General features: G+C 62.3%; 111 protein-coding genes, 1 tRNA gene and 1 pseudogene (2 of these 113 running past the window's edge). 53 read left to right on the top strand and 60 right to left on the bottom strand.

Annotated features, from left to right (window positions below; translation table 11 throughout):
- The 5 genes from tusB to HU737_RS11925 form a co-directional block, all read right to left on the bottom strand.
- Window positions 1–235 carry the 5' portion of a sulfurtransferase complex subunit TusB gene (tusB, locus tag HU737_RS11945; RefSeq protein ID WP_186555084.1) on the bottom strand. It extends 71 nt beyond the left edge of the window, so only the first 235 of its 306 coding nucleotides appear in the window; its start codon is at window positions 233–235; its stop codon lies beyond the left edge, outside the window.
- The gene (tusC, locus tag HU737_RS11940; protein ID WP_186555085.1) at window positions 235–594 is read right to left on the bottom strand and encodes a sulfurtransferase complex subunit TusC; all 360 of its coding nucleotides are present in this window, start codon (window positions 592–594) and stop codon (window positions 235–237) included. Before tusC ends, tusB begins: the two co-directional genes overlap by 1 nt.
- Window position 595: 1 nt before the next feature.
- Complete coding sequence (gene tusD / locus HU737_RS11935; protein WP_186555086.1) at window positions 596–988, bottom strand: sulfurtransferase complex subunit TusD; 393 nt, start codon at window positions 986–988, stop codon at window positions 596–598.
- A gap of 148 nt (window positions 989–1,136) precedes the next feature.
- Window positions 1,137–2,516, bottom strand: a complete 1,380-nt coding sequence (locus HU737_RS11930; protein ID WP_186555087.1) for a nucleobase:cation symporter-2 family protein — start codon at window positions 2,514–2,516, stop codon at window positions 1,137–1,139.
- Window positions 2,517–2,748: 232 nt separating this feature from the next.
- Window positions 2,749–3,420 carry a Bax inhibitor-1/YccA family protein gene (locus HU737_RS11925; protein WP_186555088.1) on the bottom strand — a complete coding sequence of 224 codons (672 nt, stop codon included), beginning with the start codon at window positions 3,418–3,420 and terminating at the stop codon, window positions 2,749–2,751.
- A 124-nt stretch (window positions 3,421–3,544) separates the two neighbouring features.
- On the opposite strand from HU737_RS11925, the gene HU737_RS11920 reads away from it, so the two are divergent.
- The 5 genes from HU737_RS11920 to HU737_RS11900 all read left to right on the top strand — a co-directional run bounded on the left by HU737_RS11920 (window position 3,545) and on the right by HU737_RS11900 (window position 8,223).
- Window positions 3,545–3,632: transfer RNA gene (locus tag HU737_RS11920), tRNA-Ser, on the top strand.
- 161 nt (window positions 3,633–3,793) lie between these two features.
- Complete coding sequence (gene arfB / locus HU737_RS11915) at window positions 3,794–4,207, top strand: alternative ribosome rescue aminoacyl-tRNA hydrolase ArfB (protein ID WP_186555089.1); 414 nt, start codon at window positions 3,794–3,796, stop codon at window positions 4,205–4,207.
- A gap of 262 nt (window positions 4,208–4,469) precedes the next feature.
- A complete protein-coding gene (locus HU737_RS11910; protein ID WP_186555090.1) occupies window positions 4,470–4,811 on the top strand; it encodes a hypothetical protein in 342 nt (113 codons plus the stop codon).
- An 89-nt stretch (window positions 4,812–4,900) separates the two neighbouring features.
- The gene (locus HU737_RS11905) at window positions 4,901–5,188 is read left to right on the top strand and encodes a hypothetical protein (RefSeq protein ID WP_186555091.1); all 288 of its coding nucleotides are present in this window, start codon (window positions 4,901–4,903) and stop codon (window positions 5,186–5,188) included.
- 596 nt (window positions 5,189–5,784) lie between these two features.
- Window positions 5,785–8,223 carry a membrane-bound PQQ-dependent dehydrogenase, glucose/quinate/shikimate family gene (locus tag HU737_RS11900; protein WP_186555092.1) on the top strand — a complete coding sequence of 813 codons (2,439 nt, stop codon included), beginning with the start codon at window positions 5,785–5,787 and terminating at the stop codon, window positions 8,221–8,223.
- Window positions 8,224–8,280: 57 nt separating this feature from the next.
- Here the strand turns inward: HU737_RS11900 and HU737_RS11895 are convergent, their stop codons facing one another.
- Window positions 8,281–8,553, bottom strand: coding sequence for a hypothetical protein (locus tag HU737_RS11895; protein ID WP_437182220.1), 273 nt, complete (start codon window positions 8,551–8,553; stop codon window positions 8,281–8,283).
- Window positions 8,554–8,803: 250 nt separating this feature from the next.
- Window positions 8,804–9,721, bottom strand: a complete 918-nt coding sequence (locus HU737_RS11890; protein ID WP_186555093.1) for a LysR substrate-binding domain-containing protein — start codon at window positions 9,719–9,721, stop codon at window positions 8,804–8,806.
- Between the two features lie 143 nt (window positions 9,722–9,864).
- Here HU737_RS11890 and HU737_RS11885 point away from each other — a divergent pair, with 143 nt between their 5' ends.
- The 3 genes from HU737_RS11885 to HU737_RS11875 all read left to right on the top strand — a co-directional run bounded on the left by HU737_RS11885 (window position 9,865) and on the right by HU737_RS11875 (window position 11,436).
- Window positions 9,865–10,356, top strand: a complete 492-nt coding sequence (locus tag HU737_RS11885) for a GNAT family N-acetyltransferase (protein WP_186555094.1) — start codon at window positions 9,865–9,867, stop codon at window positions 10,354–10,356.
- A gap of 68 nt (window positions 10,357–10,424) precedes the next feature.
- Window positions 10,425–10,778 (top strand): SH3 domain-containing protein, encoded by a 354-nt coding sequence (locus HU737_RS11880; protein WP_186555095.1) that lies wholly within the window; start codon window positions 10,425–10,427, stop codon window positions 10,776–10,778.
- Window positions 10,779–11,241: 463 nt separating this feature from the next.
- Window positions 11,242–11,436, top strand: coding sequence for a hypothetical protein (locus HU737_RS11875; protein ID WP_186555096.1), 195 nt, complete (start codon window positions 11,242–11,244; stop codon window positions 11,434–11,436).
- A 129-nt stretch (window positions 11,437–11,565) separates the two neighbouring features.
- Here the strand turns inward: HU737_RS11875 and HU737_RS11870 are convergent, their stop codons facing one another.
- A complete protein-coding gene (locus HU737_RS11870; protein ID WP_186555097.1) occupies window positions 11,566–12,465 on the bottom strand; it encodes a LysR family transcriptional regulator in 900 nt (299 codons plus the stop codon).
- Between the two features lie 100 nt (window positions 12,466–12,565).
- Here HU737_RS11870 and HU737_RS11865 point away from each other — a divergent pair, with 100 nt between their 5' ends.
- The gene (locus HU737_RS11865) at window positions 12,566–13,327 is read left to right on the top strand and encodes a sulfite exporter TauE/SafE family protein (protein WP_186555098.1); all 762 of its coding nucleotides are present in this window, start codon (window positions 12,566–12,568) and stop codon (window positions 13,325–13,327) included.
- Between the two features lies 1 nt (window position 13,328).
- On the opposite strand, the gene HU737_RS11860 is transcribed toward HU737_RS11865, so the two are convergent.
- From HU737_RS11860 to HU737_RS11845, 4 genes are all read right to left on the bottom strand, one after another.
- Entirely contained in the window at window positions 13,329–14,753 is a 1,425-nt protein-coding gene (locus HU737_RS11860) for a GGDEF domain-containing protein (protein ID WP_186555099.1), read from the bottom strand.
- A 150-nt stretch (window positions 14,754–14,903) separates the two neighbouring features.
- Entirely contained in the window at window positions 14,904–16,733 is a 1,830-nt protein-coding gene (locus HU737_RS11855) for an SLC13 family permease (RefSeq protein ID WP_186555100.1), read from the bottom strand.
- Window positions 16,734–16,882: 149 nt separating this feature from the next.
- Window positions 16,883–17,281: a glycine zipper domain-containing protein gene (locus tag HU737_RS11850; protein WP_186555101.1), complete on the bottom strand. Its 399-nt coding sequence runs from the start codon at window positions 17,279–17,281 to the stop codon at window positions 16,883–16,885.
- 74 nt (window positions 17,282–17,355) lie between these two features.
- Window positions 17,356–17,535 (bottom strand): hypothetical protein, encoded by a 180-nt coding sequence (locus HU737_RS11845; protein WP_186555277.1) that lies wholly within the window; start codon window positions 17,533–17,535, stop codon window positions 17,356–17,358.
- A gap of 222 nt (window positions 17,536–17,757) precedes the next feature.
- On the opposite strand from HU737_RS11845, the gene HU737_RS11840 reads away from it, so the two are divergent.
- Window positions 17,758–18,918 carry a GGDEF domain-containing protein gene (locus HU737_RS11840; protein WP_186555102.1) on the top strand — a complete coding sequence of 387 codons (1,161 nt, stop codon included), beginning with the start codon at window positions 17,758–17,760 and terminating at the stop codon, window positions 18,916–18,918.
- 1 nt (window position 18,919) lies between these two features.
- Here HU737_RS11840 and HU737_RS11835 read toward each other — a convergent pair whose 3' ends face one another.
- Entirely contained in the window at window positions 18,920–19,225 is a 306-nt protein-coding gene (locus HU737_RS11835; RefSeq protein ID WP_186555103.1) for an RcnB family protein, read from the bottom strand.
- A gap of 115 nt (window positions 19,226–19,340) precedes the next feature.
- On the opposite strand from HU737_RS11835, the gene HU737_RS11830 reads away from it, so the two are divergent.
- Window positions 19,341–19,691 (top strand): hypothetical protein, encoded by a 351-nt coding sequence (locus HU737_RS11830; protein ID WP_186555104.1) that lies wholly within the window; start codon window positions 19,341–19,343, stop codon window positions 19,689–19,691.
- On the opposite strand, the gene HU737_RS11825 is transcribed toward HU737_RS11830, so the two are convergent.
- The 5 genes from HU737_RS11825 to HU737_RS11805 all read right to left on the bottom strand — a co-directional run bounded on the left by HU737_RS11825 (window position 19,678) and on the right by HU737_RS11805 (window position 23,475).
- Entirely contained in the window at window positions 19,678–20,067 is a 390-nt protein-coding gene (locus HU737_RS11825; RefSeq protein WP_186555105.1) for a GFA family protein, read from the bottom strand. The genes HU737_RS11830 and HU737_RS11825 overlap by 14 nt on opposite strands.
- Window positions 20,068–20,230: 163 nt before the next feature.
- A complete protein-coding gene (locus HU737_RS11820; protein WP_186555106.1) occupies window positions 20,231–20,998 on the bottom strand; it encodes an SDR family oxidoreductase in 768 nt (255 codons plus the stop codon).
- Window positions 20,999–21,021: 23 nt separating this feature from the next.
- Window positions 21,022–22,089: a phosphotransferase family protein gene (locus tag HU737_RS11815; RefSeq protein ID WP_186555107.1), complete on the bottom strand. Its 1,068-nt coding sequence runs from the start codon at window positions 22,087–22,089 to the stop codon at window positions 21,022–21,024.
- Between the two features lie 303 nt (window positions 22,090–22,392).
- Window positions 22,393–22,710 carry an SCP2 sterol-binding domain-containing protein gene (locus tag HU737_RS11810; protein ID WP_186555108.1) on the bottom strand — a complete coding sequence of 106 codons (318 nt, stop codon included), beginning with the start codon at window positions 22,708–22,710 and terminating at the stop codon, window positions 22,393–22,395.
- A gap of 54 nt (window positions 22,711–22,764) precedes the next feature.
- Complete coding sequence (locus HU737_RS11805) at window positions 22,765–23,475, bottom strand: histidine phosphatase family protein (protein WP_186555109.1); 711 nt, start codon at window positions 23,473–23,475, stop codon at window positions 22,765–22,767.
- A 250-nt stretch (window positions 23,476–23,725) separates the two neighbouring features.
- On the opposite strand from HU737_RS11805, the pseudogene HU737_RS11800 reads away from it, so the two are divergent.
- The 3 genes and pseudogenes from HU737_RS11800 to HU737_RS11790 form a co-directional block, all read left to right on the top strand.
- Window positions 23,726–24,043 (top strand): annotated as a pseudogene (locus HU737_RS11800) (HvfA family oxazolone/thioamide-modified RiPP metallophore); the annotation flags it as partial.
- Between the two features lie 139 nt (window positions 24,044–24,182).
- Entirely contained in the window at window positions 24,183–25,028 is an 846-nt protein-coding gene (locus HU737_RS11795; protein ID WP_186555110.1) for an HvfB family MNIO-type RiPP peptide maturase, read from the top strand.
- On the top strand, window positions 25,009–25,713 hold the full coding sequence (locus tag HU737_RS11790; RefSeq protein ID WP_186555278.1) for an HvfC family RiPP maturation protein: 705 nt from the start codon (window positions 25,009–25,011) through the stop codon (window positions 25,711–25,713). The genes HU737_RS11795 and HU737_RS11790 overlap by 20 nt, the downstream gene beginning before the upstream one ends.
- Window positions 25,714–25,727: 14 nt before the next feature.
- Here HU737_RS11790 and HU737_RS11785 read toward each other — a convergent pair whose 3' ends face one another.
- Window positions 25,728–26,684 (bottom strand): DMT family transporter, encoded by a 957-nt coding sequence (locus HU737_RS11785; protein WP_186555111.1) that lies wholly within the window; start codon window positions 26,682–26,684, stop codon window positions 25,728–25,730.
- 102 nt (window positions 26,685–26,786) lie between these two features.
- On the opposite strand from HU737_RS11785, the gene HU737_RS11780 reads away from it, so the two are divergent.
- Together HU737_RS11780 and HU737_RS11775 are read left to right on the top strand one after the other, a co-directional pair.
- Window positions 26,787–27,671 (top strand): LysR substrate-binding domain-containing protein, encoded by an 885-nt coding sequence (locus HU737_RS11780; RefSeq protein WP_186555112.1) that lies wholly within the window; start codon window positions 26,787–26,789, stop codon window positions 27,669–27,671.
- A gap of 172 nt (window positions 27,672–27,843) precedes the next feature.
- Window positions 27,844–29,019, top strand: coding sequence for a GGDEF domain-containing protein (locus tag HU737_RS11775; protein ID WP_186555113.1), 1,176 nt, complete (start codon window positions 27,844–27,846; stop codon window positions 29,017–29,019).
- A 56-nt stretch (window positions 29,020–29,075) separates the two neighbouring features.
- Here the strand turns inward: HU737_RS11775 and HU737_RS11770 are convergent, their stop codons facing one another.
- Window positions 29,076–29,852, bottom strand: a complete 777-nt coding sequence (locus HU737_RS11770; RefSeq protein WP_186555114.1) for an IclR family transcriptional regulator — start codon at window positions 29,850–29,852, stop codon at window positions 29,076–29,078.
- 167 nt (window positions 29,853–30,019) lie between these two features.
- On the opposite strand from HU737_RS11770, the gene HU737_RS11765 reads away from it, so the two are divergent.
- From HU737_RS11765 to HU737_RS11745, 5 genes are all read left to right on the top strand, one after another.
- The gene (locus tag HU737_RS11765; RefSeq protein WP_186555115.1) at window positions 30,020–30,778 is read left to right on the top strand and encodes an ABC transporter substrate-binding protein; all 759 of its coding nucleotides are present in this window, start codon (window positions 30,020–30,022) and stop codon (window positions 30,776–30,778) included.
- A gap of 63 nt (window positions 30,779–30,841) precedes the next feature.
- Window positions 30,842–31,498 carry an amino acid ABC transporter permease gene (locus HU737_RS11760; protein WP_186555116.1) on the top strand — a complete coding sequence of 219 codons (657 nt, stop codon included), beginning with the start codon at window positions 30,842–30,844 and terminating at the stop codon, window positions 31,496–31,498.
- Window positions 31,495–32,238: an amino acid ABC transporter ATP-binding protein gene (locus tag HU737_RS11755; protein WP_186555117.1), complete on the top strand. Its 744-nt coding sequence runs from the start codon at window positions 31,495–31,497 to the stop codon at window positions 32,236–32,238. The genes HU737_RS11760 and HU737_RS11755 overlap by 4 nt, the downstream gene beginning before the upstream one ends.
- Entirely contained in the window at window positions 32,235–33,521 is a 1,287-nt protein-coding gene (locus tag HU737_RS11750; protein WP_186555118.1) for an NAD(P)/FAD-dependent oxidoreductase, read from the top strand. The genes HU737_RS11755 and HU737_RS11750 overlap by 4 nt, the downstream gene beginning before the upstream one ends.
- Window positions 33,522–33,539: 18 nt before the next feature.
- Window positions 33,540–33,887: a cupin domain-containing protein gene (locus HU737_RS11745; protein WP_186555119.1), complete on the top strand. Its 348-nt coding sequence runs from the start codon at window positions 33,540–33,542 to the stop codon at window positions 33,885–33,887.
- An 86-nt stretch (window positions 33,888–33,973) separates the two neighbouring features.
- Here the strand turns inward: HU737_RS11745 and HU737_RS11740 are convergent, their stop codons facing one another.
- Entirely contained in the window at window positions 33,974–34,789 is an 816-nt protein-coding gene (locus tag HU737_RS11740; protein WP_186555120.1) for a protein phosphatase 2C domain-containing protein, read from the bottom strand.
- A gap of 184 nt (window positions 34,790–34,973) precedes the next feature.
- Between HU737_RS11740 and HU737_RS11735 the strand changes: the two genes are divergently transcribed.
- On the top strand, window positions 34,974–35,471 hold the full coding sequence (locus HU737_RS11735) for a VOC family protein (protein ID WP_186555121.1): 498 nt from the start codon (window positions 34,974–34,976) through the stop codon (window positions 35,469–35,471).
- Here the strand turns inward: HU737_RS11735 and HU737_RS11730 are convergent.
- The 3 genes from HU737_RS11730 to HU737_RS26190 all read right to left on the bottom strand — a co-directional run bounded on the left by HU737_RS11730 (window position 35,449) and on the right by HU737_RS26190 (window position 40,387).
- A complete protein-coding gene (locus HU737_RS11730) occupies window positions 35,449–35,922 on the bottom strand; it encodes a sn-glycerol-3-phosphate transporter (RefSeq protein WP_186555122.1) in 474 nt (157 codons plus the stop codon). The two genes, HU737_RS11735 and HU737_RS11730, sit on opposite strands and share 23 nt — an antisense overlap.
- 223 nt (window positions 35,923–36,145) lie before the next feature.
- Entirely contained in the window at window positions 36,146–37,834 is a 1,689-nt protein-coding gene (locus HU737_RS26195; protein WP_367616028.1) for an autotransporter family protein, read from the bottom strand.
- A gap of 60 nt (window positions 37,835–37,894) precedes the next feature.
- On the bottom strand, window positions 37,895–40,387 hold the full coding sequence (locus tag HU737_RS26190; RefSeq protein ID WP_225915607.1) for a beta strand repeat-containing protein: 2,493 nt from the start codon (window positions 40,385–40,387) through the stop codon (window positions 37,895–37,897).
- A gap of 156 nt (window positions 40,388–40,543) precedes the next feature.
- Here HU737_RS26190 and HU737_RS11720 point away from each other — a divergent pair, with 156 nt between their 5' ends.
- Window positions 40,544–42,274 carry a LuxR C-terminal-related transcriptional regulator gene (locus tag HU737_RS11720; RefSeq protein ID WP_186555123.1) on the top strand — a complete coding sequence of 577 codons (1,731 nt, stop codon included), beginning with the start codon at window positions 40,544–40,546 and terminating at the stop codon, window positions 42,272–42,274.
- A 139-nt stretch (window positions 42,275–42,413) separates the two neighbouring features.
- On the opposite strand, the gene HU737_RS11715 is transcribed toward HU737_RS11720, so the two are convergent.
- Together HU737_RS11715 and HU737_RS11710 are read right to left on the bottom strand one after the other, a co-directional pair.
- Complete coding sequence (locus HU737_RS11715) at window positions 42,414–42,575, bottom strand: DUF2986 domain-containing protein (RefSeq protein WP_186555124.1); 162 nt, start codon at window positions 42,573–42,575, stop codon at window positions 42,414–42,416.
- Window positions 42,576–42,758: 183 nt separating this feature from the next.
- Window positions 42,759–43,676 (bottom strand): LysR family transcriptional regulator, encoded by a 918-nt coding sequence (locus HU737_RS11710; protein ID WP_186555125.1) that lies wholly within the window; start codon window positions 43,674–43,676, stop codon window positions 42,759–42,761.
- Window positions 43,677–43,805: 129 nt separating this feature from the next.
- Between HU737_RS11710 and HU737_RS11705 the strand changes: the two genes are divergently transcribed.
- The 4 genes from HU737_RS11705 to HU737_RS11690 all read left to right on the top strand — a co-directional run bounded on the left by HU737_RS11705 (window position 43,806) and on the right by HU737_RS11690 (window position 47,575).
- Window positions 43,806–44,564, top strand: a complete 759-nt coding sequence (locus tag HU737_RS11705; RefSeq protein ID WP_186555126.1) for a 5-oxoprolinase subunit PxpA — start codon at window positions 43,806–43,808, stop codon at window positions 44,562–44,564.
- A 136-nt stretch (window positions 44,565–44,700) separates the two neighbouring features.
- Entirely contained in the window at window positions 44,701–45,573 is an 873-nt protein-coding gene (locus tag HU737_RS11700) for a 5-oxoprolinase subunit B family protein (protein ID WP_186555127.1), read from the top strand.
- Window positions 45,570–46,541, top strand: a complete 972-nt coding sequence (locus tag HU737_RS11695; RefSeq protein ID WP_186555128.1) for a 5-oxoprolinase subunit C family protein — start codon at window positions 45,570–45,572, stop codon at window positions 46,539–46,541. The genes HU737_RS11700 and HU737_RS11695 overlap by 4 nt, the downstream gene beginning before the upstream one ends.
- Before the next feature lie 200 nt (window positions 46,542–46,741).
- Window positions 46,742–47,575: an AraC family transcriptional regulator gene (locus tag HU737_RS11690; protein ID WP_186555129.1), complete on the top strand. Its 834-nt coding sequence runs from the start codon at window positions 46,742–46,744 to the stop codon at window positions 47,573–47,575.
- Window positions 47,576–47,716: 141 nt separating this feature from the next.
- Here HU737_RS11690 and HU737_RS11685 read toward each other — a convergent pair whose 3' ends face one another.
- The 3 genes from HU737_RS11685 to HU737_RS11675 form a co-directional block, all read right to left on the bottom strand.
- Window positions 47,717–49,900, bottom strand: coding sequence for a TonB-dependent siderophore receptor (locus tag HU737_RS11685; protein ID WP_186555130.1), 2,184 nt, complete (start codon window positions 49,898–49,900; stop codon window positions 47,717–47,719).
- Between the two features lie 175 nt (window positions 49,901–50,075).
- Window positions 50,076–50,918 carry a TIGR03915 family putative DNA repair protein gene (locus HU737_RS11680; protein ID WP_186555131.1) on the bottom strand — a complete coding sequence of 281 codons (843 nt, stop codon included), beginning with the start codon at window positions 50,916–50,918 and terminating at the stop codon, window positions 50,076–50,078.
- Window positions 50,909–52,129: a putative DNA modification/repair radical SAM protein gene (locus HU737_RS11675; RefSeq protein WP_186555132.1), complete on the bottom strand. Its 1,221-nt coding sequence runs from the start codon at window positions 52,127–52,129 to the stop codon at window positions 50,909–50,911. The genes HU737_RS11680 and HU737_RS11675 overlap by 10 nt, the downstream gene beginning before the upstream one ends.
- A gap of 303 nt (window positions 52,130–52,432) precedes the next feature.
- Here HU737_RS11675 and mqo point away from each other — a divergent pair, with 303 nt between their 5' ends.
- Window positions 52,433–54,022, top strand: coding sequence for a malate dehydrogenase (quinone) (gene mqo / locus HU737_RS11670; protein WP_186555133.1), 1,590 nt, complete (start codon window positions 52,433–52,435; stop codon window positions 54,020–54,022).
- A 52-nt stretch (window positions 54,023–54,074) separates the two neighbouring features.
- On the opposite strand, the gene HU737_RS11665 is transcribed toward mqo, so the two are convergent.
- Window positions 54,075–54,986 (bottom strand): LysR family transcriptional regulator, encoded by a 912-nt coding sequence (locus HU737_RS11665; RefSeq protein ID WP_186555134.1) that lies wholly within the window; start codon window positions 54,984–54,986, stop codon window positions 54,075–54,077.
- Window positions 54,987–55,082: 96 nt separating this feature from the next.
- Between HU737_RS11665 and HU737_RS11660 the strand changes: the two genes are divergently transcribed.
- Together HU737_RS11660 and HU737_RS11655 are read left to right on the top strand one after the other, a co-directional pair.
- The gene (locus HU737_RS11660; protein WP_186555135.1) at window positions 55,083–55,388 is read left to right on the top strand and encodes a putative quinol monooxygenase; all 306 of its coding nucleotides are present in this window, start codon (window positions 55,083–55,085) and stop codon (window positions 55,386–55,388) included.
- A 14-nt stretch (window positions 55,389–55,402) separates the two neighbouring features.
- Window positions 55,403–56,254 (top strand): type 1 glutamine amidotransferase domain-containing protein, encoded by an 852-nt coding sequence (locus tag HU737_RS11655; protein ID WP_186555136.1) that lies wholly within the window; start codon window positions 55,403–55,405, stop codon window positions 56,252–56,254.
- Window positions 56,255–56,335: 81 nt separating this feature from the next.
- Here HU737_RS11655 and HU737_RS11650 read toward each other — a convergent pair whose 3' ends face one another.
- Entirely contained in the window at window positions 56,336–56,839 is a 504-nt protein-coding gene (locus HU737_RS11650) for a signal peptidase II (protein WP_186555137.1), read from the bottom strand.
- Between the two features lie 255 nt (window positions 56,840–57,094).
- Here HU737_RS11650 and HU737_RS11645 point away from each other — a divergent pair, with 255 nt between their 5' ends.
- Entirely contained in the window at window positions 57,095–58,141 is a 1,047-nt protein-coding gene (locus tag HU737_RS11645) for a class I SAM-dependent methyltransferase (RefSeq protein WP_186555138.1), read from the top strand.
- A 53-nt stretch (window positions 58,142–58,194) separates the two neighbouring features.
- On the opposite strand, the gene HU737_RS11640 is transcribed toward HU737_RS11645, so the two are convergent.
- Window positions 58,195–59,439 carry a saccharopine dehydrogenase family protein gene (locus HU737_RS11640; protein WP_186555139.1) on the bottom strand — a complete coding sequence of 415 codons (1,245 nt, stop codon included), beginning with the start codon at window positions 59,437–59,439 and terminating at the stop codon, window positions 58,195–58,197.
- 32 nt (window positions 59,440–59,471) lie between these two features.
- Window positions 59,472–60,569: a carboxynorspermidine decarboxylase gene (locus tag HU737_RS11635; RefSeq protein WP_186555140.1), complete on the bottom strand. Its 1,098-nt coding sequence runs from the start codon at window positions 60,567–60,569 to the stop codon at window positions 59,472–59,474.
- Between the two features lie 260 nt (window positions 60,570–60,829).
- Between HU737_RS11635 and HU737_RS11630 the strand changes: the two genes are divergently transcribed.
- Window positions 60,830–61,102 (top strand): PepSY domain-containing protein, encoded by a 273-nt coding sequence (locus tag HU737_RS11630; protein ID WP_186555141.1) that lies wholly within the window; start codon window positions 60,830–60,832, stop codon window positions 61,100–61,102.
- Window positions 61,103–61,306: 204 nt separating this feature from the next.
- Here the strand turns inward: HU737_RS11630 and HU737_RS11625 are convergent, their stop codons facing one another.
- From HU737_RS11625 to HU737_RS11615, 3 genes are all read right to left on the bottom strand, one after another.
- Entirely contained in the window at window positions 61,307–62,227 is a 921-nt protein-coding gene (locus HU737_RS11625) for a pyridoxal-phosphate dependent enzyme (RefSeq protein WP_186555142.1), read from the bottom strand.
- A 16-nt stretch (window positions 62,228–62,243) separates the two neighbouring features.
- Window positions 62,244–62,954, bottom strand: coding sequence for a helix-turn-helix transcriptional regulator (locus HU737_RS11620; RefSeq protein WP_186555143.1), 711 nt, complete (start codon window positions 62,952–62,954; stop codon window positions 62,244–62,246).
- Between the two features lie 178 nt (window positions 62,955–63,132).
- The gene (locus HU737_RS11615; protein ID WP_186555144.1) at window positions 63,133–64,836 is read right to left on the bottom strand and encodes an amidase; all 1,704 of its coding nucleotides are present in this window, start codon (window positions 64,834–64,836) and stop codon (window positions 63,133–63,135) included.
- Between the two features lie 263 nt (window positions 64,837–65,099).
- On the opposite strand from HU737_RS11615, the gene HU737_RS11610 reads away from it, so the two are divergent.
- Window positions 65,100–67,070 (top strand): BCCT family transporter, encoded by a 1,971-nt coding sequence (locus HU737_RS11610; protein WP_186555145.1) that lies wholly within the window; start codon window positions 65,100–65,102, stop codon window positions 67,068–67,070.
- 39 nt (window positions 67,071–67,109) lie between these two features.
- Here HU737_RS11610 and yghU read toward each other — a convergent pair whose 3' ends face one another.
- Both yghU and HU737_RS11600 read right to left on the bottom strand, forming a co-directional pair.
- Complete coding sequence (gene yghU / locus HU737_RS11605; protein WP_186555146.1) at window positions 67,110–67,949, bottom strand: glutathione-dependent disulfide-bond oxidoreductase; 840 nt, start codon at window positions 67,947–67,949, stop codon at window positions 67,110–67,112.
- A 256-nt stretch (window positions 67,950–68,205) separates the two neighbouring features.
- Complete coding sequence (locus HU737_RS11600) at window positions 68,206–69,111, bottom strand: AraC family transcriptional regulator (protein ID WP_186555279.1); 906 nt, start codon at window positions 69,109–69,111, stop codon at window positions 68,206–68,208.
- Between the two features lie 179 nt (window positions 69,112–69,290).
- Here HU737_RS11600 and HU737_RS11595 point away from each other — a divergent pair, with 179 nt between their 5' ends.
- Complete coding sequence (locus HU737_RS11595; RefSeq protein ID WP_186555147.1) at window positions 69,291–70,343, top strand: NAD(P)-dependent alcohol dehydrogenase; 1,053 nt, start codon at window positions 69,291–69,293, stop codon at window positions 70,341–70,343.
- Between the two features lie 62 nt (window positions 70,344–70,405).
- Here HU737_RS11595 and HU737_RS11590 read toward each other — a convergent pair whose 3' ends face one another.
- Window positions 70,406–71,722 (bottom strand): hypothetical protein, encoded by a 1,317-nt coding sequence (locus HU737_RS11590; protein ID WP_186555148.1) that lies wholly within the window; start codon window positions 71,720–71,722, stop codon window positions 70,406–70,408.
- Between the two features lie 200 nt (window positions 71,723–71,922).
- On the opposite strand from HU737_RS11590, the gene HU737_RS11585 reads away from it, so the two are divergent.
- Window positions 71,923–73,128: a sugar transporter gene (locus tag HU737_RS11585; protein WP_186555149.1), complete on the top strand. Its 1,206-nt coding sequence runs from the start codon at window positions 71,923–71,925 to the stop codon at window positions 73,126–73,128.
- An 18-nt stretch (window positions 73,129–73,146) separates the two neighbouring features.
- Here the strand turns inward: HU737_RS11585 and HU737_RS11580 are convergent, their stop codons facing one another.
- Both HU737_RS11580 and HU737_RS11575 read right to left on the bottom strand, forming a co-directional pair.
- Window positions 73,147–73,731, bottom strand: coding sequence for a LysE family translocator (locus HU737_RS11580; RefSeq protein WP_186555150.1), 585 nt, complete (start codon window positions 73,729–73,731; stop codon window positions 73,147–73,149).
- Between the two features lie 50 nt (window positions 73,732–73,781).
- Window positions 73,782–74,612 carry an AraC family transcriptional regulator gene (locus HU737_RS11575; RefSeq protein ID WP_186555151.1) on the bottom strand — a complete coding sequence of 277 codons (831 nt, stop codon included), beginning with the start codon at window positions 74,610–74,612 and terminating at the stop codon, window positions 73,782–73,784.
- 185 nt (window positions 74,613–74,797) lie between these two features.
- On the opposite strand from HU737_RS11575, the gene nfsB reads away from it, so the two are divergent.
- The 3 genes from nfsB (at window position 74,798) to HU737_RS11560 (ending at window position 75,987) form a co-directional block, all read left to right on the top strand.
- Complete coding sequence (gene nfsB, locus HU737_RS11570) at window positions 74,798–75,448, top strand: oxygen-insensitive NAD(P)H nitroreductase (protein ID WP_186555152.1); 651 nt, start codon at window positions 74,798–74,800, stop codon at window positions 75,446–75,448.
- A 105-nt stretch (window positions 75,449–75,553) separates the two neighbouring features.
- Window positions 75,554–75,709 (top strand): hypothetical protein, encoded by a 156-nt coding sequence (locus HU737_RS11565; RefSeq protein WP_186555153.1) that lies wholly within the window; start codon window positions 75,554–75,556, stop codon window positions 75,707–75,709.
- 68 nt (window positions 75,710–75,777) lie between these two features.
- On the top strand, window positions 75,778–75,987 hold the full coding sequence (locus HU737_RS11560; protein WP_186555154.1) for a hypothetical protein: 210 nt from the start codon (window positions 75,778–75,780) through the stop codon (window positions 75,985–75,987).
- 67 nt (window positions 75,988–76,054) lie between these two features.
- Here HU737_RS11560 and HU737_RS11555 read toward each other — a convergent pair whose 3' ends face one another.
- Both HU737_RS11555 and HU737_RS11550 read right to left on the bottom strand, forming a co-directional pair.
- On the bottom strand, window positions 76,055–77,209 hold the full coding sequence (locus HU737_RS11555; protein WP_186555155.1) for a cysteine desulfurase family protein: 1,155 nt from the start codon (window positions 77,207–77,209) through the stop codon (window positions 76,055–76,057).
- Between the two features lie 164 nt (window positions 77,210–77,373).
- Window positions 77,374–78,300, bottom strand: coding sequence for a LysR family transcriptional regulator (locus HU737_RS11550; RefSeq protein ID WP_186555156.1), 927 nt, complete (start codon window positions 78,298–78,300; stop codon window positions 77,374–77,376).
- Window positions 78,301–78,440: 140 nt separating this feature from the next.
- On the opposite strand from HU737_RS11550, the gene HU737_RS11545 reads away from it, so the two are divergent.
- Complete coding sequence (locus HU737_RS11545; protein WP_186555157.1) at window positions 78,441–79,667, top strand: acyl-CoA dehydrogenase; 1,227 nt, start codon at window positions 78,441–78,443, stop codon at window positions 79,665–79,667.
- A gap of 77 nt (window positions 79,668–79,744) precedes the next feature.
- On the opposite strand, the gene HU737_RS11540 is transcribed toward HU737_RS11545, so the two are convergent.
- On the bottom strand, window positions 79,745–81,097 hold the full coding sequence (locus HU737_RS11540; RefSeq protein ID WP_186555158.1) for an SPFH domain-containing protein: 1,353 nt from the start codon (window positions 81,095–81,097) through the stop codon (window positions 79,745–79,747).
- A 320-nt stretch (window positions 81,098–81,417) separates the two neighbouring features.
- On the opposite strand from HU737_RS11540, the gene HU737_RS11535 reads away from it, so the two are divergent.
- From HU737_RS11535 to HU737_RS11525, 3 genes are all read left to right on the top strand, one after another.
- Window positions 81,418–81,900: a GNAT family N-acetyltransferase gene (locus HU737_RS11535; RefSeq protein WP_186555159.1), complete on the top strand. Its 483-nt coding sequence runs from the start codon at window positions 81,418–81,420 to the stop codon at window positions 81,898–81,900.
- A gap of 140 nt (window positions 81,901–82,040) precedes the next feature.
- Window positions 82,041–83,447, top strand: a complete 1,407-nt coding sequence (locus HU737_RS11530) for a PAAR domain-containing protein (RefSeq protein ID WP_186555160.1) — start codon at window positions 82,041–82,043, stop codon at window positions 83,445–83,447.
- Window positions 83,440–83,838, top strand: a complete 399-nt coding sequence (locus tag HU737_RS11525) for a hypothetical protein (RefSeq protein ID WP_186555161.1) — start codon at window positions 83,440–83,442, stop codon at window positions 83,836–83,838. The genes HU737_RS11530 and HU737_RS11525 overlap by 8 nt, the downstream gene beginning before the upstream one ends.
- Window positions 83,839–83,955: 117 nt before the next feature.
- On the opposite strand, the gene HU737_RS11520 is transcribed toward HU737_RS11525, so the two are convergent.
- Window positions 83,956–85,047 carry a TerC family protein gene (locus HU737_RS11520; protein ID WP_186555162.1) on the bottom strand — a complete coding sequence of 364 codons (1,092 nt, stop codon included), beginning with the start codon at window positions 85,045–85,047 and terminating at the stop codon, window positions 83,956–83,958.
- Between the two features lie 333 nt (window positions 85,048–85,380).
- Between HU737_RS11520 and HU737_RS11515 the strand changes: the two genes are divergently transcribed.
- On the top strand, window positions 85,381–87,603 hold the full coding sequence (locus HU737_RS11515; RefSeq protein ID WP_367616027.1) for a TonB-dependent siderophore receptor: 2,223 nt from the start codon (window positions 85,381–85,383) through the stop codon (window positions 87,601–87,603).
- 110 nt (window positions 87,604–87,713) lie between these two features.
- Here the strand turns inward: HU737_RS11515 and HU737_RS11510 are convergent, their stop codons facing one another.
- Entirely contained in the window at window positions 87,714–89,021 is a 1,308-nt protein-coding gene (locus tag HU737_RS11510) for a substrate-binding domain-containing protein (RefSeq protein WP_186555163.1), read from the bottom strand.
- Between the two features lie 303 nt (window positions 89,022–89,324).
- On the opposite strand from HU737_RS11510, the gene HU737_RS11505 reads away from it, so the two are divergent.
- The 4 genes from HU737_RS11505 to HU737_RS11490 all read left to right on the top strand — a co-directional run bounded on the left by HU737_RS11505 (window position 89,325) and on the right by HU737_RS11490 (window position 91,402).
- Window positions 89,325–90,212, top strand: coding sequence for an EamA family transporter (locus HU737_RS11505; protein ID WP_186555164.1), 888 nt, complete (start codon window positions 89,325–89,327; stop codon window positions 90,210–90,212).
- A 92-nt stretch (window positions 90,213–90,304) separates the two neighbouring features.
- Window positions 90,305–90,625 carry a YbjQ family protein gene (locus HU737_RS11500; protein WP_186555165.1) on the top strand — a complete coding sequence of 107 codons (321 nt, stop codon included), beginning with the start codon at window positions 90,305–90,307 and terminating at the stop codon, window positions 90,623–90,625.
- Between the two features lie 140 nt (window positions 90,626–90,765).
- Window positions 90,766–90,954: a hypothetical protein gene (locus tag HU737_RS11495; RefSeq protein WP_186555166.1), complete on the top strand. Its 189-nt coding sequence runs from the start codon at window positions 90,766–90,768 to the stop codon at window positions 90,952–90,954.
- Between the two features lie 142 nt (window positions 90,955–91,096).
- Window positions 91,097–91,402 carry a hypothetical protein gene (locus HU737_RS11490; RefSeq protein ID WP_186555167.1) on the top strand — a complete coding sequence of 102 codons (306 nt, stop codon included), beginning with the start codon at window positions 91,097–91,099 and terminating at the stop codon, window positions 91,400–91,402.
- Between the two features lie 82 nt (window positions 91,403–91,484).
- Here the strand turns inward: HU737_RS11490 and HU737_RS11485 are convergent, their stop codons facing one another.
- Window positions 91,485–91,817: a hypothetical protein gene (locus HU737_RS11485; protein WP_186555168.1), complete on the bottom strand. Its 333-nt coding sequence runs from the start codon at window positions 91,815–91,817 to the stop codon at window positions 91,485–91,487.
- A 327-nt stretch (window positions 91,818–92,144) separates the two neighbouring features.
- A complete protein-coding gene (gene ampC, locus HU737_RS11480) occupies window positions 92,145–93,296 on the bottom strand; it encodes a class C beta-lactamase (RefSeq protein WP_186555169.1) in 1,152 nt (383 codons plus the stop codon).
- Between the two features lie 123 nt (window positions 93,297–93,419).
- Between ampC and HU737_RS11475 the strand changes: the two genes are divergently transcribed.
- A complete protein-coding gene (locus tag HU737_RS11475; protein ID WP_186555170.1) occupies window positions 93,420–94,412 on the top strand; it encodes a bile acid:sodium symporter family protein in 993 nt (330 codons plus the stop codon).
- Between the two features lie 99 nt (window positions 94,413–94,511).
- Here HU737_RS11475 and HU737_RS11470 read toward each other — a convergent pair whose 3' ends face one another.
- The 3 genes from HU737_RS11470 to HU737_RS11460 are packed head-to-tail and all read right to left on the bottom strand — an operon-like array spanning window position 94,512 to window position 97,155.
- A complete protein-coding gene (locus tag HU737_RS11470; RefSeq protein WP_186555171.1) occupies window positions 94,512–95,096 on the bottom strand; it encodes a TetR/AcrR family transcriptional regulator in 585 nt (194 codons plus the stop codon).
- Between the two features lie 13 nt (window positions 95,097–95,109).
- Window positions 95,110–95,958, bottom strand: coding sequence for a 3-hydroxybutyryl-CoA dehydrogenase (locus HU737_RS11465; RefSeq protein WP_186555172.1), 849 nt, complete (start codon window positions 95,956–95,958; stop codon window positions 95,110–95,112).
- A gap of 12 nt (window positions 95,959–95,970) precedes the next feature.
- The gene (locus HU737_RS11460; RefSeq protein WP_186555173.1) at window positions 95,971–97,155 is read right to left on the bottom strand and encodes an acetyl-CoA C-acyltransferase family protein; all 1,185 of its coding nucleotides are present in this window, start codon (window positions 97,153–97,155) and stop codon (window positions 95,971–95,973) included.
- Window positions 97,156–97,324: 169 nt separating this feature from the next.
- Here HU737_RS11460 and HU737_RS11455 point away from each other — a divergent pair, with 169 nt between their 5' ends.
- The gene (locus tag HU737_RS11455) at window positions 97,325–98,341 is read left to right on the top strand and encodes an AraC family transcriptional regulator (RefSeq protein WP_186555174.1); all 1,017 of its coding nucleotides are present in this window, start codon (window positions 97,325–97,327) and stop codon (window positions 98,339–98,341) included.
- Window positions 98,342–98,347: 6 nt separating this feature from the next.
- Here the strand turns inward: HU737_RS11455 and HU737_RS11450 are convergent, their stop codons facing one another.
- Window positions 98,348–99,877 (bottom strand): catalase, encoded by a 1,530-nt coding sequence (locus tag HU737_RS11450; protein WP_186555175.1) that lies wholly within the window; start codon window positions 99,875–99,877, stop codon window positions 98,348–98,350.
- Between the two features lie 107 nt (window positions 99,878–99,984).
- A complete protein-coding gene (locus HU737_RS11445; RefSeq protein ID WP_186555176.1) occupies window positions 99,985–100,422 on the bottom strand; it encodes a carboxymuconolactone decarboxylase family protein in 438 nt (145 codons plus the stop codon).
- Between the two features lie 200 nt (window positions 100,423–100,622).
- Here HU737_RS11445 and HU737_RS11440 point away from each other — a divergent pair, with 200 nt between their 5' ends.
- The gene (locus HU737_RS11440; protein ID WP_186555177.1) at window positions 100,623–101,081 is read left to right on the top strand and encodes a nucleoside deaminase; all 459 of its coding nucleotides are present in this window, start codon (window positions 100,623–100,625) and stop codon (window positions 101,079–101,081) included.
- On the top strand, window positions 101,078–102,268 hold the full coding sequence (locus tag HU737_RS11435) for a CynX/NimT family MFS transporter (RefSeq protein ID WP_186555178.1): 1,191 nt from the start codon (window positions 101,078–101,080) through the stop codon (window positions 102,266–102,268). Before HU737_RS11440 ends, HU737_RS11435 begins: the two co-directional genes overlap by 4 nt.
- Here the strand turns inward: HU737_RS11435 and pdxR are convergent.
- The 3 genes from pdxR to HU737_RS11420 form a co-directional block, all read right to left on the bottom strand.
- Window positions 102,261–103,694: a MocR-like pyridoxine biosynthesis transcription factor PdxR gene (gene pdxR / locus HU737_RS11430; protein ID WP_186555179.1), complete on the bottom strand. Its 1,434-nt coding sequence runs from the start codon at window positions 103,692–103,694 to the stop codon at window positions 102,261–102,263. The two genes, HU737_RS11435 and pdxR, sit on opposite strands and share 8 nt — an antisense overlap.
- Window positions 103,695–103,776: 82 nt before the next feature.
- The gene (gene dkgB, locus HU737_RS11425) at window positions 103,777–104,580 is read right to left on the bottom strand and encodes a 2,5-didehydrogluconate reductase DkgB (protein ID WP_186555180.1); all 804 of its coding nucleotides are present in this window, start codon (window positions 104,578–104,580) and stop codon (window positions 103,777–103,779) included.
- A 125-nt stretch (window positions 104,581–104,705) separates the two neighbouring features.
- A complete protein-coding gene (locus HU737_RS11420) occupies window positions 104,706–105,044 on the bottom strand; it encodes a hypothetical protein (protein WP_186555181.1) in 339 nt (112 codons plus the stop codon).
- Between the two features lie 231 nt (window positions 105,045–105,275).
- Between HU737_RS11420 and HU737_RS11415 the strand changes: the two genes are divergently transcribed.
- Window positions 105,276–105,857, top strand: coding sequence for a flavin reductase family protein (locus tag HU737_RS11415; RefSeq protein WP_186555182.1), 582 nt, complete (start codon window positions 105,276–105,278; stop codon window positions 105,855–105,857).
- 54 nt (window positions 105,858–105,911) lie between these two features.
- Here the strand turns inward: HU737_RS11415 and HU737_RS11410 are convergent, their stop codons facing one another.
- Genes HU737_RS11410 through glcD form a run of 4 tightly spaced genes read right to left on the bottom strand, consistent with a single transcriptional unit; the run spans window position 105,912 to window position 110,100 of the window.
- Window positions 105,912–106,310, bottom strand: a complete 399-nt coding sequence (locus tag HU737_RS11410) for a heme-binding protein (RefSeq protein ID WP_186555183.1) — start codon at window positions 106,308–106,310, stop codon at window positions 105,912–105,914.
- Between the two features lie 2 nt (window positions 106,311–106,312).
- Window positions 106,313–107,539: a glycolate oxidase subunit GlcF gene (gene glcF / locus HU737_RS11405; RefSeq protein ID WP_186555184.1), complete on the bottom strand. Its 1,227-nt coding sequence runs from the start codon at window positions 107,537–107,539 to the stop codon at window positions 106,313–106,315.
- A gap of 9 nt (window positions 107,540–107,548) precedes the next feature.
- Complete coding sequence (gene glcE / locus HU737_RS11400; RefSeq protein WP_186555185.1) at window positions 107,549–108,601, bottom strand: glycolate oxidase subunit GlcE; 1,053 nt, start codon at window positions 108,599–108,601, stop codon at window positions 107,549–107,551.
- Window positions 108,601–110,100, bottom strand: a complete 1,500-nt coding sequence (gene glcD, locus HU737_RS11395; protein ID WP_186555281.1) for a glycolate oxidase subunit GlcD — start codon at window positions 110,098–110,100, stop codon at window positions 108,601–108,603. The genes glcE and glcD overlap by 1 nt, the downstream gene beginning before the upstream one ends.
- Before the next feature lie 228 nt (window positions 110,101–110,328).
- Here glcD and glcC point away from each other — a divergent pair, with 228 nt between their 5' ends.
- On the top strand, window positions 110,329–110,651 hold the start of the coding sequence (gene glcC / locus HU737_RS11390; RefSeq protein WP_186555186.1) for a transcriptional regulator GlcC. The gene runs 442 nt beyond the window's last position; the window shows 323 of its 765 coding nt (coding positions 1–323); it begins with the start codon at window positions 110,329–110,331; its stop codon lies beyond the right edge, outside the window.

Raw genomic sequence — 110,651 nt, 5'->3', positions numbered from 1 at the left:
CCAAGGCACCATCAATGCCGCCAATGCCGCGGGCCTGCAGGTCTTCGTCGAGCGCGTACAGCCGAGCCTCCAGGCTGGCCGCTTGCAACAGCCGCTGTGGCTCAGTGCCGTTACGCAGGGCGTAGACCGCATCGCCGCACAACAGCAGCGCATCGTCAGCACCCAGCAAGCGCAGGCAGCTTTGCAGGCGGTTGTCGCCAAACGGTGAGTGGGCAATTACATGCAGGGTCGTCATCAGAGCGTTACCACCTGGTCGAATCGGGCAATCAGTGCGGCCAGGGCCGCGTCGTCCAGCACTTCTACCGGCAGCGCCAGTTCGCCACTTTCCAGGCCGCGCTCGGCCAGGCTATGACCGCAGGCGAACAGCGCCTCGACGCCAAACATCGGCAGTGCCTGCAGGTTGGCCGCAAGGTTCTTCTGCTGCACCTGTGCCGGTTGCTGACCTTCGGCCAACTGGAATACGCCATCATCGAGAAACAGCATGCCCAGCGGTAGGTCGAAGGCACCGCCGGCCAGGGCAATGTCCAGGGCTTCGCGGGCAGAAGGGCCGTTCCACGGTGCCTGACGGCTGATGATCAATAAGGATTTGGCCATTTCAATCGCCTCCGAAACAGACCAGGCGGTCGGCAACTTGCGCCGCCTCGTGCAACTGGCCAAGGCCGGACAGCTCCCACGGCGCTGGCAGGTTCACGGCAGGGCGCTGGTAGCGGTTGGCTTCGGTCTCGTCCAGCACGCCACGGCGCAGGGCGGCGGCAATGCACACCACTGCGTCAAACTGATGCTCGCTGATGAAAGTGCGCCACTGCGCGGCTACGTCCAGTTCGTCCTGGGGTGCGACGACGTTGGCCGAGGCGCTGTGCACCCCGTCCTGATAGAAGAACAGGCGGGCAATCTCATGCCCGCCGGCCAGCGCCGCTTCAGCGAAGCGCAGGGCGCGGCGCGAGGAGGGCGCATGGGCTGGGGAAAAAACCGCGATGGCGAATTTCATGGGAGGCTCTTGCAACGTAATGCGGCCATGATAAAGCAAAAAAGCCCGGATAGAGTGCGGGGCAAGCCCGCTCTCACGTCAATCCTACCAACAGGACGAGCAACGTGAGAGCGGGCTTGCCCCGCGATAGCTAACGCTCAGTCGACGCTTAGTGCTGATCCTTGCTCTCTGGCAGGAACCAGTTCAGCACCAGGGCGCAGATGCCGCCGGTGGCCACACCCGACTCCAGCACGTTACGCAGCGCAGCAGGCATATGCGCAAGGAATTCTGGCACCTGCGCCACGCCCAGGCCCAGCGCCAGGGACACGGCAATGATCAGCAGCGCACGGCGATCCAGACGGGTGCTGGCCAAGATATTGATACCCGAAGCCGCCACGGCGCCGAACATCACCATCGCCGCGCCACCCAGCACTGGCTCAGGCACTGCCTGGATTACCCCGGCAACGCTTGGGAACAGGCCGAGCAACACCAACATGGCTGCGATCCAGATGCCGATATGACGGCTGGCGATACCGGTCAGCTGAATCACCCCATTGTTCTGGGCGAAGATCGAACTGGGGAAGGTATTGAACACCCCGGCCAGCAGCGAGTTGGCGCCGTTGACCAGCACACCGCCCTTGATCCGCTGCATCCACAGTGGCCCTTCGACCGGCTCGCGCGACACTTTGCTGGTTGCAGTGACGTCACCAATGGCTTCCAGCGAAGTCACCAGGTAGATCACCAGCATCGGAATGAACAGCGCCCAGGAGAAACTCAGGCCGAAATGCAGTGGCATCGGCACCTGGAACACAGCAGCCTCGTGCATACCGGTAAAGTCCAGGCGGCCCAGATAGCCGGCCAAGGCATAGCCAACTGCCAAGGCAATAACGATGGCGCAACTGCGCATCCACACTACCGGAATGCGGTTAAGCACCACGATAATCGCCAGCACCACACCCGACAGCAGCAGGTTCTCGCCATTGGCGAAGGTGCCATTGCCCATTGCCGTGAAGCCACCGCCCATGCTGATCAGGCCAACCTTGATCAGGGTCAGGCCGATCATCAGCACGACGATGCCGGTCACCAGCGGGCTGATCAGGCGTTTGACGAACGGCAGGATACGCGACACGCCCATCTCGACGAACGAACCGGCGATTACCACACCGAAGATCGCCGCCATTACCCCTTCAACCGGCGTGCCTTGCTTGACCATCAGCGCACCACCGGCAATCAGCGGCCCGACGAAGTTGAAACTGGTGCCCTGCACGATCAGCAGCCCCGCACCAAACGGGCCGAAGCGCCGGCACTGGACGAAGGTGGCGATACCCGAGATCACCAGCGACATCGACACGATCAGGTTGGTATCGCGCGCCGACACGCCCAATGCCTGGCAGATCAGCAGGCCCGGGGTCACGATCGGCACGATGATCGCCAGCAGATGCTGCAGTGCAGCCAGCATGCCGATCAGTGGCCGCGGCTTGTCCTCAAGGCCAAGGACCAGTTCATTGGCAGGCGCTGGCGCGCCGGGCCCGTGTTCGATGGAACTCATGGGAAGCTGCCCCGGAAGAAAAAAGGAGCGCATTCTACGGGGCGCTAGGCAATTGGGGTAGGCCCCAGGCTCATTTGCCGCTTACTGGGCGATTTCGTGTTCGCCCCCCCGCAGTTTCAACTCGTGGGAGCGGGCTTGCCCCGCGATGAGGCCAGCGCAAACAACACACCATCTGGGGCGCACAAAAAAGCCCGCCGAAGCGGGCTTTGCGTTACTCGATCAGCAACATCGATCAGTCATCACGACCCATGATGCCAAACAGCTGCAGCAGGCTGATGAACAGGTTGTAGATCGATACATACAGGCTGATGGTCGCCATGATGTAGTTCCGCTCGCCGCCATGAATGATGGCGCTGGTCTGGAACAGAATGCAGACCGACGAGAACAGAACGAAGCCAGCGCTGATCGCCAACTGCAGGCCGCTGATCTGGAAGAAGAAGCTGGCAACCACAGCGCCGAGCAGAACGAAGAAGCCTGCAGTGATGAAGCCACTGAGGAAACTCATGTCCTTGCGGGTGATCAGCACGTAGGCCGACAGACCACCAAACACCAGCGCGGTCATGGCAAATGCCGAGCTGACCACTTCAGCGCCACCGGCCATGCCCAGGTAGCGGTTGAGGATCGGGCCAAGGATGAAGCCCATGAAACCGGTGAGGGCGAAGGTGGAGACCAGGCCCCAGACCGAATCACGCAGCTTGGCGGTGAGGAAGAACAGCCCGTAGAAGCCGATCAGTACCACGAAGATGTTCGGGTAACCGACGCGCATCTGCTGCGCGACGAACGCCATCACACCGCTGAAGGCGAGGGTAAGCGCCAGCAGGCTGTACGTGTTGCGCAGGACCTTGCTGACCTCCTGCTGCTCGACCTGCTGGCCGTGTTGTACGGCATAATCCTGTTCGCGCATGGCGACACTCCTGTGGGGTTGAAACCTATGGATGCTGTGAGCATACCAGAGCCGCCGCAGGCCGCGACACAGAGAGTTTGACAGCTTGTTACATTACGGTATTATGGCGCCGCAAATCTGTTCCGGAAGCGTGGCCGAGTGGTTTAAGGCAACGGTCTTGAAAACCGTCGATGGGCAACTATCCTAGAGTTCGAATCTCTACGCTTCCGCCATATTTTTCAGCAAAAGCCCCGATTATTCGGGGCTTTTGTGTTTCTGGGGTTTGGAAGAGCCCCAGCAATGGCCAATTCCCCGCCGACTCAAGCAATTGTGTGTTCTCCTATGGAAGACCGGCGGAGGCTGTGATAATGGGGGCAATCACAAGGGCCATGTCATGCTGACCATCTCCAATAACGTGCATCTGCCGGATGCCGAAATCGAACTCACCTACATCCGCGCACAAGGTGCGGGTGGGCAGAATGTCAACAAGGTGTCCAGCGCGGTGCACCTGCGCTTCGACATCCCGGCCTCATCGTTGCCCGAGTTCTACAAGGAGCGGCTGCTGGCGCTGCGTGACAGTCGTATCACCGGCGACGGTGTGGTGATCATCAAGGCCCAGCAGTACCGCACCCAGGAGCAGAATCGTACTGACGCATTGGCGCGTCTTGCCGAGCTGATCATTGCAGCCGGCAAGACCGAGAAGAAACGCCGCCCCACCAAGCCGACCCTTGGCTCCAAGACCCGCCGTCTCGAAGGAAAAGCCAGGCGCAGCACTGTCAAGGCTGGTCGGGGCAAGGTCGAGTTCTAGTGCTGGTGGTGCGACGTTGCTGGCAAGTTTCAGTTCTGCTAATGCCTATATCGCCTTAGTGAGCAATGTAGGTTGCGATCTCCTACACCGTCTGTGCAAAAGCTTGAGGTTAGACGGATGATCAATCTTGCAGCGAGGCAGCAGGTCAGCGCAGATTCCTGCCCACTGTAACTTTCGGTTCTTTTCGCTGTCCGATCTTCCCGATGCCGAACCTAGGGTACTGCCTCAGGCGTCGTCTACTATTGATGAAAAGGAGCTTCCAATGTTTTCAGCACGGATTACCGCAGTTTCGCTTTGCTTGGCTACCTTGGGCATGGCCAATGCGGCCCTCGCCGATTCGAAGGCGGAAAATCACAAAACCGCCGTGACTATCCTCGCCATGGAGCAGGTATGCAACAAGGCCATTCCTGGGTTGAACGGCACTGTTGATAACGCATTGGCCAACGAACCGATGGACGATGCGTTGAAGGCCGAGATCATGGCGCTGAGGTCGGCACCGGGCAGCAAGACTCAAATCGATGACATGGCTAACAGGCTGTCGGGCTCCCCGTTGTCGGCACTGGCGGTGGAGCAGGGCACCTGCAAGATGTACGCTGCCAAGTAGTCCTGCATTCCGCTGGTACGCCTTCTCGGTGTATGCCTGAACCGAGATCACCGCCCTCCAGCCTCACTTGTATCCCCAGAGCATGATCGATGATCACCCAGTCGCAACTGATGACCTTGGCGCGGCAAGCAGATGAGGACGTGTTTTCCTGGGCCAGCTTCGTCGCTCAAACCGAGTTCCTATGGCAGGACACGACGCTGGTACCGGATGCTTGCGCCTGGCAAGCCCTCTGGTTCGAGCTGGAAATCGTCAATGCCCTGGCCTTGGCCGAGTGGGACGAGCACGGGCGGCCCGTCGACTGGGCAGATTGCTGGCGGGAGGGCTACAAGCAGCAAGCCCAGGGGTTGTTGGCCGCACTGCTGAAATTGATCAGCTGACATCTTCACTAAGGGACAGCTGACGCTCGTATTCGCGTGATCGAATAAACGCCTTTTCTCAATAGTGGCATGTTGCTGCATTGCGCGCCGAAAATCACAAATAAAGCCCGCCTTTGAGGGCAAATGCTGTTCACTTAAGTCCGGTGTCGTCTGCTTTGGGGCCGCTTTGCGGCCCTTCGCGGGCAAGCCCGCTCCCACAGGTTTAGCGCTTAACCGCGCTTTGCGCGTGGGAGGATGATCCGGCTGACACGGATTGTTACATCTCCCCCAATACTGCTTCTCAATCTCCTGGATTTATCCCTTCTAACTGAGGCGATACGCTGCCCCCCAGCCTTCGAGCGAGCGCCGTTGAGCGCTGAACAAACAGGGGTAGCAGTCACTCGCCCAGGCTGATCTGTTTACGCGGCTTTCCTCTGGCCGATTTCGATCCGGCCCTCGAAATCCTCTTGGTTTCGCCCCTGCCCAAGCACGTCCAATCCGGGACTTGAATGTTCAGCTGCTGATCAGCCCCTCGCGCGTCGTCGACCAACGCTGTCGACCCAGTCCCTTCGCCTCTGGCGCGAGCAGTTTGATTTAACCAAAGGAGTTTAAGAAACATGACGGATGACCAACGCCCCCCAAGCGCAGCGTCGCCGCTACGCACCAGCGCCAGGGTGCTATTTGCCTTGCTCGTTCTGGCCGTATCGCTGGCGCTGATCTATGGCGGCTTCAAGCTGGTTGCACTGGGTGGCTCACGTTACTACCTGATCGCGGGCGTGGCATATTTGCTGCTGGCGGTGCTGTTCTTGATGCGGGCACGTGTGGGCATTGCGCTCTCTGTAGCGATCTTCCTGGCGACCTGTGTCTGGGCGCTGTATGAAGTCGGCCAACTCAGCTACTGGGAGCTGCTGCCACGCCTGGTAGTGCCGGCGATTATCCTGACCTTGAGCCTGTGGGTCGGCGCTGCGCTGCCAAGTGTTTCCGTGAGCACGCGGCGTGTGGCCAATCGGGTGGGTTTTGCGCTGTTGGTGGCGTTGCTGGCCACGTTCGTAGCTGCATTCTACCCGCATGGCGCAATTTCCAATCCGGTCGCGGCGGGCGGTGCCAATGTGGCCGAGGAGCTGGCTAGCGCTCCTGAAAACTGGGAATTCTTTGGCCGCAACGCCTCGGGCACCCGGTTCGCGCCGTACACGCAAATCACTGCTGACAACGTCAACCAGCTGCAAGTCGCCTGGACCTACAGAACCGGCCGCAGAACCACCGGCGCTGGCGCAGGTGTAGACGAAAACACGCCGCTGCAGATCGGCAACGTGCTGTACTCCTGCACGCCAGAAAACCTGGTGACCGCGCTCGACGCCGACACCGGTACGCCGCTGTGGAAATTCGATCCGCAGGCTAAAAGTGCAGAGCATGTGACCTGCCGCGGTGTCGGCTATTACGACATCGATAAGGACGACAGCCTGAGCGCGCAGGCCAAGGCTGCCTATGGCGATGAGCAGCAATGCCGCCAGCGCATCTTGGTATCGTCGGTCGACGCCCGTCTGTTTGCCTTGGATGCGCATAGCGGCACGCTTTGCCCAAGCTTTGGCGACAACGGCTACGTTGACCTGAAGAAGGGCATGGGCCCGACCGAGAACAGCAAGCGCTACCACCCCACGTCGCTGCCGGTGGTCATGGGCCATCTGACGGTGGTTGGCGGCTGGGTGCGCGATATCGTTGCCAAGGAGCCTTCAGGTGCAGTGCGGGCCTTCGATGTACTCAGTGGTGCGCTGGTATGGGCATGGGATGTCGGTGCGCCAGAGAGCGAGGATGCAGCCCAGGCCGAGCACCAGTTCACCCTGGAAACGCCCAACGTTTGGACCGTACCGACCTACGATAAAGAGCTGAACCTGGTCTATCTGCCTACCGGTAACGGACCGCCCGACTACTGGGGCGGTGATCGTAACCAGGCCAAGGAAAAGTACGGTTCGGCAGTGGTGGCGGTGGATGCATCTACTGGTAAGGCCAAGTGGGTTTACCAGACCGTTCACCACGATGTCTGGGACTATGACCTGCCGTCGCAGCCGGTGCTCTACGAGATCAACAATGCCCAGGGCGTGAAGACTCCGGTGCTGATCCAGACCACCAAGACAGGTCACATCTTTGTCCTGGATCGGCGTACCGGTGAGCCGGTCACCGAGGTTGAAGAACGTCCGGTGCCCACTTCGCCAGCCGCTGTTGGCGAGCACTTGTCGCCAACCCAGCCTTACTCCAAAGGGATGCCGGTCATTGGCGCCGAGCCGCTGACCGAGAAGTCGATGTGGGGTGTGTCGACCTTCGATCAACTGTACTGCCGGATCATGTTCAAGGACTCGGTGTACCTGGGGCCCTTTACCCCTCCCAGCGAAAAGCCCTACATCGAGTGGCCGGGCTTGCTGGGTGGGATGAACTGGGGTGGCATCTCGATCGATGAGAACACCGGGATGATGTTCGTCAATGACATGCGCATGCCGTTGCGGATGTCGCTGGTTACTCAGGAAAACACCAAGAACTTCAAGGTTTCGACCGATGAAGTACCTGGCTTCATGGGCACCATTCGGCCACAAGTGGCGGGGATCTACGGCGGGGTGAAAATCGACATCCTGCAGTCTCCACTGGGCGTGCCGTGCAACACCCCTCCGTTTGGCAGCATGAGTGCGATTGATTTGAATACCCAGAAGCTGGTCTGGCAGGTGCCCCTGGGCACCGTGCAGGACACCGGTCCGCTGGGGATCAAGACCCACATGCAGATCCCGCTGGGCATGCCGGCGCTGGGCGGGCCGACCTCGACTGCATCGGGCCTGGTGTTCTTCGCCGGTACCCAGGACTACTACCTGCGCGCGCTTGATTCGGCCACTGGTAAAGAGGTGTGGAAGGCACGCTTGCCGGTGGGCGCCGTGGCCGCGCCATTGATCTACGTATCGCCAAAAACCGGCAAGCAGTATGTGCTGATCTCGGCGGGTGGGATGAGCCATTCGCCTGATGTGGGGGACTACATCATCGCCTATGCGCTGCCAGACAAAGCATCCAAGCACTAAGCACGCCTGACAATAATCCCCGTTCGCGGGGATTATTTTTGCCTGCTGCGGCTGAGCCTATTGCAAGGTCGGTGGCTTCAACGGGCCCTGTAACTGGCCTAAGGTTGCTTCGATGCCGGCAATCACCTTTTCAAGGTTATCGGCTTGTTCATCATTGCCCATCGCTCGCAGTTGATCACGCTGTTGGCGCAAGATAAGCAGGTTCTTTTGCAGGGCGAGCGCTGAAGTAGTGAACGTTTCCATGTCTGTCTCTGGCTGATGGCATCCATGCCGTTGTAGGAATATCCGGACCGTATCAGCCAATTCCAGCCAGTGAAACTGCGTTTTCATACAGGGATTGGTCTGTCGCGGGCTTCATCCTACTCAGCCATCAGAAGCTTCCTACAAGCCTAGGTGAGCCGGTATTGCTAAGTATGTTCAGGATTGCGCCGGCAGGCCAGTGAACAAGCCGCTTGGCGCTCATATCCCCCCCTAGATCGAGGTGGCTGCCAGGCAGGTCGTTTAGCTGTGTCTCGCACGTATGGCGAAACGTTATGTTGCAAATAGGCTCGCTCCACTTGAGGAGCGTGGAGACCCGGCGTTAACCAGGCTCGTGCTGTAGTACTTCCTGCAGCAGCCACTGCGCGACCAACGTGCTCGCCGAGCCCGCTGCTGGGGGCTGGGCCGTGAGCAGGTGAAAGCCTGCAGCGCTGTTCAGTTGGTGCCCCTCAAGGGCAATCACCAGGGTGCCGGCCTTCAATGCGTTCTCGACTAGTAACTGCGGCACCAGGGCGATACCCATGCCTTGCTCGGCGGCCTCGATGGCCAGGATGGTCTGGGAGAAGGCCGGGCCGCTGAAGCGGGTGCCGGGCAGGCCGTAATGATCGAACCAACGTTTCCAATTGTTGTGGCTGTCTGAAATCAACGCTACGTCGCTGAGTTCTGCTGGCTGTTGCCAGCGTCGCTCCCCGCGCAGCGACGGGGCGCACACGGGCACGGCCTGGCCGGCTAGCAGCAGGCGGGCGTGGGCATCGGCAAAGGGCGGCGCACCCCAGCGCACGGCCATGTCTACCGCGCCTTTGCCGCTGAGCGGGCGGGTGCTGTCGGAGGCATCGATCATCAGCGCGATCTGCGGGTGCGCGGCAGCCAGGCGGCCCAGGCGCGGTATCAGCCAACGGCTGGCGAATGCCGGGGTGGTGCTCAGCAGCACTTGATGAGGGTCTTGCGGGGCATCGCGTTCAAGCAGTTCGCGGCTGGCATCTTCGATGATGTGCAGCGCCAGGCGGACCCGCTCCAGATACTCACTGCCCGCGCGGTTGGGCCTCAAGCCGCGTGGCAGTCGCTCGAACAGTGCCTGGCCGAGCTTCTCTTCGAGCGTGCGCACCTGCTGGGCCACCGCGCCGGGGGTGACGTGCAGCGCTTGGGCGGCGGCGCGGAAACTGCCCAGGCGCGCCGCCGCCTCAAAGGCGACCAGGTGATTGATCACGTAAGGCGTGGTGCGTCGTTTGCAAACGCTCATCCAGTAGTTTTCCTGCAGGCTTGGCCCGCTGATCGAGAGGGTTGAAGTGCCCGCCGATTCTGGCCCGATGGTGCTGTGCTAGCAACCTGAAGGTGCTCAGTTGCGCTAGCATGTCGGCCTTCAACTGTTTTGCGGATTTTTCCATGAGCACTGCCATCTTTCGCCAAGCTACGCCCCAGGACGTGGATCGCTGCTTCCACATCGAAACGACCGCCTATGAGGGCGACGAAGCGGCCACCCGCGAGAAAATCGCCACGCGCATTGCGCAGTATCCCGAGGGTTTTCTGATCCTTGAGCTCGATGGCCAGGTGATCGGTTTCATCAATAGCGGCTGCGCCGAGCACGTGGTGATGTCCGATGAGGCGTTCAAGGAGCTGGTCGGCCATGATCCGCACGCCGCCAATGTGGTGATCATGTCAGTGGTGGTCGACCCGGCCTTCCAAGGCCGTGGCTATGCGGGCTTGCTGATGACGCGGTTCGTCGAGCAAATGCGCGAGCGCGGCAAGGCGAGCATTCACTTGATGTGCAAGGACCAGCATGTGGGCCTGTACGAGAAGTTGGGTTACCGCTATGTGCAGCCGTCGGCCTCTGATCATGGCGGCATGGCCTGGCATGAAATGGTGATGGCGCTCTGAGCAGGTGCGTCAGGTTTTGTCGCAGCGCCTGCTAGGATCCGGCCTTTTGCCTAGCCAGGGAGAGGCTTGTGAAGTACGTCGTGATCGAAGCACATCGCTCTGAATACCCGCGTCCGATCCGTTTTGCCCAAGGTGAGATGCTCGACATCGGCCCCCGCTATGCCGGTGAGCAAAACTGGCAGGACTGGTACCTGTGCAGCTGTGCTGGGCAGGAGCCTGGTTGGGTGCCGGCGCAGGTCATCGAACGGCTCGGTGTTGCCCGGGGTAGGGCGCTCGAACAGTACTGTGCTCACGAACTGGATGTCGATCCGGGGCAGCGGGTGCTGGGTTTGCGCCCGCTCAATGGGTGGCTGTGGTGTCGCCGCGAGGCCAACGGTGAGCTGGGTTGGCTGCCGGCCGAGAAGCTGCGCCTGGTGGACTGATCGGCTCATCTGATCCGCTTTTTTTCCACCAACCTGCATCTGTAACCGTATCAGCGAAAAGTCGAAAATGCTTACCAGGCCCAGCCTTCCAAACCGGTGTGCGCTGGGCAAGTTGCGCTGCTCTGCACCCGCATCGGCCAGCTCCGGTATTCTGTTATCACACTGTAGAGGTTCCAATGGGCAAGCTCTCGCTGTTCCTGGGTGGTTTTCTGCTGCTGACAATCCTCATTGGCCTGCTGGGTACCATTCCGCCCACCTGAAGCCACCCCCTATCCTTGAGGCCCGTTTTTTCCAGCAGACGGGCCTGCACCTCTCAACGGGCTTTTTGCCCGTTTTTTTGTACCCGTTGGATAAGTGGTAGCTGCAAGCAATTCTCAAGTGCGAATGGCTCGTGTAATCTCCCGCCGCCATCAAAGGGTCCCACGTTCGAGGACCCGTCACTTGCCTTGGAGTTGAGATCTACATGGAATGCAAGAAGGGCGCTGCCGCGATGCTGGCGTGGCGCAACCGGTTTCTCGCAGAGGCTGGCCTGCAAGAGGATGATTACGACCAAGCCTTGCGCTGCGCCGAAGACCTGGAACGCTCGGGAGTGATCAGTGCAGGGGAGTGGATCGAATTGGTCAAGCAAGCCAATTCGGCGTTGCTGCGTGCGCGATAAGTCGTTCTTTGTGCAAGGAAAACTGTCCACAGAAAACGTGGGTAGGTCTGTGGATAAATCGCTGTAAGTAAGGCCGGTTGCGGCCTCTGTTAAATTGAGCAGAATTTGAACAGTGATTGGCTTGCTGTATCACGGCTTGCCACGACGCAACGCTTGCAGTAGGTCGCGCACCCGCGCCGGCAATTCACCGGCCGGGTATACGGCATGCATTTGTGGGTCGTCGCCACTGCTTGAGGTCAGGTGATAGCTAGGGCAGACGCGCACCAGCCGCCCGGCCGCGACCTGTGGCTCACCCACCCAGTCAGCCAATCGTGCGATACCCGCCCCAGCCAGGGCGCTGTGGAACACCGCGCTTCCGGCGCTCAGGCGCAAGCGAGGGCGTGGCTGCAAGCGGGTGATCTGCCCGTCGCGGCAAAAATGCCAAGCCTTGAGGATGCGCGGGGCGGTGTGCAGGATCAGCGCGTGTTCGCTAAGTGCTTCCGGCTCCTGCGCAAGGCCTGCGCGGGCCACATAGTCGGGGCTGGCGTACAGGTGCCGGCGGTAGCTCCACAGGGGGTAGCCGATCAGTTCGCTGGACTGTGGGAAGGCGCCGCGCACCACGAAGTCGAACTTGCCTTGAAGCGGGTCGAGGCTCTGGTCGCTGAACTGCACGTCCAGGGTGACCTGCGGGTGGCGGCGAGAGAATTCAGCCAAGACCGTTGGCAGCACTTGCTGGCCAAGCAGCTCAGGCGCGGCGAAACGAATCCAGCCCTGCGCCGTACCACTCAACGCCGCCAGTTCATCGGCCGCATCGCGTTGCACATCGAGCAAGCGCTCGGCGTGTGGCAGCAAGCGTTCACCTGCTTCGGTCAGCGTGACGGCGTTGGCGTTGCGGTTGAGCAGCTTGCTTCCGGCGTTGTCTTCCAGTGCTTGTAGCGCCCGGGTAATCGCGCTAGGCGAGCGGCCCAGGGCGCGGGCAGCAGCGACAAAGCTGCGCTTGTGCGCGACGCTGACGAAGGCCTGGATTTCACGCAGCATGTCCAATGCCATGAGGGGCTCCTTGTTGCAGTTTTCGCAATATGGCATTTCAGCACAACGGCGTGGCTTTGATTAGCCTTGGGCTCTGTTTTTACTGCCTGGAGCCCCCGCCATGATGGATGTTGTCCTGCTGTCGCTGTTTGCCTTCGCCGCTGGTTTGATCGATGCGGCGGTGGGTGGGGGCGGGCTGATCCAGATTCCGGCACTGTTCAATGTGCTGCCCAGCGCCCAGCCGGCGGCCCTGCTGGGGACCAACAAGCTGGCCTCGGTGTGCGGCACCGCGTTCGCCGCGCGCTCGTTCATTCGCAAGGTGAGCTTGGATTGGGGCCTGATCGTGCCGGCAGCGCTGAGCGCCTTCGTCATGTCGTTCGCCGGGGCGGCGACCGTTTCACTGGTGCCGCCTAGCGTGATGCGCCCAGCGGTGCTGCTGATGATCGTGCTGATGGCGGTCTATACCTTCTGCAAGAAAGACTTCGGCACCTTGCACAAGCCAGCCCAGATCGGCCGTAAGGAGCAATGCCTGGCGGTGCTGATCGGCGGCGCAATCGGCTTTTACGATGGCTTGTTCGGGCCAGGTACCGGCAGCTTCTTGATCTTTCTGTTCATCCGCTTCTTTGCCCTGGACTTCCTGCACGCCTCGGCCTCGGCCAAGCTGGTCAACATCGCCACCAACCTGGCGGCGCTGGTGTTCTTCATTCCCACCGGCAACGTGCTGTATGCCATCGCCTTGCCCATGGCGCTGTGCAATATCCTCGGCGCCCTGACCGGCACCTGGCTGGCGGTGCGCAAGGGTGCAGGGTTTGTCCGTGGGCTGTTCCTGATCTTGTTGTGCGTGCTGATCGCCAAGTTGTCGTGGGACTTGCTGGCTGGCTGAGTCAGACCACCTGGCGCTGCGGCTCGGCCTGTTCGACGCGGTTGCGGCCATGGGCTTTGGCGCGGTACAGCGCTTTGTCGGCGCGTACCAGCAGTTCGTCCAGGCTCGGTGCCGGGGTGTCGGCAGTACAGCCGTCCAGGCCGATGCTGACGGTGATCTGCAAGCGCGGGTCGTTGTGGGTCAGGTGCAAGTCCTGGATGGCGCGGCGCATGCGTTCGGCGGTGAATTTGGCGCGTTCTGGCTCAAGGCCTGGAATGATCACCACGAACTCCTCACCGCCCAGGCGGGCGAACAGCTCACCGTCGTGCAGTTGGTCTTGCAAGGCGTTGGCGAACTGGCGCAGCACCTGGTCGCCGACGCCATGGCCATGGCGGTCGTTGATCGTCTTGAAGTGATCGATGTCGAGCATCATCAAGGTCAGCGGCAGCGCCTGGGCGTGCTGTTGGCGGCTGTCGAGCAAGGCATTGGCGCGGCGGGTGAAGGCGCTGCGGGTGAGGGCGCCGGTGAGGTGGTCGATGGTCGCCTGATGGGCCAGGCGCGCGAGCAGGCTGCGGTTGGTGTTGCTGACACAGGCGACCACCAGTGGGCCGAGCACCAGCATGGCGATGCCTAAGCGCGCTGACATCAGCGTGGTCACCCCTGGAACGCTCTGCGGCACGCTGAAATGCATGAGATTTTGCGCCACGGCAACGATCAGCGTACTGCCGGCAGTCAGTGCCAGCAGCGACACCAGAAACGGAGAGTAGGTCCAGGCGCACCACAGCAGCGCGGCAATCGGGAAGGCGATGGCACCCGGCCCGCCGAAGGCGATGCTCAGGGCCAGCGAGGCCAGCAGCACCAGCATCGGCGCCAGGCGAATCGCCTGGCCGCTGCCGCGTAGCAGCGCGCCGGTATTGGGCGCGGTCAGCAACGCCGGCAGGACCAGCACGCTGGTGGAGAACTGCTCGCTGAACCAGGCCAGCCAGGTGGCGCGCAGCGACTCCTGGAACCACGGCGCCGCCATCACGCAGGCCATGCTCGCCGCAACCATCGCGCCCGCTGCGCAGGCACCGAATACGCTCAACACCCCATGCGGCGTGCGCATGCGTCGGTGCAAACGCGGCAGGCGCGACAGCAGCAGCCAGATGGTGACGATCACGCCCAGGTTGCACAGGTTGAACCACAACGCCGGCGGCCAGGTACTGCCACAGGCAAGGTCGGCGCCGACCATGGCCATCCAGATCAGGACGAAACCGAGCGGATTGGCCAGGCGTGGATAGCGCAGCAACACCCCCGCCAGCACGGCGTTGACCGGCCAGAACAGCGACAGCGATTCGATCGGACGGGCCAGTATCCCAGCCAAGGTCAGGATGAAGGTAAGGCTGAATAGCGCGAGGTGAGGCAATGGGCGCGAATGAGCTGGAAACACCATGGGCTCTACCGGCAAGCGGAGACGGAATCCAGGACAACGACTTCAAGGCACCTGGGACATATTCGTATCAGTGTGTTTCGAGAGCAGGGTTGATGTCAATTGGATATTATCGCGGCACAATCCAGACCGATAATGCCATTTTGCCGCTATTCGCTGACATCACCTTTACAGCCCGAAGAACCACGGCACCATCAACACCGTTACCAGCATCACCAGTACGGTAAATGGCACACCGACTTTTATGAAATCGGCAAAGCGATATTGACCTGGCCCCAACACCAGGGTGTTGACCGGCGAAGACACCGGCGTCATGAACGCCGCCGAGGCTGCCAGGGCCACGGTCATGGCAAATGGGTAGGGCGACATGCCCAACTGGCTGGCGGTGCTGATGGCCACGGGCGCCATCAGTACAGCGGTGGCGGTGTTGGAGATGAACAGGCCAATCACCGCCGTTACCACGAACAGGCAGGCCAATATCGCGCTAGGCCCAGCGCCGCCGAGCAGCCCGACCAGGCCGCTGACGGCGAGATCGATACCACCGGTTTTCTGCAATGCCAGGGCAAACGGCAGCATGCCGACGATCAGCACCAGGCTTTGCCAATGGATGGCCCGGTAGGCGCTGTTCATGTCGATGCAGCGGCCGGCGCCCATCAGCAGGCAAGCGATCAGCGCGGCGAGCACGTTGGGCACCACGCCGCTGACCATCAGGCCGACCATCACCGCCAGGCTGATCAGGGCAAACGGCGCGCGGCTGCGGGCTGGCGCGACCTGATCGATCTCGGCAGGCAGGCTCAGTACCAGAAAGTCTTTGGCTTGGCTCTGAAGCTGGCGCACCGCTTTCCACGGGCCGACGACCAGCAAGGTGTCGCCCAGGCGCAGTTTTTCTTCGACCAGTTGCTCCTCGATGGCCGCCTGATCGCGGCGCAGGCCGACCACGTTGAGGTCGTAGCGGCTACGGAAGGCCAGCTCCAGGATGCTTTTGCCGATCAGTTGCGAGCCCGGTGGCAGTGAGACTTCGGCCATCCCCACTTCCTGGGATTGGTCGATGAAGTAGGCGGCCTTGAAGTGTAGGGGTTCGAGCTGCATGGTCTGGCACAGGCTGCGCAGGTCGTCGCGGTTGGCGAACAGGTCCAGCAACAGCACGTCGCCCTGGTGCAGTACGGTGCCGGAGTCGGCGGTAATCACCCGGGTGGTGAATTTATGCTGGCGCTCGATGCCGATCACGTTGGCGCCGTGGCGGGTGCGCAGCTCCAGCTCGCCCAAGGTATGCCCGATCAGTGGCGAATGCGGGCGGATGCGCAGGCGGCGTTCGCGGCCGTTGAGCTTGTAGTCCAGCACCAGGTCGAGCAGGGTGCGCCGGGTTTCTACGCGGCCATCCTTGCGCACTTCACCGTTGAGCCAGCGCCGGGTGAGCAGCATGTAGCCCACGCCCAGAGCCAGCACGACCAGGCCGAACGGGGTGAAGCTGAAGAACGTGAAGCCTTGCTCGCCGTGGCGCACCAGCTCGCTGTGCACCACCACGTTGGGCGGCGTGGCGACCAGGCTGAGCATGCCGCTGATCAGCCCGGCGAAGCTCAAGGGCATCATCAGTCGACTGGGCGAAATGCTCAGGCGCGCGGCAATGCTCAGCACCACCGGGATGAAGATTGCCACCACGCCGGTCGAGCTCATGACCGAACCCAGCCCTGCGACCGATACCATCAACAGCACCAGCAGGCGTGCTTCGCTATTGCCGGCACGGGCACTCATCCACTCGCCGATGCGATAGGCGATGCCAGTGCGCACTAGCCCTTCGCCGATCACGAACAGCGCCGCGATCAGCACCACGTTAGGGTCGCTAAAGCCCGCCAGGGCTTGCTCAACGGTGAGGATGCCCGACAGCGGCAGAAACAGGATCACCAGCAGCGCGACCACGTCCATGCGCGGTCGGTTGATGACAAACAAAAGGACGACGACGGCCAGCAGGCCTAGGACCGTGAGCAGCTCAGGGTTCATCGGGAGGGGGTGTTCCTTCACTCAAGGGGGCACGAAAGACAGTAGCAGCCAGTGTGCCATTGTGGGGTGAAGGGTGTATTGATGTGTTGCAGGGTTTTTGTGGCTAAGCCAATCGCGGGGCTTGCCCCCGCGATGGGTGGGGCAGGCGATCAGTGGCGATGATGACGACGCTTGTGTTTCTTCTTGCTGCCGTTGTTGTCGCCCAGGTGGTTGCCGATGGCACCACCAGCAGCGCCGCCCAGACCGGCACCGACGGTCGAACCGGTCGAGCCGCCGAGCTTGCCGCCCAGCAGCGAGCCGCCGGCCGAACCCAGGCCACCACCGATCGCAGCTTCGGTACGGTTGCCCTTGCGGGCACCTACCGCACTGCCGGCGGCGCCGCCCAGGCCGGCGCCAATGGCTGCACCCGTGCTGCCGCCCATTTGTTGGCCAACCACGTTGCCCAGGGCGCCACCCAGGCCGCCGCCAATGGCCGCAGTACCGTCACCGGCAAAGGCGCCTTGGCATAGCAGCAGGCCGAGGGCAACGCAAGGCAGAGTCAAACGCATGTTCATGAACCTCAAAGGAATCATCAAAGTAGAGTGCCGCGTCACGGGCGGCAAATCAGGGTTGGAAAGACGTTTCAGCGGTAATCGCGGTCACGGTAGCGGCGATCATCGTCACCACGGTCATGACGGTGGTGATGGCCGCGATCGCGGTCGCGGTCACGCCAGCCATCATCATCGTCGTGGTAATGATGGCTGTGGCAACCAGCGGCCAGCAGCATCGCGGCAATCAGCGGGAGACTTGCAAGGCGGGTGATCACGATATAGGTCCTTGATCCGCATAGGTTTACGGGGTAACCACTGAGACCGGGATCGATCAATTTGGTTTCTGCACGGTAAAAATATTTCTCCCGCGCAACATCGTCATGTGCCTGGCGGCTGCTGTTCTGTCCCGCTCGGTCATGGCTGGGGTGAGCGCCGGCCCCTAGACTTGAGCCAGGCCGCATTGAAGACGGCTGTCTGCCACACGGTGAATCACGATGATCGCCCATACCCCGACACTGTTCGCCGCCGTTGCCCTGGTCGCGACCATCCTGGCCTTTTGCCTGTTGCTGGTCGGCCAGTTCAACCGCCGCGACAACCTGCTGCTGACCGGCTGCGGGCTGCTCGCCCATGCCCTGGCGTACGTCTGCTATACGCTGTACGCCCATGCGCCGCTGTGGATCAGCTATGGCTTGGGTAACAGCCTGCTGTCGCTGGCCCTGGCGTTTTATTCGGCGAGCTTGTTCCGGGTGCGCGAACAGCGGGTGCCGTGGCGCTCGATCTTTATCATTCCGGCAGTCATGTTGCTGGGGTTGATGCTGCTGCTCGACACCTTGGAGCCGCGCATGCTGCTGGCGACCTTGGTGCTGATGCTGCAATGCTCGTTGATCCTTTGCTGGGCGCGACGGCACGTCGAGCGTCCAGGCCGGGCGCACCTGCTGCTGGTGATTGGCGCGTTGATCAGCCTGGTCGGGCTGGGCATGCGCGCCGTGGCGGTGGTGCTGGGGGAGGCGGCGGACATGCGCTACGACACCAGCAATCTCAAGCAGACGGTATCGGTGGCCATTGGTACGGTGACGGTGATGATGTATTCGATTGGCCTGGTGCTGATGGCCAAGGAGCGCAGCGAATCGCGCTTGCAGCATATGGCCTTGCGCGATGTGCTGACCGGCACCTACAACCGCCGGGCGATTCTTGAGCGCTTCGCTGTGGAGCTGGAGCGGGCAAGGGGCGAACACAGCAGCCTGGCCGTGGCGATGATCGACATCGACCATTTCAAGCGCATCAACGACCTGCACGGCCACTTGGCCGGTGATGAGGTGCTGTGCCACTGCGTGCGCCAGTTGCAGCAGCGCTTGCGCTTGACCGACAGCCTTGGCCGTTATGGTGGCGAAGAGTTCTTGCTGCTGTTGCCCAATACCGATCGTGAGGGCGCCATGGCGGCGCTACAGGGCTTGCGTGAGGCGATCGCCCAGAGTCCGGCGCGCTTTGCGGGCGATGACATCGAGCTGCGTTTCAGTGTCGGTTTGTGGTGTGGCATCCCCGCTGCCGAGGACAACGCCGCCAGCCTGCTCGGCCAGGCCGACGCTGCGCTCTACCAAGCCAAGGCCGGTGGGCGCAATGCCGTGCATATGGCGGCATTGCTCGGCCCGTGCTGACTCAGGAGGCGGGCTGAATGGCCAGCACCACGCCGTTGGTGATCTGCACCAGCACATAGTGATCGCCCATTTTCACCCAATGGCTGTCCTTTTCCGGGGCGGCTAGGCCTTTGCCTTTCCAGTCGGCAATGGCTGCGTCGTCGCGTTTGTACTGATCTGGCGCTTTGTCGCCAACTTGCAGTTCGCGGTTGTGGGTTTCTGGCGCGGTGACGCTTTGCTCAGCACTTGGCGCGGCCGTGGCGGTCAAGGGCAGGATCGGCAGGGTGGCGCTAAGCAGAAGGGCCGATAGCAGTGGACGCAGTTTCATAGTGATCTCCTAATGGCAGGCATGCCCTCTATGCGACAACAACCTGCTCGGGACAATTCACTCGACATGGCCGCCAGTGCTAGAGTCGCGTTCTTTTTTGCTCCGAGGATCGAACATGCGCGCACTTTTGCCGATGGCCGTAGCGCTGATGCTGGTTGGTTGTGCTTCATCGACCATGGAAGCCGCACGCGGCGGCGCGCCGACTGCGCAATTGGCTTCACAGAAGGCCCCGCAGATCGTCTCGCAATGCATCCAGTTCAGTTGGCAGGAAGAGGCCACGTTCGGCGTTGATGCCAGCGGCTATCTGCAGCCGCGCAAGCTGGGCGGTTACACGGTCTATACCCGAGAGGCGCAGGCGTTCGTCGACGTTTACCCCGAGGCCAACGGCACCCGGGTCGATTATTACGCGCAAAGCAATGACAGCACGGCCCTGCGCCGTCGGGCCGCAGCCGCTACTTGTCTGTAAGGGGTAGAGGGCGATTCCACACTGGGCAGCAATCCTCGAAGGCGTGGAAAACAGCTTCCAGTCCAGGGCTGTCGGGTTGATCGAAGCAACCGAGCAGCAAGGCGACAGTCGGGGCGTCATCTATGGCACCGAGGCTGCTGCCGCAACGGCGGCAGAAAGCGCGGCTGGAACAATCAGAGGAGCGCCAGGTATCGGGCGCACCGCCAGGCCCGGTCCAGCGCACCTGATTGCGAGCAAACTCGACCCAGGTGGCGGTGAGTGCCCCGGTATGTTGTTGGCACCAACGGCAGGAGCAATGGTGTGGGTTGGCGGCGGGGGCATCGGCGGCAAAGCGGATGGCGCCGCACAGGCAGCCGCCCTCGTATAGAGTTGGCATGAGATCCCTTCGTGCGCAGGTGAAATGTCCGCAGTTTATAGTCCAGTTGTAATGGAGATGTCGCCCGGATAGCGAGGTCATTACCGCGGTGCTGCAAAACGGCCTGCGCGAAGCGCCCTGGCGCCTGCCGATGAGCTACACGCTGCAGGCGCTCAAGGACTGATCAGGAGAGAAAGCCGCCGTCGACATTCAGTGCTGTGCCGGTGGTGTAGCTGGAGGCATCGCTGGCCAGGTACAGCACTGCACCGGCCATCTCGCTGGGGTCGGCCACGCGCTTGAGTGGGATCTGTTGCAGGGCGGCGTTGAGGATGGCGTCGTTTTTCACCAGGGCGGAGGCGAACTTGGTGTCAGTCAGCCCCGGCAGCAAGGCGTTGCAGCGGATGCCGAACTGGGCGCATTCCTTGGCGAACACCTTGGTCATGTTGATCACTGCGGCCTTGGTCACCGAGTAGATGCCCTGGAACAGCCCAGGCGACACGCCATTGATCGAGGCAACGTTGATGATGCTGCCGCCACCGTGCTCGCGCATCAGCTTGCCGGCTTCGACCGACATGAAGAAGTAGCCACGAATGTTCACGTCCACGGTTTTCTGAAAGGCGCTCACGTCGGTATCGAGCACGTTGCAGAACTGCGGGTTGGTGGCGGCGTTGTTGACCAGAATGTCGAGGCGGCCGAACTGTTCACGAATACCGGCAAACACCTGCTGGATCTGCTCCAGCTCGCCAATATGGCAGGCCACCGCAGTGGCCTTGCCGCCCGCTTCGATGATGGCGTCGGCCACTTGCTGGCAGCCCTCGAGCTTGCGGCTGGAGACGATCACATGGGCGCCCTGTTGGGCCAGCAAGTGGGCGATGGCCTCGCCGATGCCACGGCTGGCGCCTGAGACGAAGGCGATCTTGCCATCGAGGTCGAACAGTTGGGTCTTGGACATGCTGTTTTCCTTGTTGTCTGTCGTCAGAGTGCGGACTTGCCGATCACTTGCAGGGTCATCTGCTCCAGCAGCTTGTTCATGTGAATGAACTGGGCAAAGCGCTTGTCCTGGGTCTGGCCATGGTAGAACCGGTAGTAGATCTGCTGCACGATCCCGGCCAGGCGGAACAGGCCATAGCAGTAGTAGAAGTCGAAGTTGTCGATAGCGATGCCTGCGCGTTCGGCGTAGTAGTCGACGAACTGGCGGCGGGTGAGCATGCCCGGTGCGTTGCTTGGCTGGCGCCGCATCAGTTGCACCGGCGCTGGGTCATCGGCTTCGATCCAATAGGCCAGGCTGTTGCCCAGGTCCATCAGCGGGTCGCCGATCGTGGTCATTTCCCAGTCCAGTACGCCAATGATGCGCATCGGGTTTGCCGCGTCGAGGATGACGTTGTCGAAGCGGTAGTCGTTATGCACGATGGCGGGGCGTGGATGGTCGGCGGGCATTTTTTCGCGCAGCCAGGCGATGACGTTCTCCCAGCGCGGTGCGTCCGGGGTCAGGGCTTTTTCGTAGCGGCTGCTCCAGCCTTCGATTTGCCGTTGTACGTAACCTTCGGGCTTGCCCAGGTCGGCCAGGCCGCACGCGTTGTAGTCGACCTGGTGCAACTCGACCAAACGCTCGATGAAGCTCTTGCACAGGGCCTCTGTGCGGCTGGCATCCAGATCGAGTTCGGTGGGGATGTCCGAGCGCAGGATGATGCCCTTGACCCGGTCCATCACGTAGAACTGGCCGCCAATCAGCGACTCGTCGGTACAGTGCACATAGGCCTTGGGGCAGTAGGGAAAGCCGCTATTGAGCTGGTTGAGGATACGAAACTCGCGGCCCATGTCGTGGGCGGACTTGGCTTTGTGGCCAAAGGGTGGGCGGCGCAGGACGAACTCGCGGTTCGGGTAGCTGACCAGGTAGGTGAGGTTGGATGCACCGCCGGGGAACTGGCTGATGGCCGGGCTTCCCTGCAAGCCCGGGATGTGGGCCTTGAGGTAAGGATCGATGACAGTCGCATCGAGTTCTTCGCCGGGGCGTACCTGGGTGGACTGGTCAGTGAGCGTCATGCGTTATCCTTATTCTCGTTCACGAGTATTATTGGCTAATCTAATGGGCCTTACATGCTGGTACAAGCGTGCCAATGGCATATAGCTGTGGGTGTTGCTGGTCGATCAACGCGCCTGATATTGAAGCCATACAGGCAGTCTTGCTTTCTTCGCCAACCACCCAGGCACCCCGCTAACCGTAGGTTCAGCACCATCCCTGTGAGAGCGAGCTTGCCCGCGAAAAGCGCTCTGCCATGCCCCGGCCAGGCAAAAAAAAACCGAAGCCCGCGCAGGCTTCGGTTTTTCATCGATCATCCCGGACGCTTAGCCTGGGAACAGCTCGCTGAGCTTCATCGACAGCATCATGTCGCCTTCTACGCGCAGCTTGCCGCCCATGAACGCTTGCATGCCGTCGGTCTCGCCGCTGACGATGCCCTTGAGGGTCTCGCTGTCGAGCACCAGGGTGCAGTTGGCGTCTGGGTTTTCGCCTTCCTGGATGTCGCAGGTGCCGTCTTTGACGATCAGCGCATATTGCTTGTCTTCGTCAGTGATGTTGAAGCCGAACACCAGGTCCAGGCCGGCTGCGGCGGCGGGGTTGAACTTTGCTTTCATCGCTTCGACGGCTTTAGCTACATCGCTCATGGCGTATTCCTTGTTAAGTAATATTCGCGTCCGTAGGGACACAATAGGCCGGGCTCATCGATAGGTGATGAGCTCCGGCGCCCGCAACAGCTGCACATGTGCTTGGCTGTTGAAGGAAGCCAGGGTCACGTCGCTGCCACGAAACTTCAGTTGGCTGAGCGAGGTGTTGATGATCTGCCAGTTCAGCGCAAAGGCCTGACTGGGGGTAATTCGAGTCACCAGGTGGAGCAGGGCGGCGATGGTGCCTCCGGAGGTGAAGATGGCGATATTCTCACCGCTGCCGGCCCGCTGCAGTACCCGTTGCAGACCGCCTTGAACCCTTGCGGTGAAGGCAGCCCAGCTTTCCAGGCCATCGTCAGGGTGCTGGCCATCGTGCCAGCGTTGCACCATCAGGGCGAACAGGCGCTGGAACTCACTGCGATTGGTAGTGCCGTTACGCAGGATGTGCAGCGCTTCAGGCTCATCTGGCAGCAAGCCGGGAAGCAGGGTGCGGATCACACCGTCGGCATCGAATTCGTTGAATGCAGGGTCGGTTTCGACCGCCGGCACTGGGCAACCGTGGCCGCTCATCGCGTGCAGGGCAAGACGCGCGGTGTCTTGCTGGCGGCGCAGGCTGCCGGCGATGCAGCGGTCAAGGCGCAAACCGAGCTGGGCCAGGTGCTCGCCCAACGCTTGGCTTTGGCGCTCGCCTACCGCTGAGAGGACGTCATAGTCGTCAGCGCCGAAGGAGGCTTGGCCATGTCGGATCAGATAGAGGTTGCCCACAAAAGTGTCCGGCCCGGTGGAAGTTGCTGGGAGGTTAGGATGCGGCTGACGGGCTGTCAACGAAAAAACATACAAGCGTTTGAAAAGGTTGTTTGAACGGCAGCCAGGCAATGGCCGATGCCTTTGTATCCCACTGTATCTTCTGTGGATTGAGACCGACTTTCATACAAAACCGCGCCACCGGCGATACACCTGCGACACACCGTTGCGGCGAGATGGCTCCATCTCACAACCGAAGTGGAGCACCACCATGAAACAATCGAAAAATACCCTTGGCCTGCTGGGCGCTGCTCTGATCGGCGGCATGGTAATGGGCGGTAGTGCATTCGCCGTCGAGCCTCTGTCCCATGGCTACCAACTGGCTGCGGCCAAGACTGATGGCGAGGGCAAGTGCGGCGAAGGTAAATGCGGCGCTGATAAAGCCGGCAAGCACGCCGAGGGCAAAAACGCCGAAGGCAAGTGTGGTGAAGGCAAGTGTGGCGGCGATAAAAAAGCCGGCGACAAGAAAGCCGCTGAAGGCAAGTGCGGCGAAGGCAAATGTGGTGGCGACAAGGCCGCTAAAGCCGACAAGGCCTGAGCCCGTGCGCTGATGTTGGCGCAAGGTTAAGGGGGCTGCCGGAGCAGAGGATCGATCTGTCCGGCAGCGCTTGTTTGTCCCTTGCCGACGTTCTGCCCAGAGCGTCCCGTGCTCCTGGAGAGCGCTTACCATGAACCCTACATCTTTACGTACCGGACTTGGCTTGCGTCGTGGTTTGCTGGCGCAATTGCTGGCAATGGAGGACGGTGCGGTCGATTTTCTCGAGTGCGCGCCGGAGAACTGGATCGGAGTTGGCGGGGCCCACGGCAAAGCGCTGGCGCAACTGGCCGAGCGTTTCCCCATTACCTGCCATGGCTTGTCGTTGTCGCTGGGCGCCAGCGCGCCGCTGGATCAGGCATTCCTTAAGCAAACCCGACTGTTCATCGAGCGTTTCGATGTGCCGCTGTACAGCGAACACCTGAGTTATTGCAGCGACGACGGGCATCTGTATGACCTGATGCCAATCCCTTTTACCGAAGAAGCGGTCCGCCATGTCGCCACCCGGATTCGCCAGGCCCAGGATCTGCTGGGCAGACGTATCGCCGTGGAAAACATCAGCTACTACGCAGCGCCTTACCAGGCCATGAGCGAGCTGGCGTTCATCCAGGCTGTGCTGGAGGAGGCTGACTGTGACCTGCTGCTGGACGTCAATAACGTCTTCGTCAACGCCTGCAACCACCGCTATGACGCGGTGACGTTCCTTAACGGGCTGCCTCGGCAGCGGGTTACGTGCATGCACGTGGCTGGCCACTACGACGAAGCGCCAGACCTCAAGGTGGACACCCATGGTGCTGCGGTAAAAGAAGATGTCTGGGCACTGTTCGCTTTGGCGTGTCAGCGTTTTGGAGCCCAGCCGACGGTGCTTGAGCGTGACTTCAACTACCCACCGCTTGCCGAACTGCTTGAGGAGACCGCACGTATTGGTAGCGTGCAGCACACGCACGGAGGTCTGCATGATGGGCGAGCCGTTGCGTGACCAGCAATTCACCCTGTCCCGATATCTGCGTGACCCCGAGCACAATCCACCGCCACCGGGTATCGAAGCACGGCGCCTGAAGGTCTACCGGGAGCTGTTCTACAACAGCCTCGAAGGCCTGCTGGCGGGAAGTTTCCCGGTCATGCGCCAGACCCTCGGTGACGTCCGATGGCACGCCAGGGTGCGCGACTTCTATGCCAGTTACCGAAGCCAGACGCCATTGTTCACGGAAATTTCCGAGGCGTTCATCGACTACCTGCAGGGCATCGAAGCGGACGCGCCGTGGCAGCTTGAGCTCGCCCACTACGAGTGGATCGAGGCGCAGTTGTACCTGAGTGATGCCGAGGATCCGCCCCATCTGCCTGGCGGCGATCTACTCGAAGGCGAGCCATTGCTGTCATGCCTGGCGCGCGTGCTTGCCTATCGCTGGCCGGTCGAGCTGATCGGCCCCGATTACCAGCCCCAAAGCGCCCCCCAAGCGCCTACCTTGTTGCTGGTGTACCGCGATGCCGATCTACAGGTGCATTTCGCCCGCCTGGCACCGATGGCCTATCAGTTGCTCGCAGGCCTTAGCGGAACGGGCCGCCAGCGCTTGCAGGCGCTGGGCGATGAAAACGTTCAACGCCAAGGCCTGGCGATGCTGGAAGGCATGCGCGAGCAGGGGATCATCGTCGGGACGCGCTGAACGCCCAAGCCTGCTCAGGCAGCCGCCTCCTTGGCAGCGGGCAGGTCGGTTTTCTTGGCCGCGGGTTTCAAGCGCGTCACCCCGAACAACACCAACGCCAGCCCTAGCACCTGATACGTCGAGATCTCTTCGCTGAGAATCGCCCACGACGCCAGCACTGTCAGCACAGGGCCTAGATTGCCCACCGCCGCCGTTTGCGTGGGGCCCATGCGCTGAATCGCCAGGGCCACCCAGTAGATCGGCAGCACCGTGGAAAAGATCGCCATCAGTCCCGCGTTGAGCCACACCGCCGCAGGTAGCTGCCATAGCTGATTGATGTCCGCCACCAACAAGTAGTGAACCAACACCATCAGCGACGAGGCCGTACCGCACAAGCCCGCCATGCGCATCGAACCCATGCGTTTGAGCACAATGCCGGTGCCGGAGTAGTACAGGGCGTAGGTAACTGCACTGGCAAACACCCACAGCGAGCCGAGAATCACTTGCTGGCCAACGCCAGAGATGCTCACGTCATGCACGAAGGCGATGCCCAGGCCCAGATAGCACAGGCCCATTGCCGCCAGGGTGCGGGTGGTGGGTCGTTCGCGCAGGGCGATGGCCTGGAAGATCAGCACAAGGGTTGGGTAGGTGAACAAGATCAGGCGCTCCAACCCTGCGCTGATGTATTGCAGCCCGTAGAAGTCGAACAGGCTGGACAGGTAGTAACCCAGCAGCCCCAGCAGGATCACGCGCAAGCCGTCAGCGGGCGTCAGCCGAGTGGGGGATTGCCGGCCGCTGAACCACACCAGCCAGACGAACAACGGCAACGCCATGGCCATGCGCATGGCCAGCAGGCTGATCGCATCGACCGGCCCGGCCGCATAGGCGAGTTTGACGAAGATGGCTTTGAAGCTGAAACCCAAGGCCGCCAGTACGGCAAACAAACTGCCGCTGTGGATCTGGCGCGTGAGCAGGGTGCGCAAAAAGGTCATGGCAAATCCAGGCAGTTATCACTGGGCTTATTCTGTGCAGAACGCAATCCACGTTAGAATCGCTTTTAATCGAACATAGCGTTCGTATTTAGAGAAAGCCCAATGCATTTCGATCTTCCCGATCTGCGTTTACTTGCCGCGATTGCCGCTACCGGTAGCTTGAGCAAGGCCGCTGCGACGTTTCCGGTGGCCGTTTCTGCCGCCAGCAATCGCCTGCGCTTGTTCGAGCAACGCTGTGGCTTGAGCCTGTTCACCCGGCGCGCCGACGGTATGCAACTCACCCCAGTCGGCCGGCTGGTATTGGAAGCGGCGCGAGGAGTGCTGGGCGAAGCGCGCAAATTGCAGGACACCCTGCACGAGCTGGCCGGGCAACGGCGCATCACCTTGCACCTGGCCGCTTCCACAGTCACCAACAGCACCTTGTTGCCCGCCGTGCTCGGCCCGTTTCTAGCCGACTATCCAGAAGTCGACCTGCAGTTGGTCGAGCACAAAAGCGTTGACGTATTGCGTGTGGTTCTGGCTGACGAGTGCGAGATCGGCGTCTATGATGGCAATTTGATAAGCGACGGTTTAGTGTCGCTGCCGTTTCGCACCGAGCGCTTGGTCTTGCTGGTCCCGGCCGACCACCCCCTGGCCGGGCGGGAGCAGCTGCGGCTGATTGACGCGCTGGGCTTTGCATTTGTGTGTTTGCCGGGCGAGCGGGCGATGCAGCGTTTCGTCGAAGAGCTGGCGATGAACCTGGCGATGCCGCTGAAAGTGCGCGTTCGCGCGCCAAGCTTTGAAGCCATCGCCCAATTGGTCGCCCAGCACGCAGGCATCGCCATTGTCCCGGAAACTGCGGCGTTGCGCGCCGAGCAAGAGCTGGCGGTGCGCTGGGTCGCGCTGGAGGAACGCTGGGCGACCCTGGAACTGCGCGTGTGCTTTCGTGGCTGGGAGCGGCTCAGTTCACATGGTCGGCAACTGGTGAGTTTTCTCGCTGAGCAGTAACGCGCCAGGCGCTATTTTCCGCTTAATAGCGACAGGGTATTAGCCGCTGGTGCGGATGATGCATGGGCAGTAAGCCACGACGGAAATCGTGCGCGTGCAGTACAGGCGCAGGGTCGCGCAAACTGGTTTTGAACATCTCTCCACTCTTAATTTCAGGCAGGCCCGTCATTCCATGGCGCTCGATCCACCTACCATGCTCACTATCACGATCGCCCTGGCCGCCGCTGCGGCGCTGTACCTGGCGGTCGAGTGGCGCACCGTGCGCGAATCTTCCTTGCTTTACTGGGCAACCGGTTTCGCCATCATCAGCGTGGGCAGCACCCTCGCTTTACTGCGCAGCAACGGCTTTTTGCTGATTGGCATCTGGTTTGCCAATGGCCTGTTGATCACTGCGCATTTCTGCTTTTTGCTGGGCGTTGCCCGCTTTACTGAAACCCGTCTGTCGCGGGCTTGGTACCTGGTGTTCATCACGTGGCTGGTGATGCTGCTGCTGCCGGAAGGGCCGCTGTGGTCAAAAGTGATGTTGCTGGTGCAATCGCTGCTGGTTGCGCTGCCGACCCTCAGGGCTAGTTTTCTCCTGCGCCCACATGGCATGTCGTTGAGCGTAGGCGCTGTGCAACTGCGTTTCGTGTTGCTCGGCCACGGCCTGTTTTATCTGGCCAAGATGATCCCGCCGCTGGTGCCCGGGACGTTGATCGACCTGGCCGCTTTGCGCGGCGAAATCATTCAGGTCTCGCTGGTCGAAGGGGCCATGGCGATCATGCTGATCGCGCTGTCGATGACCGGCACCGAGCGCTACCGGCGTGAGCAGCAGATCGCCCGGTTGGCCGCGCGTGACCCGCTGACTGCCCTGTATAACCGGCGCGCCCTGGAAGTGCGGGCGCCGCGCCTGATCAATGAGGTAAGCGCGGCCCGGCCGGGGGCATTGCTGCTGATCGATATCGACAACTTCAAACTGGTCAACGACCTGTATGGCCACACTGCCGGTGACAGGCTGTTGGTCGGGCTGAGCGAAATGATCCGCGCCATGTTGCCTGCCAGTGCGCTGGCCGCGCGCTTGGGCGGCGATGAGTTCGTGATCCTGCTGGGCAATGCTTCGCCTGCGCGGGTTCATGAGCTGGGCAGCAGTCTACGAGAGCAATTCTTGCTGCTCACTTCGCAATCGTTTGCCACCCCAGCGGCTGTCACCTTGAGCATCGGTGCCAACCTTTTCGACCGACCCCCCGCGAGCCTGGCGGCATTGATCGAGCAGGGTGACATTGCCCTGTACGAGTCCAAGCGCGGCGGCCGTAACCGCATTCAACTGGATGACCAAACCTTGGCCGCACCTTCAGCCCAGCAAGGATGATCGGTCCAGCATCGGCCTGATTGACAGCAAACCACTGGAAACAGGCCGGCGCTCACTCACAGCGTCCTGATCGATGTACTGATCGCCCGAGCACACTCAATTGCCGCAGGTGCCAGCCGCCGCTCAGCCTCTTCCAGCGACCAGCGACTGGTCGGTGCGACCACATGCACCGATGCCACCGGCCGGCCCTGACTGTTGCGCACCGGGGCGGCAACTGCCATGTCGCCCAAGAACAACTCTTCATTGTTGATGGCAAAGCCCTTGCGGCGGATCTCGGCAATTTCGCCGAGGATCTCTTCCAGCGATGTGCGGGTGTACTGGGTGTGCCGAGACAGATCGCTGGCGCGCAGCACGGCCATCGCCTCATCCTCGTCCAACGCGCTCAGGTACGCGCGCCCCGAGGCGGTGCAATACATCGGGATACGACTGCCAATCGGCAAATGGATAGGGATGAACTTAGGCCCGACGAAACGCGCTACGTAGAGCATGTCGTTGCGCACGGGCTCGGTCAGGTTGGTGGTTTCCCCGGTGGTCTGCGCCAGCTCGGCGAGGAACGGGTTGGCGACGTCCACCAGGGTGTCGGCAGCCAGGTAGTTGTAGCCGATTTCCATCACCTCAGGGGTGAGCTGGAAGCGCTTGGTCTGCGGATGCTTGCTCACATAACCCAAGGCTTCCAGGGTATGGATCATGCGCTGCGCCGAGCTTTTGTTGATGCCAGCGGCCTCGGCCACCTCGGCCAGGTTCATGGTGCGCCGGCGGGCGTTGAAGGCGCGCAGCACCGCCAGGCCTTTTTCCAGTGACTGGTTGAACAGGCTGTTGTCGTTATCGTTCATGGATCGTCCCTTGGGCAGGATCACTGGTTAATATCGATATGCGATATTTATAAATCTCTTTACGATTTTTGTAAATCAATTATATTGGGTCGCAAGGCCTCCTGCCGATACCCGAGGCATCCATAACGCATAACGACAACAAACCGCGTCAAATGGGAGTGTTCACCATGTATCCACGCCTTCGTGTGTTCACCTGCGCCCTGGCCCTGGCCGCCAGTTGCGTCACCTCCTTGGTCGCCCAGGCCGAGACGTACAAAGTCGGCGCCACCGCTACCGGTGTGCCGTTCACGTTCCTCGATGTGAAGAGCAACAGTATCCAGGGCATGATGGTCGACTCCGCCCAAGCGGTGGCCAAGGCCTCCGGGTTTGAGGTGGATATCGCCCAGACCACCTTCGCCGCACTGATCCCTTCGCTGACGGCGAAAAAGATCGACCTGATCTCCGCCGCCATGCTGCGTACCCCCGAGCGAGAAAAGGTCGTGCAGTACTCGGATCCGGTGTTCGAGTACGGCGAAGGCCTGATCGTGCGTGCCGACGACGCCAAGGCCTATAGCCACATGGATGATTTCAAAGGCGAAGTGGTAGGCGCTCAGGTCGGCACCATCTTCCTCGACGAGCTCAACAAACGCGGCATTTTCAAGGAGGTGCGCGGCTACGATTCGCTGGCGGACCTGACCCGCGACCTGGCCCTGGGCCGTATCAAGGCCGGCTTTGGCGACCATCCGATCCTCGCCTACCAGATGGCCCAGGGCACCTTGAAAAAAGTCCGTCTGGTCGACAGCTATCAGCCGCAGATCAAAGGTGAAGTGTGCCTGATCATGCGCCAGGGCGATCCGCAGATGCTTGCCCGGGTCAATCAGGGCATCGCCAGCATCAAGGCCGACGGCACCCTGGCCGGCATCATCGACAAGTGGCACCTGGACTGATCGTCGCCTCACGGCGCCCGCAGCGGGCGCCTCTTCCCTGATTGCTCTCTCGCGGACTCGCTTATGTTCTTCCAGAATGCTCTGGACTTCCTGCCCATTCTCTTGAGTGGCGCGGTGGTCACCGTGCAGGTCACGATTGCCTCGTTCCTGCTCAGCTCCCTGATCGGCCTGGCCTTCGCCCTGATGATGGTGTCCAAGGTTCGCTCGGTCGCCCTGTTCGCCGTTTCGGTGGTGAACATCATCCGTGGCCTGCCGATCATCGTGCAGCTGTTCTACATCTACTTCGTGTTGCCGGAATTCGGGATCCAGCTCACTGCCCTGCAGGCCGGCATCATCGGTTTGGGCATCGCCTACTCGGCGTATCAGGCGGAGAACTTTCGCGCAGGTATCCAGGCTATCCAGCAGGGTCAGATCGAGGCGGCAGAGTCGCTGGGCATGCGCGGGCCGATGATCATGCGCCGGGTGGTGCTGCCACAGGCCTTCCGGATTGCCTTGCCGCCGTATGGCAACACCCTGGTGATGATGCTCAAGGACTCATCATTGGTCTCGACCATCACCGTCGCCGAGATGACCCGGGCCGGCCAGCTGATAGCCTCATCGACCTTTGAAAACATGACTGTCTATACCCTGGTGGCGCTGCTCTACCTGGCTTTGAGCCTGCCGCTGTCGTATGCCTTGCGCCGTCTCGAGGCGCGGATCGCCACGAGGAAGCACGCATGATCAGCATTCAGTCGCTGCACAAAAGCTATGGCAGTACCCGCGTTCTCGAAGGCATCGACCTTGAGGTCCAGAGCGGCCAGGTGGTGTGCTTGATCGGCCCATCGGGCTCGGGCAAGTCGACCCTGCTGCGCTGCATCAATGGCCTGGAAACCTATGAAGGGGGCGACATCCTGGTCAGTGACGAGCGGGTCGATCGCAATGCCAAGACCATCCATGAGATTCGCACCCAGGTGGCGATGGTGTTTCAGCGCTTCAACCTCTTTCCCCATCGCACCGCGCTGCAGAATGTCATGGAAGGGCCGATCTATGTAAAGAAGGAAAGCCCCGAGGCGGCCCGCGAACATGCCAAGGCACTGCTGGAAAAGGTCGGCCTGGCCCATCGCATGGAGGCCTACCCGGATGAGCTGTCGGGCGGCCAGCAGCAGCGTGTGGCCATTGCCCGGGCCTTGGCCATGCGGCCCAAGGCCATTCTGTTCGACGAGCCGACCTCAGCGCTGGATCCGGAGCTGGTCGGCGAAGTGCTGGCGGTGATGCGCAAGCTGGCCGAGGAGGGCATGACCATGGTCGTGGTCACCCATGAAATGGGCTTTGCCCGCGAGGTCGCCGACAAGGTGTGCTTCCTGTATGGCGGGCGAATCGTCGAGGAAGGTCCGGCGCGCGAGGTGCTTGGCGCGCCGCAGCAGCCCCGTACCCAGGAATTCTTGCGACGCCTGCTGACCACTGATGGAGGCGTGGCATGAGTGCTCGACCTTTGGCGCTACCGCCTTCCTTGTGGGCAAGCACGGCCGCACCTGGCGTTCACACCCCGCCGTTGGCCGAAGACAAGCAAGTCGATGTGGCCGTGGTCGGCGCCGGCTACACCGGCCTGGTTACCGCCCTGCACTTGGCGCGCGAGGGGGCGCGGGTCTGTGTGCTGGATGCCGGCGAGCCCGGCTGGGGTGCTTCCGGACGCAACGGCGGGCAAGTGATTCCGGGGCTCAAGCACGACCCCGACGAGTTGCTACGCATGTACGGTGGCGAGCAAGCCGAGCGCTTGATCGAAGTGGCCGGGACTGCCGCCGATGAGGTGTTCGAGCTGATCCGCCACTACGACATTGCCTGCGACGCCACCCGCAAGGGCTGGATCCAGCCAGCGGCAACCCCGGCCGCCATGCGCGCGGTCGAGCGCCGTGCGCAGCAATGGCGCAGCCGCGGGGTGCCGGTGGAGATGCTCGACAAGGGCAGCGTTGCCCAGCGCATCGGCAGCTGTGACTATTTGGGCGCCTGGGTCGACCCGCGTGCCGGTAGCGTGCAGCCGCTGAGCTACGCACGCGGCTTGGCCAGGGCGGCCATCGCCGAAGGCGCGCAGATCCATGGCCACAACCGCGTCACCGGCCTGCAGCGTGACAGCCGTGGCTGGACCCTCACCACCGATACCCGGCGCACGGTCAGCGCCGAGCGCGTGGTGCTGGCCACCAATGGCTATACCGACGATTTGTGGCCAAAGCTGCGTCAGACGGTGCTGGCGGCTAACAGTTTCATCGTTGCCACCCGGCCGCTGCCGGACGCACTGCGGCGCACGGTGCTGCCTGGCGGTGAGGTGTGTTCCGATGCGCGCCGGCTGCTGTTGTATTTCAAGCAGGATGCCCAAGGCCGACTGCTGCTCGGTGGGCGTGGGCCGTTTGCCGAGCCCAAGGCTGCCAGCGACTGGAACCACCTGCGTCGCTCGGTGCTGGGCTTGTTCCCGCATCTGGCCGGGGTCGAGTTCGAATACCAGTGGAGCGGGCGCGTTGCCCTGACCCAGGATTTCATGCCGCACCTGCACGAGCCGGCGCCGGGTCTGAGCATCCTGCTCGGTTACAACGGTCGAGGTATTGCCATGTCGTCCGCACTTGGCCGGCACCTGGCACAGCGACTGCTGGGCAAGGCGCAGCAGTTTCCGTTTCCGCTGTCACCGATCCGACCGATTCCGTTCCATGGCCTGCAGCGTTTGTACCTGGGCGTGGGCATTGCCTGGTATCGCTTGCTCGATGCCGTTCTCTGACTTATTAGGAGGTAGTTGATGCAACCGGTATTGATCAAGGCGGTAACCGAGGCGCAGTTTTCGCAACCGGCGCCGGTGGCCCAACCCGTAGGCGAAACCATTGCCCAGGCGAGCACAGCAGGTGAGCACAACCTGATTGGCGCTGCGGCCGAAAAGGGTATTTGGCAGTGCACGCCGGGCAGTTTTCGGCGTGGGGTCAAGCAAGCCGAGTACAGCTACATCATCAGCGGGGAGGGGAGCTTTACCCCCGATGGCGGGGCGCCGTTGGCGTTTTGTGCGGGCGATACCCTGTGCTTCCCGCCAGATAGCCAAGGAACATGGGAGATTCGTCAAACTGTGCGCAAGAGTTATGTGATTTTTGGCTGAGGTCCGAGATTTTGGGGCTGCAACGCTGCCCCAAAATGCTCAAATCCACCCCTCGCGAACAGTGCTGGCCGCCCGTCGATCAGCTATCAGGCGACCCGCAACCAGATCGCCGAGGCATCGTCACTGGCCTTGAAGCGCGGATAGCGCAGGCAAGCGGCGTCCTCCTGTTCTATGGCGCGCAGCGTCTGAGCCAGAGCGGCCAAGCCATGCGCCTCGAGCTGCGCGATAAAACCTGCCGGGTCGTAGACGTCATAGGTATCGAACAGCGCGGCGAAACCGTCGCTCATCAAAATCACCTCATCGCCCACGGACACCGCGCTGCGCACATAGCGTGTGCCGTCTCGGGCTTGCTGCGCATCGATGCTCAAGACGGCCTTGGGTCGCTCACGGGCAGCCCGGCGGTCGGCCACCACCGCTGGCGTGCGCACCCCGAATGCTCCGGTGCCCGGGCCCAGGGCTGCGGCTTCAGCACGTTCAGCCTCACGGTCCGGCTCGGGGGTGAGAAACCCAATGCCCTGGGCACTGCGGTGCAGCACGACACAATCGCCCATATAGGCACAGCTCAGTTCGGCACCCTCAAGGGCGACGGCGGCGAATGCAGCGCGCGGCAGCTCCCAGGCCGCGACCGGTTCGCGTCGCTGGGCCTGGGCATAGTTGGTTGCGACGGCGACAAACACCGATTCACACACCTGCTGCAAAGCGCCGGATGCCCCGTGAAAAGCCCGCTGCGCCGCTGCCGCCAGCCAGGCCGCACCACCGCGCTCACCGAGCAGACCCGGTGGGCCCAAATCTGTCGCGCCGTCGATGACCCAGGCATGCTGGTCGGCGCAGCCGATCCGGTCATCGTTGGGTACCTCTGGCTTACCGGCCAGGCTCAAGCTTTGGATCAGGTCGAAATGCATGGTCGATGGGTCTTCTCGTCGCACATGGGAGCAGGTTGGACAGGCCTGTCGGCGCGGGGTTCGCTCAGCGCTCGGCCATCTCGATGATAGCGTTGAAACCGGCCCATGCGCGCAGCCTTAGCGCCTGGCTGCCGGACATCGAGCGACTAGACTAATGCCTCTGTCCCGATCGAGGAGTACCGCCATGACCAGCAAGAACACTATTTGCCTGTGGTATGAGTGGGCGGCGCAGGAGGCGGCCGAGTTCTACGCCAAGACCTTCCCGGACAGCAAGGTGCTGGCAGTGCATAAGGCCCCAGCCGACTATCCCTCGGGGAAGGCGGGCGATGTGATTACTGTCGAGTTCAGCGTGATGGGCATTCCCTGCATCGGCCTCAATGGAGGGCCGGTGTTCAAGCACAACGAGGCGTTCTCGTTCCAGGTTGCTACCGACGATCAGGCCGAAACCGATCGTTTGTGGAATGCCATCGTCGGCAATGGCGGCGAGGAGAGTGTCTGTGGTTGGTGCAAGGACAAATGGGGTATTTCCTGGCAAATCACCCCAAGGATTCTCATCCAGGCCATTGCCAATCCTGACCAAGCCGCCGCCAAGCGGGCGTTCGAGGCGATGATGCAGATGGGCAAGATCGACGTCGCCAAGATTGAGGCGGCGTTGAACCCTAGAACCGAAGCCCCACGTTGACCATTCCCGCTGCCGCGCCGAGCACCACAAACTCTGCAGCCACCGGCCCCCAATGCGCACCGATGCCCGGAATGATTACCGGCGCAACGCCCAAATGGTTGAGCGGGATCTTGTCTTTGTATTCGCCTTTGTAGCCCTGGATCAGGCCTGCACTGAGCTTGGCATAGAGCGGAAACCGCTCATGCTCCCAGACTTTGCCGACGTAGCCATAGTAGGAGCGCTGGTTGAACGAGTTCTTGAATGTCGCCCCGCCCCAGAGCAGCCCATCGCTGTACACCCGTTCGATACCGATCAGACGTTGGTGATTGTTGTGCTCTGGGTCGGGGCTCCAGTGGCGGGTATAGGCGCTGGTCTGGATGTACCAGTAATCGCCCTGTGGCTCGCTTTGCCCAGCGCTGGCTGCGGTGCTCCAGAGGAGTAGGGCAATAGCTAGCAAAAATTGTCTGCTCATGTTCAACACCTGGCGCAACGCGCGTTATGGACACTCGCCACGCCTGCATTGGAAACCTGTCTCTGTCGGCTTGGCTGATGGTGGGAAAGGGCGCGTATGGTAGGTAGCTGACTCGCTATCGAATATCGGATTTGTCTGATAATGGCGGGTTGCAGAGGGGGATAAGGCGCCTGGGCGATGAGGCCCTCGATAAAAAACGCCCGGCTGAGCCGGGCGTCGTCGATCAGAACTTGACCTTGATACCAATCATCCCTTCATAGCTTCTGCTGTCCTTGCCAAACGCCTTCTGATAACCCAACGAGCCAGTCACTGTGGTGCGTTCATCGACCTGGTAGTCGACACCCAGGTTCAGTTCACCCCAGGTCCCACTCATGTCGGTGCCAAAGGGAATGTAGCCATCGGCCGAAGAAAACTCGGTTTTGCTCTTGCCCTTGAACTCGTGCCAGACGCTGGGGCGCACCCAGACGTTGGTGCGGTGCAGCTTGCCCTGGTCGTCTGCACGCAGGCTGTCCTTGTCGATGCGCACCCCCAGGCGGGCAGTCAGCGAGTCGACGTCTTCGAAGCGCACATCAGAGGCGTCGTCGTGGCTGTCATCGACCTTGATCTTGCTGACGATCACCTGGGCCTGCGGCTCGATGCGCAGGTTCTTGTCCTCATTGAGGTTGAACGGATAGCCCCCTTCGAGCGAGGCGGTCACGCCACGGCCGCGGGTTTTCATGGTGCCCATGTCGCTAGGGTTGGCTTGCACGTCGAAGCGGTTGAACTGCAGCACACCGTCGAGGTACCAGCCTTCCGGCCCAAAGTGGGTCCAGTAGCCGCCGACCCCATAGGCGCGGATCAGGTCGTCGCCAGCGCTGTTGCCATTGGTGTGCTCGACGTCACCTGCGATACGCCCAACGTTGAGCGACAGACCGGCCTGATCGGTACTGCCATCGACGTCTTCGTTGCGATACAGGTCAGTGCCGACCTGGAAGGCCTGGATCCGGTAGTCGTAGCTGGCACCTTGGCCCAGCTCGTCCTCACCCTTGCGGTAGATCAGCCGGCCCCAGCCCAGTGACGGGCCGTATTGTTCGGCGGCTTGTGCGGGCAGTGGCTCGCTGCTGAGCCTGCGCTCTTCACCGACCCGCTCATGCAGGGTATCGACCATGGCGTGGCTGTAGTGCAGCAACATCGAAGGCAAGGCGCGGTATAGCGTCGTTTCCGGGCGATAGTTGGGCACTTGTGGCCTAACTGGAACGATGGGGTGCTGGGGCTCAGTCGGATCGACGGGGTGCACTGGATCGACGGGTTTCACCGGATCTACAGGCTTCACCGGATCTACCGGCTTCACTGGGTCGACAGGCTTCACCGGATCTACCGGCTTCACTGGGTCGACAGGTTTCACCGGCTCGACTGGATCAACAGGGTCAACCGGCCCCCCATCAGCAGTAGAGCGCAGGTACCAGGCCTGGCGATTGCTGCCATCCAGGCTGGCCCGGTGCAGGGTGTATTCATAAGGGCCGGCCTTGACCCGGCTGAGCAAGCGGAAGGCTTGAGCATCGGTGGTCGCGCCATTGATGGCATCGACTACAAGAATCCCATTGCCCTGGGTCAGCGCGCCGGGGCCACCTGCGTTCTTGATCAACAGGTTGCTGCTGTCATCGGCCTTACCGCCATCCACCACCAGCTTGTCCGAGGGCGAACCGTCGCGGTACAGGTACGTGTTCAGGGCAAAGGTGCCATTGGCGCCGTGGTAGTTGTTGACGGTCAGGTGCTTGTAGCTGCCGGCGACTGGCGCGCTGAAGTCGATCAGGCTGGCCTCGTTGCGCAGGGTGCTGAGGTTCGAGTCGCCGGTCAGGTTCCATAGGCTGCTGTCGCGCAGATCGACCTGGGCACTGCTGCCCGCAGCGGTGCGCGCAGCGCCGTTGAGCACCGAGCCTACGACATCGATGTCGGCGTTGCCGGCACTGGCCAGCGAGCTGCCGACACCTTGTCACTGGCCGGTGCCCATGTCTGGGATGCTGCTGCCATCGCTGGCCACGGCGCTGTCGACATTCAACCATTGGCCGCTGCCACCGACGATACTGTCAGTCAGGCTGATGTCGGCGACGCCTGCGACAGCCACAGTGGCCCCGTCGCGGTTTTGCAGTACGCTGCTGTCGAGAGTGGCCTGGCCCTTGAGCAGTTCGGTGCCTTGCGCATAAAGCGCTGCGGCCTGGTCACCGGAGGCGTTGATCACACTGCGCTGGGCGTCGAGGCGCGCACCGTTCTTGGCCACGGCGGCGTGGGCCAGGTTGCCGCTGGTGTTGATCCCGACCTGATCGAGCTGAACATTGGCCTGGTTGTTCGCCAGCGCCCCCAGGGCCCGCTCGCCGTGGGTGGTGACGGTGGTGTTGCTAGCGCTCAGTAGCGCGGTGGATTCGGCCTGCAAACCATGGGACAACGCACCACTGGTTGTGATGCTCGAGTCGCTCAATTGCAGGCTGGCCGTATCGCTCTGATACTGCCGGCTGACCATGGCGCCGGTCGCTTGGTCGCCCAGGGTCTGGACGCTGACATTGTGCGCCACCAGGCTGACCTGGCCTGGCTTGAGGGTGCCGATGCCGGCATACAGGCCCATGGCATACTGCCCCTCGGTCTTCACGCTCAACCCTTCCAAGTACAGGCTGCCGCCATCGTCTACCGCAGCGCCGTAGGCCTGCGTGCCGGTGGTATGCACGGCGGTGCCGTAGACGTTGAGCACAGCCCCTGGGTTGCGCGAGGCCAGGGCGTGCGGGAAGGTCAGGTTGGATCGTACCGGTGAGCCATTGCCCGTGGTGGTTACCGAGCCGCCATACAGGGTGATGTTCGCGCCGCCGTCGGCGACCACGCCCATAGCGTTGTCGTCGCCCGAGGTGGTCACCGTGAGGTTATGAGCCACCACTGTCGAGTTACCTGCACTCAGGCCTGCTGAGTAATTGCCCTGGGTATCGATCAGGCCATTGTTGATTAGCAGCTCGGCGCCGCCCAGGGCACGTACCCCGTAGCTGGTTTTCTGCGTGGTGTGCACTTGGCTGTCGTTGAGCAGCAGGCGTGAGCCACTGCCTTCGACCAAGGCGCCCAGGCCCCAAGGGCCTGCTGCACTGCCAGCCGGGGCGAGGCGCAGGGTACTGTCGCTGACCTCGGCAGTGGCGCCTGCATTGACGTAGAGACCGTGCGCGCGATTACCGCCGACCTCGACCCGACTGGCGCTGACAATGGCGTGCGAGCCGCTGCCTTCGACTGACACGCCGTGGCTGTAGGTGCCTTCGGCGCTCAGGGTGCTGTTGTCGATCAGCACGGTGCCGCCGCCCATTGCCCGTGCGGCTGAGGCGAAGTCATTGACGGTGCCCGAGCCTTTGACAGCCACGCTGCTGTTGCGCAACGAAACCTGGCTGGCGCTGCCTTCGGCGCGGGCGCCGCCGATGTAGCTGCCGCTGGAACTGACCGTGACCGCATCGGCGTTGATGCTGGCGCCGCCGAGCGCATGCAACACGGCAGTACTGCTGGTGCTGGTGGCGGCGGAAGTATGGCTGAGGCTGGTGCGCTGCAATTGAATCTGTCCGCCGTCATCTGCCCGGGCGCCGCTGGCGGCGACTGCGCCAGTGCGTATCTCGCTGTCGCTGACAGCGATCAGGCTGGCGTTGCCAGTGGCTTTCAGGCCATGGCTGGCGCTAGTAGGGCTGCTGGCGCCAGTGGTACTGATCACGCTGGCACCGCTGATGCTGATCTTGCCGCCGCCTTGGGCCAGCACGCCAACCGAGCCTTTGGACAGGGTGCTGACCTCGCTTGCAACCAGGTCGATCTGGCTGCCAGCGCCAGTGGCGACCAGGCCCTGGTTGTTCACCCCGTTAGTGCCGCCACCGACGCTGATGGTGCTGTTGTTCAACCTCACTTGGCCGGCGTTCTTGGCGCTGACGCCGGTCAGGTTGCTGGCGGTGATCAGCGTACTGTTGGCCGCTTTGGGTATCAGCGTGACCGTCACCCCAGAGCCACTCAACTGGCCGCCATCGCTGGCCAGCCCCGTTTGGCCATTGGCGTTGGCGGCCGTCAGGGCGCTGCTGTTGACGCTACCGCGCTCGAAGCCGACGCTGCTGGCCATCTGCGCAAGCACCCCGGTGGTGCGGGCCGCGCCCAGGTTGACCGTGGCGTCGTCATGCGCACCTGCGCTGGAAACACCAATGCCATCGGCGCTGTTGAGGTTGATTGGCGCTGGCGACCCCAGCAGCCGGCTGGCGAATAACTGGGGTGCCTGCTGACTGGCTTGCAGGGCGATCTGCAGGTAGTCAGGGGAGGGCATGGCGCCCGCTGCCGAGGGCGGGTCGATAGCCATCAGCGGTGGGTCGAGGGCGCTGTCCTCGGCTTCGGCCTCGATCAGGCTGACGCTGAACAGGGCCGCCAGAATCAGGCCAATGGCCCGGCCCAGACGAGTACGTTGGAAGTGTGCAGGACGCTTGACGGTGTTCATGGCAGCCTCTTGGGCATCTGAAGTGGGATGCCTGAAGTCTGCGCGGGACGCCTGCTGGCGAATGTCGGAGGCGTTACAACCTGCTTGTAGGAGTGACTCTCGTCCGCGGCTCTGGTCTATGCTTGGCATCGGCCATTGCCGCAGAGGGAAGGCGCCATGAGCACGCTGCTGTTGGTCGATCACCTGCCGATCGTGCGTGACGGCTTGCGGGCTGTGCTTGAGCGTGCCGGCCACCAGGTACTGGGCGAAGTCGACAACGGCCTGGATGCGCTGGAGCAGTGCCGGCTGCTGCACCCGCAGGTGGTCATTCTGGAGTTATTGGTGCCGCAGCTGGGTGGGCTGGATTTGCTGCGCCGGCTGCGCGCCAGTCATCAGGTCATCAAACTGCTGGTGTACAGCGTGCAGGAGGCCAGCCTGTATGCCGCCCGTTCCTTGCAGGCCGGCGCCGATGCCTATGTGTGCAAGAGCGAAGCGCTTGGCCAATTGCACAGCGCCCTGCAGGCGCTCAGCCATGGACGCAGCTACTTCCCCCGTGAAGTCGCCCGCCAGGACCTCGACGGTGCAGGCGAAGATGACTTGACCCAGCTTTCCGGGCGCGAACTCACCGTGTTGCAGATGCTCAGCCAAGGGTTGAGTAACAAGGACATCGCCGAGCAGCTCAGCCTCAGTTACAAGACCATCAGCACCTACAAGGCGCGTCTGCATCAGAAGCTCAAGGTCGGCAACGATTTCCAGTTGCTCGAAGTCGCCCGCAGCCATGGCTTGGTTGCCGGCGACGAGGCGAGCAGGGCGCAGGCGCCTTCCAGCGACCCGCAACTGCTACGCGAGCACGGCTTGTTACGGGCGCTGCTCGACGCTGCCCCCTACCCGATGTTCGTGCGCGACCTCGCAGGCCGCCTGCTGATGTGTAACCGCCGCTACCTGGCCTACGCCGGAGAAAGTTTCGAAGCGATCCACGGCTCTACCATCGACCAGGCGCTGTGGTTGCCTGCGCCGTTGCGCGAGCGTTCACGGCAGCGCTTCACCGAGGCGGTTGCGCGGCAAGAGCCGTTTCTGGCCGAAGCGGTGATCGAGCATCTGGGCGAAGTGGTTGCCATGCATATCTGGTGCACACCGTTTCGCGACCAGAGCGGTCAATTGGTGGCCATGCTGGGCGGCATGCGTGACCTCACCGAGCGCGATCGGCTGCTCTCGATATTGCGTCACGAGGGCGCCGAGGCGCGCTATGAAAGCCACCTGAAGAGCTCGACCCTGGCAGCTGTCAGCCAGGAACTTGGGCAAATGCTGGCGGTGTTTCGAACCGCTGTGCAACGCGTGCTTGCGCTAAGCGATGAGCCCTTGCGCCCAGCTCTGCAAAGCCTGGCAGAACACGTTCAAGCCATGTACCAGTGCCTGGCCAAGGTCGATGCCCTGATGGATCAGGATGACCACCCAGGTCAGGCGCAACGCGCCGCGCATGACCTGGGCAACCTGACCGAAGCGATCCTGGCGCCGGTGCGCCAGCAACTGCAAGCGCGGGGCTGTGAGCTGGACCTGGGGCCAGGGCTGCGTGCACTGCAAAGCGCGTGGATCGATGCTCGCCACTACCGGCAATTGCTCGAGGGCCTGTGCGGCTACCTGCAACTGCGGCCATTGCCGGCGCACCTGAGCTTGCGTCTGGCTACCCGGATTCAACCGCGAGGCTTGTTGCGCCTGAGCCTGGAGCTGACGCCCTGGTACCCGGCCCTAGAGCAAGCGCCGTGCGAAGTGTCGGCGTATGCCACTCTCCAGCGCCTGCTTTTGCGCTTGCAGGGGCGCGCTCAAACCCTTGCCCCTGATGACGGTGACACGCTGGTACTGCGAGTAGAAATGGACCTGCCACAGGTGCTTGCCGACAGCGCGCAATGAAACCAAGACGCTCGAGCCGCGACCGCTCAACGTCAACACGAGGGCGCATACCTGTTGGCTGGATGCAACTGTTGCGCTCAGACGTGCACATCGACAGCCTGGGCGGGCGTGTGCGTGAGCTGCTGGCGTTGCAGCCGTATCAGCTCTCTGGCAACGCGCCTGAGTCTTGATCGCCCTGGGCAGCCAACTTCGCCCGGTCTGCTTTGCAGATGTATTTAGGTTTGTTTTTGGGAGCCAGTTTGGCGCTGGCTTTTTTCGCGTGAGCCTTTAACAGCTGCTTGATTTTTTTCTGCCGATTCATGGTTTCAACTCGATTCGTGACTGCGTGGGATATCAACCCGATCCCAGGGGCTCGGTCGAACGGCTGGCTAGCCGGTGTCCGCGATGGCGAAATTCTACTCCATTGCTGCGGGATCGGTATCGATCTGCGTGGCGCGGACAAGCACCGCCGCTGACTGAGCGGCCTTCGAGCACCTCGCCCCGCTTAGCGTCGAGCCAAATGCTGCTGCGGCGCCATGAACGCTGCATGGAAGTAGCTGCGCAGCGCCTGCATCGCCGGGCTTAATTCGCGCTCGCGATGCCAGGCCAGGCCAACGCTCATGGGCGTGACCTGATCGCTGATGGTCACGGTCTCGATGCGCTTGCCTTCCAACGACCACGGACGGTGCACCAGATCCGACAGAATCGCCACGCCGCTGCCATTGGCAACCATGCTGCGCACCGCCTCGACCGAGCTTGTGCGCACGCGCACATCTGGTTGCTGCCCAGCCTGTTGCCAATACCGCATCGCGCTTTGTTCGGCTTCATCGACCGTAAGCAGGATGTAGGGTTGCTGGGCGACATCGGCCAGGCTCACCGCCGAGCGTTCGCACAGCGGGTGATGGCTGGGCAGCCACAGTCGGCGTTCGGAGTTGAACAGCGTCTCGGAAACGATATCCGGGTGGGTAAGGTTGGCGGTCAATACCACGGCCATGTCGAAGCGACCTTCGAGCAACCCCTGCTCGATGGCGCTGCGCTCCTGTTCATGAACCTCGATCAGCACATCGGGGTGCCAGTGCTCCAGGCGTTGCAGGTGATGCGGCAGAAAGTAACCAATGACCGTATAGCTCGCTGCCAGGCGCAGCAGACCGCTGGCGCGTACATCCGGCAGCGGGCTGTTCAGCGCATCGTCGACGCTGCGCAGGATCACGTAGGCGCGGTTGAGAAAATGCCGGCCAGCGTCGGTCAGGCTCATGCCTTGGGCCGAGCGCTGGAACAGCAGCGCGCCGAGCATGGCCTCCAGCTCCTTGATCGCGGTGGTCACCGCCGACTGGGAAATGTTCAGGTGCAGCGCCGCCTGGGAGATCTGGCCGATCTCGGCGGTGGCAACGAAATAGCGCACCTGGCGCAAGGTCAGCGACATGCAGGCTCCGGTAATGGGTATCTGTTTTTCAGAAGACAGCCCATCTGTTTATAGATCTTCCCAAGGGGTGCTGGGGAATTTAACGTGGGCTGCAGCAACCCACAAGCAGGCACCGTAGGAGAGCGCACAATGCAGGTCGTGGATTTCAACTCGGACATGGGCGAGGGCTTTGGCCCCTGGACCATCGGCGATGGCGTCGACCATGAGCTGATGGCCTTCATCAGTTCGGCCAACATCGCCACCGGTTTTCATGCCGGCGACCCCGGCACCATGCGCCGTACGGTGGAGCGGGCCAAGGCGTTGGGCGTGGCTATCGGTGCTCACCCAGGCTTTCGCGACCTGGTCGGCTTTGGCCGTCGGCACATCAATGCCCCGGCGCAGGAACTGGTCGATGACATGCTCTACCAGCTTGGCGCCCTGCGCGAGATCGCTCGCGCCCAAGGCGTGGCCTTGCAGCACGTCAAGCCCCATGGCGCGCTGTACATGCACTTGGCGCGCGATGAAGAGGCTGCACGCTTGCTGGTTGAAAACCTGCAGCGGCTGGAGCCTGAACTGCTGCTGTACTGCATGCCCGGCTCGGTGATCTGCCGCATTGCCCAAACGCTTGGCCAGCCAGTGATTCGCGAGTTCTATGCCGACCGCGAATATGACCTGAGCGGCTCGATCGTGTTTACCCGGAACGTTCGCGGCTATGAGCCAAGCCATGTCGCCGAGCGGGTCTTGCGGGCCTGCCAAGAGGGGGTAGTGCGTACGGTCGAAGGCCAGGACCTGCCGATCAGCTTCGATTCCATTTGCCTGCATAGCGATACCCCAGGCGCCCTGCAGCTGGTCGAGGCCACACGCAAGGCCCTGGATGCTGCGGGGATCAGCGTGCGCGCGCCGCGCTGACGTCAACGGGCACCTGGCGCATACAGACCAGGGTCCGCAGCGTTGTTTTTGCCTGCCTTTCTACAAGTATTCCAAGAGGAACAGTCATGGCCGAGCATGCTTTCATCATTCCACTGCCTCGCCCCGGAGGCGCGAAATGAACGCGCCGATCCGCTACAGCTTTGGCGCCGACGAACACCTGTTTGCCGAGGTCAGCGACCGCATGTCGCTGGAGGCCTTCTTCAAAGGCATGGCCGTGACCCGCGCGGTCGAGCGCCTGCAACTGGATGGGGTGCTCGATGTGTGCCTGGCCAACGCCTCGTTCCAGATCCGCTTCGATCCTGATCGCATCGCCCCGCAGGCGCTGCTCGAAGCGGTGCAGGGCGCGGAGGCCGAGGCCGTCGCCGAGCGCTCGTTGCACACGCGGATCATCGAGATCCCGGTGCTGTACAACGATCCCTGGACCCATGAAACGCTGATGCGTTTTCGCGACCGGCATCAGGACCCAGACGCCACCGACCTTGAGTACGCGGCGCGGATCAATGGCCTGGCCGATGTCGAGGCGTTCATTGCCGCCCACAGCGGTGCGCCGTGGTTCGTGTCGATGGTCGGCTTCGTTGCCGGCTTGCCGTTCATGTTCCAGATGGTCGAGCGTGAACGTCAGCTGCAAGTGCCCAAGTATTTGCGTCCACGGACCGACACGCCGAAGCTGACCCTGGGCCATGGCGGGTGCTTTGGCTGCATCTACTCAGTGCGCGGGGCAGGTGGCTATCAGATGTTCGGCGTAACCCCCGCGCCGATCTACGATCCGCAGCAGCAGTTGGATTACCTCAAGGAACACATGGTGTTCTTCCGGCCGGGCGATATCGTCCAGTTCAAACCAATTGACCGCGATGCCTATGACCAGGCTGTGGATGAGGTTGAAAGCGGCCGGTTCACTCTGCGCATCCGTTCGGTGGAATTCTCCCTGGATGCTTTTTTAGCCGACCCGGTTGGCTATCCCCAGTCGCTGCAGGAGGCATTGGCATGATCAAGGTACTCAAGCCTGGCCTGGCCACCTCGGTGCAGGACCTGGGCCGTGAAGGCTACTACCACCTGGGGATCCCGCCATCGGGTGCGCTCGACCAATATGCGCTGCGCGCGGCTAACCAACTGGTCGGCAACCCGGCCGGCGCAGCCGGGCTGGAATGCTCCCTGGTGGGGCCGGAGCTGGAGTTCCAGGCCGATGCCCTGGTGGCGGTGTGCGGCGCGCAGATGCCGGTGCGCCTGGACGGGGTGGAGCAGTATCCGGACACGGCGTTCAAGGTCCGCGCCGGGCAGGTGTTGCGCTTTGACTTCCCCCGCGCCGGCGCGCGCGCCTATCTGGCGGTGGCCGGTGGCATCGATGTCCCGCAGGTGCTGGGCAGTCGCTCCACCTACGGGTTGGGCGCGCTGGGTGGTTGGCAGGGGCGCAAGCTGGTGGCGGGCGACCTGTTGCCGGTGGGTGTGGCCAGCGGTAAAAGCCGCGCAGGTGCCAGCCTGCCGATGGCCCTGCGGCAGAGTCTGGGCGGGGAGGTGCTGCTGCGGGTGGTGCCCGGTCTGTACTACGACCGCTTGACGGCGACGGCCGCGCGCGACTTCTTCAGCGATGCCTGGACGGTGGGGTCCGAGGCGGACCGAATCGGCTATCGCTTCAAGGGCGGTAGCGCGTTGAGTTTCCAGCCGCGCGAGCAACCTTTTGGTGCGGGCTCCGATCCTTCTAATATCGTCGACAGTTGCTACCCGATTGGTTCGATCCAGGTACCGGCAGGCTTGGAGCCGATCATCCTGCACCGGGATGCGGTATCCGGTGGCGGTTACGCGATGATTGGCACGGTGATCAGTGCTGACCTGGATTTGATCGGCCAGATGCAGCCCAACCAGCAGGCGCGGTTCGTTGAGGTGACGCTTGAGCAGGCGTTGGAGGCGCGGCGTTCATACAAGAAGCGCCTGGCGTTTGTGCAGCGGCTGTTTACCTGAAAGCCAGCGCTTGTTGGGTCAGTTGTGGCGCTATCGCGGGGCAAGCCCGCTTCTACACGATCTGCGCAGCACGCATCGATCGTGTAGGAGCGTCGCGTGCTGCGTCGTACAAAGTCGGCAGGTCGTTGAACGCGCAAGAACGATCAAATCCCCACCCCAGACATTTGCTACTGTCGGCGCTGCTTTGGAGGAGCATCGTCATGCGCAGTATCGAAAATATCCTGTGGTTCATCGAGTCGGAGTTGCAGTCGGAGCTCGACCTGGGTCGGGTTGCCCAGCGCTTCGACCTGTCGCCGTTCGCCCTGTCGCGTTATTTCTCGCTGACCACCGGTTGGCCGGTGATGCGCTACATCCGTGCCCGTCGGCTTAGCGACGCGGCCCTGGCGCTGCGTAACGGTCAGCCGGACATCTTGCAGGTGGCGTTGACGGCAGGCTATGGCTCCCACGAAGCCTTCACCCGTGCGTTCTGCGAGCAATTTGGCGTCACGCCGAAACAGGTTCGCGAGCAGCCCGACAATGACCTTTCCCTGGTTGAGCCGCTGAGAATGAAACAACTGAAATTGATCGAGTTGCCCGAGCCGCGTTTCGAGCGTCGTGGCGAGTGGGTTATCGCAGGCGTAGGTGGGCGATTTACCTTCGACAAGAACGAGGGCATCGTCGGCCTGTGGCAGGCGTTCGATCCGTACATGGACCAGGTGCCCGGCCAGGTAGGGCGTTGGTGCTATGGGCTGTGCTGCAACCCTGGGGAGGATGGCAGCTTTGAGTACATCGCCGGTATCGAAGTGTCGCGCATCGATGGGCTGCCAGCGTCATTTCGCTCATTCAAGGTGGCGCCGCAGGACTATGCGGTGTTTCGCCATCAAGGCCACATTTCGATGATCCACCAGACGATGTTCACCATTTTCAATCAGTGGCTGCCAGCGTCAGACTACCGCTTTGCCGATGCGCCTGAGTTCGAGGCCTACAGCCCTGACTTTGATCCGGGGCGTGAGACCGGTTACGTCGAGGTGTGGATTCCGATAGCCCGCCGTTGAGGCGTGCGCCAAGCGAGGCTCAGACGTACTAACAGCAGATCAAGGGTGATGGGCGCGTGGGCTGACAAAGGTCAGCGATAGCGGAGCAAAGCGAGGAGGGTGAGGTGCGCGTCCCTGCGCAGAATGGATAGGGGCGATGACTTAGAAGCTGTATTTGGCCGTCAGCATCATGTTGCGTGGGGCGCCATAAGTGTCGCCGCCGTACTGCCAGGAAGAGGAGATCGACGAGTAGTATTTGCGATCGAAGATGTTGTTGGCATTGAGTTGCAGGTCCAGGTGCTGGTTGACCTGGTAGCCGGCCATCACGTCAGTGACGGCATAGGCGCCCTGGATCAAGCGGTAGTTGCTGCCGTCGCTAAGCGCGATGTCGTTGTACATGCGGCTCTGCCAGTAGACGTTGCCGCCGACGCGCAGTTTTTCCAGCGGGCCCTGGAAGCGGTAGACAGTCGAGAGCTTGAACATGCGCTCGGGCAAGTCGGTGGTGAGCTGCTTGTTGACCTTCTCCGGGCTTTTTTCATCCTTGGTGGTGTGCGCGCGGGCATAGGTGTAACCGGCGCCGACCTGCCAGTTCTCGGTCAGTGCGCCCTGCAGCTCCAACTCGATACCCTGGCTGCGAACCTCACCGGAGGCCTCGTAGCACGCCAGTTGTGGGCACGGTACGTCGACTTGTACGGCTCGGTTTTCCTGGTCGATGCGGAACACCGCCAAGCTTGCGTTCAGGGCGCCGTCGAAGTACTCACCCTTGATGCCGACCTCGTAGTTCTTGCCCACGATCGGCTTGACCGGCGTGCCGGAGACGTCCTTGGAGCTCTGCGGGTTGAAGATGTCGCTGTAGCTGACATACACCGAGTGATGCTCGTCCAGATCGTAGATCAGGCCGGCATAGCGGGTGACGTTGCGGGTCACCTTGTAGCTGGCGTCGGAGTCGTCACGGTTGTCGTAGTCGTACCAGTCCAGGCGCCCACCGAGGATCAGTTTCAGCGGGTCGGCCAGGCTCAGGCGGGTGCTCATGTAGACCGCATCCTGGGTGGTGACTTCACGCGTGTTGTCGGTGTGGACGAAGTTCGGCTTCGGCCCATTGAGCGGCCAGAACATGTTGTAGGGGCTGTAGTTGTTGGTGGTCATGTCATAGATGCGTTTGCTCGCACCCACCACCAGTTCGTGGCTGCGACCAAAGGCTTGGAATGGGCCGCTGGCGAACGCGTCCAGGCCGGCCTGGTTTTCTTCCTGGCCAGACTGGTAGACGGTTCTTTGCAGCGACTGGTCGGCGGCCCAGCGCGACTGATAGGAACCGGAGAACAGCGCATCCTGCTCGCTATAGGTGGCATTGACCTGCAGTTTCCAGTCGTTGGCCAGGCGCTGGCGCACCTCGGCGAACACTGTGTTGATTTCCTGGTCTTTGTTTTCCCAGTCAGTGCCTGGGTTGTACGAGCGCGGCAAATCCAGGTGGTGGCCGTCCAGGCCGACCATCGACGCGCCCCAGAAGTAATTGGTCTTGTCTTTCTGGTTGGAGAAGCCCAGCGTCAGGGTGGTGTCGTCGCTCAGGTCCGCTTCAGTGATCGCATAGAACAGGCCATGGCTTTCCTCCATGCTGTCGACGAAACCGTTGGCGTCACGATAAGAGGCGACCACTCGTCCGCGCAGGGTGCCGCTGTCGTTGAGCGGGCTGGAGGCGTCGATCTCGCCGCGGTAGTTGTCCCAAGTGCCGGCAGCCCCGGTCAGGGTGACTTTCTGTTCGGCCAGCGGGCGCTTGCGGACCAGGTTGATCGCTGCCGAGGGGTTGCCGCTACCGGTAACCAGGCCGGTTGCGCCACGCACTACTTCCACCCGGTCGAACATTGCCAGGTTCGGCTGGGCGCCGACCGTCCAGCCCTGATAGTTGCTGGGGATACCGTCATACATCAGGTTATCGATATCAAAGCCGCGCGCCGAATACGTCTGGCGACCTGGGCCGCTGGATTGGCTGAGGAACAGGCCGGGGCTGTACTTGACCACATCGTTGATGCTGGTCATGGCCTGGTCGTCCATGCGCTGACGGGTGATCACGGTCACCGCTTGTGGGGTCTCGCGCAGGCTCAAGGGCAATTTGGTTGCAGTCGCCATGGCGCCGGTGGTGTAGGAGGTCGTTCCTTCTGTCGTGCTGCCCAGACCGGTAGAGCTGACCTCGGTAGCGCCGAGCTCCATTACCGCACCATTGGATTGCGCCTGATCCTTAGGCTGGTCGGCTTCCTCGGCCAGCGCCGGAGCGACGGTCGCCATACAGATGGCCATGGCCAGTAGATTGCGTGAGGGGCTGAAGCGGCGTTGCGAAGAAGGGCGCGACATGAGCAGCGGTTCCTGACGGGTTGAAAGAGCAAATAATTCTGCGTCTGAGAATGATTAGCAATCAGTGTGTCAGGATTTGTCGCAGGAAAAAAGACTGGTTTCCTACAATTTTTTAGGAAATTTTCACATTTGCAGGCGAAGGCTGGGAAAGCGCAGGAGAAGGTTGGCCGCAGGCCTAATCGCGAGCCTTGGCAATCCGCTTGCCAGCTTGCTGCGCCACTTCCAGCGCCTGGCCATCGCGCTGCTTGCCTTGGCGAGCCTGGCCCATCAGTTGCGGGATCAGCATGCCCTCGGGCAAGTGCCGCCAGAACCTGCCCGGCATGTGCAGGCGCAGGGCATCGGGGTTGAGCCGGGCCGGGTTGAAGGTGTGTCGGTAGTAGGTGCGCCACAGCTCTGCGCCAGGGTCTTCGGCATGCCGCGCCCACTGGCGCCACTGCTCTGGGCACTGACGACGGTAATCCAGGGTTTGCCCATCGAAGCGCACAGCGTCGCGATCGGTTGCGATCAGCCAGCGCTGGCGGCCGAGGCGATCGGCGAAGTGGCTGCTGGCACTTTCGAGGATGTCGTGCGCCGGTTCATGGTAGGCGACCAGGTCAAGCTGCAGCTGCTCGGCGAGCAGTGCTGGAAGCGGTACGAAACGCACGAAGGCGTGCAGGTGGTGGGCTTCGCGGCTGACCTGCTTGATCCGCCGGTGCAGTTCGCTACCTAGGCGATCACCTGCGAGCATGGCAGTGCGGTCGCCGTGGGCAACCCGCCAGAGCACCTCATAGAGCAGGTTCCAGCGCTGCTCGCCGTGGTAGCGGCCCGCTTGCTCCAGCTGGCTCAACAGGGCCGCCGGTACTTTCGCTTGGAATGGCCCACGGCCTTCTGGTAATGGCCTCGGCACGGCGAGCAAATCGTCGATCGGACCTTGTGCCCAGCTGACCTGGGCGGGGTCGATGCCGTGGCTGAGCAGCGTGCGCGCCTGTTCGCGCCACAGGGCAAAATGGTTGTCGCAATCGAGCGCGATCATCCCCACAGCCCCATCTGCACCGGGGCCTGCGGTTCGCGCAGGCGTGCGCGCAACAGGCCGCTGCGCAGCTCGGCTTGAGCCGGGCGGTAGTCACTGGTGACGATGAATGGGCGAGCCTTGTCCAGCACACACCGCAGCTGGATCAGGTCGTCATAGCGGATGCGCCGTTCCCGGCGCAGCGCCACCAGCCGCTGCACGCTGCGCAGACCGATGCCGGGGATGCGCGCCAACAGCGCAGGTTCGGCGCGGTTCACATCAAGCGGGAATACCTCTCGGTTGGCCAAGGCCCAGGCAAGCTTGGGGTCGATGTCCAGATCCAGGTTGCCTGCCTGGCTCAGTAGCTCGCCGGCCTTGTAGCCATAGCCGCGCATCAGGAAGTCGGCCTGGTACAGGCGGTGCTCGCGCAGCAGCGGCGGGGCTGCCAACGGCACGCTGTTGGGGCTGTCGGGTATCGGGCTGAAGGCCGAGTAATAAACGCGCTTGAGGCCATAGCCCTGGTACAGCGATTCGGCATTGCCCAGCAGGGTGCGGTCATCGGTGTCGTCGGCGCCGACGATCACTTGGGTGCTTTGTCCCGCCGGGGTGAAGCGCGGTGCACGAGGTTCGCCAGCTACTGCCAGCTGGCCTTGCTGGATGGTGCCCATGGCCTGGCGGATGGTATGGGCGTGCTTTTCCGGAGCCAGGCGTTTGAGGCTGGCGTCGGTAGGCAGTTCGACATTGACGCTGAGCCGGTCGGCCAGGCGGCCGGCTTGTTCGATCAGCAGGGGGTCGGCATCGGGAATGGTCTTGAGGTGGATGTAGCCTCGGAACTCGTGCTCCTCACGTAGCAGGCGCGCCACCTCGATCAATTGCTCCATGGTGTAGTCGGCCGAGCGGATGATGCCGGAGCTGAGAAACAGGCCGCTGATGCAGTTGCGCCGGTAGAAATCCAGGGTAAGGCGCACCACCTCCTCAGGGCTGAAGCGCGCTCGCGGGACGTTGCTGGAGCGGCGGTTGACGCAGTATTGGCAGTCGTACAGACAGAAATTGGTCAGCAGTACCTTGAGCAACGAGACGCAGCGGCCATCAGGGGTGTAGCTGTGGCAGATGCCCATGCCATCGGTGGCGCCAAGCCCCTCGCGGCCACGCGAGCTGCGCTTGGGGGCACCGCTGCTGGCGCACGAGGCGTCGTATTTGGCAGCGTCGGCGAGGATGCCGAGTTTGGCGATGAGTTGCATGGGGTCTACTCAAAATACTGAATATTCATACAGTATTTGCAGAAGGGGTTGGATGCAAGTGCCTGTTGTCGTCTGTGTTCGCTTAACGCTGAAAGACGCAGGTCCCGCGATAGCGTCTGCAGGGCCGGCAACGTTGCCTGATAGTGCGCAATCGGGGGCAAGCCCGCTACAGGTTCCGGGGGCTGCAAATGATGCCCGAGTGAATTGCTCAGCTAAGCTTGATTCCAGGCTAAATGTGACGGAGCAGGGCATGGAGAAGCACGCAGAACAGATCGAGGCCCGCTGCGCCTCGTGGGAGAGGACATGAACATCACGATCAAGTCGAAATTGGCGTTGGCCAGCCTGGTCATGGCCTGCGGCCTATTCAATGCCCAGGCGGCAGAGACCAAGCGGGTCGATGTGTTGCTGGTGGGTGGCGGCATCATGAGCTCGACCTTGGCCATCTGGCTCAATGAATTGGAACCGGGTTGGTCGATGCAGATGGTCGAGCGCCTGGACAAAGTCGCCGAGGAAAGCTCCAACGGCTGGAACAACGCCGGCACCGGTCACTCGGCATTGGCCGAGCTTAACTACACACCGGAGAAAGACGGCAAGATCGACATCTCCAAGGCCATCGAGATCAATGAGTCGTTCCAGATCACCCGGCAGTTTCTGGCCTGGCAGGTCAAGAGCGGGGTGCTGAAGAACCCGCGCTCGTTCATCAATTCCACCCCGCACATGAGCTTCGTCTGGGGCGATGACAACATCCGCTTCTTGAAACGGCGTTACGAGGCGCTGCAGGCCAGCCCGCTGTTCCGCCCCATGCAGTACTCCGAGGACCCGGAGCAGATCAAGAAGTGGGTGCCGTTGATGATGGAAGGGCGTGATCCGAATCAGAAATTGGCGGTGACCTGGACGCCGATCGGCACTGATGTGAATTTCGGCGAGATCACCCGCCAGTACGTCGGCTACCTACAAACTCGACCGAATTTCGACTTGAAACTGTCGACCGAAGTGGAGGACATCAGCCGTAACGACGATGGCTCTTGGCACGTCGAGTACAAGAACCTCAAGGACGGCAGCAAATCGGCCACGGATACCAAGTTCTTGTTCATCGGTGCAGGTGGTGCGGCGCTGCCGCTGCTGCAAAAAGCCGGCATCGATGAGGCCAAGGATTACGCAGGTTTTCCGGTCGGCGGCTCGTTCCTGGTGACTGACAACCCGGCCATCGCCAAGCGGCACATGGCCAAGGCCTACGGTATCGCCTCGACCGGTGCGCCGCCGATGTCGGTGCCGCACCTGGACACCCGCGTGCTCGATGGCAAGCAGGTGATTCTGTTCGGGCCGTTCGCCACCTTCTCCACCAAGTTTCTCAAGGAAGGGTCGCTTCTGGACCTGTTTGCCAGCATGTCCACCCATAACGTCTGGCCGATGGTTCGGGTAGGGGTGCGCGAGTTCGATCTGGTGCAGTACCTGATCGGCCAAGTGCTGCAATCGGATGCTGATCGGTTTGACGCACTCAAGACCTACTTCCCCAACGCCAAGCAGGAAGACTGGCGCCTGTGGCAGGCAGGCCAGCGTGTGCAGATCATCAAGAAAGACAAGGATCAGGGCGGTGTGCTGAAGCTGGGTACCGAAGTGGTCGCCGCCAAGGATGGCAGCATCGCCGGCTTGCTCGGTGCCTCGCCGGGCGCCTCGACGGCACCGCCGATCATGCTCGATCTGATGCAGCGGGTGTTCAAGGACAAAATGGCCTCGCCGGCCTGGCAGACCAAACTGCGTGAGATCATCCCATCCTATGGCACGCGGTTGAACGACCACCCAGACATGGTCGAGAAAGAGTGGGCCTATACCAACGAGGTACTGCAACTGGCGGTGCCGAGTAGTGCGCCAACGCCCGTGGCCACGCCCTGATCGTTAGCTTGTTGCGGGCAAGTCGGCACCCGGCTTTGCCCGCAGTCGAGTATCAGGCCTGAGCGGCCACCTCCCACACTTGCTGGCGGAACCATTTGCGTAATGGGTCGGTGTGGGTGCGTTCGTGCCAGATCTGCATGAGCTCGATTGTTGGCAACGGCAAGGGCATGGGGTAAATGCACAGCTCTGGATCACGCTCGACGGCTTCGACCGCCACTGCCCGCAGGCAGGTAAGGAGTAGATCGGTGCCGCGTATCAAGCGGGCCGGCGCCAGGAAGCTGGACAGCCCGGCCACCACCCGCCGGCTGCGCCCTTCAGCGCGCAGCGCGCGGTCGACCAGGCCGTCGAGATCACCGGTCAGGGTGGTCAGCAGATGCTCGCAAGCAAGGAACGCTTCCAGGCTCATGCCTGCGCCAAGGCGTGGGTTGCTGCGTGCGGCCAGCACCACGAAGTCTTCGCTGAGCAGGCGCTGCTGGTGGAAAGTGTCCGGCAAGTCGGTGTAGAAGCCGGCGATGGCCAGGTCGCAGGTGCCTTTTTCCAGGGCTTCGCGTGGCAGTTGGCCACGCGTGTTGTGGGTGATCAACACCAGGTTGGGCGCCTGGCTGCGGATGATCGGCAGCAACCGAGGTAGTAGCGTCTGCTCCATGTAGTCGGTGCTGTACAGATGCAGGCGGGCAGGGCGGGTGAGGAAGTCCTGGCCGTCGCAGCGTTCATAGAAACCCTGTAGATCCTCAACCAGACGCTGCACTTGCGGCGCCATCTCGTGAGCCCGGGGTGTCGGCGTCAGGCCGCGTGGCGCGCGCACGAACAAGGGGTCGCCGAACTGATGCCGCAGTTTGTTGAGCTTATGGCTTAGCGCCGGTTGGCTGAGGGCCATGCGCTCGGCGGCCAGGGTGGCATTGCGCTCTTGATAGAGCACGTGGAATACCAGCAATAGATTGAGATCTTTGTGAGTGATATTCATTTTTTGGATCGCAGGCATAAGCGCTTTCGAATTATCGAATCATAGCGCGCTGGTTAGCATAGGCCCACTGATCGTTACCACTCACTGGGAGGCCCCATGCCTATCAGCATTTTTGCCACCATCTGCCCCAAACCCGAGTATCGCGATGCGCTAGAGCAAGCCCTACGTTCATTGGTTGCCGATTCGCGCGCCGAGCCCGGCAATCTGCGCTACGACCTGTTCGTTCGAGAGGGCGATGAAGTGGCGTTCGAGCTGTTCGAGCTGTACACCGACCACGCTGCCATCGAGGCGCACCGGCAGAGCGCTCACTATCAGGCTTATCGCGCCACTGTCGCCGACTGGCTGGTTAGCGCCCCGCAAGTCCATCTGGCTCGTCCACTGGACACCGCTCCTTTCGCCTAAATCTGGGAAGACTGATGAACAAGACCTCTACTCTGGCGCTGGCTATTGCCGGTGCGCTGTTTGCCGGTGGCGCCGCCGCCGCGCCCAAGGGCGAAGTGCTGGTGCTGCTGTCCAGCGAAAATCAACTGCCGTTGCAACACGCCAAGCAGTACTCCACCGGTTATTACCTCAACGAATTCGGCGTACCAGCCGACCAGTTGTTAAAGGCCGGTTACACGCTGGTGTTGGTCACGCCCAAGGGTAATGCGCCCAGCGTCGATGTACGCTCGGTCGACCCGCAGTACTTTGGCGGTGACGCCGCAGAAATGCAGCGTATCGGCAAGCTGGTGGACAGCCTGCCTGGGATCAAAGACACCCTGTCAGTCAAAGAAGTGCTTGCTGGGGATTTGCATCGTTACGCGGGGCTGTTCATTCCAGGTGGCCATGCGCCGTTGATTGATCTGGCCAATAACCCCGATGTTGGCGCGCTGTTGCGTCATTTCCATCAAGCGGGCAAGCCAACCGCAGCCATCTGCCACGGACCGATTGCGCTGTTGTCTGCCCAGCAGGACCCTGCCAGCTACCAGGCAGCGTTGGCTCGCGGCGATAAACCAGCGGCCAGTAACTGGATCTACCAGGGTTATCGCATGACCATTTTCTCCGACCCCGAGGAACAGGTCTTCGAAGGCTCGCTGAAGGATCAACGGTTGTTGTTCTACCCGGCCAACGCCATGGCTGGCGCGGGAGGCCAGATGAACTACGTCAACGCCTGGACGCCCCACGTGGTGGTCGACCGCGAGCTGATCACTGGGCAGAACCCGTTTTCCGACAAGGCGCTGGCCAAAGCGTTGGTTGAGAGCCTGGAAAAGCGCGGGGGAACTGACTGATTGAGTCTGCTGAACCAGCAGCACGGCGGTGACCTGCAGTTGGTTCATGACAGCCGAACTCTCTAGCTAATGCAGTCCTATCTAAACCTTGGCCTTGCTCGGTTTCGTCAGCCCATCCACCGCCAATACCACCGCGCCGGCCATGATGGCGATGTCGGCGAGGTTGAATACGCCGGTGTGCAGCGACCCGAGATTGAGCACCAGGTAGTCGACCACGTGGCCGTCGCGGGCGACGCGGTCGATCAAGTTCGATATCCCACCCAGGGCGATGAAATACACCGACACCGCCTTGAGCGGTGCGCGTGTCCAGCGCGACAGGGCCCAGCCGATCGCCCAGCAGCACACCACGCCGACGGCAACAACGAAAATCAGTTGCTTCAAACCGGGGGCAAGGTTGGCGCCCAGGCTCAGAAACGCACCCGGGTTGAGGCTCAGGCTCACATCCATCCAGGCGACGCTGTTACCGAAGCTGTAGCTCTGCGCCTTGAGGGCGACCAGTGCGAGCAATTTGATCCATTGATCGAAGATGACGAAGGCGACACCGATGAGCACGGCGACGAGGCGGCTTTGCGACAGCTGGGGCATTGAAGGCAGTCCTTTGCTGCGCCTGGTCGGTTGGAAGTGGCAAGTGGGCGCGCAGCGGCGCGAAGATAGCGCAGGCCGCCCAGCGCGTCTATCCGGCAACCGCCCGGTCGCACAAGCCGAGGGCTAGACTTAAAGCCTTGGGCTGTTGCACAGCACCCGGCAACAGTCGCCATTATCGATCCGACCACCGCCCGTAGCCGCGCGCAGTGGGTGCTCCCTGGCTGACGGTGGCCTTCGCGTAGAGGAGGTCAGGTCATGGACGAGGCAAAGCTGCAAGACTTCATGGGCAAGCTGGTCGGCGACATGGGCGCGGCGGCAACGCTGGCCAATGTCATTCTTGGCGATGAGCTGGGGCTGTATCGGGCCATGGCCGACAGCCAGCCGGTCACGCCCCAGGCACTGGCGCAAAAGACCGGCTGCCACCCACGCCTGGTGCGCGAGTGGCTCAATGCCCAGGCTGCATCCGGCTACATGCGCCACGACAACGGGACTTTCCTGCTGCCAGAGGAACACGCCTTGGCCCTGGCCATCGAAGACTCGCCCGTGTACATGGCGGGCGGGGCAGCGGTGGTGGCGGCGCTGTTTCATGACAAGGACAAGCTGGTGAGCGCCATGCGTGGTGACGGTGGCCTGGCCTGGGGCGATCATCACCCGTGCATGTTCAGCGGCACCGAACGTTTCTTCCGGCCGGGTTATCGCACGTTCCTGGTGGCTGAGTGGCTACCGGCACTCGAGGGGGTAGTCAGTAAGCTTGAGAAAGGCGCGAAGGTGGCCGATATCGGTTGTGGCCACGGCGCCTCGACCCTGGTCATGGCCCAGGCGTTTCCCGCCTCGCGCTTTGTCGGCTATGACTACCACGCGCCTTCGATCCTCACCGCCCGGGAGCGGGCCAAAGAGGCGGGGCTTGAACAGCATGTCGCGTTCGAGCAGGCCACTGCCAAGGACTATCCAGGCCATGATCACGATCTGGTGTGCTTCTTTGACTGCCTGCATGACATGGGCGACCCGGTGGGCGCGGCGCGCCACGCCTATCACGCGCTCAAGGAGAACGGCACGGTGATGCTGGTCGAGCCCTACGCCGAAGATACCCTGGACGGCAATATCAACCCGGTCGGGCGCTTGTTCTATGCAGCCTCCACGTTCATCTGCACGCCGAACTCGCTATCCCAGGAAGTGGGCCTTGGATTGGGTGCGCAAGCGGGCGAGGCGCGGCTCAGGGCGGTGTTCGAGGAGGCAGGCTTCAAGCAGTTCCGGCGTGCGACGCAGACGCCGTTCAACTTGATCCTGGAGGCGCGCAAGTAAGCGCAAGGGAGATGCAGAAGGGGCGCCATGATGGCGCCCCTTCAGTGTGCTGCTTAGGCTTGCGCGTCCCAAGGACGATCGCCTTTTTCATCTTTGACGCGGGTTGGCAGGCCCATCACGTCCAACGCCTTGAGGAACGGCTCAGCTGGCAGCTCCTCGACGTTGACCATGCGCTGCACGTCCCACTGACCGCGCGCGACCAGCAGGGCCGCCGCCACTGGCGGAACGCCGGCGGTGTAGGAGATACCCTGACTGTCGGTCTCGGCGTAGGCTTCTTCGTGGTCAGCTACGTTGTAGATGAACACTTCGCGCGGCTGGCCATCCTTGGTGCCCTTGACCAGGTCACCGATGCAGGTCTTGCCGGTGTAGCCCGGGGCCAGCGAGGAGGGGTCAGGCAGCACGGCCTTGACCACTTTCAGTGGCACCACTTCCAGGCCTTCGGCGGTCTTGACCGGTTGCTCGGAGAGCAGGCCGAGGTTCTTCAGCACGGTAAACACATTGATGTAGTGCTCGCCGAAGCTCATCCAGAAACGCACGTTGGCAACGCCCAGGTTCTTCGACAGCGAGTGCACTTCGTCATGACCGGTCAGGTACAGGTTCTGCGAACCTACTACCGGCAAGTCGTCGGTGCGCTTGACCTCGAACATGGTGTTGCTGGTCCATTGGCTGTTCTGCCAGCTCCAGACTTGACCGGTAAACTCGCGGAAGTTGATTTCCGGGTCGAAGTTGGTGGCGAAGTACTTGCCATGGGAACCGGCATTGACGTCGAGGATGTCGATCGAGTCGATCTGGTCGAAATACTGCTGCTGTGCCAATGCGGCATAGCTGTTCACCACACCCGGGTCGAAACCGACGCCGAGAATGGCGGTAATGTTCTTGTCTTGGCACTCTTCGAGGTGTTTCCACTCGTAGTTGCCGTACCAGGGCGGAGTCTCGCAGATCTTGCCCGGTTCTTCGTGAATGGCGGTGTCAAGGTAGGCGACACCGGTATCGATGCAGGCACGCAGCACCGACATGTTGAGGAAGGCGGAACCCACGTTGATCACGATCTGCGATTCGGTTTCGCGAATCAGCGCTTTGGTCGCCTCGACATCGAGTGCATTGAGCGAGAAGGCCTGGATGTCGGCGGGTACCTTGAGGCTACCCTTGGCCTTGACGCTGTCGATGATGGCCTGGCATTTGGAGATGTTCCGCGACGCAATGGCAATACGACCGAGTTCGTCGTTATGCTGCGCGCACTTGTGGGCCACCACCTTGGCGACACCTCCTGCACCAATGATAAGAACGTTCTTCTTCAATTTATCCCTTGCTCCTTACTAAATGGCCTGTCTTACGACAGGCTCGAAACGTAGTCTTCAAAACCGAACTCGCGCACCACTTCGACGCTGCCGTCGAGTTGCTTGACCACGATGGACGGCATCTTCAGACCGTTGAACCAGTTTTTCTTGACCATGGTGTAGCCGGCCGCGTCAACGAACGACAGGCGATCGCCGATGGCCAGCGGACGCTCGAACTGGTACTCGCCGAAAATGTCGCCGGCCAGGCACGATTTGCCGCAGACCATGTAGGTGTGCTCGCCATCGTTGGGGGCCATCTTGGCGTCGAGGCGGTAGATCAGCAGGTCGAGCATGTGCGCTTCGATCGAGCTGTCGACCACGGCCAGGTTCTTGCCGTTGAACAGGGTGTCGAGCACGGTCACTTCGAGCGAGGCGCTCTGGGTGATGGCGGCTTCGCCCGGCTCCAGGTAGACCTGCACGCCGTATTTCTCGGAGAAGCCCTTCAGGCGCGCGCAGAACTCATCCAGCGCGTAGTCGGCGCCCGTGAAGTGGATACCGCCGCCCAGGCTGACCCACTCGACCTTGTGCAGCAGATGGCCGAAGCGCTCTTCGATGTGCGCCAGCATCTTGTCGAACAGGCTGAAGTCGCCGTTCTCGCAGTTGTTGTGGAACATGAAGCCGGAGATCTGCCCGATGACCTTCTCGATCTTCTCCGGGTCCCACTCGCCGAGGCGGCTGAACGGCCGCGCGGGGTCGGCCAGCAGGTAGTCGGAGCTGCTCACCTGCGGGTTGACGCGCAAGCCGCGGACCTTGCCTTCGGACTGCTCGGCAAAGCGCTGCAGCTGGCCGATCGAGTTGAAGATGATCTTGTCGCAGTTGACCAGCATGTCTTCGATTTCATCGTCGGCCCACGCCACGCTGTAGGCGTGGGTTTCGCCGGCGAACTTTTCGCGGCCGAGCTTGAGCTCGTAGAGCGAGGACGAAGTGGTGCCGTCCATGTACTGCTGCATCAGGTCGAACACCGACCAGGTGGCGAAGCACTTGAGTGCCAGCAGGGCCTTGGCCCCGGAGTTTTCGCGCACGTAGGCGATCTTCTCCAGGTTGCCCAGCAGCTTCTGTTTGTCGATGAGGTAATACGGCGTCTTGATCATTTAAAGGCCCCCGGCCAGGCCGGCCAAAAAAAGGACACGCATTGTGCCTTCCCGCGCCGCATATCGAAAGGGTCGAAGACGCATTTCGTCTGAGTTGCGTAACACATTGCTACTGCGGTGCCAGCAGTGGAGCAGAGCAATGTGACCATCCTAATCGTGGCACCGGCCTGAGCCGTGAGAATCCGACCGGTGCAAAGAATGAACCTTCGTCGAAAATCTCCAGTCGCACCTTGTACCTTCACGCAAAAAGGACGTTCACGATGAAAGCACTGACTCGACTGTTCACAGGCGTTGCCTTGGTTGGCGCACTCGGCGCGAGTGCGGCCTGGGCTGACCAGCCTGGCGCTGACTGGAAGGTCACCAAGGATCAGGCCGAAGCCAGCCTCAAGGCTGCGGGCTACACGCAGATCACCAAGATCGAGGCCGACGATGGCCATTGGGAAGGTGAGGGGATGAAGGCCGATGGCATGAAGTATGACTTCCATGTCGATCCGCACACCGGCAAGATCACCAAGGATGAGATGGATCACTAAACACCCGCTGGCGGCTAACCGATTGTGCGGTGGTGTTGTTTTGCCCGTGCCTGGCACGGGCTTTTTTTGCCTGGGCAAGCCCACTCCCACAGGCTTCGCCCTAGCGTTTATGGCCGGCGTTGAGTCAGAGCAATACAACCTCCAAGTCCACGCGCAACCTTTAGCAGCGGGCTTGCCCGCGAAGAGGCCAGTGCAGCCATGACATCACTCAGGACACGTCGCCAGCCAAGCCTGAATCTGTTCCAAGGTAGCGGTAGCACCGCCACACACTACGACCATCACCTGCTTATAGTTGGCCAAAGCTTGAGTGTTATAGGCCAACGCCAGCGCCGCCCCACAGGCGGGCTCTACCAGCAGCCGGTGATCGAGCAAGAACCGCTCGCAGGCCTGCAGCGCTTCGCGGTCACTGACCAGATGACTCTCGACCGGGTGAGTGCGCAGGCACTCCATCGCCTGTTCCGCTACACGTTTGGCGCCAAGCGAGGTAGCCACCGACGCGATCCGCTCTAGCGCTACTGTGTGCCCAGCCTGCGCCGCAGCGTGCAATGAGGCGGCACCTTGGGTTTCGACTGCCAGCACCGGCACATCCTGCCAGCCATTGCGCTTGAGCCCCTCGACGACGCCGCTGAGCAAACCACCGCCGCCGACCGACAACACCAGCGCATCGGGCTTGAATCCCGCCTGGGCAACTTCATCGATCATGCTCGCGTGGCCGGCCCACAGCAGTGGATCGTCGAACGGATGGATGAAGGCGTCGTTCGGCCCGATCAAGGTTTGCGCCAGTTCGTTGGCCTCCTGCCAGGAGCCGCCATGTACCAGCACTTTGGCATCTTCCAGGCGCAGCAGCTCCTTAGCGCGTTCGGTGGTGGTTTCTGGCACCACCACGGTCACCGGTACGCCCAGCAGACGCCCGGCATAGGCCACTGCCAGGCCAGCGTTGCCGCCTGAGGAGGAGACAAAGTGGCGCGCGCCACGAGCGTGGTGGACTTCACAGGCGTGGCCCACCCCGCGCAGCTTGAACGAGCCGCAAGGCTGCAAGGCATCGAGCTTGAGCCAGACCGAGCGGCCAGCAGCCAGCGACAGGGGGCGTGATTCAAACAGCGGGGTGTGGATGTGCAAGGGCATGGCGGTCTCCGTGAAGTCAGTCGTCACGAGCAGCGGACGAGGTTTCGCCACGCAATTGCTCAAGGTAGTTGTAAACGGTGTAGCGGGTCACACCGAGCGCTGCGGCGGCTTTTTCCACGCCGCCTTTGACGATGAACAGACCGCGCTCTTGCATCACCCGCACGGCCTCGACCTTGGCCTGTTTGTTCATCCGGGCGTGACCGCAGGACTGCAGCGCGTTGGCAATGATCTCGGCCATCAGCACGCTCATGTCGGCTGGATCGTCAGCTGGCAGGGGCGTGCTCAAGACCTGATCCGCGCCCAATGGCTGCAGTTGCCGGAGGAACTCAAGGGCGGCATCCAGGCCACTGTGGTCGACATTGACGCACAGGCTGGCGAACGGATGCCCTTCGCTGTCGCGCAGGATAGCGGTGGCGCTGCGCAGGCTGCGGCCTTTGAGGGTGGTGGGATAATCAGGCAGGACTACCGGCTCGCAGCCTGGCGTGTGCGCGGCGCGCATCAGCGCCTGGAAGCCTTGATCCTGCTCGGGTGCAGCGAGAATCGGGCTGCCGACGGCGCGTCCGGAAAGGTGGCCATTGACGATTGCCACCACCGATTGCTCGGGCTGGTCGAGGTCGTGCAGGAGAATCTCCATGTTGCGCCCGGCAACGCTGCCGATCGCGGCGATAGCAGCCTTGAGCGTAGACAGGACCAGTTGGCGTTCGCGTTGGAGGTGAGTGACGGACATAAGTTATTCAACAAAATGTTATTTTTATACAGTTTGTTGAATTTTGAGGGGTGAGTCAACGAGGCTAACAGTACCGGCGTTATTGCGGGCAAGCCCGCTCCTACAGGTACCCCACCAGCCTGAAGAGCGGTGGAGACCCTGTGGGAGCGGGCTTGCCCGCGAAAAGAACGACGCGAAATCAGCCCAGCGCAGGGGTGCGCGGCGGCACGATGCGACGTGACCCGGTCGACTCGAAGGCGGCGGCGAAGCTCAGTAGGGCCGAGTCATCATAAGCCCGGCCGGCAAAGGTCAGCCCCACCGGCATGCCGATATCAGCCATCACGCCCATCGGCACGGTGACAGTAGGCACGCCCAAGTGACGGATCGCCAGGTTGCCGTTGGCCACCCAGATGCCGTTGCTCCAGGCGATGTCCGCCGACGCAGGATTGACGTCGGCATCCGCAGGACCCACGTCGGCCACGGTGGGGAACAGCACGGCATGCAGGCCGAGGTTGTCCATCCAGTCTTCCAGGTCGAGCTTGCGGGTCTGCTCCAGGCCGCGCAGGCCGTCCGGGACGGTCGCGATCTGATCCCAGCTTTTCAGGCCGCGCTTGGCCATGTTGACGTACTCGTCCATGCCGGCGGCCAAGTCATCTTCGCGGTTGGGCAGGGTGCCGGGATCGTGGGGGAAGATCTTCGGCCCATCGACATCGGCCAGGCGGTTGAGCTTGGGGTCATCGTTAGCCCGCAGGAAATCGTCGAAGGCCCAACCGGACAGCTCCCACAGCTCATCGTGGAGGAACGCCTTGGAAACGATGCCGCGGTTGTACACGGTCGGTGCACCGGGGCGGTCGCCTTCGCAGTTGGAGACCAGCGGGAAGTCCACCTCGACCACTTCGGCGCCAGCGGCCTCAAGGGCCAGGCGCGCTTGCTGCCAGAGGTCGATGACGCTGGCCCGGGTGTTGATACGCTGGCCGGTCGGGCCGCCGATACCCGGTTTTTCCGAGGTGCCTGCCAGTTCATCGGCATTGATGTACATGCGTGGCACACCGAAACGCTTGCCCTTGAGCGAGCTGGCATCGACCGCCAGGTCGAGGTAGCAAGCCGGACGAACCGAGGATGCCGCAGGGATCGGCACCCAAGGTTGCAGGCGCCACAGGTCGCCGCGTTTTTCGGCATCGTCGGCGACCACGACATCGAGGATCTCCAGCAGATCGCTCATGGTCCGCGCATACGGCACCACCACATCCATGGTCGGCGTCAGCGGCCAGTTGCCGCGCACCGAGATCACCCCGCGCGACGGGGTATAGGCGCACAGGCCGTTGTTCGAAGCAGGGCCACGACCGCTGGACCAGGTTTCTTCAGCCAGGCCGAAGGCCGAGAAGCTGGCGGCGGTAGCGGTGCCGGCCCCGTTGGACGAGCCGGAGGCGAATGGCGCGGTAAGGTAGGCGGCGTTGTACGGGCTTTCGGCGCGGCCATAGACGCCACGCTGCATGCCGCCGTTGGCCATCGGTGGCATGTTGGTCTTGCCCAGGCAGATGGCGCCGGCCGCGCGCAGGCGCTCGATGGTGAAGGCGTCGCGCTGGGCGACCAGCTCGGCGAATGCCGGGCTACCGGAGGCAGCGGTCAGGCCTTTGACCAGGTAGCTGTCCTTGGCCGTGTAGGGAATGCCATCGAGCGGGCCGAGGCTTTCACCTCGGGCGCGCCGGGCGTCGGAGGCCTCGGCCTCCTGGAGTGCTTCAGGGTTGCGTACCACCACCGCGTTCAGCGCGGTGGCGGTGTCGGCGCCGTCGTAGGCGTCGATGCGGGCCAGGTAGGCCTTGACGAGTTCGACGGCCGTGGTACGGCCAGTCGTGAGCGCGTCGCGCAGCTCGGCAATGGAAACCTCGGTTACCTCGATCATGCTGTCACCAAAATGTACAGGTGGGGGCTAGTGAGGCGAGTGTACAAGAAGCCCACAGCCGACGCAGGCTTGCGCGGGGGAAAAGCATTTTTGCAGCGCGGCAGTCTTGTCGGCGAACCCTGTCAGGCAAACGTGTTCGGAGAGTAGGTAGAAAGCCAGACAGCTGGCCTTTTTCCTACAGACTACGTCGGTAATTCTCGTCAGGATTTACCCTTGTTTGTGAATAAAGTGCGCATGAAGCGCCCCGTTGGAGCCTGCCATCGATGTCGATACCGCCAGACAAGACCCCCAAGTCCACGATCAACCCTCCGGTTTTCTGGATTTCCGCCGTGCTGTTGCTGGTGCTGGTGCTATATGCCAGCGTGTTTCAAGCGCATGCACAGAACCTGTTCGCCCAGGTCCAGGGGTGGATCATCGGCAATGTCAGCTGGTTCTACATCCTGGCGGTGGCGGTCATTCTCGGCACGGTGGTGTTCCTCGGCATCAGCCGCTATGGCGATATCAAGCTTGGGCCCGACCACAGCACCCCCGATTACAGCAGCACCACCTGGTTCGCCATGCTGTTTTCTGCCGGCATGGGCATCGGCTTGATGTTCTTTGGCGTGGCCGAGCCTGTGATGCATTTTCTCAATCCGCCGATGGGTGAGGGCGGCACGGTGCAGGCCGCCGGTGAAGCCATGCGCATCACCTTCTTCCACTGGGGCCTGCATGCCTGGGCGATCTACGCCATCGTGGCGTTGATCCTGGCCTACTTCAGCTACCGCCAGGGTTTGCCACTGACCTTGCGTTCGGCGCTGTACCCGCTGATTGGAGAGCGTATCTACGGGCCGATCGGCCATGCCGTAGACATCTTCGCGATCATCGGCACAGTGTTTGGCGTGGCCACTTCGCTGGGCTTTGGCGTGGCGCAGATCAACACCGGGCTCAATGCGTTGTTCGGCGTGCCGGTGTCGACGCCGATCCAGATCGGGCTGATCATCGGTACTACCTTGCTCGCCACCTTGTCGGTGATGTCGGGGCTGGACAAGGGCATTCGCCGGCTTTCCGAGCTCAACCTGGGTTTGGCGGTGCTGCTGTTGCTGATGGTGATGCTGCTGGGGCCGACTGTGCTGATCTTGCAGACCTTCGTGCAGAACACCGGCAGCTACCTGGGCGAGATCGTCACCCGTACGCTTAACCTGTATGCCTACCAGCCGACGGACTGGATCGGCGGCTGGACTCTGTTCTACTGGGGCTGGTGGCTGGCCTGGTCGCCCTTCGTCGGGCTGTTCATCGCGCGCATCTCCCGGGGCCGCACGATCCGCGAATTCGTCACCGGCGTGCTGCTGGTGCCGACCGCATTCACCCTGCTGTGGATGACGGTGTTCGGCAATACCGCGATCCATATGATCCTCAACGAGGGGCTGAACGACTTGGCCATGGCGGTGAACAAGGACACCTCGCTGGCGCTGTTCGCCTTCCTTGAGCACTTTCCGTTCGCCAGTGTGATCAGCACCCTGGCAGTGATCATGGTGGTGGTGTTCTTCGTCACCTCCGCCGACACCGGGGCCATGGTGGTCGACATGCTCGCCTCGGGCGGTCAGGAGAATACGCCGATTCGCCAGCGCATCTTCTGGGCGTCGAGCATGGGCCTGGTGGCGATCGCACTGCTGCTTGCCGATGGCCTGAAGGCGTTGCAGACAGCGACCATCGCCAGTGCCTTGCCGTTCACCATCGCCTTGCTGTGCAGCACCCGTGGCTTGCTCAAGGCGCTCAAGCTCGATGCGACCAAACGCAACTTGCGCTATCAGGCGCTGGCCATCTCGCCGACCGCTTCACGTGCTGCCGGTAACTGGCAGCGGCGCCTGCGCACGCTGGCGATGTTCCCGCGTCGTGCGCATGTCTCGCGCTTCATTACCGAAGTCGGATTGCCGGCCTGTGAAGCGGTGGCCGAAGAATGGCGGCGCCAGGGCTATGAGTGCAGCGTGGAGCAGGGTGAGGAGGGCAGTGTGACGCTCAAGGTCGGCCCGAGTGACGACACCTTCGTCTACCAGATTCGTCCGCAGGCCTATGCCATGCCCAGCTTCGTCAGCAGCGATGCGCCGGGCGATGAGCGCAAGTACTTCCGCGCCGAAGTCCACCTGCGCGAGGGCGGTCAGGATCATGATGTGATGGGCTGGTCGAAGGATGAAGTGATCGGGGACATTCTCGATCACTTCGAACGGCATATGCATTTCCTGCATCTGGTGGGCTAACGCGCTGGGTGGGGCCGCTGTCTGGCGGCCCCACTTGGGTCAATCCAGATCCGCCGCCGAATGCCGCTCTGGCACTTGGCTCGCCTCATCACCCCAGGTGCGATTGACCCGGGTGCCACGCTGCACCGCGGGGCGCTGGGCGATTTCTTCGGCCCAGCGCTGCACATTAGGGTATTCCTGCACCGCGAGAAACTCAGCGGCGTCATACAAGTTGCCGCGCACCAGTTGGCCATACCACGGCCACACGGCGATGTCGGCGATGCTGTACTCATTGCCACCCAGGTAGCGGCTCTCGGCCAGGCGCCGGTCGAGCACGTCCAGTTGCCGTTTGGCTTCCATGGTAAAGCGGTTGATGGCGTATTCGATTTTCTCCGGCGCATACACATAGAAGTGGCCGAAACCACCGCCCAGGTAGGGCGCGGCGCCCATCTGCCAGAACAGCCAGTTCAGCGTTTCGGTACGCGCGGCAGGCGCCTTGGGCAGAAACGCGCCGAACTTCTCGGCCAGGTAAACCAGGATCGAACCAGACTCGAACACGCGGATTGCAGGCTCGACACTGCGATCGAGCAGGGCAGGGATCTTGGAGTTGGGGTTGACCTCGACGAAGCCACTGGAGAACTGCTCGCCGTCGCCGATGCGGATCAGCCAGGCATCGTACTCAGCTCCGCTGTGCCCCAGCGCCATCAACTCTTCGAGCAAGATGGTGGCCTTGACGCCATTGGGCGTTGCTAGCGAATACAGCTGCAAGGGTTGTTTACCTACCGGTAGCGCTTTGTCATGGGTGGCGCCGGCAACCGGGCGGTTGATACTGGCGAACTGACCGCCGGAGGCTGCGTCGTTGCGCCAGACCTTGGGCGGGACGTAGGGGGACTTGCTCATGCACGAAACTCCTCGATGGCGCAAAGCGGACATGTAAAGGCAGACCCGCATCTATGCCATGGGTTCGCGGCAAAGGGCAAATGCATTGGTTGCATGGCTTGGTATGTCCACTAAAGGTGATGCTATGGGGCCGCTTTGCTGCCCTTCGCGGGCAAGCCCGCTCCTACAGGTACTACGCGGAACATCAGGGAGTGAACCCTGTGGGATTGGGCTCGCCTGCGCTGCGAAGGGCTGCAAAGCGGCCCGCATTGGCTACTTAGACCGGAAGGCTCTGGTAAGGCTGCGCATCGCCTGGGCTATGGGCAAACTGGCGCTTGTACTCGCGGCTGAACTGCGAGGTGCTCTGGTACCCCACCCGGTGCGCGGTCTGCGCCACGCCCAGGCCTTCGCCGATCAGCATTTGCTGGGCCTTGAGCAGGCGCAGGCGTTTGAGGTACTGCATCGGCGCCATGTCGGTGCAGCGCTTGAAGTGCTCATGGAAGGTCGACACGCTCATGTTGGCGCAACTGGCCAACGCCTCCACGCTCAACGGCTCGGCGTAGTGCTCACGCAGATAAGCCAGCGCCGCGCCAATCCGGGCGAAATGTCCTTGTTGCTCGACCAAGGCTCGCAGCACGCCGGCCTGGGGGCCGCGCAAGGCGGTATAGAGCACCTCGCGCACCCGTGCCGGCCCCAGCACCCTGGCGTCCAGTGGATCCTGCAGGCACTGCAGCAAGCGCTCGACGCTCTCGCGCATCGGCGCGTCCAGTGCTGCCGAGGTCATCGACTGGGGCGTCTGCGCCTCGACTGCGGCATCGGGGGCAAGGCCCATGTTCTGCACCAACTCGCTGAGCACGCCACGATCGATATCGACGGCCACCCCTAGTAACGGCGCCTCAGCGGTAGCGAAGGTCTCGCACATGAACGGCACCGACAGCGCCTGCACCAAGTAATGTCCGGCGCCGTACTCCAGGGTGCGTGGTCCCAGGCGCGCCAGCTTGCTGCCCTGGGCCAGGATCATCAGGCTGGGCTCATAGAGCTGCGGGCTACTGGCCACGTAATGATCCCAACTCAATACCTGCACCTGGGGCAAGTGAGTCGGTACAAAGCCTGGGCGCGTGGCCAGGCTACGGATCAGGGCGCAAAGCGGGGCATTGGCGTCGACGTGGCGAGTGAGCTGCATGATGGACCAGGGCAGAGGATCAGACACTGGCATCTTCGCAGATTGCAGCGCCAGCGCCAGATGCTCACAGCCAGGTTCGGAGAATCAGGCATGCATGCCGGAGAATCTGCTGTGGGCGGAGCGGCTTTTGGCGAACAAAATGTGCCGCCTGAATCGTTTCACTTTTTGCGAGGTCCTGCATGTATACCGCCATCGGTTACGCCGCCCAAACTCCCACCAGTCCGCTGGCCCCCATGACCTTCGAGCGCCGCAGCCCGCGTGCCGATGACGTCGCCATCGAGATCCTCTACTGCGGTGTGTGCCACTCTGACATCCATCAGGCGCGCAACGAGTGGGGCATTGCCGTGTACCCACTGATGCCAGGCCATGAGATCGTCGGCCGGGTCACTGCGGTCGGTGCCAAGGTCACTCAGCACAAGGTCGGCGACCTGGTGGGCGTGGGTTGCATGGTCGACTCCTGCCGGCATTGCGAGGCCTGCGCCAAGGACCTGGAACAGTACTGCCTGGAAGGTCCGACCATGACCTATGCCACCCCTGATCGGGTCGACGGCAGCAACACCATGGGTGGCTATTCCAACAGCATCGTGGTCAGCGAGCACTTCGTGTTGCGCATTCCCCAGGGCCTGGACCTGGCCAGCGCGGCGCCGATTCTGTGCGCCGGTATCACTACCTACTCGCCGCTCAAGCACCATGGCGTCGGCCCTGGGCACAAGGTTGGCATCCTCGGTATGGGCGGTCTGGGCCACATGGGCATCAAGTTCGCCAAGGCGCTGGGCGCTGAAGTGACGCTGTTCACCCGCTCGGCGGCCAAAGCCGAAGAAGCCCGTCGCCAGGGCGCCGATCACGTAATCGTGTCCACTGACCCGGAGCAGATGCGCGCTGCAGCGGGGCGTTTTGACTTCTTGCTCGACACCATTCCGGTACAGCACGATCTCAACCCCTACCTGGAAACGCTGACCTTCGATGGCGTGCACATTCTGGTCGGCTTGATCGAGCCGGTCGAGCCACCGCTGCATGCGGCCAATTTGGTGATGAAGCGCCGGGTGCTGGCGGGTTCGCTGATTGGCGGTATCGCCGAGACTCAGGAAGTGCTGGATTTCTGCGCCGAGCATGGCATCAGCTGCGATATCGAGATGCTCGATATCCGCAACATCAACCAGGCCTATGAGCGGATGATCGTTGGCGATGTGAAGTATCGCTTCGTGATCGACATGGCCACGCTGAAGGCCTGATGGAGCCGGCTCCGGCCTCACCGCGGGCGCGCTTGCCCCGCGATGAGGCCGGGGCAAACTGCTTACCAGGCCAGCGGCTTGTCCAGCCCCTTCCAGAACAACCAACGGCGCACCTCGGCATGCTCGCCGGTGCCGATCTGCCAGTCAGGCCGGCCACTGTCCAGGGCGATCAGCGAGATGAACCCGGCGTAGCTGGCGGCCACCAGGGTGCGGCCATCGGCACTGATATCCATCGCGCAGAGGGTCGAGCCCAGGTGATGCTGCCAGTGCTCACGACCATCCTCGCCAAAGGCCCGCAGGTAACCATGGGCATCGCCGACGATGTATTCGTGCTCGCGTGCTACACCGGCGTAGATTCGCGCGCCCTCGTGCAACAGTGGGGTACGTGGGTCGTCGCTGTAGTGCTCGGTGTCCAGCCCAGGCAGGTCGGCAGTGCGCACCCCGAGGGTGGCGCCGTTGTAGAAGTGGCAGGCGTTGAGCAGCAACTGATCGCCGCGCTGGTTGAACAGGGCAAAGTGCGGGTATTCGCTCACCGGACCGATCTCGGCGAGCAGTCGCAGCTGTTGGTCCAGGACCCGGTGGCGGCCGCACTGCTCGCCGATGGCGATCAGGCTGCCGTCGGCGGACAGGGCGCCGTGCTCCATGCCCAGCCCCAGGTTGATGTCGTCAGGGTCGATGCCTTGAGCCAGGTCTTGCAGGATCGCTTGCTCATCGGGCAGTAGCCGGGTGGCGCCAGTGGCGGCCAGCACGAACACGCCTTCGCTGCTGACCAGCAGCAGCCGTTGGCCATCGGGGAACGGCGTGATCGCGGTCGGCGTTGGCGGCAGGTCGAACGGCTCGAACGGGTAGCCGGCAGGCAACCCCTCCAGGCCGTTGGGCCAGGCAAACCGGGCGACCTGTGGCCCGCCCCAGCCATCGGTGACGCGGATCCCCTCGGCGTTGGCCAGGGCAAAGTAGCGGCGTTGTGGGCAGCGGCCGAAATGCTCGACACCGATCACCGGGGTCACGCTGTAGCCATCGATGCGCACTACCTGGCCGCGGTCGAACGGCGTGCCGATGCGCGCCAGCAGGCTGCCGTCATCAAGCAGCAGCAGGGTGCCGATAGCCTGACCGTGTTGCTCGAGCAAGGGCAGCAGCGGCTGGTGCGCCGGCGGCCAGGCCTCGCGAAACGCCTGGCGCTGCGCGTCACTCACGCCGGGTTGGTTAATCGCCTGCAAGGCCGCTTGCCAGGCTGGGAGCAGGTGTTCGGTGGGCGGCGCTTGCGGCTCTTGGAGATCGTCCCAGCCTTGCGCCTGCCCTTGGCTGACGAAGCGATTGATGGCCTGGGCATAGCTACTGACCGCCTGTTGCCATTGCTGCTGGGGGTGTTGCTTGTCCATGGGCGGATCGGACTCCTTGTTCCGCGGTCTATCAGAAGCGCGCATGGTACTCCGGTTGCGCTGCGGTTGTGAGGCCCAGGCTTGACGCGTACCATGCCGGGCATCCTTCCAATAATTTTTGTCCACACCCGCCAGAGGGCCGACTCGCTGGCTGGCGGGGGTGTCGTCGTCTTTTTTCTTTGGAGCTACACGCCACTTCCATGAATGGTCCCATCCCTACATCCATGCCCGCACCGGTGGGCGGCGGCAGTTGGCTGAGCGTGATCGCGCTGGCCCTGGCGGCGTTCATATTCAACACCACCGAGTTCGTCCCGGTGGCGCTGCTCAGTGACATCGGCCGCAGTTTCGACATGACCACCGCCCAGGTCGGCCTGATGCTGACCATCTATGCCTGGGTGGTCGCCCTGGCTTCGCTGCCGATGATGTTGCTGACGCGCAACGTCGAGCGGCGCCGGTTACTGTTGTTCGTGTTTATGGTGTTCATCCTCAGCCACTTGTTGTCGTGGCTGTCGCAGAGCTTTGCCATGCTGTTGGTCAGCCGGATCGGCATCGCCTTGGCCCATGCCGTGTTCTGGGCGATCACCGCCTCTCTGGCGGTGCGCGTAGCTCCGCCTGGGCAGCAGGCCAAGGCCCTGGGCTTGCTGGCCACCGGCACCACGCTGGCGATGGTGCTCGGTATCCCCTTGGGGCGCGTGGTGGGTGAGGCGCTGGGTTGGCGGGTGACTTTCTTGAGCATTGCTGGGGTGGCGCTGGCGACCATGCTTTGCCTGATGAAGTCGCTGCCGCTGCTGCCGAGCCAGAACTCAGGGTCGCTGCGCAGTCTGCCGATCCTGTTCAAGCGCCCGGCGCTGGTGATTACCTACCTGCTGGTCACCCTGGTGATCACTGCGCAGTTCACCGCCTACAGCTACATCGAGCCGTTCGCCCTGCATGTGGCGCAGATCGGCGGTGAGCGCACCACTTTGTTGCTGCTGTTGTTCGGCGGCGCCGGGGTATTGGGTTCGGTGCTGTTCAGCCGCTATAGCGATCGCTTCCCGCATGGCTTTCTGGTCGGTTCGATCGGCTGCCTGGCGGCATGCCTGCTGTTGCTGTTGCCGCTGTCGGGCAATTTCACAGCGTTCGCTGTGCTGAGCATGTTTTGGGGCGTGGCGATTCTGAGCTTCAGCCTGTCGCTGCAATCGAAGACCTTGAAGCTCGCATCCGATGCCACCGATGTGGCCATGGCGCTGTTCTCCGGTATCTACAACATCGGCATCGGCGGCGGGGCATTGCTGGGCAGTATCGTCAGCAGCCAGATGGGTGTGGCCAATATCGGCCTGGTCGGTGGCAGTGTTGCCTTGGTTGGGCTGGTGCTGGCCGTGGCCAGCACCACGCTATTTCGTCAGGCAGTGCCAGCGCCACACTGAGAGAGTCAGCTTCCTTGGTCAGGCCAACAACGCCGACCAGGCCGAGACGATCAGCAGCCACGCCAACAGCTGATTGAACCGCCGCACCCGCTGCGGTGACTGCAACCAGCGGGCGCTGCCGACCCCGAGCAGCGCCCAGGCAGTCATGCACGGCAGGGCGATGATCAGAAAGATCAGCGCCAACTGCCACACCGGCTGTCCAGGCGCGGCAAACACGCCGATGATCGCGATTGCCATCATCCATACCTTGGGGTTGATCAACTGCAAGGTGGCCGCGCTCACTGCCCCAAAGCGTGCCCGCTGGGTACCGTGCAAAGGCGCAGCGGCGCTGCGCAGCAACTGCCAGCCGAGCCAACTCAGCCAAAGTACGCCCAGCCAACTCATCAGCTGCTGCGCGACGGGGTGCTGCAACAGCACTTCGGCCAAGCCCAAGCCCACCACCCAGACCATCCCCGCTGCAGCCAGACAGCCGCTGAGGATCGGCGCCACGCTGGCGCGCAGGCCGCGCTGGGCGCCGTGGGCGAGGATCAGCAGATTGGTCGGCCCCGGGCTGATACTGGCAACCAGGGCGAACAGGACAAAGGGCAACAGCGACTGCGCCATGACGGGCTACTCCACACAATTGGAGCACCATGCTCGCCGCTGGCGGCGGATCAGTCTGGAACGATTGAGCAGCGGCGGCGGTAGTCTGCCGGGGTCAATTGATACGCCCGGCGAAACCAGCGCCCCAGGTGACTCTGGTCGGCAAAGCCCAGGGCGCTGGCCACCTCGGCGGGCGTTTGGCCTTGACCCAGCAGGCGGCGGGCGCGGGCGATCCGCAGCTGGATCAGGTAGGCATGCGGGGCCAGGCCAAAGGCGGCCTTGAACGCCCGGGTCAGGCGGAAGCGGTCAACGCCACAGGTGCGCGCCAGGTCATCCAAGCCGATGTCCTGATCCAGATGCGCATGCAGATAGTCACGGGCCACCTGCGCGGTCAGTGGCAGGCGTGGGTCGGGGTTGAGCCGTTTGCGCCAGTGCAGGTGCTGGGTGAGGCAGGCGAGCAGATCGTCCATGGCGGTTTGCCGTACGATGCGCAGCTCTTTGCCGTGCATGGCCTGGAACGCCCGCAAGGTAGCCCCCGTCAGGCGTTCGTCGCGGCACAGGGTATCGGCGAAGCTGGGCAGGCCATCGGCGGGCGCGTGCTCGAACAAGGCGCGCACTTCGGCCTCCATCCAGTTGGGGTCCAGATACAGCGTCGAATAGGTAAAGCCATCCTCGGTGGGGGCCTGGCCATCGTGGAGTTCGCCAGGTTCGAGCAAGAACACCTGGCCCGGCGTACTGCGATGACGGGCGCGGCGGCAGTGGAACTGCTGCACGCCTTGTTCGGTCACGCCCACCAGATAGCTGTCGTGCCAGTGCGGGTCGTAGGCATGACCGATGAAATGCGCCCGTACCGACTCGATGCCGGTATCGACGTCTTGGGCAAGGTCGATCCAGTTGCTCATGGCCATGGCCGCTTGTGAGGAGTCTTCAACCTTATCCCAGATGCAGGCGGCAGGTTTAGAACGAATGTGCAGCGAGTATCGATTTTCGTCATCGGCTTGAAAGTGTTGCTGTATTTCACTGGTTTTTCTTGTTTTCAGTAACGCTAATATGCGCCTCAAATCCGTACTCCCAAGGAGCTCAATCGATGGACACCGTGACCCTGGCCAAACGCCGCTATACCACCAAAGCCTACGACGCCGCCCGCAAGATTCCCCAGGCGACCGTCGATACCTTGCTTGAGCAACTGCGCCACAGCCCTTCTTCGGTCAACTCGCAGCCGTGGCACTTCATCGTTGCCGACAGCGATGAAGGCAAGGCGCGTATTGCCAAGAGCACCGAGGCGTTCGCCTACAACACGCCGAAGATCCTCAACGCTTCGCACGTGATCGTCTTCGCCACCCGTACCGAAATGCCTGATGCGCATCTGCAGGCAGTGCTGGATCAGGAAACCCTAGATGGCCGCTTCCGTGACGATCAGGCACGCACAGGGCAAGATCAAAGCCGCCGTTTCTACGTCAATCTGCACCGTTTCGATCAAAAGGACGTGCAGCACTGGATGGAAAAGCAGACGTACCTGGCGCTGGGCACGGCGCTGCTCGGTGCGGCCGCGCTGAACATTGATGCTACGCCAATCGAAGGTTTCGACAGCAAGGCGCTGGATGCAGAGTTGGGCCTGCGTGAGCGTGGCTTCACCAGCGTCGTGCTGTTGTGCCTGGGCTACCGCAGCCCGGAAGACTTCAACGCCGGTCTGAACAAGTCGCGCCTGCCCGCCTCGACGGTGTTCACCTTCCTCTGAAGGCCAAGGTGATGGCACTGTGCAGTTAGGACACTCGCCCTAGAGTCAAAAGGTGCGAGGGGGGCAATAATCGGGGCGTTTCATTGACCACAAGGAGTGTTGATCATGACTAGCCCTGATGCGTTCAGCCATGACGTATTGCGTGACTTGAGTGCAGAAGAAACCGAGCTGATCAGCGGCGGTGCCGGCCAACCGGAAATCGTCCGCGGGCCGCCGCCGCAGTTTCCCGAATGGCCTGAGCTGTTCGGCGACAGCCATTGATTGGCGACGTGCCTGGCCTCGGCTGATTCAGCCTCGGCCTGCCTCATCTACTTCAAGGAGCGTTATTTATGCCTTCTGTACATGCACAAACCCCGCGCGAGTTGAGCGTCGAGGAGCTGGATCAGGTCGCGGGTGGCTCGGATGCGACCATCATGCCGGTATTTCCGCCGGTGAGCAGGCCGATCTGCGGTGGGCCGGACGTGCCACCGCCGCATCTACCGCGCTATCCCGATGTGCCACCGCCCAATGATATTCGCGGCCCAACCCTGGGGCTTTGACAACACCGCCAGAACACCTGTCCAGGGTCATGCGCAGTACAGCAGGCACATGAACTTGGACAGGCAGCTACCACAATGCAGTCGCAGCAGCCAATACCACTCGCTTGAACACCTCCACGGCTTTGTCTACATCCGCTTCCTTGGTGTAACGGCCAAGGCTCAGGCGCACACTGTTGCGTGCCTTGCGCTCGTCCAGCCCGAGTGCCAGCAATACATGTGAGGCAGCATTGCTGGCTGAGTTACAGGCTGAGGTGCTCGACAGCGCCAGCTCACTGGCCAATGCAGAACTATTGAAACCACTGGCATCGATGCACAGGTTCAGGGTGTGGGGAATGCGTTGCTCTGGGCAGCCATTGAGACTGACACCGGGCAAGGCCAGCAGGCCGTTACGCAGGCGCGCGCTCAAGGCCTGGATGTGTTGGTGCTCGCTGTCGCCGGGCTCGCCGGCGAGGGCGAAGGCGCTGCCCATGCCAACGATCTGATGGGTGGCCAGGGTGCCCGAGCGCAGGCCGCGCTCGTGGCCGCCACCGTGCATTTGCGCGTACAGCTTCGGGCGCGCACGAGCGCCGACGTAAAGCGCACCGATACCCTTGGGGCCATACACCTTGTGTGCCGAGAAGGACATCAGGTCGACAGCCTGCTCGGCCAGGTCGAGGTGCACCTTACCCACGGCCTGGGCGGCGTCGACATGCAGCAGCGCACCATGGGCGCGAACCAAGGCGCCAATCGCAGTGAAGTCAGTCAGCGTGCCAAGTTCGTTGTTCACCGCCATCAGCGACACCAGTCGGGTGTCTTCGCGCAATGCCTGGTGCACCGCGTCGGGCTGGATCAAGCCGGCCGCATCAGGCTTGAGTCGGGTCACTGTCCAGCCTTGGCGTTCAAGTTCGGCCACGGTGTCCAACACGGCCTTGTGTTCCAGCAGGCTGGTGATCAGGTGGCCTGGTTCACCACAGCCTTGGGCGACGCCTTTGAGCGCCAGGTTGTTCGATTCGGTGGCGCCGGAGGTCCAGACCAGATCGTCCGGATGCGCGCCTACCCGTTGCGCCACTTGTTTACGCGCCTGCTCGACCAGCTCGCGTGCGGCTTGTCCATAAAAGTGGCCACTGGAGGCCGGGTTGCCGAAGTTCGCTTCTCGTCCAAGGCAGGCAAGCATGGTTTCGATAACCCGGTCGTCGACCGGGGTAGTGGCGGCGTAATCGAAGTAGAGCGGGGCGCTGGGCATGATGAGGCGAATCCGTGCATGTCGCCTTGGAGGTGGCGATCGATGCATTCATGCTACTGGTGTGGTCGGAAAGATTTTTTCTATCTTTTCGGCTATTTGCCCTTTCAGTAGAAAATACTTCTCCAAATTAAGGCTTAGGTAGCAAGTATTCTCCAGAGGCCAGCCTAGAGAGGTTCAAGCGCCTTTTCTTCTTCGATTACCACCCGCTCGCATAGCTCGATAATTTGCTCGCGCATCCAGCGGTTGGCTGGGTCCTGGTCAGTGCTTTCGTGCCAATACAGATGAGTTTCCAAGGGCGGCACTTCCACCGGCAGGGGCAGGTGACGCAGGTTGTGGCGGCGGGCGAAGCGTTCCGGCACGGTCATCACCATGTCGGTCTGCTGCAATACCTGCGAGGCCATCAGGTAGTGCTGCGAGCGCAGGGCGATCTTGCGCTGCACGCCCATCTTGCCCAGGGCCAGATCGACATAGCCCAGGCCGTTGCGGCGGCTGGAGATATGGATATGGGTCATGCCCAGGTAGTTGTCCAAGGTCAGCTTGCCGTCGGCCAAGGGGTGACCTTGGCGCAGGGCGCAGACGTAACGGTCCTGCATGAGTTTGACGTGACGCACCTGCGGGTCGGTGTTCAATGGCGCGTCGACGGCAAAGTCCAGGCGCCCGGCGGCCAGCTCCTTGGTGGTTTCACGGCGTTTGCACAGGAAACTCTCGATCATCACCGCCGGCGCCAGACGTCGCAGACGCTGGAACAGCGGTGGCAGGATCACCGCCTCGGTGAGGTCGGTCATGCTGATGCGAAAGGTCTTGTTGGCCTGCTGTGGATTGAAGATGCGGCTCTCTTGCACCGACACCCGCAACAGCGCCAGCGCGTTGCGCACCGGGCCAATGATGTTCTGCGCCATCGGCGTGGGCACCATGCCTTGGGCGGTGCGTACGAACAGCGGGTCGTTGAAGGTTTCGCGCAGCCGCGACAGGGCGTTGGACACCGCCGGCTGGGTGATGCCGACAATCTGTCCGGCGCGGGTCAGGTTGGCTTCGGTATAGATGGCGTCAAAGACGATGAACAGATTCAGGTCAACCTTGCTGAGGTTCATGGGCGCCGCTCGTTGTTGGAGTTATGGCTCGATCATATATCGGTTATGAATGTTTATACACGCGCAAAATAGACTAGGTGGATCGACTGCGGCTGTTCTAGTCTCTGGCCCATGTTCTTCATCCCGTGAAGGTAGCCCCAATGGATTTCGCCTATTCGCCCAAGGTCCAGGCTCTGCGTGAGCGCGTCAGTGCGTTCATGGAGGCCTATGTCTACCCCGCAGAACCGGTGTTCGAGCGCCAGGTTGCCGAGGGCGACCGCTGGCAACCCACTGCGATCATGGAAGAACTCAAAGCCAAGGCCCGCGCCGAGGGACTGTGGAATCTGTTCTTGCCTGAGTCAGAGCTCGGAGCCGGCCTGAGCAACCTGGAATACGCGCCGCTGGCCGAGATCATGGGCCGCTCGCTGCTGGGGCCGGAGCCGTTCAACTGCTCGGCGCCCGATACCGGCAACATGGAAGTGCTGGTGCGCTACGGCAGCGAGACGCAAAAACGCCAGTGGCTGGAACCGCTGCTGCGTGGCGAGATTCGTTCGGCGTTCGCCATGACCGAACCCGACGTCGCCTCTTCGGACGCCACCAACATGGCAGCCACCGCAGTGCGCGACGGTGATGAGTGGGTGATCAATGGCCGTAAATGGTGGACCTCCGGCGCCTGCGATCCGCGCTGCAAGGTGATGATCTTCATGGGCCTGTCCAACCCGGACGGACCCCGCCACCAGCAGCACTCGATGATACTGGTGCCGACCGATGCGCCGGGGGTGAAGATTGTCCGCCCACTGCCGGTATTCGGCTATGACGACGCGCCGCATGGCCACGCCGAGGTGCTGTTCGAGAACGTGCGGGTGCCTTATGAGAATGTCCTGCTTGGTGAAGGTCGCGGCTTCGAGATCGCCCAGGGGCGCCTGGGGCCTGGGCGCATTCACCACTGCATGCGCTCGATCGGCATGGCCGAGCGCGCCCTGGAATTGATGTGCAAGCGTTCGGTCGAGCGCACCGCGTTCGGCCGCCCACTGGCGCGTCTGGGCGGCAACGTCGACAAGATCGCCGATTCACGGATGGAGATCGACATGGCGCGGCTGCTGACCCTCAAGGCTGCATACATGATGGACACCGTCGGCAACAAGGTCGCGCGCAGCGAGATTGCCCAGATCAAGGTCGTGGCGCCCAATGTCGCCCTGCGCGTGATCGACCGGGCTATCCAGATTCATGGGGGGGCAGGGGTCAGCGGTGATTTCCCGCTGGCCTACATGTACGCCATGCAGCGCACCCTGCGCCTGGCCGATGGGCCGGATGAAGTGCACCGGGCGGCGATTGGCAAGTACGAGATTGGCAAGTACGTGCCTAAGGAGATGTTGCGCGGGCACTGATAGCGCCAGGCCGGCCTCTTTACCGGTAACTGGCCGTGTGCAGCACTGCCAGTTACCGGGGTGGCGCCCCTCAGGATTCAGGGTGTTTTCAGGTCCACCAGCAGATCCTTGGCAGCCTTGGTGGCCAAGACGCTCATCAGCCTGCTCATCTCATCCTGGCGGCCGATGCCTGATTCAGTGCCGCCCATCATCACGCTCGGTACCGGGGCCTTGGCCGCCGCTTCAGCCCATGCGCGGTTGATCTGCACCAGTGCATCGAGTTTGTTTTGCAGGGCACCATCGGCCTTGAGCGACGCCTCGCGGGCGTAGGCTTCGGCGTCGGCACTGATCTTGGTGGCTTGGGCATTGACTTGGGCTTTATCGCGCAGCAGCTCAGCAGTCTGCTTATCGATCTCGGCGCGGCGTTTTTCCCGATCGGCATTGATCAATGCCAGCTGCTTTTCCGTCTCCGCCTCGGTGGTGCGCTCGATCTGCTGGCGCAGACTTTCCTGGCGCTTGGCCTCCACGTCCTTGGCGCCACGAGCGGACACCAACTCTTTTTCCTCTTCTTCCTTGAGGCGGTTTTGCCGGGCCACCGCCAGTTCCGCCAGCGCCTGCTGCACCCGCACCATACGCTCTTGATACTGCGGGTTGGGGTCGATATGGGTTACCCGAGCATCGACGACTTCGACGCCAAACAGGCGAAATTGCTGCTGTTTGCGCAGCTCTTGGCCATCTTTGTCGAGCTTCTTTTCGATGACGAAGCGGGTGGCGCTGTTGTCGCCGAAACTGCCCTGGTCGGTGCCGGCCTGGAGCACGGCGGTCTGGGCTGGGAAATGGTCGCGCTGTACGCGGATCTCCTTGCGACTGGTCAGGTACAGGCCATTGCGCAACTGGTTCTCGAACTCGGCACCAAAGTGGCTGCGATTGCCGGCATAGTAATCGTCGGCGCTCATCAGTGACGCCGTGGCTTGCAGGGTTTCCTTGACTGCCGGCAGCAGCGCACGCTGGAGGAAGTTATCCGGCGTGCGGTACTCCTGGGCAATCTTCAGGAACGCGTCCGCTGAGGGCAGGCGAAACTGGGTGCTGAACTCGGCCTTGGCGTCGACATTGCCCAGGAACACGATGGGCAGGTTTTCCAGGGTTACTGACGGATGACCACTGCGATTGCCTTCCTCGTTGTCCGCCTGCAGGGCCGACTGGACGCCGATAGTGCGCCGCCAGGAGGTGCTGCGGCCGAACCATTTGGTTGCGTAGCCTACGTCTTCGACGACTTTTTCCTCGCCGAAAATCGTCCGTACATGGGTCATCTGACCTGCTTCGTTGTAGAACAGCACTTGGTTGAACAGCGCTGCCAGGGCGGCGCCGGCGATCAGCGGGATGGCGATGACGGCAATGAGCTTGCGGTTGACGCGCAGTTGGCTGAGGTCAGGTATCGGTGGCTTTTCCATGAGGGCACTCCTTGTGAAGGGACGTGCATGCTGGTTAACAGGGGACAAGCTTCACAGTCAGCTAAATCATACGTGGCTGTAGGAAGCTTCTATTTTTGTTCTGCAAATACCTTTAAGGCTCATCCATCACGTGGTAGCTGCGCTACACTCGGCAGCATGATCTATCTCGCCCAATCCCCCCTGATGTGCACCTACATGACCGCCTCTGGCGGGCCATGAGGTCACGGCTGCCTAGCAGCCCCGGATAGAACCTGAAGGCCCCGCCAGCAATGGACGGGGCCTTTTGCTGCTCCGTTCGCACAATTAAATGGAGACAGAGCATGTTCGAAATTCGTCGCGCCACCCGTGATGACGCCCAGATCGCCTTCGACATTCGCCGACTGGCCATCCGTGCCCAGTGCATCGGCCCCTATAACCAGCAAGACATGCTGGCGTGGACGCGGGGATCACTCAACAAGTGGTTTACTGATTTGGTGCAGCAGCACTTTCAGCTGGTGTGCGCGCAGGGCAGGGTGGTCGCTACCGGCATGCTGGATGTTGAGGTGGGTGAAATCGGCGCGATCTTCGTTCATCCCGAGTTCATGGGGCGTGGCATCGGTCGGTTGCTGATCGAGCATCTCGAAGGGCTGGCGCTTGAGGCGAACCTGGCCCAGATCAAACTGGATGCCACGCTTAACGCGGTGGCGTTCTATCGCGCGTGCGGTTTCGTCGGCGAGCAGCGGTCGATCTATCAGTCACCTTCGGGCTTGCAGCTGGCCTGCGTGCCGATGCTCAAAGTGCTGGGCCAGTCGGTGAGGCCGTGAGAAACGTTTAAGTTTTTGCCTCAGCGATAAAGAGCTTTCCGCAAGGTGTGTAGGACCTGTCTGTTTCTTGGTTCCAAGGGAAAAAGGACGCCCTGCAACTGCTAGGTTCCGTTGCTCTAGCCAGCATAAGGAACTTGCACATGCGTGTAGATTTGGGGGGTAAGGGGCAGGCGCTGGACGGTGATCTCACCACCACCGGCGCCACCTGCATCGCCACGGGCGCGAGCTATACGTCCAATGGGCGAATGGTGTTGCGTATGGGGGACAGCACCACAGCGTGTCCGCTGTGTGGTGAAATCGGCAAGGTCGTTGAAGGCGTTTCGCTCTTCATCTCCGATGGTCGAGCCGTGGCCATGGATGGCGCGCTGGTGGCCTGTGGTTGTCCGAGTGGAAGTAACCGGGTCGTGGCCCCGCTAAACCGCGTTGAACCGATCGCGCGGGCGACGCCAGTGGCAGATTCGTCGTACTCGCAAGCGGCCACAGCAACACCGAGGAGCCTGTCCAGCGCTGCGCCACGCCACGCGGTTGATTCGCTGCCGTTCACTCAAGAGCCGGGTTTCTACCTCGTGCCGCGCAGCATGTCCTTTCCACAGGTCCTGATGCACCTGGCCGAACAGGACAGCACCTTACCCCTCTCGCGTTTGCAGATGCTCAACCCTACCTACCAGCAGGGCTTCAAAGGGGGCGAGATCTTTGTCATCGGCGATCCGGACAACGGCCATGCCTGCACACGCGAGGAAGGTCAGCTGATGGCTGCGGCGCAGCAGGCCCGTGAATCATTGGCGCTGCTGGACCGGGGTGAGGCGGATTTCATGATGCTTCACCAAGCCGAGATTGCCGGGCTGCTCAACGGTGCCAGCCAGTCGATGGGCGTAGGCAAGGACATGCTCGAGCAGGGCCTGGGGCAGGTCAGAGCCACCTTGGTGGATATCGAGCGCCTGCATCAGCAGCAGTTTGCGCGCTACGGGCACCTGAAAAGCCCGGAGTTTTTTGCAGCGCGGCAAGGACTGCTCAATCAACTGGACGGCCAGTTGAAGACCGCCTTTCTCAATAAACAATTGAATCTGGGCAGTTATGAGAGACTGCGACGGGATCTTGGAATTTCCACCAAGAGCCTCATTCACCATTGGTCGAGGGCGGGTGGTCCGGGGCAGATACCGGGGTATGCGACGCATTTGGATGAGGTGGCGAAAACGGCGAAGTATCTAAAGTATGGCGGGGCTGTCGGCACTGGGCTGGGAGGGGCAGCTTCCTACCTGAAGGTGCAAGAGGTTTGCCGCGCAGGAGAGTCGGCTGAGTGTAGAAAAATTCGGATGACGGAGGCTGGGAGCTTCGCGATCGGAATGGGTGGAGCGACGTTAGGCGCAAAGCTCGGAGGGGTTGCAGCAGGTGCAGTGTGCGGTGTGTTCTCCATAGGAACAGGGGGTCTTGGTACGCCCATATGTGCTTTGGTTCTGGTGGGTGGCGGGTCCGCAGTTGGAGGACTTGGAGGTAGTGCGGTAGGTGAAAGGCTGGCAGAGGAGTTATATGAGTTCGGACATGATTGATTTTGACAGTTGGCCGCAGCTTGTAAGAATTGTCTTCTTGGCAGGGCCGTTTTTAGTTGGATTGCCAGGTGTTGCCATGAGCCTGTACATCGCCTGTACTCGCGAATTCCACATCATGTTGTCTGCCATTCAAAGTAGTCCATGGCTTGAGCAACAGAAACGAGGGTGGGGTATCGGCAGGTTTAAATCTCGCTGGATGCTGGTCTGTTTCGTTTGCGGCTTGCTCTTACTCCCTGGACCACATATACGCAGGGGGTTGCTAGATATTAACGAGCTGCGCAATTTTCCTCGGGGTTTGAAACGAAGGATGCTGGTTTCTGTATGGCTTACCATAATCGGATTCACTTGGATGATGGTTGCCTTTGTCCTCATCCGACTGTCCCAAGCATGAAGCCTAAGCACTATATGCTTGCTAACTCATAATGCTGGCGTTTCAGGCCTGCAGACTCGCCAGTACTTTTATAAATCACCTAGGTAGGTCGCCAGGCATTATGCTTTGAATGGCAACTCAGACCCGCAAATGCGGGTCTTTCTTTTCTTCAGCGCTAGACGTTTGGCCGGGTTTGACTGCCTGTGAGTCCGTAGCTTCACCTGTTGCGATGGGGCTAAGGCCAGCGTCCTTTTCCTGGCTATCCCGCGTCTTGAACAGCGACAACAGCACCCCGCCGAGCAACAAGCCGAACGTCACCCCCAGTGACAGCAACGCCGGCACCTTGCCCACCATCCCGTGGTAGAAAATCTTGCAACCAATGAAGATCAACACCAGCGCCAGCGCGTATTTGAGATAGACGAAGCGGTGCATCAACGCCGCCAGGGCGAAGTACAGCGAACGTAGGCCGAGGATGGCGAAAATGTTCGAGGTGTAGACGATGAAGGGATCTTGGGTGATGGCGAAGATCGCCGGGACACTGTCGACGGCGAACACCAGGTCAGCCAGCTCGATCAACACCAGGGCCAGAAACAGCGGCGTGGCATAGCGCAGCGCCTTGCTTTGCCCTGGTGGGGTCAGGTGGACGAAAAAGTGCGGGCCGTGGATCTGGTCGGTGACGCGCATATGCCCCCGTACGAAGCGCAGCACCGGATTATTGGCCAGGTCCGGATGGCTATCTTGTTTGGAAAAGGCCATCTTCACCCCGGTGAACAGCAAGAACGCGCCGAACAGATAAAGCACCCAGGCAAAGTTCTGCACCAAAGCCGCGCCCACGCCGATCATGATCGCGCGCAAGAACACCACCCCGAGAATGCCCCAGAACAACACCCGGTGCTGGTAGCGGCGGGGGATGGCAAAGAAGCTGAAGATCATGGCCATGACGAACACGTTGTCCATCGACAACGACTGCTCGACCAAAAAGCCGGTGTAGAACTCCAGCGCTGACTGCGCACCCAGTTCAAACCACACCCACACCCCGAACAGCACGCCCACGCTGAAGTAGCCCGAATACAGCAGCAGGCTTTCGCGCATCTCGATTTCGCGGTCTTTGCGGTGCAGCACGCCCAGGTCCAACACCAGCAGACCAACGACGATGGCGATGAATACCAGCCACAACCAGGCGCTGGTGCCGAGCAATGGGGTAGTGAGATAGGTGTGTAGAGCCGTCATGAGCCCCTCCTTGATTGTCGACGTTGCATGGCAACAGTGATCCGACATGGCGGCGTGGCAGCCGTCAGAGGGGCCCGGTATCACATGGGTTTGAGCCTAGACCCATTTCCCCCAGTGCTCGAATGCGGCGCTGTTACATTTCTTTGCTTGGATCCAATTATTACGAATGATTACTAATTGTAATCAAATGTTGGAAGCGATTAAGATTCATTCCCACTGCCGCAGAGCAGCCACGCCAGGGCGTGATCAAGCAAAAAATAACAACCAGTGATTAGCGCCAACGTACGAGCAAATAACAACTAGGGGTCTACCAGCGTGCAACTGCACCACTCTGTGAACACGGTTCAAGCGGCAAGGATTGCCAGCAGTGAACGCTCGCGGCGTCATCCGCTGGCATTGGCAATTCTCGCAGCCAGCCTGGCAGCACCGGGCGCCATGGCCTGGGCAGAGGAGGCCAGCGACAAGGGCGCTTTGGAGTTGGGCGCCACCGCCATCAACGATACCCATCTGGGCGAGACCACCGAGGGCTCTGGTTCCTACACCACCGGCGCCACGCGCACGGCCACGCGCATGGCCTTGTCGCCGCGCGAGACCCCGCAGTCGGTGAGTGTGATTACCCGTCAGCAGATGGATGACCAGAATCTCACCAGCATTGCTGACGTGCTGGGCAAGACCCCAGGTATTACGGTCACCAAACTCGACAGCAGCCGCGCCAGCTTCCAGGCGCGTGGTTTTGAGATCGACAACTTCCAGATCGACGGCATTCCAGCGGCGTTCCGTTTTGGCAATGGCATCGACCAGACCGACATGGTCATCTATGACCGGGTTGAAGTGCTGCGCGGCGCCACTGGCCTGCTCAGTGGCTTTGGCTCGCCGTCGGCCACCGTCAACCTGGTGCGCAAACGGCCGGCCCGCGAGTTTTCCGGTTACGCCTCGCTTGGCGCGGGCAGCTGGGACACCTACCGCGGCGAATTCGACATCGGTGGATCGCTGACACCGACCGGCAACGTGCGTGGTCGCTTCGTCACCGCCTATGAAGACGGCCAGTCGTTCATGGATAACCTGTCCGAGAAAAAACAGGTGATGTACGGCATCGTCGAAGCTGACCTGTCCGAAGACACCCTGCTCAGCGTTGGCCTGAGCCGCCAGACCAATCGCCCGGAAGGCTCGTCGTGGGGGCCATCCACTGCCCTGGTGGACAGCACCGGCAATGGCTTCAGCATGCCACGCTCGTTCAACCCGGCCACCAAATGGAGCCAGTGGGATAACACCGCCGACAACCTGTTCGTCACCCTCGAACAGCGCCTGGCCAACGATTGGTCGGTCAAGGCCTCGGTCAGCCGCACCGAAACCGACTCGCCGATCACCCTAGGCTCGGCCGCCAGTGGCAATCCCAACCCGGTCGATGGCAGCGGCATGGGCGTGTGGCTGGGCCGCTACCGCTACAAGACCGACCAGAACGCCTACGACCTGTACGCCAGCGGGCCATTCCAACTGATGGGCCGCGAGCACGAACTGGTCGCCGGTATTTCCCACCGCGACATCCGTGCCCACGAAGAGAACTGGCCGTTCTTCTTTGGTAGCGCCGACAACATCTTCCAATGGAACGGCGATTTCCCCGAACCTGACTGGGGCCGCCCGACCAGCAAGGTCGACACCCGCCTGCAGGAAAGCGCCGCCTACCTGAGCGCGCGCTTCAAGCCTACCGATCAGCTTTCGCTGATCGTCGGCAGCCGCTTGTCCAACTGGCAGCTCGATAGCACCCGCCTGGATACCACTACCGGCCAGCGCTCCAAGCAGCAGGAGCTGAAAGAGAACGGCGTGGTCGTGCCCTACGCCGGGGTTGTCTATGACTTGAACGACAACTGGTCGGTCTACGGCAGTTACACCAGCATCTTCAAACCGCACGAGAGCGAGCAGGATATCAGCGGCAAGATCATCGAGCCGGAGGAGGGCGATGCCTACGAGCTGGGGGTCAAGAGCGAGTTCTTCGACGGCCGCCTGAACGCCAGCCTGGCTGTGTTCGAGGTGCGTCAGGACAACTTGCCGGAAATGGTGGGTTTCGATGCGGTCAACAACCAGTCGATCTACCGCGCGGTGCAAGGTGCCAAGACTCGTGGCTTCGAGCTGGAGGTCGCGGGTGAACTGACCACCGACTGGCATGTGCAGGGTGGTTTCACCCACCGCATCACGCGCGATGGCGAGGGCGACAAGATCTCCACCATCGAGCCAGAAAACCTGCTGCGCCTGTCCACCACCTATCGTTTGCCTGGGGTGTGGAGCAAGCTTACGGTTGGCGGCTCGGCCAACTGGCAGAGCAAGATCTGGAAGGATCTGTACAACCCAGCCAGTGGTGAAAACGATTATCGCCACACCCAGGCCAGCTACCTGACCCTGGATGCGATGGCCAAGTACCAGGTGACCGATCAGTTGTCGGTGACGCTCAACGGCAACAACCTGAGCGATAAGCGCTACTACAGCAACCTGGGTTTCTATGAGGGTGGGTTCTATGGCGAGCCGCGTAACTTCATGCTGACTACGCGGTACGACTTCTAAGCTGAGCCGGGCAATACCGGCCTCATCGCGGGGCAAGCCCGCTCCCACGGATACGCACAGTTGCGTGGCAGCGGGCTTGCCCCGCGATGAGGCCACTATGGCAACCCACGTCAATACACCCAAACCTCAACCCGCCGATTGCGCAGGCGCCCCTGTTCCTGATCGTTGTCGGCCACCGGCAGTTCATCACCCATGCCGGTCACCTCCTTGAACTGCACGCCATCGCGGGCCAACTCGCGGCGTACCGCCATCGCCCGCAAGCGCGAAAGCAGCGCGGCGCGCCCTGGCGTCTCCTTGGGGTCGCCAAAGCCGACCAGCACCGTCTTGTTGTGCAACTTGCCCGTCTGGCGCAGGTAATCAGCCACCCGCCGCACATCGCGCAACGCCTTGTTGTCGAGGCTGGCACTGCCTTGCTGAAAGCGAAAATTGACGGTCAGACGCTGCGCCTCATCGGCCAGGTTGCGGTAGCGTGGCGGCATATCCGCTTGCGTGGGCACCGTCAGCGCCTTGACCTGCTGCGAGACAAACCCCTGTTCAGCGACAATCGCCTGGCCTGCCGGGCTCTGCGCAAACTCGGCCAGTGCCCGGGCCAACGGTTGCGGGTTGCTGGGCAAGTAAAAATACAATCGCCGCGACAGCGGATAGTCTTCGCTGGCCACCAGTGCGCGGCTGGGCAACAGGGCCGGCGCGTCGCCCTCGGCGATGGCCAGCACCTTGGCCCCGTGCACCGCGGCAAGGCTGCTAAAACCAATCGCCTGGCGATCAGCCTTGACCCGCTCCGCCAGTTGCTCACTGGATTCAAAGCGCAGCGCCTGGCTGTCCAGCACGCTGGCGTGAGTGTCCAGTACCAGCGCCTTGAAGGTTTCGAAGGTGCCGGAGCGATCGTCACGCGCGTACAGACGAATCGGCCCGCCGGGCACGCCTAACTGCTCCCAGCGCGACACCTGGCCTGAGAACACCTGCGCCAGTTGCTCGGTGGTGAGCTTGGCCAGCGGGTTGTCCGGATGCACGATCAGCGCAACGCCGTCCAGGCCGATCACCTGCTCTTGGGCCGGGCTACGTAAATCGCCCAGTCCCCGCAGGCGCTGGGTTTCGGCTTCGCTGATGGGGCGCGAGGCGGCGGCAAGGTCGGCAGCGCCACTGCCTAGCGCGGCAAACCCTGTGCTCGAGCCATGCGCTGCGATTGCGACTCGGATCAACAGGCCCTTGAGATCGCGCGCAGTGATATCGGTTTCGTTAGGCGTCGCACCTGGTGCCTGCTCGACAGCGCTGGCGCCTTGCGCTTGCAGCATACCTCGGATCAGCGCTGGACCCAGCGCCGCGCCGATGGTGTTGGAGCCTTGCACACGCAGCTGCGCCGGCTCAGCCAAGACCAGCAGGGGCAGAAGACACAAGAGCAAGACGCAGAGGCGGTGCATGCCGGGGACCTGTGGCATAGAGATGCGCCGCAGATTACGACAGTGGGATGACCGCTAGATGACAGTCAATATGACAGCGGTTGCGCCGCGGGTAATCCAGCGGGGCTGGAGCAGGCAGGTAGCCGCGCTACCTGCCGGGCGACGGCCTCAGTGTGCTTGCGCCGCCAGCACAGCCCCCTTTGAGAGAGGAACAATCTCAGACTGTTGCGCAACCCTGGGCCGCAACTGTGTCGGTCCGGCGCCAGCAAAAGCCCTTATGCTGTAACGAAATATGTCTAGAACAGCCTGAAGAAGGAAATCGCAATGCCACTCAAGGACCTGCTGATTGCCCTGGTGGTGATCATCGTCTGGGGAGTCAATTTCGTGGTGATCAAGGTCGGCCTCGACGGCCTGCCGCCCATGTTGCTTGGCGCCTTGCGATTTCTGCTGGTGGCATTTCCGGCGGTGTTGCTGGTCAAGCGGCCGGACTTACCCTGGCGCTGGCTGATCGCCTATGGCGCAACGATATCCCTCGGTCAGTTCGCCTTCCTGTTCCAGGCCATGGACAGCGGCATGCCACCGGGGCTGGCTTCGCTGGTGTTGCAGTCTCAGGCCTTCTTCACCTTGGGCTTTGCTGCGTTGTTTCTGGGGGAGCGTCTGCGCCCGGCCAGTCTTATCGGCTTGTTGGTGGCTGCGAGCGGCTTGGCCCTGATCGGCAGCGAGAACAGTAGCCATGTGCCGCTCGTCGCCCTGTTGCTGACCCTGTGCGGCGGTGCCATGTGGGGTATGGGCAATATCATCACGCGCCGTTTCGGTTCGGTGAACCTGGTGGCGTTGGTGGTCTGGGGCGGGCTGATTCCGCCGCTGCCGTTTCTGCTGCTGTCTTGGTGGCTGGAGGGGCCGCAGCGCATGGCTGATGCGTTGAGCAACATCGGCTTGAGCTCGGTGTTGGCCCTGGCGTTTCTGGCCTACGCCGCGACCATGCTCGGCTACACCCTGTGGAGCACGCTGCTGTCGCGTCACCCTGCGGGCAAGGTCGCGCCTTTCTCGCTGTTGGTGCCGGTGGTGGGCTTGAGTTCATCGGCCTGGTTGCTGGATGAGCGACTGAGCGCCATGCAGGGCTGGGGCGCGTTGTTGGTGATGCTGGGGCTGCTGATCAACGTGTTCGGTCCGCGGATCAGCCAGCGCCTGCGCCCTGCCAGCGCGCAATAAGCGCTGACGAAAACGCGGCAGACCTTGCCCGGAGGCGGTGCGAGGTTTGTTAGCATGCGCTTTTTTTGCCTAAACCAAGGGAGCGCCCGCACATGATCATTTCCACTACCAGCCAACTGGAAGGCCGTCCGGTCGCTGAATACCTGGGCGTGGTCAGCGCCGAATCGGTGCAGGGCATCAACTTCGTGCGCGATTTCTTCGCACGCTTTCGCGACTTTTTCGGTGGCCGCTCGCAGACCCTTGAAGGCGCGCTGAAGCTGGCGCGTGAGCAGGCCACTGAAGAACTGATTGCCCGGGCACGTCAGTTGCAAGCTGACGCCGTGGTAGGCGTGGACTTCGAGATCAGCATGCCGTCGGTGCAGGGCGGCATGGTCGTGGTGTTTGCCACCGGTACGGCGGTGCGTTTGAAGTAAGGCCATGTGCCACTGGTCGGGTCCGTGGGTTTTGTCCGGGCGGTCCGAGAATGACCGGCTAGTCTCACTTCAACAGGCCGCTGTTCATCTAGGCAAGTACGCTGCTTGCCGACACGGTCACCTCTGGAGGGAGACAGGGCATGAGCGAATCCTTTTTCGAAGACATGAATGATGCATTCCCGATCAACAGCCAAGTCCGTTGCGGCCAGACGGCTTTTCGCCTGGGCTTTGCCAACATGACCCTGGACGAATCGGAGCAGCTGCAGCCTGCGTCGCTGCAGCGCAGCAAGAAGGGTCGCTTTACCCCACGGGTGCCGACCAAGAAGTAAGCCGACCGCCAACGCCCCGCTCAATGGCGGGGTTTTTTTTGCCTTTGTTGATCCTGCTCATGGTATCGGCGTGTTGCCCTCGCACGCGACTCGATGCTGTGGTCTTCTTGCGCGGCATTTCGCCAATGGAGGATTGATTTCGATGCGAATCAGGGAAGAGGCCTACTGGCAGTGGGCCGATGCGCAGTTGCACAGTCGCAGCCACGATGAAGAACTCAGTGACGGCACCAGCATCGATGTGCAGGTGCGCCTGTCACGCCTGGGTGCCACCCAGTTATTCCTGGGGCTGTATGCCAAGAACGGTGCCGCGTTGCACGAAGAGTATCATCCGACGCGTCCAGGCGAGACCATGACACGAGCGCTGGTCTGGGGCGTCGAGCGGGGGCGGGCGCTGGCCACCGGCGCCTTGCCACTGCCACAAGTGCAGCGGCCTAGGCTTCAGGCCTGAAGGACGGCGGTTGCAGAACCGGCGAAACCGCCCATGAAAAAGCCCGGCCTTTGCGGGCCGGGCTCAAGTAGCGGTGGACAACTCAGTTCAGTGGGTCGATCACCTTGACTGCCTGCCGCTCACGGGCGGCGGGCCATTCTTGTTGCAGGGTCTGCAGCACGCGGCCAACGAACTCGGTGTCGGCGGCGGCTTTCTTGCCGACGTAGCCTTGGCCACGGCGGTAGACCTTAAAGCGGGCGCGCATGGTTGGCAGGTCCGCTTCGAATTGATCTTCGACGCTGTTCGGCGGCAGGCGGTCGAGGCGTACCTCGCCGGTCTGGCTGAGCCACAGCAGGTGGTCGTCAAGGCTGTCCTTGCGCGCGGCGAACAGCTGGGCCAATTGGTCGATAGTCGGTTTGTCGTTCAAGTTCATCATAAAGCCCCCATTACCCGTCGATGAGTGATTTCACACTTGGCGCTACCCATGTAGCGCGCTACCAAGGCTGCTACAGCAGCATTGCAACAGGGGCTTTCTCACGCTGCCTTTTGGACAGTTCCCTCTCCACGGACGGCCTGCGTTACCGCGCAGGCCGTCTGGAACACCCTTGCCACCGCTCCCGATCAGGGAGACGGCTTCATCATGCCCAAGGCCGATTCACGTCGTCAACAGTTTTGTAGTGAATATTTTTTCTCACTACATCTTGTCTGACAATCCTCTCGACAGCGCCCTGCGTGAAGCACCCGAACAGCGCTAAAAGCTAGATTATTCAGGCGCCTGCATCTGCGTGAGGATGCGATATGCAGCCTCCACCCGGGCCTCGTTGGGGTAGTTGCGGTTGGCGAGCAGGGCAACACCCATGCCCTTGGATGGGATAAAGGCGACGTAAGCGCCAAAGCCTGCGGTAGAACCGGTCTTGTTGTACCAGGCGGCTTGCGCTGCAGGGCTTCCCGGCAGCAGCCGCTGGGTAGCCTGGGGCTTGAGAGCAAAGTCTGCGCCATTACCCTTGCGCAGGGTGTCGAGGCTGACCGGGTAGGGGTAGCGCTCCCAGCCAAGGCCCTGGGTCATGGCGCCGACCTGGAAGTAGCCGGTGTGGGTGATGGCGATGGCGTGCTTGAGCGTTGGGCTGAGGCGCTCGGGCTGCAGTTGCAGGCGCACGTAGCGCATTGCATCGACCACATCGGTTTTGATGCCGTAGGCCTCATCGGCGAAAGGTCCAGGATTGACCCGCACCGCTCGGTCCTGCGCATCGTAGCCCTGCGCGTAGAGGCCCTGCGCCGCAGCGGGAACCGCCAGGTACGTGTGCTTCAAGCCCAGTTGCGGCAGCACGGTTTGCGTCATCAACTCGGCAAACGGGCGCTGCTGGGCGCGCGCGGCCAGATCGCCAAACAGCCCAAGACTTGGGTTTGAATAGCAACGCTGAGTGCCCTGCTCGCTACGGGGTGGCCATTGTTGGTAGAACGCCAGCACCTGGGCAGCGGTGGTGACCTCATCCGGGAATTGCAACGGCAGGCAGTCGGCACTGTAGGCGCCAAATTCCAGCACGCTGGCCTTGCCCAGTGGCGCACCCGCCAGGGCCGGTTGGTAGCGACTGGCAGGGGCGTTCAGATCAAGCTTGCCTTCGGCACTGGCCAGGGCTGCGAGGGTGGCGGTGTAGGTCTTGCTCAGCGAGCCGACTTCGAACAGTGTTTCGCGGTTTACCGGCTGGCGGTCTTGCTTGTTGGCCAGGCCGTAGGTGAAGTAGTGCTCCTGGCCATTGGCGAACACCGCCACTGCCATGCCGGCAATGGCATGGTCGCGCATGAGCGGTTCAATGATCGCATCGACCTTTGATTGCAGGTTGTCTGCCAGGGCTTGGGCACTGCTCAGGGAGAGCGCTAGGCCCAGCATGAGCAGAGGGGTGGGGCGATTGCGCATGGGTTTTCCTTGCCTGATGCGTGCAGTGTCCGTTGGGCGACACTGCTAGGGGTTCCGGCGTTAGCGATAAAGAGGGCCAGACCTTATCGTCTGCATTCGCACAATGACAAGACGGAACCCGGAATGAAGTATTTGCGCATGTTATTCGACAACTTCACCTTGGCCCTGCTTGGGGTGGTGTTGATTGCCAGCGTGCTGCCGTGCTCAGGCGAGGGCGCGGTGATGTTCGGCTGGCTGACCAACCTGGCCATCGGCCTGCTGTTCTTCCTGCACGGCGCCAAACTATCGCGCGAGGCGATCATTGCCGGTGCCAGCCACTGGCGGCTGCACCTGCTGGTGTTCTCCTGCACGTTCGTGATGTTCCCGCTGCTGGGGCTGGCGTTCAAGCCACTGTTCGTGCCGTTGGTGGGCAACGAGCTGTACCTGGGCGTGTTGTACCTGTGCGCCTTGCCAGCCACAGTGCAGTCGGCGATTGCCTTCACCTCGCTTGCGCGGGGCAACATACCTGCTGCGATCTGCAGCGCGGCCGCTTCCAGCTTGTTAGGGATCTTCCTGACGCCATTGCTGGTGATGCTGCTGCTTGGTGCCGACGGCGATACCGGCTCGGGCCTCGATGCGGTGCTGAAGATCACCCTGCAACTGCTGGTGCCGTTCGTGGCCGGGCAGATTGCCCGACGCTGGATCGGTGATTGGGTCAAGCGCAATGCACGCTGGCTGAAACTGGTCGATCAAGGCTCGATTTTGCTGGTGGTCTACACCGCGTTCAGCGAGGCGGTGGTCACCGGCCTTTGGCATACCGTGTCGGCGCAGCATCTGGCGGGGTTGTTTGCGGTCTGCGGGATTCTGTTGGCCGTGGTGCTGGTGGGCACGCGACTGCTGGGACGGGTGCTGGGGTTCAATGTCGAGGATCAGATCACGATCCTGTTTGCCGGCTCGAAGAAGAGCTTGGCCACCGGCGTGCCGATGGCGCAGGTACTGTTCGTTGGCAGTGGAATTGGCGCAATGATCTTGCCGTTGATGCTGTTCCACCAGATCCAGTTGATGGTCTGTGCGGTGTTGGCGCAGCGTTATGCCAGCCGGGAAGAACCTGCTGAAGAGGTTTCGGCGGCGTCCTGAAGCTGACGTGGGGTGGCCTCATCGCGGGCAAGCCCGCTCCTACACGGGTTGAGGAGGTTGTGTGGGAGCGGGCTTGCCCCGCGATAAGGGCGGCACAGCCTAGCGCAAGGTCCGCTCGATCCCACCCAGCAACACACTCTCCATCAGCGCAAGGCTCTGATCTGCGGGCAAGCCCCGGCCATGCAGCCACCCTGGCAACTGATTGAGCAGGGTCGCCAGCACATGCGCAGTGGCTGCCAGCCTCTCACCTGCCAACGAGGCCTTGGGCGCAATCAGGTGTAACAAGCCCGCCTCGTAACGCTTGCGAGCGACCAGCAAACGCGCTTGCTGGCCTTCGCTCAGGCAGCACAGGTCGCGCTCGGCCAGGCGAAACTGCAGCGGCCGTTCGGCATGCAGTTGCCAATGCGCGGCTACCAGGCTTGCCAACACCGGCTTGCCTCGCGCCAAAGCCCGTCGCCCTTGATCGAGGGTCGCTTGCAGCTCCTCGTACAACTCCTCGATCAGGTCGTAGAGCAAGTCCTGTTTACTGGGGAAGTGGTGGTACAGCGAGCCTGCCGTCAGGCCGACATGCGCCGCCAGCTCGCGCATGCTGACCTGGCCGAAGCCTTTTTCGGCAAACAGTGCCATGGCCTTGTCGCGACGCTCATCGAAGTTGGCACAGCGCAGGGCAGCGTTGACTGGCATGGCACTCGCTCCATCAGTAGGTGAAGAACCCGCGGCCACTCTTGCGCCCCAAGTACCCGGCGGCGACCATTTCCTTGAGCAGCGGGGCAGGGCGGTACTTGCTGTCGTTGAAGCCCTCATGGAAGGCCTCCATGATCGCCAGCAGCGTGTCCAGGCCAATCAGGTCAGCCAATGCCAGCGGGCCGATCGGTTGGTTGCAGCCAAGGCGCATGCCGGTATCGATATCCTCGGCGCTGGCCAGGCCCTCCTGACGGACGAAGATCGCCTCGTTGATCATCGGTACCAGGATGCGGTTGACCACAAAACCTGGGCGATTGCCGGCGGTGATGGGCGTCTTGCCGAGCTTCTCGGTCACCAGCAAGGCCTGGGCGTAGGTACTGTCGCTGGTTTGCAGGCCACGAATGATCTCGACCAGCGCCATCATCGGCACCGGGTTGAAGAAGTGCACGCCGATGAAGCGCTCAGGGTGCTCGATGCTTGCGGCCAACTGGGTGACCGACAGCGACGAGGTGTTGGTGGCGATCAGGCAATCGGCGCCAACGTTGGCGGCCACCTGCTTGAGGATGCGCAGCTTCAGCTCAAGGTTCTCAGTCGCGGCCTCGATCACCAACTGCGCGCTGCTCAGGGCGGCGTAGTCGGTACTGGTGCGGATCCGCGTCTTGGCCGCCTCGGCCTGATCAGCGGCGAGGGTACCTTTGTTGACCTGGCGTTCGAGGTTCTTGCTCAGGGTCGCCACGCCGCGTTCCAGGGCAGCGTCCGAAACGTCGATGACCAGCACCTGGAAGCCCGCCACGGCACACACCTGGGCGATACCATTGCCCATGGTGCCGGCGCCGATCACGGCGATCTGTTCAATGCTCATATTGACGATTCCTTACACGCGTTCGAAGACGACGGCGATGCCTTGGCCGCCGCCGATGCACATGGTAGCCAGGGCGTAGCGGCCCTGGATGCGCTGTAGTTCATGGATGGCCTTGGTGGCGATGATCGCCCCGGTGGCGCCTACCGGGTGGCCCAGAGAAATGCCCGAGCCGTTGGGGTTGACCTTTTCCGGGTCGAAGTCCAGCGCGCGGGCGACCGCGCAGGCCTGGGCGGCGAAGGCTTCGTTGGATTCGATCACGTCCAGGTCGCTGACCGAAAGACCTGCCTTTTCCAGCACCTTCTGCGTGGCCGGAATCGGCCCCAGCCCCATCAATGCCGGTTCCACCCCCGCATGGGCGTAGGCCACCAGCCGCGCCAATGGCTTCAGGCCCAGTCGGCGTACCGCATCGCCAGTGGCCAGCACCAGCCCGGCGGCGCCGTCATTGATGCCGCTGGCATTGCCCGCAGTGACGCTGCCATCTTTCTTGAATACGGTCTTCATGCCGGCCAACTGCTCGGCGCTGACATCGCCGCGCACATGCTCGTCCACGGCGAACTGCACGCTGCCCTTACGGGTCTTGAGTTCCAGCGGCACGATCTGGCTGGCGAAACGGCCCTCGGCGATGGCGCGGGCGGCGCGTTGCTGGCTGGTCAGGGCCAGTTCATCCTGCATTTGCCGGGTGATGCCGTGCTTGGCCGCAACGTTCTCGGCAGTGATGCCCATGTGGAAGTGTTCGAACGGATCCTGAAGAATGCCGACCATGTAGTCGATGCCCTGCAGGTCGCCCATGCGTGCCCCCCAACGGGCTTGCGGCAGCAGATACGGGCCGCGGCTCATCGATTCGGCACCAGCAGCCAAGGCTACCTCGCAATCCCCCAGCAACAAGCCTTGGGCTGCCGAGACGATTGCCTGCAAGCCCGAGCCGCACAGGCGGTTGACGTTGAACGCCGGGGTTTCCTTGGGGATGCCAGCGTTCATCGCCGCCACCCGGCCGAGGTAGGCGTCGCGCGGTTCAGTGGGGATCACGTTGCCCATGACCACATGACCGATCTGCTCGGCCGCCACGCCTGAACGCTCGATCGCCGCACGGGTAACCGCGCTGGCCAGATCTGCCAGGGGCAGGTCCTTGAGCGAACCGCCAAAGCCACCGATGGCTGAACGCACGGCACTGACAACGTAGATTTCTGCACTGCTCATATGAGGCTCCAATTGCGAAGGCGTGGCGGGATAGGGCCTGGCTCTGCGAGAATGACCGCGGTATCCACAGTGGGTCGAGTCTAGGCAAAGGTCGAGGCAGGGCCTATGTCGGATCTGCTCAGTCAACCTGGCATTTTTTGCCACTCAGCCTAGACAGTGAACATCAACCATGCGCGATAGCGATTCGGTCGCGGTGTACTTTCTCAATGCCATGGTGCATGCCCTGCGCGATCAGCCCGAGCAGCGCGATGGCCACTTGTTGGCCGTTGGCATCGACCCCGCCTTGCTCGATCAGCCCCAGGAGCGGGTGCCGGCCAAGGCCTTCGCGCGCCTGTGGCTAGACCTGATCCATGCGCTTGACGATGAGTTTTTCCGCCTCGACAGCCACGGCATGCCGATTGGCAGCTTTGCCTTGATCTGCCGTGGGCTGGTGCAGGAGCCGAACCTGGAGAAGGCCCTGCGTCAGTGCCTGGGTAATTTCGCCCTGTTTTTGCGTGACCTGCGCGGGAGTTTTTCGGTGCGCGGCGGGCGCGCGGTGATCAGCGTGCAGTCGAGTATCGAAGACCCGCTGACCCGGGTCTATGCCGAAGAAACCTACCTGGTGTTGGTGGTCGGTTTGCTGTGTTGGTTGGCGGGGCGGCGTATCGTCATCGACCGCACCGAACTTGCCGTCGCCCGACCCACCCAGGAAGACGACACGCTGTTGTGGGGGCCTGATCTGCGTCTGGGCAGTGGCCGCACCGAGGTCGAGTTCGACAATGCCTACCTGCGCCTGCCGGTGGTGCAAGACGTGGCAGCCTTGAAAACCTTCTTGCGCACCGCACCCCAGGGGCTGGTGATCCGCTTTCGTAATCAAAATGGTTTGGTCGCCGAGGTTTACCGGCATTTGCGCGCCAGGCGCTATGGCCAGTGGCCGACGCTGACTGCCCTGGCTGAACGTCAGGGCTTGAGTGCCAGCAGCTTTCGCCGCCAGCTGGAACGTGAAGGGCGCTCGTACCAGCAGATCAAGGATGAAGTGCGCCGGGCCATGGCCTTCGAGCGTCTGCGCGAGGGCAGCCTGAGCATCGCCGAGATCGCCGAGCAGACCGGCTTTCAGGAACCCAGCGCGTTCCATCGCGCGTTCAAGAAGTGGACCGGGCATAGCCCGGGCAGTTACCGCTCGCGGCTCAATCGCCACGAGCGCTAGGCGCTTTCAGTCTTCGAGTTTGGCCGCCAGTACTTTCATCTGCTCCAGATCGCCTTTGGCCACCTTGGCCACACCTTCGCCATAGGCCGGATCAGCCTTGTACAGGAACGACAGGATGATCAGCTTGCTTTCATCATCGGCTGCTGCCAGCGACTGGCCAAAGCTGTTGATCAGGTCGCGCTGCTCAGCCTCGGAGAAGGAGCGGAACAGCTCGCCAGCCTGCTTGAAGTTCTGCTCACGGGCGATCCCTTGCTGCTGCGTGCTGCCCGCCAGTGGCAGGGCACTGTAGCGCGCCGCCTCAGGCGTGGTGCGTGGTTTTAGGCGGCTGGGTTGATAGTTGACGCTGTCTTTGCTGCGACCGGGGTTGTGCGCGCCATCCTGGTTGCCATTGTCTACCGCTGCCCGTGGCTGATTGATCGGCAGGCTGCTGGCGTTGGCGCCGACGCGATACATCTGCGTATCCGCATAGGAGAACAGCCGACCTTGCAGCAGACGATCCTCGGAAGGCTCGATCCCGGCGATCAGGTTGGACGGGGCCAGGGCCACCTGTTCGGTTTCCTGGAAGACGTTGTCGACGTTGCGATTGAGCACCATTTGGCCGACACGACGTTCGGCTACATCGGGCCAGATCTTGGTGGGGTCTAGTGGGTCGAAATCGAACTTGGCCAGCGCCTCTGGGCTCAGGGTCTGAATGTACAAGTCCCATTTGGGGTGTTCGCCACGACTGATGGCGTTGATCAGGTCAGCGGTCATGTGGCTGAAGTCTTTGCCTTGGATCTGCTCAACGGCGGCTGGGTCGAGGTTGACCTGGCCCTGCAGGCTTTTCCAGTGAAACTTCACATAAGTCGTCTCGCCCTTGGCGTTGACGAACTTGTAGGCGTGCACGCTGTTGCCGTCCATGTGCCGGTAGCTTTTTGGCGTGCCTTGGTTGGAGTACAGCAGGGTCAGCGTGCGGGTGGCTTCGGGCATGTGCGAGAACAGGTCGAAACGCCGTTTGTCATCGCCCAGGTTGGTGCGTGGATCGGGCTTGAAGGCATGCACCATGTCCGGGAACTTGATTGCATCGCGGATGAAGAAGGTTGGGAAGTTGTTGCCCACCAGGTCCCAGTTGCCGCTGGCGGTGTAGAAGCGGGTGGCAAAGCCGCGTGGGTCGCGCAGGGTTTCTGGCGAATGCAGGCCATGCACCACCGAGGAGAAGCGCACGAACACCGGCGTGCGCAGGCCAGGAGTGAACAGCGAGGCTTGGGTCAGCTCGCCGAGGTCTTCGAAGGCGGTGAATATCCCGTGGGCGCCCGTGCCGCGGGCATGTACCACACGCTCTGGGATGCGCTCGCGGTCAAAGCGTTGCAGCTTCTGGATCAGCTGTACGTCCTGCAGCAGCACTGGGCCTGCAGCGCCGGCAGTCTGCGAGTGCTGGTTGTCGCCCACGGGCGCGCCATTGTCGCGCGTCAGGTGGGCGGCATACAGGCCGTTGCTGGCGAACAAGGCCGAAGCGAGCAGCGCGGCTGCCAAGCGGGTGGGGCGGGTTACTGGCATCTGAGGAGCCCTTGTCTAGTGGGTCGGGCCTGCGATGCTAAGTAGCTTGCTGCGCCACCACTGTCGGAGCTTTCTCCTTCTGCGCGATGCTTTTTAGACGGCGCTTATCAGGCCGGCACCATCGCAAAGCCAACCCCAAAACGGTTCCAGGCATTGATGGCGGCGATGGCCAAGGTCAGGTTGGCGACTTCGGCAGGCTCGAAGTGCTCTTGCAGCGCTTGGTACTCAGACTGCGGTGCGCCCCGCTCAGGCAGGCGGGTGAGGCTTTCAACCCACGCCAAGGCGGCACGTTCACGGGGGCTGAAGTAGTTGGTTTCTTGCCAGACCGTCAGCGTCTGCAAACGTGCTTCGGTTTCGCCAGCCTTGCGCGCGTCGTTGGCGTGCAGGTTGACGCAATAGGCGCAGCCATTGATCTGCGAGGCGCGCAGGCGCACCAGTTCCAGTAGCGAATTCTCCAGCCCGCTTTTCGCCAGGGCCTGCTCCAGGCCGACCATGGCTTTGTAGGCATCGGGTGCGTGCTTGGCCCATTCGATTCGGTTGTGCATGGCGATCTCCAGTGACAGGTGAGGGGGTAGTGGCTGCAACCTTAACGCCGTGGCCGGTTCACGCCGATAGCCAATTGCTGACTTTGCCGGGAGGCCAATCGGCTTATTCAGGTGGCCACTGAGGTGCATCCAATCTCTTCATTTCAGCCACAGCCTGCCAGGCGGGATAATGCTGCCCTCTGCAACTGGAGTAGTGCTTCATGTCCAACCAACAGTTCATGCGCGAGGCCCTTGATCTGGCCCGCGCCAATATTCAGGCCGGTGGCCGTCCGTTTGGCGCCGTCCTGGTCTATCAAGGTCAGGTGCTCGCCCGCGCAGTCAACGAGATTCATCGCAGCCAGGACCCGACCGCCCACGCCGAAATGCAAGCCATCCGCCAGGCTGCGCAGGCCTTGGGCCTGCCACGCCTGGACGGGGCCGAGATCTACGCCACCGGCCACCCTTGCCCGATGTGCCTGGCCGCCATGCACCTATGCGGTATCGAGCGGGCCTGGTTTGCCTATGACAACGAGGAAGGCGAGCCCTATGGCCTGTCTACTGCCGCCGTCTATGCGCAGATGGCCAAGCCACCGCAGCAGCAAAGCCTGCCGTTGCGCCCGCTCAAGCCGGCAGGCGAAGCTGATCTGTACCGCCAATGGCAGCAGGTTCAGCAGGCATGAGAGGCGCTTTGAATCTGCTGTTGGTGGTCCTGTTGGCGCTCAACCTGCGGCCAATTCTCACCAGCATTGGCCCGCTGCTCGAACCGATGCGCGCTAGCACCGGCCTTGGCTATCAACAAGCGGCGCTGCTGACGGCCCTGCCGGTGCTGTGCATGGGCCTGATGCCCTTGCTTCACCCTTGGCTACGCCGCTGGCTGAGTGAGCATGGCGGCATGCTGATGGGCTTGGCGGCGATTGCCGTGGCCTGTCTTTGGCGCTTGCAGCTGGACACGGTCTGGGCGCTGATTGCCAGTGCGGTGGTCGCAGGCCTGGGGGTGGCAGTGGTGCAGGGCATGATGCCGGGGTTGGTCAACCGTTGGTTCCCCGGCCGTCTGGCGGCAACCATGGGGCTGTACTCGGCGGCCTTGATGAGTGGTGGTGGCATGGCTGCCGTACTCGGCCCGCACATCAGTGGCTATTTCGGCCATTGGCAGGCGGGCCTGGGTATCTGGGCAGTGCCGGCCTTGCTGGGGTTGCTTGCCTGGGCAGTGCTGCGCCCGCGCCAGGACACGCCCACGCTCGCCAACGGCGGCGGTGGGCATTGGTTCGGCAACCGTCGTGCGTGGCTGCTGGCGGTGTACTTCGGCTTGATCAACGGCGGCTACACCAGCATGGTCGCCTGGCTGCCGGCTTATCACCTGGAGCACGGTGGCACTGCCCAAGGTGGCGGCGATCTGGTGGGCCTGATGACCATCTTCCAGGTTGCAGGCGCACTGGGCTTGCCGCTGTTGCTGCGGCGTTTTGCCGATCGCCGTCTGGGGCTTTGGCTGGCGTTGTTGATCCAGCTGTGCGGTTTCCTTGGCCTGCTATTGGCGCCGACGGCGGCGATGGGGCTGTGGGTGGCGCTGATCGGTCTGGGCCTGGGGTCGTGCTTCAGCCTAAGCCTGACCTTGACCCTGGAACACCTGAAAACCCCGGCCGAGGCTGGTAGCCTGGCCTCGTTCGTACAGGGCATCGGCTTTATCATCACGGGCATCGTGCCCTACATCACCGGCTGGCTGCGCGATGTCAGCGGCGACTTCCAGGCGTCGTGGATGCTCCTGACCTGCACGGTACTGGCCATGCTACTGGTGACCGCGCGGTTCGCCCCGCAGGGTTACGCCGGCGCTATCGCCCGACCCGAGCGGGCAGCCCAAGCGCTTAGCTGAGTTGTTGCAGGGTATCACGCACCCGGTCCAGGGCCGGGTCGATATCCAGCAGCTCGATGGCCCCAAAGCCCAGCGCCAGCCCCGGCCTCACCGGCGCTTCGCTGAAGAACGGCGCCAGAGAGTACAGACCGACCTCGACCTTGCGGGCCAGGCTGGTCAACAGCTCGACGTCAACCCCGGGGCTGGCCAACGCGCTCAAGTGAAAGCCGGCGTTGGCCGGTACCGCCGTCAGCCAGGGCGCCAGGTCGCTGTCCAGGCGCGCCAGGATCCTAGCCCGGCGGGCGCTGTAGATCTCATGGCAGCGGCGGATATGCTTGCTCAGGTGGCCCTCGCTGATAAACCGCGCCAGCGCCCACTGCTGCAGGGTAGGGCTGTGCCAGTCGCTCAGGTGCTTGGCCACGCAGGCCGCTTGCAATACCGCAGGCGGCAGCACGGCGTAGCCCAGGCGCAGTTCTGGCAGCAGGGTCTTGGAGAAGGTGCCGACATAGGCCACTAAACCATGCCGATCGAGCCGCTGTAGCGCATCGCTGGCTTGGCCGTGGTAGCGGAACTCGCAATCGTAGTCATCCTCGATGATCAGCGCGCCCAGCTCGGCGGCGCGCGCCAGCAGTGCCGCCCGGCGTCGTTCGCTCATCGGCATGCCGAGCGGGAACTGATGCGAGGGTGTCACATAGATCAGCCGGGTGCCGTCGGCGATCTGCTCGACGCACAGGCCCTCATCGTCCACCGGCACCGATTGCAGGCGCGCCCCCAAGGCCAGGAACAGCTGGCGTGCGGGCGGGTAGCCGGGATCTTCCATCGCCACTGGACATCCGGGCTCGATCAATACCCGGGCGATCAGGTCCAGGGCCTGTTGCGCGCCATTGCACACCAGGATGTCCGCCGCGCTGCAGTGCACGCCCCGGGCGAAGGCGATGTGATGGGCGATGGCTTCGCGCAGCTCGGGCAAGCCCTGGGCGGAAAACTGGCGTTCCGGGTGGCGTTGGCTGCGACGCAGGGCGTATTGCAGGCAACTGCGCCACTGGTCGAAGGGGAACTGCGACTTGATCGAGGCGCCGCCGATGAAGTCATAGCGTGAGGGCCTGTCCAGGGCACTTCTGGCCAGCACCGTGGCGCGCTGCTGCCAGCGCGTCAGCGATTCGGCCGCGGCCAGGGCAATCGTCTGCGCTTGGCCTGGTTGGCTGGCTTGGCGCGGGCTGATGAAGGTGCCCCGGCCGACCACCGCGCTGAGCAGATTCTCGTAGGTCAGGCGTGAGTAGGCTTCGGCCACGGTCTTGCGTGAAACGCCCAACTGCTCGGCCAGCAACCGGCTTGGCGGTAACTGGGTGCCGGCGGCCAGATGGCCGCTGTCGATGCCGGCGCGCAGTTGCTGGTAGAGCTGGTCGGCCAGCGCTTTGCGGCCTTGCAGGCGGATGTGCAGTTCCATGGGGTGTTCCCGAAGCGATAGTGCGCTCAGGATAATCCATTCGACCCCAGCGTGTTGGGGCCGCGCGGCGGCCCCAGGGCTTTCAGTCCCAGGCAGGCGCCAGGCTCTCTGGGCTGACCAGGCGTTCAGCCCGCTCCAGTGCGGCGATTTGCGCCATGTCTGCATCGCTCAAGCGCAATGCGCCAGCTTTGAAATTGCCGGCCAGGTTTTCCCGCTTGGTGGAGGAGGGGATGACCGCGTAACCCAACTGCATGGCCCAGGCCAGGGCTACTTGCGCGGCAGTGGCGCCGTGCTGCTGGGCGATCGCCTGGATCACAGGATCGTGCAGCACCTTGCCGTAGCCCAGGGTCATGTACGAGGTCACGCCAATGCCGTGCTGCTGCATGAAGCCCACCAGCTTGCGATTCTGCAAATAGGGGTGCAGCTCGATCTGGTTGGTAATGATCACGCCTTCGCCGACTGCGTCGATGGCTTGCTGCAACAAGTCGATGGTGAAATTGGACACGCCGATATGCCGGGTCAGGCCTTGTTTCTGCGCTTCTACCAGGGCGCCCATGAATTCGGCGACCGGCACTGCGCCTTGGGGCGATGGCCAGTGAATCAGGGTCAGGTCCAGATAGTCGGTGCGCAGTTTGCTCAGGCTTTCCTTGAGGCTGGGGATCAGCTTGTCGGCGCCCAGATTTTCGGTCCAGATCTTACTGGTCAGGAACAGCTCGCTGCGCGGCACGCCGCTGTCGGCGATGGCTTGGCCGACCTCGGCTTCGTTGCCGTAGATCTGCGCGGTATCGATGGCCCGGTAGCCAATCTCCAGAGCAGTGCGCACCGAATCGATGACCACCTGGTCTTTGAGCCGGAAGGTGCCGAGGCCGAGGGCAGGGACAGTCATAGGGTGAACTCCTTGCTGAGGTACGAGAGAAGAGGTTCAGTATGGCTGCCCTGAGCGCCGGTGAAATAGCCACAGCGGCGCATTTGTTCTTTGACTTCACGGCAACAATCAGTGTGTTCGAGGTTTCAAAACCGCGCTGTACTGACGGTGATATAGCCCTTTTCTGGCAGGGCAATACGGATCACCGTCTCGTCTTGCGGCGCCTTGCGCTTTTGCTTGATCCGCACGCCGTCCACTGCGGCGGCGCGCATCCGTTCACGAATGGCCCGGCCCGACGGGTCAAAAAACGCTTCGCTGGCCAGCAGTTCGATGCGCTCGACCAACTGCCGGGTCTGCTCGTCGGTGGCGCAGAAAAACAGCACGCCGGATAGGTGCGGGTCGTCTTCCGGGTTGCTTATATCGTGAGCAAGCAATTGGCGTAGGGTGTGGCGAAGCTCAGTGGTACAGCGACGTTGTGAGAGCACGGGGAGACCTCCTGGAAAGTGTGCGCCTTATCTCGACTGAATCGTGGCTGTGGGATCATGTTTCTGAGTGGCCCGACCCACAAGTAAGGCGTTTCCGTGTTTCGGGTAGGACTTTTCCTTGTTCATGGCCTTCGCCGCCTGAGCTGTCCCTGAGGCCAGACTGGCTGGCAGGGATGTGAGCTGTTCGGCACAATTGCTGTTACGTCTACCGTGCAGTCCCGAGGAGTCTCAATGAACAGCCATTTTCAGCCTGTCGACCTGAACAAAGCCTATCGCTTGCTCAATCATGGTCCGACCGTACTGGTGTCGGCAGGGCACGCAGGGGTTGAGAATGTCATGGCCGCCGCCTGGGCCTGCGCGCTGGACTTCGCCCCGCCCAAGGTCACCGTGGTGCTCGATAAAAGCACCCGCACTCGGCAATTGGTGGAGGGCAGTGGCTGGTTCGTGCTGCAGCTACCCACCGCCGCGCAAGCGCGCCTGACCCATCAGGTTGGCACCCGCAGCCAGCTCGACGACCCCGCCAAGCTGGCGCGTATTGGTGTGCAATTGACGCGTATCGAGGGCTATCCAGCGCCTTTGGTCAATGATTGTTCAGCCTGGCTGATGTGCCGGGTGATCGACGAGCCGCACAACCAGAACACCTATGACTTGTTCATCGCAGAGGTGGTCGCGGCCTGGGCAGACGATCGCGTGTTCAAGGATGGCCACTGGCGTTACGAGCATGCCGACGCCAGCCTGCGCAGCTTGCACTACGTTGCAGGCGGGCATTTCTACACCATCGGCGAGCCGCTGGTGATCGACGAGCGGGATTGATTACGCCGATCCCAGCCAGTGATGGGCCGGTACTGCGGGGTGGCGGCCATAGTGTCACAACGCCGCCGCACCGGCTTTGGCCACTTGGGCATCCTGCTCGGGCTTGACCCCGGAAACGCCAATTGCGCCCACCACCTGGCCATCGACCCGCAGCGGCACGCCGCCTTCCAGGCTGGTCAACATAGGCGCGGTAACGAACGCCGTGCGCCCGCCATTGACCATCTGCTCGTAATCGCGTGTTTCGCGTCGGCCAAGCGCCGCGCTGCGGGCTTTTTCCATGGCGATGTAGGCGCTGGCCGGGGCGCAGCCATCCATACGCTCCAGGGCCAGTGGATGGCCGCCATCATCGACCACCGCGATGGTCACCTGCCACTGATGAATCTGCGCATCCTGGCGGGCCGCGGCGAGCAGCCGGGCGACCTCCGCCTGGCCCAATACCGACTTGCTGTGCATGGTCAAATCTCCTGATTGAGGGCTGCTTCGACGATTTCGATCCAGTGCCGTACCGGTGTCCTCCCAGCGCCATCGAGGTGGGTCTGGCAGCCGATATTGGCGGTGGCGATGAGTTGCGGTTTGCCACTCTCAAGGGCATTGATGCGGTTGTCGCGCAACTGCCGCGACAGCTGCGGCTGGGTCAGCGAGTAGGTTCCGGCCGAGCCGCAGCACAAGTGGCCGTCGGGCACTGCGGTGAGGGTGAAGCCAAGGCGGCGCAACAGCCGTTCTACCTCACCGCCAAGCTTGAGCGCATGTTGCAGGGTGCACGGGCAGTGGAAGGCCAGGCGCTGTTCGGCGCACACGCCAAGGCGCTCGATGGGCTCGTCGCGCAGCACCTCGACCAGGTCGCGGGCCAAGGCGCTGACTCGTGCTGCCTTGGCGGCATAGTGTGGATCGTGCTCCAACAGATGGCCGTATTCACGCACGAACGCACCGCAGCCACTGGCGGTTTGCACAATGGCCTCGGCGCCGGCCTCGACCGCTGGCCACCAGGCGTCGATATTGCGCCGGGCGCGCTGCAGGCCTTGCGCCTGGGCGTTGAGGTGATAGTCGACCGCGCCGCAGCAGCCGGCCTCGCGGGCCGGTTCGACGCTGATCCCCAGGCGGTCGAGCAAGCGCGCGGCAGCCGCGTTGGTATTGGGCGAAAGCGCCGGCTGCACGCAACCTTCGAGCAGCAGCACGCGACGCGCATGGCGCGCCTGCGGGCGCTGGCCGGGAGCGACTACCTGCGCCGGCAACTTGGCCTTGAGGCTGGCCGGTAGCACCGGCCGCAGGGCCTGACCGGTGCGGGCCAGGGCTTTGAACAGGGTCGGGTGCGGCACTACTGCGCGCAGGCCTTCGCGCAGCAGGCGCTGGGACAATGGCCGCGGTACCTGCTGCTCGACCACTGCGCGGCCGATGTCCAGCAGGTCGTGATACTTGACCCCCGACGGGCAGGTGGTTTCGCAGTTGCGGCAGGTCAGGCAGCGGTCCAGGTGCAGCTGGGTGCTGGCGCTGACCGGTTCACCTTCAAGCACTTGCTTGATCAGGTAGATCCGTCCGCGTGGCCCATCCAACTCGTCGCCGAGCAATTGATAGGTGGGGCAGGTGGCCGTGCAGAAGCCGCAGTGCACGCATGAGCGCAGGATGCTCTCGGCCTCTTCGGCGCGAGCCAGGCGCTTGCTCGATTCACTCAGAGTGGTTTGCATGGCGTGGCCTCACAGGTCTGGAAACAGGCGGCCAGGGTTGAAGATACCCTGGGGGTCGAGCTGCTGCTTGAGCGCGCGGTGATAACGCAGCAACGCCTCTGCCAGCGGCGCCGTGCTGTCCGTGCCGGCGGTATAGCCGGTGGCATGGCCGCCAACCTCGGCCAGCTGCGCGCGGATCTGCGCCGCTGGGGCCGAAGACTTCAGCCAACGCTGAGCGCCTCCCCAGTCGATCAGCTGGCGCCCGGGCAGTTGCAGTTCACCGGTGGCAGTGGGCACGGACAACCGCCACAGCGGTTCTGGGGCCTTGAAAAACGCCAGGCGTTGCTCACGCAGGTCGCTCCAGAAACGGTTGTCGAGGGTCTCGCCACCCAGCCGCTGGCGCGCTGACAGCACCGAGCCTTCACCGCCTTCAAGGCGTAGATAAAGCGCCTCGCCATCGTGGCAGGCGGCGCTGATCGGCAGCGGCTGTTGGCCCCATTCGGCCAGCTCGGCCAGGGCCTGATGGCTGTCCATTGCCAGGCGCAGGCTCAAGGTTTGCCGCGGCTGTGGCAGCACCTTGAGTGACACCTCGGTGAGCAGCCCGAGGCAGCCGAAACTGCCCGCCATCAACCGCGAGACATCGTAGCCGGCGACGTTCTTCATCACCTCGCCGCCAAAGCGCAGCAGCTTGCCGTGGCCGGTGATCAGCCGCGTGCCCAGCACATAGTCGCGCACCGAGCCAGCCCAAGGCCGACGCGGCCCGGACAAACCCGCCGCAACCATGCCGCCCAGTGTCGCGTTGGGCCCCAGGTGCGGCGGCTCGCAGGGCAGCATCTGCCCGGCTTCATGCAGCGCGGCTTCGATTTCCAGCAATGGCGTCCCGGCGCGGGCGGTGAGTACCAGCTCGGTCGGGTCATAGCTGACGATGCCGCGATGGCCGCGGGTATCGACGATCTCACCGGCCACCGGATTGCCGAGCATGGCCTTGCTGTTGCCACCCTGGATGCGCAGCGGGTTGCCAAGGTTGAGGGCCTGGTTGACCTGTTCGAGCAGGTCCTGGCTGAGGTCGCGGTCCATGCTCATCAGAAACGCTCCAGGTCAGGGAAGGGCAACTGGCCGTGGTGCACGTGCATCGCGCCGAATTCAGCGCAGCGGTGCAGGGTCGGGATGTTCTTGCCGGGGTTGAGCAGGCCTTGCGGGTCGAACGCGGCCTTGACCGCGTGGAACAGGGTGATTTCGTCGCTGTTGAACTGGGCGCACATCTGGTTGATCTTTTCGCGCCCCACGCCATGCTCGCCGGTAATGCTGCCGCCAACCGCCACGCACAACTCTAGGATCTTGCCGCCGATCGCCTCGGCCCGCTCCAGCTCGCCCGGCAGGTTGGCATCGAACAGGATCAACGGGTGCATGTTGCCGTCCCCAGCGTGGAAAACGTTGGCCACCCGCAAGCCATGTTGCTCGGACAGCTCGGCAATGCCCTTGAGCACCCGTGGCAACTCGCGGCGAGGGATGGTGCCGTCCATGCAGTAGTAATCCGGCGATATCCGCCCCACGGCCGGGAAGGCGTTCTTGCGCCCGGCCCAGAAGCGCACGCGCTCGGCCTCATCACAGGCCAGCCGGACCTCGCTGGCACCGGCCTGTTCGAGCACCGCCTGCACCCGTTCGCAGTCGTCCTGTACATCGGCCTCGACGCCATCGAGCTCGCACAGCAGGATCGCCGCAGCCTCGACCGGATAGCCGGCATGAATGAAGTCTTCAGCGGCGCGAATCGCCAGGTTGTCCATCATCTCCAACCCCCCTGGGATGATCCCGGCGGCGATGATCTCGGCCACCGCTCGACCCGCGTCCTCGACCCGCTCGAAGCTGGCCAGCAGCACCCGCGCCACCTGCGGCTTGGGCAGCAGCTTGACGGTGACTTCGGTGACGATCCCAAGCATGCCCTCGGAGCCGGTGAACAACGCCAACAGGTCGAAGCCTGGGCTGTCCAAGGCATCGCTGCCCAGGGTCAGGCGCTCGCCCTCGATGGTGAGGATTTCCACCTTGAGCAGGTTGTGCACGGTCAGGCCGTACTTCAAGCAGTGCACGCCACCGGCGTTCTCAGCGACATTGCCGCCGATCGAACAGGCGATCTGCGACGATGGATCAGGCGCGTAGTACATGCCATAGGGCGCTGCCGCCTGGGAGATCGCCAGGTTACGCACACCCGGCTGGACGCGGGCGTAACGCCCCTGCGCATTGACCTCAAGGATACGGTTGAAGCGCGCCATCACCAGCAAGATGCCCTTGCTCAGCGGCAAGGCGCCGCCCGACAGGCCAGTGCCGGCTCCGCGAGCCACTACCGGCACCCCGCGTTGATGGCAGAGCTTGAGCAAGGTTTGCACCTGTTCCAGGCGCTCGGGCAGAACCACCAGCAGCGGCACTGTGCGGTAGGCCGAGAGGCCATCGCACTCGTAGGGCTTGAGGTCTTCGTTGCGGTGCAGAATCTCAAGGTCGGGCAGGGCATCGCGCAGGGCCAGCAGCAACTGTCGCTGGTCGATAGCTGGCAGCGGCCCATCTACGCGTTCGTCGTAGAGGATATTCATCAGGTTCACTCGCCAAGATTCTTGTAGTTGTCCAAGCCACCAAGAGCCCGATTTCCGGCATAGCTGTGACCACTCCAGCGTGCGCGTGAACGGCGCTGTGGTCGAGCGATTGCGTAACTGGTCCTACCAGTTTTTTCAGAACTGCTACCTTCAAATAGGGCAGTACCTGGCCCGTTGCGGCTGAGGTCAGTGAGCTGATACCAGTGGTCCTACCAGTTGGAGAGGTGCATGAGCGCAGAGGGCAAGACCCAAGTCGCCGATCAGGTGGCTGAGCGGGTGGAGAAGTTGATCGTCGATGGCGTACTCAAGGTCGGCCAGGCCCTGCCTTCGGAGCGGCGTTTGGTGGAAAAGCTTGGCTGCTCGCGTTCGGCGCTGCGTGAGGGCCTGCGCATCCTGCGCGGGCGCGGCATCATCGATACCGAACAGGGCCGCGGTTCGTTCGTGGCCCAGCTCAGCGGGCGCGACAGCCTTAGCCCGCTGATGCACCTGTTCAGCTCGCAGCCGCGCACGCTGTTCGACCTGTTGGAAGTGCGCGCGCTGCTGGAAGCCGA

It is taken from the genome of Pseudomonas urmiensis (genome assembly GCF_014268815.2).
In the GTDB taxonomy this organism is placed as follows: Bacteria; Pseudomonadota; Gammaproteobacteria; order Pseudomonadales; family Pseudomonadaceae; genus Aquipseudomonas; species Aquipseudomonas urmiensis.
The sequence above is the reverse complement of the archived record's forward strand: the minus strand, read 5'-3'. Positions and strand labels throughout refer to the sequence as shown.

Coding starts and splice junctions, on each gene's coding strand:
- HU737_RS11550 (WP_186555156.1), bottom strand. CDS start 78,300: ATGAACCTCAGCAAGGTTGACCTGAATCTGTTCATCGTCTTTGACGCC.
- HU737_RS11855 (WP_186555100.1), bottom strand. CDS start 16,733: ATGAACCCTGAGCTGCTCACGGTCCTAGGCCTGCTGGCCGTCGTCGTC.
- HU737_RS11535 (WP_186555159.1), top strand. CDS start 81,418: ATGTTCGAAATTCGTCGCGCCACCCGTGATGACGCCCAGATCGCCTTC.
- HU737_RS11565 (WP_186555153.1), top strand. CDS start 75,554: ATGACTAGCCCTGATGCGTTCAGCCATGACGTATTGCGTGACTTGAGT.
- HU737_RS11900 (WP_186555092.1), top strand. CDS start 5,785: ATGACGGATGACCAACGCCCCCCAAGCGCAGCGTCGCCGCTACGCACC.
- HU737_RS11505 (WP_186555164.1), top strand. CDS start 89,325: ATGCCACTCAAGGACCTGCTGATTGCCCTGGTGGTGATCATCGTCTGG.
- HU737_RS11930 (WP_186555087.1), bottom strand. CDS start 2,516: ATGAGTTCCATCGAACACGGGCCCGGCGCGCCAGCGCCTGCCAATGAA.
- HU737_RS11530 (WP_186555160.1), top strand. CDS start 82,041: ATGCGTGTAGATTTGGGGGGTAAGGGGCAGGCGCTGGACGGTGATCTC.
- HU737_RS11740 (WP_186555120.1), bottom strand. CDS start 34,789: ATGCATTTCGACCTGATCCAAAGCTTGAGCCTGGCCGGTAAGCCAGAG.
- HU737_RS11510 (WP_186555163.1), bottom strand. CDS start 89,021: ATGCACCGCCTCTGCGTCTTGCTCTTGTGTCTTCTGCCCCTGCTGGTC.
- HU737_RS11635 (WP_186555140.1), bottom strand. CDS start 60,569: ATGATCAAGACGCCGTATTACCTCATCGACAAACAGAAGCTGCTGGGC.
- dkgB (WP_186555180.1), bottom strand. CDS start 104,580: ATGACTGTCCCTGCCCTCGGCCTCGGCACCTTCCGGCTCAAAGACCAG.
- arfB (WP_186555089.1), top strand. CDS start 3,794: ATGCTGACCATCTCCAATAACGTGCATCTGCCGGATGCCGAAATCGAA.
- HU737_RS11560 (WP_186555154.1), top strand. CDS start 75,778: ATGCCTTCTGTACATGCACAAACCCCGCGCGAGTTGAGCGTCGAGGAG.
- HU737_RS11465 (WP_186555172.1), bottom strand. CDS start 95,958: ATGAGCATTGAACAGATCGCCGTGATCGGCGCCGGCACCATGGGCAAT.
- HU737_RS11415 (WP_186555182.1), top strand. CDS start 105,276: ATGAACAGCCATTTTCAGCCTGTCGACCTGAACAAAGCCTATCGCTTG.
- HU737_RS11495 (WP_186555166.1), top strand. CDS start 90,766: ATGAGCGAATCCTTTTTCGAAGACATGAATGATGCATTCCCGATCAAC.
- HU737_RS11885 (WP_186555094.1), top strand. CDS start 9,865: ATGAGCACTGCCATCTTTCGCCAAGCTACGCCCCAGGACGTGGATCGC.
- HU737_RS11525 (WP_186555161.1), top strand. CDS start 83,440: ATGATTGATTTTGACAGTTGGCCGCAGCTTGTAAGAATTGTCTTCTTG.
- HU737_RS11675 (WP_186555132.1), bottom strand. CDS start 52,129: ATGCAACTCATCGCCAAACTCGGCATCCTCGCCGACGCTGCCAAATAC.
- HU737_RS11645 (WP_186555138.1), top strand. CDS start 57,095: ATGGACGAGGCAAAGCTGCAAGACTTCATGGGCAAGCTGGTCGGCGAC.
- HU737_RS11780 (WP_186555112.1), top strand. CDS start 26,787: ATGCATTTCGATCTTCCCGATCTGCGTTTACTTGCCGCGATTGCCGCT.
- nfsB (WP_186555152.1), top strand. CDS start 74,798: ATGGACACCGTGACCCTGGCCAAACGCCGCTATACCACCAAAGCCTAC.
- HU737_RS11870 (WP_186555097.1), bottom strand. CDS start 12,465: ATGGCATTGGACATGCTGCGTGAAATCCAGGCCTTCGTCAGCGTCGCG.
- HU737_RS11595 (WP_186555147.1), top strand. CDS start 69,291: ATGTATACCGCCATCGGTTACGCCGCCCAAACTCCCACCAGTCCGCTG.
- HU737_RS11745 (WP_186555119.1), top strand. CDS start 33,540: ATGCAACCGGTATTGATCAAGGCGGTAACCGAGGCGCAGTTTTCGCAA.
- HU737_RS11520 (WP_186555162.1), bottom strand. CDS start 85,047: ATGACGGCTCTACACACCTATCTCACTACCCCATTGCTCGGCACCAGC.
- HU737_RS11685 (WP_186555130.1), bottom strand. CDS start 49,900: ATGTCGCGCCCTTCTTCGCAACGCCGCTTCAGCCCCTCACGCAATCTA.
- HU737_RS11925 (WP_186555088.1), bottom strand. CDS start 3,420: ATGCGCGAACAGGATTATGCCGTACAACACGGCCAGCAGGTCGAGCAG.
- HU737_RS11790 (WP_186555278.1), top strand. CDS start 25,009: ATGGGCGAGCCGTTGCGTGACCAGCAATTCACCCTGTCCCGATATCTG.
- HU737_RS11580 (WP_186555150.1), bottom strand. CDS start 73,731: ATGGCGCAGTCGCTGTTGCCCTTTGTCCTGTTCGCCCTGGTTGCCAGT.
- HU737_RS11600 (WP_186555279.1), bottom strand. CDS start 69,111: ATGCAGCTCACTCGCCACGTCGACGCCAATGCCCCGCTTTGCGCCCTG.
- HU737_RS11750 (WP_186555118.1), top strand. CDS start 32,235: ATGAGTGCTCGACCTTTGGCGCTACCGCCTTCCTTGTGGGCAAGCACG.
- HU737_RS11720 (WP_186555123.1), top strand. CDS start 40,544: ATGAGCACGCTGCTGTTGGTCGATCACCTGCCGATCGTGCGTGACGGC.
- HU737_RS26190 (WP_225915607.1), bottom strand. CDS start 40,387: ATGAACACCGTCAAGCGTCCTGCACACTTCCAACGTACTCGTCTGGGC.
- HU737_RS11435 (WP_186555178.1), top strand. CDS start 101,078: ATGAGAGGCGCTTTGAATCTGCTGTTGGTGGTCCTGTTGGCGCTCAAC.
- HU737_RS11620 (WP_186555143.1), bottom strand. CDS start 62,954: ATGTCCGTCACTCACCTCCAACGCGAACGCCAACTGGTCCTGTCTACG.
- HU737_RS11700 (WP_186555127.1), top strand. CDS start 44,701: ATGAACGCGCCGATCCGCTACAGCTTTGGCGCCGACGAACACCTGTTT.
- glcF (WP_186555184.1), bottom strand. CDS start 107,539: ATGCAAACCACTCTGAGTGAATCGAGCAAGCGCCTGGCTCGCGCCGAA.
- HU737_RS11785 (WP_186555111.1), bottom strand. CDS start 26,684: ATGACCTTTTTGCGCACCCTGCTCACGCGCCAGATCCACAGCGGCAGT.
- HU737_RS11810 (WP_186555108.1), bottom strand. CDS start 22,710: ATGAGCGATGTAGCTAAAGCCGTCGAAGCGATGAAAGCAAAGTTCAAC.
- HU737_RS11705 (WP_186555126.1), top strand. CDS start 43,806: ATGCAGGTCGTGGATTTCAACTCGGACATGGGCGAGGGCTTTGGCCCC.
- HU737_RS11820 (WP_186555106.1), bottom strand. CDS start 20,998: ATGTCCAAGACCCAACTGTTCGACCTCGATGGCAAGATCGCCTTCGTC.
- tusD (WP_186555086.1), bottom strand. CDS start 988: ATGAAATTCGCCATCGCGGTTTTTTCCCCAGCCCATGCGCCCTCCTCG.
- HU737_RS11815 (WP_186555107.1), bottom strand. CDS start 22,089: ATGACGCTCACTGACCAGTCCACCCAGGTACGCCCCGGCGAAGAACTC.
- HU737_RS11445 (WP_186555176.1), bottom strand. CDS start 100,422: ATGCACAACCGAATCGAATGGGCCAAGCACGCACCCGATGCCTACAAA.
- HU737_RS11590 (WP_186555148.1), bottom strand. CDS start 71,722: ATGGACAAGCAACACCCCCAGCAGCAATGGCAACAGGCGGTCAGTAGC.
- HU737_RS11490 (WP_186555167.1), top strand. CDS start 91,097: ATGCGAATCAGGGAAGAGGCCTACTGGCAGTGGGCCGATGCGCAGTTG.
- HU737_RS11795 (WP_186555110.1), top strand. CDS start 24,183: ATGAACCCTACATCTTTACGTACCGGACTTGGCTTGCGTCGTGGTTTG.
- HU737_RS11735 (WP_186555121.1), top strand. CDS start 34,974: ATGACCAGCAAGAACACTATTTGCCTGTGGTATGAGTGGGCGGCGCAG.
- HU737_RS11775 (WP_186555113.1), top strand. CDS start 27,844: ATGGCGCTCGATCCACCTACCATGCTCACTATCACGATCGCCCTGGCC.
- HU737_RS11630 (WP_186555141.1), top strand. CDS start 60,830: ATGAAAGCACTGACTCGACTGTTCACAGGCGTTGCCTTGGTTGGCGCA.
- pdxR (WP_186555179.1), bottom strand. CDS start 103,694: ATGGAACTGCACATCCGCCTGCAAGGCCGCAAAGCGCTGGCCGACCAG.
- HU737_RS11715 (WP_186555124.1), bottom strand. CDS start 42,575: ATGAATCGGCAGAAAAAAATCAAGCAGCTGTTAAAGGCTCACGCGAAA.
- HU737_RS11610 (WP_186555145.1), top strand. CDS start 65,100: ATGTCGATACCGCCAGACAAGACCCCCAAGTCCACGATCAACCCTCCG.
- HU737_RS11470 (WP_186555171.1), bottom strand. CDS start 95,096: ATGCCAGTCAACGCTGCCCTGCGCTGTGCCAACTTCGATGAGCGTCGC.
- HU737_RS11650 (WP_186555137.1), bottom strand. CDS start 56,839: ATGCCCCAGCTGTCGCAAAGCCGCCTCGTCGCCGTGCTCATCGGTGTC.
- HU737_RS11500 (WP_186555165.1), top strand. CDS start 90,305: ATGATCATTTCCACTACCAGCCAACTGGAAGGCCGTCCGGTCGCTGAA.
- mqo (WP_186555133.1), top strand. CDS start 52,433: ATGAACATCACGATCAAGTCGAAATTGGCGTTGGCCAGCCTGGTCATG.
- HU737_RS11410 (WP_186555183.1), bottom strand. CDS start 106,310: ATGCACAGCAAGTCGGTATTGGGCCAGGCGGAGGTCGCCCGGCTGCTC.
- HU737_RS11450 (WP_186555175.1), bottom strand. CDS start 99,877: ATGCCAGTAACCCGCCCCACCCGCTTGGCAGCCGCGCTGCTCGCTTCG.
- HU737_RS11460 (WP_186555173.1), bottom strand. CDS start 97,155: ATGAGCAGTGCAGAAATCTACGTTGTCAGTGCCGTGCGTTCAGCCATC.
- HU737_RS11765 (WP_186555115.1), top strand. CDS start 30,020: ATGTATCCACGCCTTCGTGTGTTCACCTGCGCCCTGGCCCTGGCCGCC.
- HU737_RS11890 (WP_186555093.1), bottom strand. CDS start 9,721: ATGAGCGTTTGCAAACGACGCACCACGCCTTACGTGATCAATCACCTG.
- glcD (WP_186555281.1), bottom strand. CDS start 110,100: ATGAATATCCTCTACGACGAACGCGTAGATGGGCCGCTGCCAGCTATC.
- HU737_RS11665 (WP_186555134.1), bottom strand. CDS start 54,986: ATGAATATCACTCACAAAGATCTCAATCTATTGCTGGTATTCCACGTG.
- tusC (WP_186555085.1), bottom strand. CDS start 594: ATGGCCAAATCCTTATTGATCATCAGCCGTCAGGCACCGTGGAACGGC.
- HU737_RS11615 (WP_186555144.1), bottom strand. CDS start 64,836: ATGATCGAGGTAACCGAGGTTTCCATTGCCGAGCTGCGCGACGCGCTC.
- HU737_RS11575 (WP_186555151.1), bottom strand. CDS start 74,612: ATGAGCAACTGGATCGACCTTGCCCAAGACGTCGATACCGGCATCGAG.
- HU737_RS11905 (WP_186555091.1), top strand. CDS start 4,901: ATGATCACCCAGTCGCAACTGATGACCTTGGCGCGGCAAGCAGATGAG.
- HU737_RS11770 (WP_186555114.1), bottom strand. CDS start 29,852: ATGAACGATAACGACAACAGCCTGTTCAACCAGTCACTGGAAAAAGGC.
- HU737_RS11475 (WP_186555170.1), top strand. CDS start 93,420: ATGAAGTATTTGCGCATGTTATTCGACAACTTCACCTTGGCCCTGCTT.
- HU737_RS11690 (WP_186555129.1), top strand. CDS start 46,742: ATGCGCAGTATCGAAAATATCCTGTGGTTCATCGAGTCGGAGTTGCAG.
- HU737_RS11540 (WP_186555158.1), bottom strand. CDS start 81,097: ATGGAAAAGCCACCGATACCTGACCTCAGCCAACTGCGCGTCAACCGC.
- glcE (WP_186555185.1), bottom strand. CDS start 108,601: ATGAGCATGGACCGCGACCTCAGCCAGGACCTGCTCGAACAGGTCAAC.
- HU737_RS11840 (WP_186555102.1), top strand. CDS start 17,758: ATGATCGCCCATACCCCGACACTGTTCGCCGCCGTTGCCCTGGTCGCG.
- HU737_RS11835 (WP_186555103.1), bottom strand. CDS start 19,225: ATGAAACTGCGTCCACTGCTATCGGCCCTTCTGCTTAGCGCCACCCTG.
- HU737_RS11850 (WP_186555101.1), bottom strand. CDS start 17,281: ATGCGTTTGACTCTGCCTTGCGTTGCCCTCGGCCTGCTGCTATGCCAA.
- HU737_RS11830 (WP_186555104.1), top strand. CDS start 19,341: ATGCGCGCACTTTTGCCGATGGCCGTAGCGCTGATGCTGGTTGGTTGT.
- HU737_RS11875 (WP_186555096.1), top strand. CDS start 11,242: ATGGAATGCAAGAAGGGCGCTGCCGCGATGCTGGCGTGGCGCAACCGG.
- HU737_RS11485 (WP_186555168.1), bottom strand. CDS start 91,817: ATGATGAACTTGAACGACAAACCGACTATCGACCAATTGGCCCAGCTG.
- HU737_RS11555 (WP_186555155.1), bottom strand. CDS start 77,209: ATGCCCAGCGCCCCGCTCTACTTCGATTACGCCGCCACTACCCCGGTC.
- HU737_RS11755 (WP_186555117.1), top strand. CDS start 31,495: ATGATCAGCATTCAGTCGCTGCACAAAAGCTATGGCAGTACCCGCGTT.
- HU737_RS11440 (WP_186555177.1), top strand. CDS start 100,623: ATGTCCAACCAACAGTTCATGCGCGAGGCCCTTGATCTGGCCCGCGCC.
- HU737_RS11660 (WP_186555135.1), top strand. CDS start 55,083: ATGCCTATCAGCATTTTTGCCACCATCTGCCCCAAACCCGAGTATCGC.
- HU737_RS11910 (WP_186555090.1), top strand. CDS start 4,470: ATGTTTTCAGCACGGATTACCGCAGTTTCGCTTTGCTTGGCTACCTTG.
- HU737_RS11760 (WP_186555116.1), top strand. CDS start 30,842: ATGTTCTTCCAGAATGCTCTGGACTTCCTGCCCATTCTCTTGAGTGGC.
- yghU (WP_186555146.1), bottom strand. CDS start 67,949: ATGAGCAAGTCCCCCTACGTCCCGCCCAAGGTCTGGCGCAACGACGCA.
- HU737_RS11695 (WP_186555128.1), top strand. CDS start 45,570: ATGATCAAGGTACTCAAGCCTGGCCTGGCCACCTCGGTGCAGGACCTG.
- HU737_RS11865 (WP_186555098.1), top strand. CDS start 12,566: ATGATGGATGTTGTCCTGCTGTCGCTGTTTGCCTTCGCCGCTGGTTTG.
- HU737_RS11585 (WP_186555149.1), top strand. CDS start 71,923: ATGAATGGTCCCATCCCTACATCCATGCCCGCACCGGTGGGCGGCGGC.
- HU737_RS11625 (WP_186555142.1), bottom strand. CDS start 62,227: ATGCCCTTGCACATCCACACCCCGCTGTTTGAATCACGCCCCCTGTCG.
- HU737_RS11545 (WP_186555157.1), top strand. CDS start 78,441: ATGGATTTCGCCTATTCGCCCAAGGTCCAGGCTCTGCGTGAGCGCGTC.
- HU737_RS11730 (WP_186555122.1), bottom strand. CDS start 35,922: ATGAGCAGACAATTTTTGCTAGCTATTGCCCTACTCCTCTGGAGCACC.
- ampC (WP_186555169.1), bottom strand. CDS start 93,296: ATGCGCAATCGCCCCACCCCTCTGCTCATGCTGGGCCTAGCGCTCTCC.
- HU737_RS11895 (WP_437182220.1), bottom strand. CDS start 8,553: ATGAAAACGCAGTTTCACTGGCTGGAATTGGCTGATACGGTCCGGATA.
- HU737_RS11455 (WP_186555174.1), top strand. CDS start 97,325: ATGCGCGATAGCGATTCGGTCGCGGTGTACTTTCTCAATGCCATGGTG.
- HU737_RS11825 (WP_186555105.1), bottom strand. CDS start 20,067: ATGCCAACTCTATACGAGGGCGGCTGCCTGTGCGGCGCCATCCGCTTT.
- HU737_RS11710 (WP_186555125.1), bottom strand. CDS start 43,676: ATGTCGCTGACCTTGCGCCAGGTGCGCTATTTCGTTGCCACCGCCGAG.
- HU737_RS11655 (WP_186555136.1), top strand. CDS start 55,403: ATGAACAAGACCTCTACTCTGGCGCTGGCTATTGCCGGTGCGCTGTTT.